The organism is Streptomyces sp. NPDC031418 (assembly GCF_055581605.1).
The window spans coordinates 106176-213954 of the sequence record NZ_JBVIJC010000011.1 but is presented as its reverse complement, the minus strand read 5'-3'; the positions used below and the strand labels follow the sequence as shown (position 1 = coordinate 213954).

104 protein-coding genes and 6 pseudogenes (1 of these 110 running past the window's edge) are annotated in these 107779 nt (G+C 73.0%); 45 read left to right on the top strand and 65 right to left on the bottom strand.

Going from position 1 to position 107779, the window contains the following annotated elements:
• Nucleotides 1-297 carry the 3' end of a glycoside hydrolase family 43 protein gene (locus ACZ5CZ_RS18605; RefSeq protein ID WP_468943974.1) on the top strand. Its footprint begins 1092 nt before the window's first position, so only the last 297 of its 1389 coding nucleotides appear in the window; its start codon lies beyond the left edge, outside the window; the stop codon is at nucleotides 295-297.
• A gap of 16 nt (nucleotides 298-313) precedes the next feature.
• Here the strand turns inward: ACZ5CZ_RS18605 and ACZ5CZ_RS18600 are convergent, their stop codons facing one another.
• The 6 genes and pseudogenes from ACZ5CZ_RS18600 to ACZ5CZ_RS18575 all read right to left on the bottom strand — a co-directional run bounded on the left by ACZ5CZ_RS18600 (nucleotide 314) and on the right by ACZ5CZ_RS18575 (nucleotide 4571).
• Entirely contained in the window at nucleotides 314-1321 is a 1008-nt protein-coding gene (locus tag ACZ5CZ_RS18600) for a YihY/virulence factor BrkB family protein (protein WP_468943971.1), read from the bottom strand.
• Nucleotides 1322-1469: 148 nt separating this feature from the next.
• Complete coding sequence (locus ACZ5CZ_RS18595; protein WP_468943968.1) at nucleotides 1470-1868, bottom strand: hydrogenase maturation protease; 399 nt, start codon at nucleotides 1866-1868, stop codon at nucleotides 1470-1472.
• A pseudogene (locus ACZ5CZ_RS18590) lies at nucleotides 1865-3222 on the bottom strand (Ni/Fe hydrogenase subunit alpha). Before ACZ5CZ_RS18590 ends, ACZ5CZ_RS18595 begins: the two are co-directional and overlap by 4 nt.
• Nucleotides 3223-3234: 12 nt before the next feature.
• On the bottom strand, nucleotides 3235-3369 hold the full coding sequence (locus ACZ5CZ_RS18585) for a hypothetical protein (RefSeq protein ID WP_385846410.1): 135 nt from the start codon (nucleotides 3367-3369) through the stop codon (nucleotides 3235-3237).
• Nucleotides 3370-3629: 260 nt separating this feature from the next.
• Nucleotides 3630-3932 (bottom strand): hypothetical protein, encoded by a 303-nt coding sequence (locus ACZ5CZ_RS18580; RefSeq protein WP_385846408.1) that lies wholly within the window; start codon nucleotides 3930-3932, stop codon nucleotides 3630-3632.
• An 87-nt stretch (nucleotides 3933-4019) separates the two neighbouring features.
• On the bottom strand, nucleotides 4020-4571 hold the full coding sequence (locus tag ACZ5CZ_RS18575; protein WP_468943964.1) for a CBS domain-containing protein: 552 nt from the start codon (nucleotides 4569-4571) through the stop codon (nucleotides 4020-4022).
• 481 nt (nucleotides 4572-5052) lie between these two features.
• Here ACZ5CZ_RS18575 and ACZ5CZ_RS18570 point away from each other — a divergent pair, with 481 nt between their 5' ends.
• Nucleotides 5053-6222: a site-2 protease family protein gene (locus ACZ5CZ_RS18570; RefSeq protein WP_468943962.1), complete on the top strand. Its 1170-nt coding sequence runs from the start codon at nucleotides 5053-5055 to the stop codon at nucleotides 6220-6222.
• A 66-nt stretch (nucleotides 6223-6288) separates the two neighbouring features.
• Here ACZ5CZ_RS18570 and ACZ5CZ_RS18565 read toward each other — a convergent pair whose 3' ends face one another.
• Nucleotides 6289-7194: a universal stress protein gene (locus tag ACZ5CZ_RS18565; RefSeq protein ID WP_385846404.1), complete on the bottom strand. Its 906-nt coding sequence runs from the start codon at nucleotides 7192-7194 to the stop codon at nucleotides 6289-6291.
• A gap of 542 nt (nucleotides 7195-7736) precedes the next feature.
• On the opposite strand from ACZ5CZ_RS18565, the gene ACZ5CZ_RS18560 reads away from it, so the two are divergent.
• From ACZ5CZ_RS18560 to ACZ5CZ_RS18550, 3 genes are all read left to right on the top strand, one after another.
• On the top strand, nucleotides 7737-8600 hold the full coding sequence (locus ACZ5CZ_RS18560; RefSeq protein WP_468943959.1) for a DUF1918 domain-containing protein: 864 nt from the start codon (nucleotides 7737-7739) through the stop codon (nucleotides 8598-8600).
• On the top strand, nucleotides 8584-9465 hold the full coding sequence (locus ACZ5CZ_RS18555; protein ID WP_385846402.1) for a universal stress protein: 882 nt from the start codon (nucleotides 8584-8586) through the stop codon (nucleotides 9463-9465). Before ACZ5CZ_RS18560 ends, ACZ5CZ_RS18555 begins: the two co-directional genes overlap by 17 nt.
• Nucleotides 9466-9644: 179 nt before the next feature.
• A complete protein-coding gene (locus tag ACZ5CZ_RS18550; RefSeq protein WP_468943956.1) occupies nucleotides 9645-10385 on the top strand; it encodes a class I SAM-dependent methyltransferase in 741 nt (246 codons plus the stop codon).
• 27 nt (nucleotides 10386-10412) lie between these two features.
• Here ACZ5CZ_RS18550 and ACZ5CZ_RS18545 read toward each other — a convergent pair whose 3' ends face one another.
• From ACZ5CZ_RS18545 to ACZ5CZ_RS18520, 6 genes are all read right to left on the bottom strand, one after another.
• Nucleotides 10413-11276 (bottom strand): universal stress protein, encoded by an 864-nt coding sequence (locus ACZ5CZ_RS18545; RefSeq protein WP_385846399.1) that lies wholly within the window; start codon nucleotides 11274-11276, stop codon nucleotides 10413-10415.
• 147 nt (nucleotides 11277-11423) lie between these two features.
• Nucleotides 11424-11885, bottom strand: a complete 462-nt coding sequence (locus tag ACZ5CZ_RS18540; RefSeq protein ID WP_468943951.1) for a universal stress protein — start codon at nucleotides 11883-11885, stop codon at nucleotides 11424-11426.
• 404 nt (nucleotides 11886-12289) lie between these two features.
• A complete protein-coding gene (locus ACZ5CZ_RS18535; RefSeq protein WP_468943949.1) occupies nucleotides 12290-14698 on the bottom strand; it encodes a glycoside hydrolase family 65 protein in 2409 nt (802 codons plus the stop codon).
• On the bottom strand, nucleotides 14695-15540 hold the full coding sequence (locus tag ACZ5CZ_RS18530) for a universal stress protein (RefSeq protein WP_468943946.1): 846 nt from the start codon (nucleotides 15538-15540) through the stop codon (nucleotides 14695-14697). The genes ACZ5CZ_RS18535 and ACZ5CZ_RS18530 overlap by 4 nt, the downstream gene beginning before the upstream one ends.
• Before the next feature lie 128 nt (nucleotides 15541-15668).
• Nucleotides 15669-16358, bottom strand: coding sequence for an ABC transporter ATP-binding protein (locus ACZ5CZ_RS18525; protein WP_385846394.1), 690 nt, complete (start codon nucleotides 16356-16358; stop codon nucleotides 15669-15671).
• Nucleotides 16355-17443 (bottom strand): ABC transporter permease, encoded by a 1089-nt coding sequence (locus ACZ5CZ_RS18520; protein ID WP_468944207.1) that lies wholly within the window; start codon nucleotides 17441-17443, stop codon nucleotides 16355-16357. Before ACZ5CZ_RS18520 ends, ACZ5CZ_RS18525 begins: the two co-directional genes overlap by 4 nt.
• Nucleotides 17444-17623: 180 nt before the next feature.
• Between ACZ5CZ_RS18520 and ACZ5CZ_RS18515 the strand changes: the two are divergent.
• Both ACZ5CZ_RS18515 and ACZ5CZ_RS18510 read left to right on the top strand, forming a co-directional pair.
• Nucleotides 17624-18802, top strand: a pseudogene (locus ACZ5CZ_RS18515) (sensor histidine kinase); the annotation flags it as partial.
• 272 nt (nucleotides 18803-19074) lie between these two features.
• A complete protein-coding gene (locus ACZ5CZ_RS18510; RefSeq protein WP_468943942.1) occupies nucleotides 19075-19722 on the top strand; it encodes a response regulator in 648 nt (215 codons plus the stop codon).
• Between the two features lie 319 nt (nucleotides 19723-20041).
• On the opposite strand, the gene ACZ5CZ_RS18505 is transcribed toward ACZ5CZ_RS18510, so the two are convergent.
• On the bottom strand, nucleotides 20042-20911 hold the full coding sequence (locus ACZ5CZ_RS18505) for an MBL fold metallo-hydrolase (RefSeq protein WP_385846390.1): 870 nt from the start codon (nucleotides 20909-20911) through the stop codon (nucleotides 20042-20044).
• 221 nt (nucleotides 20912-21132) lie between these two features.
• On the opposite strand from ACZ5CZ_RS18505, the gene ACZ5CZ_RS18500 reads away from it, so the two are divergent.
• Nucleotides 21133-22065 (top strand): aminoglycoside phosphotransferase family protein, encoded by a 933-nt coding sequence (locus tag ACZ5CZ_RS18500; protein WP_468943938.1) that lies wholly within the window; start codon nucleotides 21133-21135, stop codon nucleotides 22063-22065.
• Nucleotides 22066-22205: 140 nt separating this feature from the next.
• On the opposite strand, the gene ACZ5CZ_RS18495 is transcribed toward ACZ5CZ_RS18500, so the two are convergent.
• Entirely contained in the window at nucleotides 22206-22688 is a 483-nt protein-coding gene (locus ACZ5CZ_RS18495) for an AAA family ATPase (protein ID WP_468943935.1), read from the bottom strand.
• Nucleotides 22689-23013: 325 nt separating this feature from the next.
• Here ACZ5CZ_RS18495 and ACZ5CZ_RS18490 point away from each other — a divergent pair, with 325 nt between their 5' ends.
• The 3 genes and pseudogenes from ACZ5CZ_RS18490 to ACZ5CZ_RS18480 all read left to right on the top strand — a co-directional run bounded on the left by ACZ5CZ_RS18490 (nucleotide 23014) and on the right by ACZ5CZ_RS18480 (nucleotide 25122).
• Nucleotides 23014-23952 carry a helix-turn-helix domain-containing protein gene (locus ACZ5CZ_RS18490; RefSeq protein ID WP_468943932.1) on the top strand — a complete coding sequence of 313 codons (939 nt, stop codon included), beginning with the start codon at nucleotides 23014-23016 and terminating at the stop codon, nucleotides 23950-23952.
• Nucleotides 23953-24020: 68 nt separating this feature from the next.
• Nucleotides 24021-24616: pseudogene (locus ACZ5CZ_RS18485) on the top strand (transposase family protein); the annotation flags it as partial.
• Between the two features lie 44 nt (nucleotides 24617-24660).
• Complete coding sequence (locus ACZ5CZ_RS18480; protein WP_468943930.1) at nucleotides 24661-25122, top strand: pyridoxamine 5'-phosphate oxidase family protein; 462 nt, start codon at nucleotides 24661-24663, stop codon at nucleotides 25120-25122.
• Between the two features lie 19 nt (nucleotides 25123-25141).
• On the opposite strand, the gene ACZ5CZ_RS18475 is transcribed toward ACZ5CZ_RS18480, so the two are convergent.
• Entirely contained in the window at nucleotides 25142-25582 is a 441-nt protein-coding gene (locus tag ACZ5CZ_RS18475) for a hydrolase (RefSeq protein ID WP_468943927.1), read from the bottom strand.
• Nucleotides 25583-25600: 18 nt separating this feature from the next.
• Nucleotides 25601-25990 (bottom strand): winged helix-turn-helix transcriptional regulator, encoded by a 390-nt coding sequence (locus tag ACZ5CZ_RS18470; protein WP_385846383.1) that lies wholly within the window; start codon nucleotides 25988-25990, stop codon nucleotides 25601-25603.
• 39 nt (nucleotides 25991-26029) lie between these two features.
• Here ACZ5CZ_RS18470 and ACZ5CZ_RS18465 point away from each other — a divergent pair, with 39 nt between their 5' ends.
• Nucleotides 26030-27538, top strand: a complete 1509-nt coding sequence (locus tag ACZ5CZ_RS18465; protein ID WP_468943924.1) for an MFS transporter — start codon at nucleotides 26030-26032, stop codon at nucleotides 27536-27538.
• A gap of 130 nt (nucleotides 27539-27668) precedes the next feature.
• On the opposite strand, the gene ACZ5CZ_RS18460 is transcribed toward ACZ5CZ_RS18465, so the two are convergent.
• A complete protein-coding gene (locus ACZ5CZ_RS18460; RefSeq protein ID WP_468943922.1) occupies nucleotides 27669-28607 on the bottom strand; it encodes a MerR family transcriptional regulator in 939 nt (312 codons plus the stop codon).
• Between the two features lie 68 nt (nucleotides 28608-28675).
• Nucleotides 28676-28828: pseudogene (locus ACZ5CZ_RS18455) on the bottom strand (GNAT family N-acetyltransferase); the annotation flags it as partial.
• A 186-nt stretch (nucleotides 28829-29014) separates the two neighbouring features.
• On the opposite strand from ACZ5CZ_RS18455, the gene ACZ5CZ_RS18450 reads away from it, so the two are divergent.
• Complete coding sequence (locus tag ACZ5CZ_RS18450) at nucleotides 29015-29641, top strand: TetR/AcrR family transcriptional regulator (protein WP_468943919.1); 627 nt, start codon at nucleotides 29015-29017, stop codon at nucleotides 29639-29641.
• A gap of 47 nt (nucleotides 29642-29688) precedes the next feature.
• On the opposite strand, the gene ACZ5CZ_RS18445 is transcribed toward ACZ5CZ_RS18450, so the two are convergent.
• Both ACZ5CZ_RS18445 and ACZ5CZ_RS18440 read right to left on the bottom strand, forming a co-directional pair.
• Nucleotides 29689-31038: a ferredoxin reductase family protein gene (locus ACZ5CZ_RS18445; protein WP_468943917.1), complete on the bottom strand. Its 1350-nt coding sequence runs from the start codon at nucleotides 31036-31038 to the stop codon at nucleotides 29689-29691.
• Nucleotides 31039-31240: 202 nt separating this feature from the next.
• Complete coding sequence (locus ACZ5CZ_RS18440; protein WP_385846377.1) at nucleotides 31241-31585, bottom strand: DoxX family protein; 345 nt, start codon at nucleotides 31583-31585, stop codon at nucleotides 31241-31243.
• 180 nt (nucleotides 31586-31765) lie between these two features.
• Between ACZ5CZ_RS18440 and ACZ5CZ_RS18435 the strand changes: the two genes are divergently transcribed.
• Nucleotides 31766-32632 carry an alpha/beta hydrolase fold domain-containing protein gene (locus tag ACZ5CZ_RS18435; protein WP_468943913.1) on the top strand — a complete coding sequence of 289 codons (867 nt, stop codon included), beginning with the start codon at nucleotides 31766-31768 and terminating at the stop codon, nucleotides 32630-32632.
• A 151-nt stretch (nucleotides 32633-32783) separates the two neighbouring features.
• Here the strand turns inward: ACZ5CZ_RS18435 and ACZ5CZ_RS18430 are convergent, their stop codons facing one another.
• From ACZ5CZ_RS18430 to ACZ5CZ_RS18415, 4 genes are read right to left on the bottom strand one after another with little or no spacing between them, the layout of a single operon-like run.
• Nucleotides 32784-34109: an amidohydrolase family protein gene (locus ACZ5CZ_RS18430; protein ID WP_468943910.1), complete on the bottom strand. Its 1326-nt coding sequence runs from the start codon at nucleotides 34107-34109 to the stop codon at nucleotides 32784-32786.
• Complete coding sequence (locus tag ACZ5CZ_RS18425) at nucleotides 34106-35686, bottom strand: FAD-dependent oxidoreductase (RefSeq protein WP_468943908.1); 1581 nt, start codon at nucleotides 35684-35686, stop codon at nucleotides 34106-34108. The genes ACZ5CZ_RS18430 and ACZ5CZ_RS18425 overlap by 4 nt, the downstream gene beginning before the upstream one ends.
• A complete protein-coding gene (locus ACZ5CZ_RS18420; protein ID WP_385846373.1) occupies nucleotides 35683-36588 on the bottom strand; it encodes an alpha/beta fold hydrolase in 906 nt (301 codons plus the stop codon). The genes ACZ5CZ_RS18425 and ACZ5CZ_RS18420 overlap by 4 nt, the downstream gene beginning before the upstream one ends.
• A 19-nt stretch (nucleotides 36589-36607) precedes the next feature.
• Entirely contained in the window at nucleotides 36608-37441 is an 834-nt protein-coding gene (locus ACZ5CZ_RS18415) for an alpha/beta fold hydrolase (RefSeq protein WP_468943905.1), read from the bottom strand.
• Nucleotides 37442-37959: 518 nt separating this feature from the next.
• Here ACZ5CZ_RS18415 and ACZ5CZ_RS18410 point away from each other — a divergent pair.
• The 3 genes from ACZ5CZ_RS18410 to ACZ5CZ_RS18400 all read left to right on the top strand — a co-directional run bounded on the left by ACZ5CZ_RS18410 (nucleotide 37960) and on the right by ACZ5CZ_RS18400 (nucleotide 41260).
• Nucleotides 37960-38373 (top strand): RsbRD N-terminal domain-containing protein, encoded by a 414-nt coding sequence (locus ACZ5CZ_RS18410; protein WP_468944204.1) that lies wholly within the window; start codon nucleotides 37960-37962, stop codon nucleotides 38371-38373.
• A gap of 170 nt (nucleotides 38374-38543) precedes the next feature.
• On the top strand, nucleotides 38544-39983 hold the full coding sequence (locus ACZ5CZ_RS18405; protein ID WP_468943902.1) for an FAD-dependent oxidoreductase: 1440 nt from the start codon (nucleotides 38544-38546) through the stop codon (nucleotides 39981-39983).
• Nucleotides 39980-41260 (top strand): NAD(P)/FAD-dependent oxidoreductase, encoded by a 1281-nt coding sequence (locus ACZ5CZ_RS18400; RefSeq protein ID WP_385846370.1) that lies wholly within the window; start codon nucleotides 39980-39982, stop codon nucleotides 41258-41260. Before ACZ5CZ_RS18405 ends, ACZ5CZ_RS18400 begins: the two co-directional genes overlap by 4 nt.
• 42 nt (nucleotides 41261-41302) lie before the next feature.
• On the opposite strand, the gene ACZ5CZ_RS18395 is transcribed toward ACZ5CZ_RS18400, so the two are convergent.
• From ACZ5CZ_RS18395 to ACZ5CZ_RS18385, 3 genes are all read right to left on the bottom strand, one after another.
• Nucleotides 41303-42376, bottom strand: coding sequence for an NAD(+)/NADH kinase (locus ACZ5CZ_RS18395; RefSeq protein WP_385846369.1), 1074 nt, complete (start codon nucleotides 42374-42376; stop codon nucleotides 41303-41305).
• 45 nt (nucleotides 42377-42421) lie between these two features.
• On the bottom strand, nucleotides 42422-42790 hold the full coding sequence (locus ACZ5CZ_RS18390; RefSeq protein ID WP_468943899.1) for a 5-carboxymethyl-2-hydroxymuconate Delta-isomerase: 369 nt from the start codon (nucleotides 42788-42790) through the stop codon (nucleotides 42422-42424).
• A 121-nt stretch (nucleotides 42791-42911) separates the two neighbouring features.
• The gene (locus ACZ5CZ_RS18385; protein WP_385846366.1) at nucleotides 42912-43067 is read right to left on the bottom strand and encodes a DUF6131 family protein; all 156 of its coding nucleotides are present in this window, start codon (nucleotides 43065-43067) and stop codon (nucleotides 42912-42914) included.
• Between the two features lie 158 nt (nucleotides 43068-43225).
• On the opposite strand from ACZ5CZ_RS18385, the gene ACZ5CZ_RS18380 reads away from it, so the two are divergent.
• Both ACZ5CZ_RS18380 and ACZ5CZ_RS18375 read left to right on the top strand, forming a co-directional pair.
• Entirely contained in the window at nucleotides 43226-43663 is a 438-nt protein-coding gene (locus ACZ5CZ_RS18380; RefSeq protein WP_468943897.1) for a bleomycin resistance protein, read from the top strand.
• Nucleotides 43660-43962, top strand: coding sequence for a hypothetical protein (locus tag ACZ5CZ_RS18375; protein WP_468943894.1), 303 nt, complete (start codon nucleotides 43660-43662; stop codon nucleotides 43960-43962). Before ACZ5CZ_RS18380 ends, ACZ5CZ_RS18375 begins: the two co-directional genes overlap by 4 nt.
• Nucleotides 43963-44194: 232 nt before the next feature.
• Here the strand turns inward: ACZ5CZ_RS18375 and ACZ5CZ_RS18370 are convergent, their stop codons facing one another.
• From ACZ5CZ_RS18370 to ACZ5CZ_RS18360, 3 genes are all read right to left on the bottom strand, one after another.
• Complete coding sequence (locus ACZ5CZ_RS18370) at nucleotides 44195-46378, bottom strand: MMPL family transporter (protein WP_468943892.1); 2184 nt, start codon at nucleotides 46376-46378, stop codon at nucleotides 44195-44197.
• A 253-nt stretch (nucleotides 46379-46631) separates the two neighbouring features.
• The gene (locus tag ACZ5CZ_RS18365) at nucleotides 46632-47300 is read right to left on the bottom strand and encodes a ScbR family autoregulator-binding transcription factor (RefSeq protein WP_468943890.1); all 669 of its coding nucleotides are present in this window, start codon (nucleotides 47298-47300) and stop codon (nucleotides 46632-46634) included.
• A gap of 90 nt (nucleotides 47301-47390) precedes the next feature.
• Complete coding sequence (locus ACZ5CZ_RS18360; RefSeq protein ID WP_468943887.1) at nucleotides 47391-48353, bottom strand: AraC-like ligand-binding domain-containing protein; 963 nt, start codon at nucleotides 48351-48353, stop codon at nucleotides 47391-47393.
• Nucleotides 48354-48492: 139 nt separating this feature from the next.
• Between ACZ5CZ_RS18360 and ACZ5CZ_RS18355 the strand changes: the two genes are divergently transcribed.
• Nucleotides 48493-49272 carry an alpha/beta fold hydrolase gene (locus ACZ5CZ_RS18355; protein WP_468943884.1) on the top strand — a complete coding sequence of 260 codons (780 nt, stop codon included), beginning with the start codon at nucleotides 48493-48495 and terminating at the stop codon, nucleotides 49270-49272.
• 10 nt (nucleotides 49273-49282) lie between these two features.
• On the opposite strand, the gene ACZ5CZ_RS18350 is transcribed toward ACZ5CZ_RS18355, so the two are convergent.
• Genes ACZ5CZ_RS18350 through ACZ5CZ_RS18335 form a run of 4 tightly spaced genes read right to left on the bottom strand, consistent with a single transcriptional unit; the run spans nucleotide 49283 to nucleotide 54003 of the window.
• Complete coding sequence (locus tag ACZ5CZ_RS18350; RefSeq protein ID WP_468943881.1) at nucleotides 49283-50179, bottom strand: hypothetical protein; 897 nt, start codon at nucleotides 50177-50179, stop codon at nucleotides 49283-49285.
• A complete protein-coding gene (locus tag ACZ5CZ_RS18345) occupies nucleotides 50176-51348 on the bottom strand; it encodes a ferritin-like domain-containing protein (RefSeq protein WP_468943878.1) in 1173 nt (390 codons plus the stop codon). The genes ACZ5CZ_RS18350 and ACZ5CZ_RS18345 overlap by 4 nt, the downstream gene beginning before the upstream one ends.
• Nucleotides 51345-53300: a GMC family oxidoreductase gene (locus ACZ5CZ_RS18340; RefSeq protein ID WP_385846355.1), complete on the bottom strand. Its 1956-nt coding sequence runs from the start codon at nucleotides 53298-53300 to the stop codon at nucleotides 51345-51347. Before ACZ5CZ_RS18340 ends, ACZ5CZ_RS18345 begins: the two co-directional genes overlap by 4 nt.
• A 4-nt stretch (nucleotides 53301-53304) precedes the next feature.
• Nucleotides 53305-54003 (bottom strand): hypothetical protein, encoded by a 699-nt coding sequence (locus ACZ5CZ_RS18335; protein ID WP_385846354.1) that lies wholly within the window; start codon nucleotides 54001-54003, stop codon nucleotides 53305-53307.
• A 275-nt stretch (nucleotides 54004-54278) separates the two neighbouring features.
• Between ACZ5CZ_RS18335 and ACZ5CZ_RS18330 the strand changes: the two genes are divergently transcribed.
• Nucleotides 54279-55193 carry a TIGR01777 family oxidoreductase gene (locus tag ACZ5CZ_RS18330; RefSeq protein ID WP_468943874.1) on the top strand — a complete coding sequence of 305 codons (915 nt, stop codon included), beginning with the start codon at nucleotides 54279-54281 and terminating at the stop codon, nucleotides 55191-55193.
• Between the two features lie 127 nt (nucleotides 55194-55320).
• Nucleotides 55321-56190 (top strand): class II glutamine amidotransferase, encoded by an 870-nt coding sequence (locus ACZ5CZ_RS18325; RefSeq protein WP_468943871.1) that lies wholly within the window; start codon nucleotides 55321-55323, stop codon nucleotides 56188-56190.
• Nucleotides 56191-56201: 11 nt separating this feature from the next.
• Here ACZ5CZ_RS18325 and ACZ5CZ_RS18320 read toward each other — a convergent pair whose 3' ends face one another.
• From ACZ5CZ_RS18320 to ACZ5CZ_RS18310, 3 genes are all read right to left on the bottom strand, one after another.
• The gene (locus tag ACZ5CZ_RS18320; RefSeq protein ID WP_468943868.1) at nucleotides 56202-57896 is read right to left on the bottom strand and encodes an LCP family protein; all 1695 of its coding nucleotides are present in this window, start codon (nucleotides 57894-57896) and stop codon (nucleotides 56202-56204) included.
• A gap of 281 nt (nucleotides 57897-58177) precedes the next feature.
• Entirely contained in the window at nucleotides 58178-59836 is a 1659-nt protein-coding gene (locus tag ACZ5CZ_RS18315) for an FAD-binding oxidoreductase (protein ID WP_468943865.1), read from the bottom strand.
• 253 nt (nucleotides 59837-60089) lie between these two features.
• Entirely contained in the window at nucleotides 60090-60773 is a 684-nt protein-coding gene (locus ACZ5CZ_RS18310) for a beta-glucanase (RefSeq protein ID WP_468943862.1), read from the bottom strand.
• A gap of 448 nt (nucleotides 60774-61221) precedes the next feature.
• Between ACZ5CZ_RS18310 and ACZ5CZ_RS18305 the strand changes: the two genes are divergently transcribed.
• Together ACZ5CZ_RS18305 and ACZ5CZ_RS18300 are read left to right on the top strand one after the other, a co-directional pair.
• Nucleotides 61222-61680 (top strand): cyclic nucleotide-binding domain-containing protein, encoded by a 459-nt coding sequence (locus ACZ5CZ_RS18305; RefSeq protein ID WP_385840849.1) that lies wholly within the window; start codon nucleotides 61222-61224, stop codon nucleotides 61678-61680.
• 41 nt (nucleotides 61681-61721) lie between these two features.
• Nucleotides 61722-62375: a CBS domain-containing protein gene (locus ACZ5CZ_RS18300; RefSeq protein WP_467549528.1), complete on the top strand. Its 654-nt coding sequence runs from the start codon at nucleotides 61722-61724 to the stop codon at nucleotides 62373-62375.
• A 106-nt stretch (nucleotides 62376-62481) separates the two neighbouring features.
• On the opposite strand, the gene ACZ5CZ_RS18295 is transcribed toward ACZ5CZ_RS18300, so the two are convergent.
• The 3 genes from ACZ5CZ_RS18295 to ACZ5CZ_RS18285 form a co-directional block, all read right to left on the bottom strand.
• Entirely contained in the window at nucleotides 62482-63084 is a 603-nt protein-coding gene (locus ACZ5CZ_RS18295) for an Rv1733c family protein (RefSeq protein ID WP_468943858.1), read from the bottom strand.
• Between the two features lie 33 nt (nucleotides 63085-63117).
• A complete protein-coding gene (locus tag ACZ5CZ_RS18290) occupies nucleotides 63118-63819 on the bottom strand; it encodes a CBS domain-containing protein (RefSeq protein WP_468943855.1) in 702 nt (233 codons plus the stop codon).
• Nucleotides 63820-63938: 119 nt separating this feature from the next.
• The gene (locus tag ACZ5CZ_RS18285; protein WP_385840854.1) at nucleotides 63939-65663 is read right to left on the bottom strand and encodes a sensor histidine kinase; all 1725 of its coding nucleotides are present in this window, start codon (nucleotides 65661-65663) and stop codon (nucleotides 63939-63941) included.
• Nucleotides 65664-66054: 391 nt separating this feature from the next.
• On the opposite strand from ACZ5CZ_RS18285, the gene ACZ5CZ_RS18280 reads away from it, so the two are divergent.
• On the top strand, nucleotides 66055-66513 hold the full coding sequence (locus tag ACZ5CZ_RS18280) for a pyridoxamine 5'-phosphate oxidase family protein (RefSeq protein WP_385840855.1): 459 nt from the start codon (nucleotides 66055-66057) through the stop codon (nucleotides 66511-66513).
• 47 nt (nucleotides 66514-66560) lie between these two features.
• Here ACZ5CZ_RS18280 and ACZ5CZ_RS18275 read toward each other — a convergent pair whose 3' ends face one another.
• Entirely contained in the window at nucleotides 66561-67256 is a 696-nt protein-coding gene (locus ACZ5CZ_RS18275) for a helix-turn-helix domain-containing protein (RefSeq protein WP_468943851.1), read from the bottom strand.
• A gap of 58 nt (nucleotides 67257-67314) precedes the next feature.
• On the bottom strand, nucleotides 67315-68385 hold the full coding sequence (locus ACZ5CZ_RS18270) for a zinc-dependent alcohol dehydrogenase family protein (RefSeq protein ID WP_385840858.1): 1071 nt from the start codon (nucleotides 68383-68385) through the stop codon (nucleotides 67315-67317).
• 894 nt (nucleotides 68386-69279) lie between these two features.
• Here ACZ5CZ_RS18270 and ACZ5CZ_RS18265 point away from each other — a divergent pair.
• Together ACZ5CZ_RS18265 and ACZ5CZ_RS18260 are read left to right on the top strand one after the other, a co-directional pair.
• Nucleotides 69280-69675, top strand: coding sequence for an STAS domain-containing protein (locus ACZ5CZ_RS18265; RefSeq protein WP_468943848.1), 396 nt, complete (start codon nucleotides 69280-69282; stop codon nucleotides 69673-69675).
• A gap of 110 nt (nucleotides 69676-69785) precedes the next feature.
• Complete coding sequence (locus ACZ5CZ_RS18260) at nucleotides 69786-70358, top strand: Rv1733c family protein (RefSeq protein WP_468943845.1); 573 nt, start codon at nucleotides 69786-69788, stop codon at nucleotides 70356-70358.
• A 47-nt stretch (nucleotides 70359-70405) separates the two neighbouring features.
• Here ACZ5CZ_RS18260 and ACZ5CZ_RS18255 read toward each other — a convergent pair whose 3' ends face one another.
• From ACZ5CZ_RS18255 to ACZ5CZ_RS18235, 5 genes and pseudogenes are all read right to left on the bottom strand, one after another.
• A complete protein-coding gene (locus ACZ5CZ_RS18255; RefSeq protein ID WP_468943843.1) occupies nucleotides 70406-72010 on the bottom strand; it encodes a PQQ-binding-like beta-propeller repeat protein in 1605 nt (534 codons plus the stop codon).
• 33 nt (nucleotides 72011-72043) lie between these two features.
• Nucleotides 72044-72297, bottom strand: a pseudogene (locus ACZ5CZ_RS18250) (phosphoketolase family protein); the annotation flags it as partial.
• An 8-nt stretch (nucleotides 72298-72305) separates the two neighbouring features.
• Nucleotides 72306-73181 (bottom strand): universal stress protein, encoded by an 876-nt coding sequence (locus ACZ5CZ_RS18245; protein WP_468943841.1) that lies wholly within the window; start codon nucleotides 73179-73181, stop codon nucleotides 72306-72308.
• Between the two features lie 44 nt (nucleotides 73182-73225).
• A pseudogene (locus ACZ5CZ_RS18240) lies at nucleotides 73226-73504 on the bottom strand (alcohol dehydrogenase catalytic domain-containing protein); the annotation flags it as partial.
• A 26-nt stretch (nucleotides 73505-73530) separates the two neighbouring features.
• Nucleotides 73531-74436, bottom strand: a complete 906-nt coding sequence (locus tag ACZ5CZ_RS18235; RefSeq protein WP_468943838.1) for a universal stress protein — start codon at nucleotides 74434-74436, stop codon at nucleotides 73531-73533.
• A gap of 310 nt (nucleotides 74437-74746) precedes the next feature.
• Here ACZ5CZ_RS18235 and ACZ5CZ_RS18230 point away from each other — a divergent pair, with 310 nt between their 5' ends.
• From ACZ5CZ_RS18230 to ACZ5CZ_RS18220, 3 genes are read left to right on the top strand one after another with little or no spacing between them, the layout of a single operon-like run.
• Nucleotides 74747-75445, top strand: a complete 699-nt coding sequence (locus ACZ5CZ_RS18230) for a CBS domain-containing protein (RefSeq protein WP_468943835.1) — start codon at nucleotides 74747-74749, stop codon at nucleotides 75443-75445.
• A gap of 58 nt (nucleotides 75446-75503) precedes the next feature.
• Nucleotides 75504-76205, top strand: coding sequence for a response regulator (locus ACZ5CZ_RS18225; RefSeq protein WP_468943833.1), 702 nt, complete (start codon nucleotides 75504-75506; stop codon nucleotides 76203-76205).
• Between the two features lie 44 nt (nucleotides 76206-76249).
• Nucleotides 76250-76444 carry a hypothetical protein gene (locus tag ACZ5CZ_RS18220; RefSeq protein WP_385840866.1) on the top strand — a complete coding sequence of 65 codons (195 nt, stop codon included), beginning with the start codon at nucleotides 76250-76252 and terminating at the stop codon, nucleotides 76442-76444.
• A gap of 11 nt (nucleotides 76445-76455) precedes the next feature.
• On the opposite strand, the gene ACZ5CZ_RS18215 is transcribed toward ACZ5CZ_RS18220, so the two are convergent.
• Nucleotides 76456-77580, bottom strand: a complete 1125-nt coding sequence (locus tag ACZ5CZ_RS18215; RefSeq protein ID WP_468943830.1) for a hypothetical protein — start codon at nucleotides 77578-77580, stop codon at nucleotides 76456-76458.
• A gap of 165 nt (nucleotides 77581-77745) precedes the next feature.
• On the opposite strand from ACZ5CZ_RS18215, the gene ACZ5CZ_RS18210 reads away from it, so the two are divergent.
• Nucleotides 77746-77898: a hypothetical protein gene (locus ACZ5CZ_RS18210; RefSeq protein ID WP_385840868.1), complete on the top strand. Its 153-nt coding sequence runs from the start codon at nucleotides 77746-77748 to the stop codon at nucleotides 77896-77898.
• A gap of 19 nt (nucleotides 77899-77917) precedes the next feature.
• Here the strand turns inward: ACZ5CZ_RS18210 and ACZ5CZ_RS18205 are convergent, their stop codons facing one another.
• Both ACZ5CZ_RS18205 and ACZ5CZ_RS18200 read right to left on the bottom strand, forming a co-directional pair.
• Nucleotides 77918-78646, bottom strand: a complete 729-nt coding sequence (locus tag ACZ5CZ_RS18205) for a TIGR03943 family putative permease subunit (RefSeq protein WP_468943827.1) — start codon at nucleotides 78644-78646, stop codon at nucleotides 77918-77920.
• Nucleotides 78643-79662, bottom strand: coding sequence for a permease (locus tag ACZ5CZ_RS18200; protein ID WP_467549511.1), 1020 nt, complete (start codon nucleotides 79660-79662; stop codon nucleotides 78643-78645). The genes ACZ5CZ_RS18205 and ACZ5CZ_RS18200 overlap by 4 nt, the downstream gene beginning before the upstream one ends.
• Nucleotides 79663-79875: 213 nt before the next feature.
• On the opposite strand from ACZ5CZ_RS18200, the gene ACZ5CZ_RS18195 reads away from it, so the two are divergent.
• Nucleotides 79876-80688 (top strand): serine hydrolase, encoded by an 813-nt coding sequence (locus ACZ5CZ_RS18195; RefSeq protein WP_468943824.1) that lies wholly within the window; start codon nucleotides 79876-79878, stop codon nucleotides 80686-80688.
• 152 nt (nucleotides 80689-80840) lie between these two features.
• Nucleotides 80841-81071: a response regulator transcription factor gene (locus ACZ5CZ_RS18190; RefSeq protein ID WP_385840873.1), complete on the top strand. Its 231-nt coding sequence runs from the start codon at nucleotides 80841-80843 to the stop codon at nucleotides 81069-81071.
• Between the two features lie 95 nt (nucleotides 81072-81166).
• Here ACZ5CZ_RS18190 and ACZ5CZ_RS18185 read toward each other — a convergent pair whose 3' ends face one another.
• Complete coding sequence (locus ACZ5CZ_RS18185) at nucleotides 81167-82972, bottom strand: alkaline phosphatase family protein (protein ID WP_385840874.1); 1806 nt, start codon at nucleotides 82970-82972, stop codon at nucleotides 81167-81169.
• Nucleotides 82973-83207: 235 nt separating this feature from the next.
• Between ACZ5CZ_RS18185 and ACZ5CZ_RS18180 the strand changes: the two genes are divergently transcribed.
• Complete coding sequence (locus tag ACZ5CZ_RS18180; RefSeq protein WP_468943820.1) at nucleotides 83208-83621, top strand: SRPBCC family protein; 414 nt, start codon at nucleotides 83208-83210, stop codon at nucleotides 83619-83621.
• A gap of 421 nt (nucleotides 83622-84042) precedes the next feature.
• Here ACZ5CZ_RS18180 and ACZ5CZ_RS18175 read toward each other — a convergent pair whose 3' ends face one another.
• From ACZ5CZ_RS18175 to ACZ5CZ_RS18165, 3 genes are all read right to left on the bottom strand, one after another.
• Nucleotides 84043-84294: a hypothetical protein gene (locus ACZ5CZ_RS18175; RefSeq protein ID WP_467549506.1), complete on the bottom strand. Its 252-nt coding sequence runs from the start codon at nucleotides 84292-84294 to the stop codon at nucleotides 84043-84045.
• 14 nt (nucleotides 84295-84308) lie between these two features.
• Nucleotides 84309-85346: a hypothetical protein gene (locus ACZ5CZ_RS18170; RefSeq protein WP_468943817.1), complete on the bottom strand. Its 1038-nt coding sequence runs from the start codon at nucleotides 85344-85346 to the stop codon at nucleotides 84309-84311.
• Nucleotides 85347-85442: 96 nt separating this feature from the next.
• The gene (locus ACZ5CZ_RS18165) at nucleotides 85443-86957 is read right to left on the bottom strand and encodes a hypothetical protein (RefSeq protein ID WP_468943814.1); all 1515 of its coding nucleotides are present in this window, start codon (nucleotides 86955-86957) and stop codon (nucleotides 85443-85445) included.
• A gap of 294 nt (nucleotides 86958-87251) precedes the next feature.
• Here ACZ5CZ_RS18165 and ACZ5CZ_RS18160 point away from each other — a divergent pair, with 294 nt between their 5' ends.
• The 3 genes from ACZ5CZ_RS18160 to ACZ5CZ_RS18150 all read left to right on the top strand — a co-directional run bounded on the left by ACZ5CZ_RS18160 (nucleotide 87252) and on the right by ACZ5CZ_RS18150 (nucleotide 90551).
• Nucleotides 87252-88688, top strand: a complete 1437-nt coding sequence (locus ACZ5CZ_RS18160; RefSeq protein WP_468943812.1) for an FUSC family protein — start codon at nucleotides 87252-87254, stop codon at nucleotides 88686-88688.
• Nucleotides 88685-89890, top strand: coding sequence for a PP2C family protein-serine/threonine phosphatase (locus tag ACZ5CZ_RS18155; RefSeq protein ID WP_468943809.1), 1206 nt, complete (start codon nucleotides 88685-88687; stop codon nucleotides 89888-89890). The genes ACZ5CZ_RS18160 and ACZ5CZ_RS18155 overlap by 4 nt, the downstream gene beginning before the upstream one ends.
• Nucleotides 89891-89972: 82 nt before the next feature.
• On the top strand, nucleotides 89973-90551 hold the full coding sequence (locus ACZ5CZ_RS18150) for a hypothetical protein (RefSeq protein WP_385840879.1): 579 nt from the start codon (nucleotides 89973-89975) through the stop codon (nucleotides 90549-90551).
• A 121-nt stretch (nucleotides 90552-90672) separates the two neighbouring features.
• Here the strand turns inward: ACZ5CZ_RS18150 and ACZ5CZ_RS18145 are convergent, their stop codons facing one another.
• Together ACZ5CZ_RS18145 and ACZ5CZ_RS18140 are read right to left on the bottom strand one after the other, a co-directional pair.
• The gene (locus ACZ5CZ_RS18145; RefSeq protein WP_385840880.1) at nucleotides 90673-91362 is read right to left on the bottom strand and encodes a polysaccharide deacetylase family protein; all 690 of its coding nucleotides are present in this window, start codon (nucleotides 91360-91362) and stop codon (nucleotides 90673-90675) included.
• Between the two features lie 15 nt (nucleotides 91363-91377).
• A complete protein-coding gene (locus ACZ5CZ_RS18140) occupies nucleotides 91378-92037 on the bottom strand; it encodes a glycoside hydrolase family 11 protein (RefSeq protein WP_385840882.1) in 660 nt (219 codons plus the stop codon).
• Between the two features lie 304 nt (nucleotides 92038-92341).
• On the opposite strand from ACZ5CZ_RS18140, the gene ACZ5CZ_RS18135 reads away from it, so the two are divergent.
• From ACZ5CZ_RS18135 to hypA, 8 genes are read left to right on the top strand one after another with little or no spacing between them, the layout of a single operon-like run.
• Nucleotides 92342-93832, top strand: coding sequence for a hypothetical protein (locus ACZ5CZ_RS18135; RefSeq protein WP_468943804.1), 1491 nt, complete (start codon nucleotides 92342-92344; stop codon nucleotides 93830-93832).
• Entirely contained in the window at nucleotides 93829-94917 is a 1089-nt protein-coding gene (locus ACZ5CZ_RS18130; RefSeq protein ID WP_385840884.1) for an NADH-quinone oxidoreductase subunit B family protein, read from the top strand. The genes ACZ5CZ_RS18135 and ACZ5CZ_RS18130 overlap by 4 nt, the downstream gene beginning before the upstream one ends.
• Nucleotides 94918-94976: 59 nt before the next feature.
• Complete coding sequence (locus ACZ5CZ_RS18125; RefSeq protein ID WP_385840885.1) at nucleotides 94977-96770, top strand: nickel-dependent hydrogenase large subunit; 1794 nt, start codon at nucleotides 94977-94979, stop codon at nucleotides 96768-96770.
• A complete protein-coding gene (locus ACZ5CZ_RS18120; RefSeq protein ID WP_385840886.1) occupies nucleotides 96763-97314 on the top strand; it encodes a NifU family protein in 552 nt (183 codons plus the stop codon). The genes ACZ5CZ_RS18125 and ACZ5CZ_RS18120 overlap by 8 nt, the downstream gene beginning before the upstream one ends.
• A complete protein-coding gene (locus ACZ5CZ_RS18115) occupies nucleotides 97311-97907 on the top strand; it encodes a DUF5947 family protein (RefSeq protein ID WP_385840887.1) in 597 nt (198 codons plus the stop codon). Before ACZ5CZ_RS18120 ends, ACZ5CZ_RS18115 begins: the two co-directional genes overlap by 4 nt.
• A 25-nt stretch (nucleotides 97908-97932) precedes the next feature.
• Nucleotides 97933-98139, top strand: a complete 207-nt coding sequence (locus ACZ5CZ_RS18110; protein WP_385840888.1) for a hypothetical protein — start codon at nucleotides 97933-97935, stop codon at nucleotides 98137-98139.
• Between the two features lie 41 nt (nucleotides 98140-98180).
• Entirely contained in the window at nucleotides 98181-98357 is a 177-nt protein-coding gene (locus ACZ5CZ_RS18105) for a hypothetical protein (protein ID WP_385840889.1), read from the top strand.
• 7 nt (nucleotides 98358-98364) lie between these two features.
• The gene (hypA, locus tag ACZ5CZ_RS18100; protein ID WP_468943797.1) at nucleotides 98365-98721 is read left to right on the top strand and encodes a hydrogenase maturation nickel metallochaperone HypA; all 357 of its coding nucleotides are present in this window, start codon (nucleotides 98365-98367) and stop codon (nucleotides 98719-98721) included.
• Nucleotides 98722-98740: 19 nt separating this feature from the next.
• On the opposite strand, the gene hypE is transcribed toward hypA, so the two are convergent.
• The 8 genes from hypE to ACZ5CZ_RS18060 all read right to left on the bottom strand — a co-directional run bounded on the left by hypE (nucleotide 98741) and on the right by ACZ5CZ_RS18060 (nucleotide 107100).
• On the bottom strand, nucleotides 98741-99814 hold the full coding sequence (gene hypE / locus ACZ5CZ_RS18095) for a hydrogenase expression/formation protein HypE (RefSeq protein ID WP_385840892.1): 1074 nt from the start codon (nucleotides 99812-99814) through the stop codon (nucleotides 98741-98743).
• On the bottom strand, nucleotides 99807-100949 hold the full coding sequence (gene hypD, locus ACZ5CZ_RS18090; protein WP_468943795.1) for a hydrogenase formation protein HypD: 1143 nt from the start codon (nucleotides 100947-100949) through the stop codon (nucleotides 99807-99809). The genes hypE and hypD overlap by 8 nt, the downstream gene beginning before the upstream one ends.
• The gene (locus ACZ5CZ_RS18085; RefSeq protein ID WP_385840894.1) at nucleotides 100946-101236 is read right to left on the bottom strand and encodes a HypC/HybG/HupF family hydrogenase formation chaperone; all 291 of its coding nucleotides are present in this window, start codon (nucleotides 101234-101236) and stop codon (nucleotides 100946-100948) included. The genes hypD and ACZ5CZ_RS18085 overlap by 4 nt, the downstream gene beginning before the upstream one ends.
• 3 nt (nucleotides 101237-101239) lie before the next feature.
• Nucleotides 101240-103585: a carbamoyltransferase HypF gene (gene hypF, locus ACZ5CZ_RS18080; protein WP_468943791.1), complete on the bottom strand. Its 2346-nt coding sequence runs from the start codon at nucleotides 103583-103585 to the stop codon at nucleotides 101240-101242.
• Nucleotides 103582-104319 carry a hydrogenase nickel incorporation protein HypB gene (gene hypB, locus ACZ5CZ_RS18075; protein ID WP_385840896.1) on the bottom strand — a complete coding sequence of 246 codons (738 nt, stop codon included), beginning with the start codon at nucleotides 104317-104319 and terminating at the stop codon, nucleotides 103582-103584. The genes hypF and hypB overlap by 4 nt, the downstream gene beginning before the upstream one ends.
• Nucleotides 104320-104377: 58 nt before the next feature.
• Entirely contained in the window at nucleotides 104378-104959 is a 582-nt protein-coding gene (locus ACZ5CZ_RS18070; protein WP_468943787.1) for a hydrogenase maturation protease, read from the bottom strand.
• The gene (locus ACZ5CZ_RS18065) at nucleotides 104956-106665 is read right to left on the bottom strand and encodes a hydrogenase maturation protein (protein WP_468943784.1); all 1710 of its coding nucleotides are present in this window, start codon (nucleotides 106663-106665) and stop codon (nucleotides 104956-104958) included. The genes ACZ5CZ_RS18070 and ACZ5CZ_RS18065 overlap by 4 nt, the downstream gene beginning before the upstream one ends.
• A 66-nt stretch (nucleotides 106666-106731) precedes the next feature.
• Nucleotides 106732-107100: a hypothetical protein gene (locus tag ACZ5CZ_RS18060; RefSeq protein WP_385840899.1), complete on the bottom strand. Its 369-nt coding sequence runs from the start codon at nucleotides 107098-107100 to the stop codon at nucleotides 106732-106734.
• Nucleotides 107101-107779 lie beyond the last annotated feature (679 nt).

Sequence of the window (107779 nt, the reverse complement as noted above, 5' to 3'; positions counted from 1 at the left end):
CTCGTGCCGGGCCTCGCCGACAGCTCGGGGGTCTCCTTCCAGTCGGTCAACTTCCCGACCCGCTATCTGCGCCACTACGACTACCAGCTCCGGCTGGACGTCAACGACGGCACGTCCACGTTCGCGGCGGACGCCACCTTCCACCGCGAAGCGGGCCTCGCGGACGCGACCTGGTCGTCGTTCCGGTCGCACAACTTCCCCACCCGCTACATCCGCCACTCGGACTACGTGCTGCGGATCGACCCGGTCGCCACGGCCACCGACCGGCAGGACGCGACGTTCCGGGTCGGCTACTGATCATCGGGGGCCCCGGCTAGGGCCTCCGCGTCTCGTCGGGCGGGGGCTCCGGGGGCGGGCCGAAGCGGACCTGGATCTTCTCGAAGCCCTTGAAGGCCTCGGTGGTCGCGTACGACCGGTAGGCGCGACGGTCGGCCGGGCTGAGCCGCACCCGGTCGGTGAACGGGGTCAGCAGACTGCGCGGCCACAGCCGCAGCACCCGCACCGCACCCACCTCCACCGTGATCAGGAAGATCAGCGCCCCCAGGTACAGCCACGCGAGCAGGCCGAGGACGATGCCGAACATGCCGTACGTCGCCGTGGCTCCCTTGAGGACATGGCTGACGTAGTAGGAACCGCCCCACTGGAGCACCTGCCAGGCGCAGGCGCCGCCGCAGGACGCCCAGGCCAGCCGGCGCAGGGGCAGCTCGCGCTCGGTCAGGACCCGTTGGCTGAGCAGAAGCAGCCCGGTGTTCAGCACCACCGCCGCGACGACGGCGCCGAACCTGGCGCCGATCGCCGGGCGGGTGCCGAACACCGTCGCCGTCGACACCGCCCAGGACAGCAGCGTGGTCACGCACAGCCCGAGCCCGAGGATCACCAGGAACAGCAGCCCCCGCAGCCGCGAGCGGAACGGGTCGGGGCGGGCGTGCCGGGGCACGGCCCAGATCTTGTTCAGCGCGTACTGCGCGGCCTGGGCCACGCCCAGCGCGCCGTAGACACTGCCCACCACGCCGACGGCCAGGGCGACGCCGTTGCCGTGCAGGGAGTGCACGTTCCGCCCTAGCTGATCGCCGATGACGGGGAACTCGGCCAGCGCGGAGTCGAACACATGGCGGCGCAGTTCGGGGTCGCCGCTGAGCAGGGTGCCGAGCACGGAGACCAGGATCAGCAGCAGCGGGAAGAGGGAGACGAAGGCGTAGTAGGCGAGCAGGGCGGCGAGGTAGGTGCCCTGGTCGTCGTAGAACTTGTAGACCACGGCCAGCGGGAAGCCCACCCAGCGGTGGCGGCGCTGGTACGCGTCCGTGCGCCCGACGAACCCCATGGCATACGAGTGCCCCGCTCCGGCCCCCGCATGAGCCGGCCCGCAGCCCCGGCGCGCCTCGGCCGCGCTCCTCAGGCGTTCCCGGCGTGCCTCACCGCTGCGGCGACGCGCTCGACGAGTTCGGGGAGTGCGGCGCGGACGGGCTCGCTCAGGCCCTGGCCAGCACGGTGTCGGCCACCTCCATGGCGTGGACGAGGAGCCTGGGCGGCAGCCGGTCGAGGGCCTCGGCGAGGGCGAGCGTCTCCCCGAGGCCCAGGGCGTGCGTGCTGGCCGTACCGCCGGTGCGGGCCGCGGCCTCGGCGGCCGACAGGGTGTGCAGCCGGCCCGGTGCGGCGGGCCGGGTGCGCAGCGCCTCCACCAGGACCACCAGGCCGGCGTCCCGCCACAGGTCCAGCAGCCGGGCCGGTTCGCCGTCGCTGACGACGAGGACGGTGCCGTGCGGTACCCGGTCGCGCAGCGCCTCCACCACCGCCGGGCCCACCCCGTCGTCCCGGCGCAGGGGGTTGCCGACTCCGATCACCACGGTCGGCGCGGCCGAGCCGGTCATGCGCGCTCCACCGAGAGCCGGAGGAAGTGGGCGGAGCAGGAGATGCAGGGGTCGTGGTTGCGGACGGCCCGCTCGCACAGGACCGTGAGCTCCTCGTCCCCGGCGTCGGCCGCGCGGTCGAGACGCCGCTGTACGGCCCGGCGTACGTCGTCCTCGATGGCCGTCTGGTTCTGGGCGGTGGGCGCGAGATGCGGGCCCGGGTGAGGGTCCCGTCGGCGGTGAGGGCATAGCGGTGGTAGAGCAGTCCCCGGGGTGCCTCGGTGGCGCCCGTGCCGGTCGCCGCGCGGGGTGGTACGTCGAGCGCCGGGCGGGGCGGGGGTTCGTACGCCTCGATGATCCGAAGCGCCTCCTCCACGGCCTGGACGACCTCCACCGCACGCACGGCGATGCTGCGGAAGGGGTTGCGGCACACCGCGCCGGCCGCCGGATCGCCGAGGCCGGCCTCCCGGGCGGCGTCGGCCGCCACCGGATGCAGCCGGCGCCCGCTGACCGCGTAGCGGGCGAGCGGGCCGGTGAGGTAGCGGCGGCCGTCGGGGGCGGCGGTGCGGGCGGTGGAGTGGGGGACCTGGTCTTCGCGCGCGTGCTGTTCGAAGGCGGACACCGGGAACTCCCGGACGGACACCGCCGGCCCGGGCCCGCCCTCCTGTGCCGCCGCGATGACGGCCGGGGTTCCCGAGTCGACGGCGTAGCGGCCGGGGTCGCGCAGGGCGAGCAGGTCGTGGTCGCAGTCGGCGTCGGGGAAGTCGAAGCCGGCGACCCAGCGGACGGTCTCCACCGCGTCCTCACGGGCCTGGCGGAGACGTTCGGCGAGCGGGTGGAGCTCCCCGGGCGCCGGCACCCGGTGGAAGCCGCCGACGCGGATGTTGACCGGGTGGACGGGGCGCCCGCCGAGCTGTTCGACGATCGCGTTGCCCGTCTGCTTCAGCCGCAGCCCGCGCTCCACGGCGGAGCGCTGAAGGCGGGCGAGGCCCACGGCGTCGGGCTGGCCGAGGAAGCCGGGTGCGTGCAGAAGGTGGATGTGCAGGGTGTGGCTCTCGATCCACTCACCGCAGTAGAGCAGGCGGCGCAGCTGGGCGAGCGGGCCGTCGACGGTGATGCCGCAGGCGTTCTCGATCGCCTGGCAGGCCGTCATCTGGTAGGCGACCGGGCAGATGCCGCAGATGCGGGCGGTGATGTCCGGTGGCTCGGTGTGCCCCCGGCCGGCCAGCAGGGCCTCGAAGAACCGTGGGGGTTCGTAGATGCGCAGCTGGGCCTCGGCGACCCGGCCCTCGTGCAGGCGCAGCCGGAGCGCGGCCTCGCCCTCCACCCGGGCCAGTGCGTCCAGCCGCAGGACGCGTTCTCCGCTCTGGCTCATCCGGGCTTTCCGTCAGGCGTCGTGCTGGGCGTCCGTCCCGGCCTCGGGGGTGTCCGGGCCTTCGGCCAGGAGATCGGGCACAGAGGCATACTCCGGTGCGGCAGCGTTGAAGGTGCGGAAGACGCGCACGACGTCCCGCTCACTCATCCCGTCGCGGCGCAGTTGGTCTCCTCCAGGCGCTCGGCCCGGCGGACGCGGTCGTCTCGACGTCCCGGGAGCACGGCCACGCCCTGACCCGCGAGGTGGCCGCCGAGTGATGACGGAGATGTACGGCAAGGCGACCGGGCGCAGCCGGGGGCGCGGCGGTTCCATGCACCCGTTCGACGCCGGGCGCCGGTTCTACGGCGGCAACGCCATCGTCGCCGGCGGGCTCGGGGCAATCGGTCCCGTTCGTGGCACCGCCTCCGTCAGGGGACGGCGGTGCCGAGCGGCTCGTGCGGCCGCGGAACAGTGGCGAGGCCCCCCGCCCGGACGGCATCCACCACCGCCTGGTGCAGTTCCCGGCTCTGCACCTCGGTACGGCACGGCACCGGGCTCCCGGTGAGCGTGAACCAGTCGGAGGTTCCGGTGTACTGCACCGCGATGTCGGCCTGTCGGCCGTCCCAGGTGGTGTGGACGGTCAGATCGCCGGTCACGATCCCCGCCTCGTCGGTACGTGCGCCGCCCCGGCCGGTGAAGACGCCGGGGGTCGTCCAGGATGCCCAGGCCATGACCTCGCCCTTTCTCGCTGAGCGGATTTCGGAGGGGAGCGGATATCGGGTAGGAGGGGCAAGCAGTGCGCGGGATCCCGGCAACGGTCAGGGGATGTCGATTCCGTGCTCGCGCGTCACCCCGCGGGGTGGCAGCCCGGGCAGGAACGCCCGCGCCGGCTGACCCGGGAGGGGCCTGGGGCGGCGGGGCAGGCCCGCTGCAAAGGCCACGTAGTCCCCGGCCGTGAGCAGGCCGACCAGGAGGCCGTGCGGGTCGGTGACCGGCAGGGCGTCGAGCTGCTCCTGCTTCATCACGGCCGCCGCGTGCCGGGTCGAGTCGTCCGGGTGGACCGTACAGGTGCGGCGGGCGTGGACCAGCTCCCGCACCCTGCGCCGGGACACTTCCGTCGCGGCGCCCGCGCAGGCGAGGGCGAGTTCGGCACGGTCCACCAGCCCGGCGCAACAGCCGTCCGGGCGGACCACGGGCAGGTGGCGCTGCCGGGAGCGTTCCATGACCTCCCACGCCAGCAGCAGGCTCTCGTCCTCGCCGACCGAGTACGGTGCCGCGTCCATCAGAGTGCGTACGGCGGGCAGCTCCGGCGCGCTGCCGCGCGGCACAGGGCGCTCGTCCAGGTTCCGCAGCGCGGTGCGCTCGTCCATGGCTGCCTCCTCGTCGTACGGGCGGCAAGGCCGGGTCGCCCACGCCGACGCGTGCCCCGGGTCTCGCACGTGCTTTCACGGTCGCCGTACGGTGCCTGCCTGTCACGGGGCCTGATGGCCTCGGAAGCTGCCGTTGGCCCCCCGTCCGCGGTCCGCCCGGCCCAGGGCCGGCACCAGCCGTGCGGGCGGGGCGGCGGACCGGGGCGGGGTGGTCGGCGTGGTCGGCGTGGTCGGCGTGCAGCGCAGGAGGGTGCTCGTGTGGCCCCCGTATCGGGGCCGAACGGCCATGGTGGGGCACGGCGTTCCGTGGTGTGCCGGTGGTGGCGGGAAGGACGGCATCGCCACCCGCTGGACCCGTGGGGCCCGTCGGGGCCGAACAGCCCACGACGGGTGGCCCCTCCGGCCTCTGCTCGCCCTGCGCCCGCCGCCGCACGCTGAGGGGTGCCGTGCTCCGCGAACGCGGGAAGGTGAGGCGAGGTTCATGGAGGAGACGCTGCCGCTCGGCCGGATCGCCGGTGTCCGGGTCGGCCTGCACTGGAGTGTCCTGGTCATCGTCGCCCTGGTGACGGTCGCGCTGGCGCGCGGCCGGCTGCCCGCCGCCCACCCGGGCCACTCCCCCGCCGCGTACTGGGGGCTCGCCGTGCTGACCGCCGTCGTCTTCCTCGGGTCGCTGCTGGCGCACGAGCTGGCGCACGCCGTGGTCGCCCGGCGCAACGGTGTCGAGGTCGAGGGCATCACGCTGTGGATGCTCGGCGGTGCCGCCCGGCTGCGCGGCGAGGCCCCGTCGCCGGCCGCGGAGCTGCGGATCGCCGGGGTGGGTCCGCTCACCAGCCTGGTCGCCGGTGGTGTGCTGGCCGGGGTGGCCGTGGGCCTCGACGCGCTGCACGTCTCCGGGCTGCTGGTGGAGGCGGTCGCCTGGCTGGCGGCGATCAATGTGCTGCTGGCCGTCTTCAACGCGCTGCCCGCCGCTCCGCTCGACGGCGGGCGGCTGCTGCGGGCCTATCTGTGGCACCGCACCGGTGACCGGCTGCGGGCCAGCCGGGGCGCGTCGGCGGCGGGCCGCGCGCTGGGCTGGTTCATGGTGCTGACCGGCTTCGCGGACGTGCTGTTCGCGGGCGACCTGTCCGGTCTGTGGGCGGCGCTGATCGGCTGGTTCCTCGTCGCGGCGGCCACCGCCGAGCCCCGTCAGGCGGAGATGCGGGGCGCCCTGGAGGGGGTTCCGGTGAGCCGGGTCATGACCCCGGCGCCGGTGACCGTCCCGCTGACGACGACGCTGGCGGGCTTCCTGGCCGAGGGCCCGTTCGGCGCGTACCGGCACTCGGCGTTCCCGGTGCTCGCCTCCGACGGCTCCGTCGCCGGTCTGCTCACCGTCCGGCGGGCGCAGGCGGCAGCGCCGCAGGAGCGTGCGTACACGACGGTCGGTGCGGTGATGCATCCGCTGGGCGAGGTGGTGACGGCCGCGCCGGACGAGCCGGTGCTCGACCTGCTGCCCCGCCTGGAGTCGAGCCCGGGCCGCCGGGCCCTGGTCCTCGACGGCGGCCGCCTCGTCGGCATCCTCACGGTCGCCGACGTCACCCGCGCCCTGGCCTGGCCGGGCAGGCCAGGGACCCCGGGCCGCAACCCTTCCGGCTCCTCGCACACGACGACCTGACGCAGTTGCTTCCCCGGAGAACGCGTCTCCGGGGAAGCAGTCGGCCTGGCTGCGCCGGGTGGTGTGTCACTCGTGCGGGATCACGGCCACCGGGGCGATGACATGGTGCAGTGCCGCGTGGGCCACGTGGCCGATGTGGGCGCCGAGCGGGGTGGTGCGCACGCGCCTGCCGACGACGACCAGCGAAGCGTCGCGGGACGCCTCCACCAGTACCTGCGCGGCACTGCCGCACCGGCTCGCCTCCAGCACTTCGACGTCCGGGAACTTCTGCCGCCAGGGGCGCAGCACCTCGTTCAGGGCCGTGGCCTGGCCGCGCTCGAGTTCGTCGTACAGTTCGGCGTCGCCGTAGAAGCGGTAGAAGGACGTGGGCGGATCGTCCCAGCCGTGCACGGCCCGCAGCGCGGTGCCGCGGCGTTCGGCGGCGTCAAAGGCGAACTCGATCAGGGTCTCGTGCGGGGTGGAGATGTCGAGGCCGAGGACGACGGGCCGGTAGGGGGTGGCCGCGGACGGCACGCCGGCCGGGTCCGTCCTGTGCTCGTCGGCGGCCTGTTCGCCGGCCCGGACCAGCACCACCGGGCGCTCCGCGTGGGCGAGGACCGACATGCTGACCGAGCCGACCATGAACCCGCCGATCCCGCCGAGACCGCGCGAGCCCATGGCGAGCAGCTCGGACGCGGCGGCCGCCTCGGCGAGGGCCGCGGCCGGGTTCCCGGTGAGCTGGTCGGTGAGCACCTCGACGCCGGGGTGGCGCAGCCGGATGCCTTCCGCGGAGTCGCGCGGGATGCTCTCGCTCCAGTGCTGGTGGGTCTCGCTGCCGAGCAGCGGCGCCTGGGCCAGACGCTCGGGGACGGGCTCCGACACGTGAACGATCTTCAGCGGCAGGTCGCGCAGTTCGGCTTCGCGGGCCGCCCATTCCGCGGCGGCGCGGCTCTCGGGAGAGCCGTCGAGGCCGACGGTGACGGTTCGGGGCATGGTCCACCTCCCGGGGCGTGGGATCCCGGAGCATGGGATCCGACTCCAGCGTCGTGACGCCGTGGCCGCGGTGTCAGGGGCCGCAGGTCCTTGGCCGGGACCGACCGGCCCTGGCGGGACCGGGCGCGGCGCAGTTCTCCCGGGTGCGGAACGGTCCGGGAGGGGGCGTTACGGAGGTGGCGGTGGGGCTGGCTCAGTCCGTCGTGAGCAGGCTCTTGACCTCGACCACGTCGGCGATGCCCTCGACCTCGGCCACCAGCCGGGCTGCAGTCGTCGCCGGCCAGCTGGGCATGCTCCCGCCCGAACTGCTCGACGCCCGCCGGCCCCCGGGCGATGCCGACCGTTCCGGAGACACGCCGTGAGCGGGCACGGCGGCCGGACCCGATCCGGGCGGGCCGCCCGGCTGCGGCTGCTCCGCAGTCTTGCGACGGCGGATCTGCTGGAGCGCACACTGCGGCTGCTGCTGGACCGGGAGGGGCTGGGCGGCGGGCGGCCGGGGAGGCGGGGCGGGTGTGGCGGGACCGGCTGGCCGAGGCGGACGCGTGGCTGGCGCGCAGGTGCTGACCGGCGGGGAGCGGGCCCTGGCCGGAGCGGTGCCCGCAGACCGGGCACGGGTCGGTGTGCGGTGGGCCGCGCTGATGGGCGTACCCCATCCGGCGGCCCTGTCCTGGGCGGATCCCGTCCGCTCGGCGGCGGAGCCGACACCGCCGAACACCGCCTCGGCGCATGCGGAGACGGCGTACCGGGCGACGGTGCGCGCCGCCGCGGAGTTCGCCGCCCACCGGGCCGCCGCCGAGCTGCTGGGCGCGGAGACGGTCCGTACCCGGCAGCGGGTCCGGGCCCTGCGCCGGCACTGGATCCCGGACCTGGCCGCTCTGCCGGAGACCGCGCGGCGGATCGAGGCCCCGGAGCCGGTCCGCCCCGTACGGTCCCGGGCGCTGGAGGAGCTGACCGCACGGGTGCGGGCGGACCTGGAGAGCCGGATCCCGGCAGGGCCGACGGGCCGCTCCCCGGGACCAATGGCCCCTGGCAGCGCCCTCGAACGGGGGCTTGCATGGGATCGCTGCGGCACTTCCCGCGGCGAGGAGGCGAGGACGATGACCGCGACCGCATCGCCGGAGCGGGGCGACCGCCCCGCCCCCGGCCACGACACCCCGACGACCGGCAGCACCATGCACGCCCGGGTGGGCGACGAGATCGTGGTCCGCGGCACCACGGCCGGTGTGATCAGCCGGGACGGCGAGATCGTCGGCCTGCACCATCGGGACGGCACCCCGCCGTACGACATCCGCTGGGCGGAGGACGGGCGGGTCACCCTGTACTTCCCCGGCTCCGACGCCTTTGTCCGGCATCTGACGCACGCGCACGAGCCGCCGAGCGGAGGCGACCATGACGACGCCCGGTGACCGCGGACCCATCGTGGTCGGTGTCGAGGCCGACCCCACCCGTCGGATGGCGCTCGCCTGGGCGGCGGACGAGGCGGCTCGTCGGCGGCTGCCGCTGCGCCCGGTGCTCGCCGAGGGCGTGCCGACCAGGGGCGACCGGGGCCGGTCGGTGCCGCCGTCCTGGGCGGGCTGGAACGAGGAGCTGCACCGCGACGGGAAGCAGGTCCTGGAGGACGTCGTGGAGTTCGTCGCGGCGCGCCGTCCGGAGGTCGAGGTCGACGCGGTGCTCGCCGAGGGCGACGCCCTGTGGGTGCTGCGGGAGCAGAGCCGTGCCGCCACGGCCGTCGTGCTGGGTTCCTGGCATCTGGGCCGGGCCGAGGAGCTGTTCGGTTCGGCGTCGATCGCCCTCCCCCTCGTGGCGCACGCGCGGTGCCCGGTGGTCGTCGTACCGGAGGCGGAGCACGTCACCCAGGATCCCGCGCACTACGTCGTCGGTGTCGACGGCAGCGCGCACTCGGCGGCCGCGGTCGACCTCGCCTTCGAGGAAGCGGCCCTGCGGGGCGCCCGGGTGCGGGCCCTGTACGTCTGGCAGGCGGGTCCGCTCGGGGTGCTGGACCAGCACGCGGCGCAGCAGGAGTGCCGCCGGCTGCTCTCGGAGACGGTGGCGGGTCGGCGAGCCCGCTACCCCGAGGTGGAACTGCGGCACGAGCTGATCGTGGGACATCCCGTGCAGGTGCTCACGCAGGCGTCGGCACACGCGCTGGGTCTGGTGGTGGGGACCCGGGGGCACGGGGGCTTCGCGGGCATGCTGCTGGGCTCGGTGAGCCAGGGCGTTCTGCACCACGCCCGCTGCCCGGTCATCGCCGTGCCGTCGCCGGCCCGCTGAGGCCGTCTCCCCCGGCCCTCGTACATCGCGCCGGGACGGCGTCCGGATCGTTGTGCCTTCAGCCAGTACGACGTCCGGCCGGCGTGCCGGAAGACTGCCCGCCAGTGGCCACGGCCGGTCCCGGGCGCGGGGGCGGTGCCGGAGCCGGAGACCATGACGAGCACGGGGAGGACCGCACGGTGAGCGTGCAGCAGTACGACGAGATAGGTGAGGCGTTCGAGGGTTTCAAGTCGCTGCCGCTGGCGCGGTACGCGGAGGTTCCCGGTTTTCTGGCCATGGTCGGGGACGTGCGGGGCAGGTCGGTCCTCGACCTGGCCTCCGGCACCGGCTTCTACAGCAGGGAGTTCCGGCGGCGCGGCGCGGCGGAGGTGCTCGGGATCGACATCTCCGGGGAAATGGTCGCGGCGGCGCGGCGGTTCGAGGAGAATGAGCCGCTCGGGGTGCGCTATCAGGTGGGCGACGTCTCCCGACTTGCCCCTCTGGAACGGAAGTTCGACATCGCTACGGCGGTCCAGCTGCTCAACTACGCGGAGGACGCCGCGGCCATGGAGCGGATGTGCCGCGCCGCGTACGAGAGCCTGATGCCGGGGGGCGAGTTCTTCCTGCTCGGCCAGACGCCCGGCTTCCGCTTCGACGGACCGTCCCCTGCCAAGTACGGCTTCCGCGCCGAGCTGACCGGCGAAGAGGCCGAGACCGGACCCCGGGTGCGGGTCACGGCGCTGCTGGACCCGCCGATGTCGTTCGTCTCCACCCTCCCGCGCCGCGAGGTCTACGAGGAGTGTCTGCGGGCGGCCGGCTTCGGGAAGGTGACCTGGGTCCCGCTGGAGGTGTCCGACGCCGGCGTGCGCAGGTACGGCGCCGACTACTGGGCGGACTTCCACGCCAATCCGCCGCTGGAGATGCTGCGCTGCCGCGCCTGAGCCGGCCGGTGAACCCGAGCCGACCGGTCAGGGGAAGTCCGGTACCACCGCGACGGGGCAGTCGGCGTGGTGCAGCACGGTGTGCGCCACGCGCCCGAGCTGGAGACCGCCCCCGCCGCGGCGCCGCGACACGCCGACCACCAGGAGATCGGCGGTGGCGGACCGCTGGAGCAGTGCCTGGCGGGCCGGTCCCTCGAGGACACACCGGTGCACCCGCACCTCCGGGTGCTCGGCCGTGGGCTCCGCGAGCAGCGTGTCGATCAGCGCGGTGGCCTCCTCCGCGTACGGCAGGCCGGTGCTTCCGGTGCGCAGCGGGTGCGCGGCGGGCTGGTGGGCGGGGCGGCGCCAGGCGCGGACGGCGTCGAGGGGGCACTTGCGGGCCGCTGCCTCGCGCACCGCGAACCGGCTCGCCGTCCCGCTGGTGCCGGGTTCCCCGACGCCGAGCACGACCCGGCCGCGGGTGCCTGCGACACCCGCCGCGCTGCCCCGGACCACGATCACGGGTCCGGTGGCGCGGCCGGCGACGGCGAGTCCGACGGAGCCGAGGAGCAGGCCCTGGAGTCCGCCGCGACCGCGGCACCCGGTCACCAGGGCGGTGGCGTTGTGGCCCTCGTGCAGCAGCACGTCCACCGGGTCGTCGGCGAGCACCGCGCCTTCGACGGGTACGGCGGGGGCCCGGCGCCGGGCCCGTTCCCCGGCGCGCGCGACAACTGCGTCGCCGTCGTCCGGCTGATCCGCCGACGGTACGGACCGGTCGTCGTACCGCTCCCACAGCGAGGCGTACACGAGCCGCAGCGGAAGGCCGTGCAGCGCGGCCTCGTCGGCCGCCCAGTCCACGGCCAGCAGGCTGGAGTCCGAGCCGTCGACACCCACCACCAGGGGCAGACGCATGGTCCTCACCGCCTTTCGCCGGACCGGCGGCACCACGGGGGCGGTCCTGCTCCCCACGCTCACACAGCCGGGGCGGCGACCGCATGGGCAAAACGGCCCTTCCGGCCGGCAACGGACCCCCTGATCCGAGGAGCCCGGCCCCGGGGGTCAGGTCACGCTCTCCTTACGCACGGTCTCCTCACGCACGATCACGACCGGGCAGTGCGCGTGCTGCGAGACATGCTGGCTGACGGATCCGAGCAGGGCGCGGGCGAACCCGTTCCGGCCCCGGCTGCCGACGACCAGCACCTCGGCACCTTCGGCGGCCCGCAGCAGCACCTCGGCGGGGTTGCCGTGCGCGAGGAGGGAGCGGACCGCGCCGGCGGCCTCCGCACCGAGCACGTCGGTCAGCTCCGTGCGCATGCGCTGCCGTGCCTCTTCCTCGTCGACGTCGGTGTCCACGGCGGGCGCCGACCAGCCGTACAGACCCGGCAGTTCCCACGCCGTGACCGCGTCCACGGTGCCGCCGGCGAGACCGGTATAGCGCACGGCCCAGCGCAGCGCGGCGTACGAGGACGGCGACCCGTCGACACCCACCACGATCCGCGGTCCGGATAGCTCGCTGCCCATGTGTCCACCTCTCCTGCGGCTGACCGGCCCCCGTCGCTTCCACGCTGCACGCGACAGCCCGATCCCGCCACGGCAGCGGCTCCGGGGTGTGACGGCGGGCCGCGGTCAGCGGCAGGGCGCGGGACGGCGGGGGCGGGCAGTCGGTGCCGTGCGCGTCCAGGCGTACGGTGGCGGTCCGGCCGCGGTGCAGCCAGGCGCGCACCGGTGCTGGCGGTGCGGTCCGCGCCACGGTCGTGCCACCGGACCAGCGCGTGGAATCCGGTCTGCGCGCCCGCGCGCCCGTCGTACGACCAGGCGTCCGGGCGTCCCTCAGCAGCCGGACGGTGACGGCCTGTCCCGCCGCCCATGCGGTGACCGGCAGTGCCACCAGGGGCGACCGACGGCGAGAAGCGTGCGCAGCAGACTCAGCGGTCCAGGGTGAGCCGGACCGTTTCGCCGGGCTGGACGCAGACGGCGCGCTCGGCCAGGCGTACTTCGATCGGCTGCCGGTCGGAGGGCGGCACGGTGATCTCCATGGCCCGGTGCCGCAGGCGCAGCCGTACACCCCAGTGGCCCTGGTAGCGCAGGGCGAAGCCGTACGACGACAGCTCCGGCAGTGGTACGGGGTCCAGCCACAGGGCGCCGTCCCGGGTCTCCAGTCCGGTCAGTCCCCGCTGGACCAGGTCGAGCGTGCCGGCCATGGCGCCCAGGTGGACGCCCTCCCCCGTGGTGCCGCCCTGGAGGTCGGCGATGTCGCCGCGGAGCGCTTCCTGGCAGAAGGTCCAGGCCTCGGCGCGCCGGGCCCGGGCCAGCACCCAGCCGTGCACCAGGCCGCTCAGCGTGGAGCCGTGGCTCGTGCGGTCCAGGTAGTAGTCGACGGTCCGTGCCCAGGTCTCGTCGTCCAGGCGGTAGCCCAGGCGGCCGAAGAGCGCGCGCAGTTCGGACGGCGCGAAGAGGTAGCCGAGCATGAGGACGTCGGCCTGCTTGGACGCCTTGTAGCGGTTGACGCTGTCGCCCTCCGCCTCCAGGATCCGGTCCAGCCGCCGGATGTCGTCGTACCGCTTGCGGTAGCCGTCCCAGTCGAGTTCGAGGAGGTCCTCGTACCCGGAGAACTGACTGACGACCCCGTCGTGGAAGGGCACGTACAGCCGGCGGGAGATCTCCTCCCACTGCTCCAGCTCGCCGTCGTCCAGCCCGGTGCGTTCGGCGAGCTCGCGCAGTCGCGGCTCCGGGAGCGCGCGCAGCGCCTCGCCCGCCCGGGCGAGCACCCAGGCAGCCGTGACCGTGGTGTAGGCGTTGTCGTCGAGGCCGGGGGTGCGGGCGCCCGGGTAGGCGTCGTGGTACTCGTCGGGACCCATCACGCCGCGGATGCGGTAGCGGCCGAGGTGTTCGTCGCGGTCGGCGGAGTCCGCCCAGAAGCGGGCGATCTGGAGCAGCATCTCGGCGCCCTTGGTGTGCAGGAAGCCGGTGTCGCCGCTGGCCTCACAGTACTGCCAGACGTTGTAGGCGATGGCCGAGCCGACGTGGTGCTGGAGGTGGGAGTGGTCCGGCAGCCAGCGCCCGGAGCGGGGGTTGAGGTGCAGTTTCTGGGTCTCCTCGCGGCCGTCGCCGGCGCTCTGCCACGGGTACAGGGCGCCGCGCCGGCCGACGGCCCGCGCCGCCCGGCAGGCCCGCTCCAGCCGCCGGTGCCGGTACTCGAGCAGCGCCCGCGACACCTCGGGGAAGTGCAGGTCGAGATAGCGCAGGGCGAACAGTTCGTCCCAGAAGACATGGCCGCGGTAGGCCTCGCCGTGCAGTCCCCGGGCGGGCACGCCGACATCGAGTTCGGCGGTGTGCGGGGAGAGGGTCTGGAGCACATGGAACAGGTGCAGCCGCAGGATGTGTCCGGGCTCCGCGGGCACATCGAGATCGGCGCGGCGCCACAGCTGGCCCCAGGCCAGGCTGTGGGTCCGCAGGAGTTCCCCGAAGGGGGGCGCGCTGCGCACACGGTCGACGGCTGCGCGCAGCGGGTCGCCGATGGCGGGGTCGCGTGAGGTGTGCAGCGCGACGATCTTGTCGACAGTGTGGGTGCGGCCGGGGCTCAGCGCCAGGCGGGTGCCCTGGACCGCGCGGGTGCCCTCGGCCCCGCGGTGCGGCGGCCCGTCGGCGGTGAGGCGGGCGGCCATGCCGACGCGGATGTCGGAGTGGCGGGTACGGCAGCGCAGCCACACGGTGTCCGGGGAGGGGGCGGTGCCGGCGTGAACGGACGTCAGATGATGTCCGTCGAGGTCCTGGTAGCGCTGGACGCCCTGGTTGACGACAGCGCCGTCCAGGGCGGCCTCGACGTCGAGGTCCGCGGTGAAGTTCTCCGCCGTGAACTCGGTGCGCAGCGCGGCCAGATGCGGGTCGGCCATGTGCACCAGCCGCAGCTGGCGCAGCGCCAGCACGCGTCCCGCGCCGAGGTCGTAGCGGGTACGGCGCTCCAGCAGGCCGGTGTCGAGGCGCAGGGTGTGCCGGTGCTCCAGCACGCTCGCCGTCCGGGGGGTGAGCCACGGGCCGTCGGTGAGCCGGAACCGGAGCACGAGCCAGTTGGGGAGGTTGACCAGGTCCTCGTTCTCCACGAGCCGGCCAGCGATGTGCGAGGTGAGCCGGTCGTAGCAGCCGGCTGCGTAGGTCCCCGGGTAGTGCACGTCGTCGGCGGCGCATTCGGGCAGGGCTCCGCGGGTGGCGACGTATCCGTTGCCGAGGGTGCACAGCGCCTCCCGGAGGCGCTCCCGCCCGGGGTCGTAGCCGTCGTACTCCCAGGTCCACGCGGGCGCGGCGGTCGGTTCCGGCGGTGCCTCGACGGTGCTCATGCCTGGCGCGGCACGGTCGCGACGGGGCACTGGGCGTGGTGCAGCAGCGTGTGGCCCACGGGGCCCAGCTGGAGGCCGAGGCGGGCGGTGCGGTGCTGGGTGCCGACGATGACGAGGTCGGCGGCGGCCGACAGCTCCACCAGGATCCGGCCCGCCGGTCCTTCGCGCGGCCGGCGGTGCGTACGGACGCGTGGATGTGCGGCGACCGCGTCCGCGAGCAGCGCGTCGAGCCGGGCCGCTGCCGCCTGCCCGTCGTCGGCGCGGGTGCCGTGGGCGGGGCTGCGCCAGGCGTGCACGACGTCCAGGGCGCAGTCGCGTGCCTCGGCCTCGCGGAAGGCGAACCGTACGGCGTCGGCGTCGGTGTCGGCGTCCCCGAGGCCGAGCAGGATCCGCCCGTGTGTCCCGCTCACCCCGGCCCGGTCGCCGCGCACCACCACGACGGGGCAGCGGGCCTGGCCGGCGACGGTGAGTCCGACCGAGCCGAGCAGCATCGCCGCGAGCTGGCCGCGGCCCCGGGACCCCGTCACCAGCAGGGCGGCCAGGTCGCTCTCGTGGACGAGGGCGGTCGCGGCGTCCTGCGGCACGATGTCGGTGGTGACCTTCACCTCCGGGGCGCGCCGCTCGGCGCGCTCGGCCGCGGAGGCCACGATGTGCTCGGCCATCACCTGCTCGGCGGGGCGCCCCGGGTCGATCGACGGCAGCGCGCCCTCGTACCGCTCCCAGAGGGAGGCGTGGACGAGCCTGAGCGGCAGTCCGTGGCGGAGTGCCTCGTCCGCGGCCCAGTCGAGCGCCCGCAGACTCGAGTCCGAGCCGTCGACGCCCACGACCAGAGGGAGTGTCATCGTCGCCACCGCCTTTCCCGAGCTGCCGGCACCCGCGGCACCGGGGCTGGTCTCAGCCTGCCAGGGCCGGAGGGGCGGGGCGAGAGGCCCTTCGGCCCTGCCCGGGCGGCGTCCGGCCCCGCACGCGGTCAGCCGGTGCCGGTGCGGGCCGGCGTGCCGAGCCGGCCGTCACGGACCTCGGCGATCCGGTCGGCGGCGGCCAGGTAGGCGCGGTCGTGGGTGACGAGCACCGTGGCGGTGGCCCGCTCGTGGGTGAGGCGGGTGATCAGGTCGATGACGGCGGCGCCGCGTTCGTGGTCCAGGGCGCTGGTGGGTTCGTCGACCAGCAGGACGGTGGGCTCGTTCATCAGGGCGCGGGCGATGTTGACGCGCTGTCGCTGGCCGCCGGAGAGCTGGTGGGGGCGGCGTCCGGCCTGCGCGGCGAGGCCGACCGCGTCGAGCAGCTCCATGGCCCGGCGGCGGGCGCCGGAGGTGCTGCGGCCGTCGAGGTGGGCCATGACCTGGAGCTGTTCGACGGCGGTGAGGGCGGGCAGCAGGTTGGGCTGCTGGAAGACGATGCCGATGGAGCGGCGGCGCAGGGCCGCGCGTTCGGCGCGGCTCAGGCCGGTGGTGCGGGTGCCGTCGACGACGACCGTGCCGGCGTCGGGGGTGACGAGGGTCGCGGCGACCGCCAGCAGGCTGGACTTTCCGGACCCCGAGGGGCCGACCACCGCGGTGAGGCTGCCCTTGGGCACGTCGAGGCTGACCCGGTCGAGGGCGGTCAGGCGGCCGTCGCCGTCGGGGTAGGTGAGGGTGACATCGGTCAGGTGCAGGCTCATCGGGCGCTCCCGAGGGCGGTCAGCGGGTCGACGGAGGTGATACGGCGGATGGCCAGGGCAGCTCCGGCCGCGCCCAGGAAGATCATCACGGCGGCCGGCAGGAGGAGGGTCGCGGGGCTGAGCAGGAACGGCACGGTGCCGTCGGCGAGGAGGGCTCCGACGCCGGTGGCGAGCGCGGTGCCGGTCAGGGTGCCCGCCGTGAGCAGGACGACGGCCTGGCCGAGCGCGTCCTTCAGGAGGGTGGCCGTGGAGGCGCCGAGCGCCTTGAGGACGGCGACGTCGGCGCTGCGCTGGATGGTCCAGACGGTGAAGAAGGCGCCGATGACCAGGGCGGAGATGGCGAACAGGAAGCCGCGCATCAGTTGCAGGGAGCCGTTCTCGGAGCGGTAGGAGCCGATCGCGGCCAGCGAGCCGTCCTTGGTGAGGGTCTTCGTACCCGCGGCGGCGTCCGCGGCCCGGACGTCGACGCCGGGTGCGGTGTTCAGGGCGATCACGGTCGCGGTGGGGCCGCTGCGGGTGCCGGTAGGCGGTGCGGTTCCCGACCAGACGGCGAGGCTGGTCCAGATCACCGGGGTGTGGCTGAACGACGCGTCGCCCCGCACTGCGGCCACGGTGAGCCGCTGCCCGGCCAGGGTGAGAGTGTCGCCGGGGCGCAGCCGGAGATCGTCGGCGGCGGTCCTCGACAGGACGACGGTACGGGCCCCGGGGGCGCCGCCGGCGGGTGGCAGATGGGAGCCCGGTGCGACCCCGAAGGCGGACACGACGGCGCTGCGGCTCCCCGCGGTGGCCTTGGTGGTGGTGATGCCGAGCGGTTCGGCGCGGGTGACGCCGGGGGTCCGGGCCCAGCTGCGCCATTGCCGTTCGGTGACGGTCGAGTCGGAGTACGACAGCTGCTGTCCGCCGCCGGGCGCGCCGAAGGCGATCCGGTCGACGGGCAGGCCGGTGACGGCGGAGATGTTCTGCCGGCCCAGCCCGGCGGTCAGTCCGGACAGCAGTCCGACCAGCAGGGTGATCAGCACGATGACGGTGCCCATCAGGGCGAAGCGGCCCTTGGCGAACCTCAGGTCTCGGTAGGCGACGAACACGGCGCGGCTACGGCCTTTCACGTGGAGGCGAGGGGGGTGGTGGTGTGTCACCAACGGTCCCCGGCGGCCGCCCGCGGGGCATCTGGCGGGCGGCACCACTTCGGGAGCCGAAAGGGGCGGAGCGGTTTGTAACTTTCGATGGAGGCCCGGTACGGCCGCTGTCCTTAGGCTGGGAGGACTGTGAACGTCTCCCTCCGCACTCCGGCCCCGACCACCCGCGCACTGACCTGGTGTCTGCACCTGCTCGTCGTCGGCCTGCTCGCCCTGTCCGCCGTCCGTGCCGTCACCGGGGGCGGTCCGCGCGCCGGTGCGGTCGTCGCCGTGGCCGCGGTGTGCGGGCTGGTGTACGCGGCCGGGTTCCTCCTGCGCCGGGCCGGCCGGGTCCGGCGGGCCGCCGCCTGGTGGCTGGCCGCCGTGGGCGCCGTATGGCTGGTGCTGCTGGCGCTGACCGCCGACGGGGTGTGGGTGGCGTTCCCGCTGTACTTCCTGGAGCTGCACCTGCTGCGGCGCCGGTCCGGGGTCGCAGCGGTGGCGGCCACCGCGCTCGCCGCGATCACCGCCTTCGCCGCCCACCAGGGCTCGTTCAGCGCCGCGATGGCGATCGGGCCGGGGCTCGGCGCGGCGGTCGCCGTCGCGGTGGTGTGGGGCTACCAGGCCCTGTACCGGGAGAGCGAGCAGCGGCGGCGGCTGATTGAGGAACTCACCGCCACCCGTGCCGACCTGGCCCGCGCCGAGCACGCCGCCGGTGTCCTCGCCGAGCGGGAACGGCTGGCCCGGGAGATCCACGACACGCTGGCGCAGGGGCTGTCCAGCATCCAGCTGCTGCTGCGCGCCGCCGAGCGCGCGCTGCCGGACACCGCGGAGCACGCCGCCCGCTATGTGGGCCAGGCCCGGCAGGCGGCCGTGGACAATCTCGCCGAGGCCCGCCGCTTCGTCGCCGCGCTCACCCCGCCGGCGCTGGACGGCAGCACGCTGGCCGACGCCCTGGAACGGCTCTGCGCCACCACCTCCGCACGGCACCAGCTCGCCGCCCGCTTCCAGGTCACCGGCACGCCCGTGGCGCTGCCGACCGCGCACGAGGTCGCACTGCTGCGCGTCGCCCAGTCCGCCCTGGCCAACACGGTCCGGCACGCCCGTGCCACCCGTGCCGAGGTCACCCTCGGTCATCTCGGCGACCGGGTCACGGTGACCGTCCGGGACGACGGCACCGGCTTCGACCCCGACCGGCTGCCCACACCCGACCCCGAGGCCGGCGGCTTCGGCCTGGCGGCGATGCGCGCCCGGTTGCAGAGCCTGGGCGGCACCCTCACCCTCGTCTCCGCCCCGGGCCAGGGCACCACCCTGACCGCGGAACTCCCCCACGCGGGGGCGGCCGGTGCGGGGGCAGAGGGCGGTCTGGGGGTGGAGGGTGGCCCGGGGGCCGGGAAGGGAGCGGTGACCGCAGCGGGGGAAGGAACCGGACCGGGAACCGGGAGCGGACCAGCACCCAGGAACAGCCCAGGAACCGGCACCACACAGGTGACCGAGTACCAGCCACTGCCCACGAACGAGAATGGGCCGGACACACCGACCACGTCGGCCACCGGCGTACGCTCCGGGCCACCGACCGATCCCCGAGCCGAGGCCCGCCCGTGACCGACTCCCCCGTCCGCCCCGCCATCCGCCTGCTCCTTGCCGACGACCACCCGGTGGTGCGGGCCGGGCTGCGCGCCGTGCTGGAGACGGAGCCCGGCCTGGCGGTGGTGGCCGAGGCAGCCACCGCCGAGGACGCGGTCACCCGCGCCGCCGCCGGGGACATCGACGTCGTCCTGATGGACCTCCAGTTCAAGGGCGGGATGAACGGTGCCGAGGCCACCGCCCTGATCACCGCCCGGCCGCACGCCCCGCGCGTCGTGATCGTCACGACGTACGACACCGATGCCGACACCCTGCCCGCGATCGAGGCCGGGGCCACCGGCTATCTCCTCAAGGACGCCCCGCCCGAGGAGCTGGCGGCCGCCGTACGGACGGCGGCCGCGGGGCGCACCGCGCTGGCCCCCGCGGTCGCCGACCGGCTGATGCACCGGCTGCGCGCGCCCGGCACCGCCCTGACCCGGCGTGAGACGGAGGTCCTCGGGCTGGTCGCCGAGGGCCTGTCGAACCAGGCCATAGGTGCTCGGCTCCATCTCACCGAGGGCACCGTCAAGTCCCATCTGGCCCGGGTCTACGCGAAACTCGGCGTGGACTCCCGTACCGCGGCCGTCGCCACGGCGACGGGCCTGGGTCTCATCCGCCGCTGACGACGCGCCCGGAGCGGCGGCCGGTCCGCGCGGCGCAGGGGAACGCGGCGCTCAGGCTGGACGCAGGACCCGGTCGTGGCGAGGCGCTCGCCCTGCCGGGCCATGTGCACATGGTGCTCCGGTTCGGCGACGGGCCGAGGGCCGGCCGGGCCCGCGCAGGCCGGTGTCCGATGTGCTGACCGTCGTACAGGCCGAACACGTTGTGGACCCTCGTCCGAGGCGGCGTCGTCACCGACCGCGACCTCGCCGTACGCGGGCTGGACGCGGCGACCACCGTCTTCCGGTGCTGGACGGGCGCCCCTCCCCTCCCGCGCCGGTTTCACCAGCGGACGGCCGTGAAGTCGACGGGTCGGGGCCGTAGCAGCCGGGTGCGGTCCGCGAGGCCGTGCAGCCGGCGGGACATCTCCTCGGCGGGCAGCCGGTGCCGGTCGCCGTGGCCCGGCAGGACCCACTCGAAGCGGATCCGTCCGGCTGTCCTGGTCAGGGAGCGGGCCAGCTCCTCGATGGAGTACCAGGTCACGCTCTCGGCGACTTCGAGATCGCCGGTCGTACGCGACCAGTAGAAGCTGTCGCCGCTGAAGCAGTACCGGTCGTCCGCGAGGTAGAGGACGCTGCCCTCGGTGTGGCCGGGCAGCGGGTGGGCGGTGACGCCGGGGGCGATCTCCATCGGTTCGAGCCCGCGGATCACCTGGTCGGCGTCGGGGACGGCGTCGAGGTCGCCCTCGTGGATCCACAGCCGGGCACCGAAGTGGTCGGCGTAGCGGCGGCCGTGGGCGACATGGTCGCGATGGGTGAGCAGTACGTCGGTGACGGGGCCGGACGCCGTGTAGCGGGCGGCCAGCGCGCTGCTCCAGCGGGGGGTGTCGATCATCATGAAGGTGCCCGACGGCCGCCGCAGGAGGTAGGAGTTGGCTCCGGCGGTGCGGGTCGAGTTGTGGCCGCAGATCAGCACGCCGTCGTCCAGAGCCAGCGGGAACGGGTCGAGTGCCGGGTCCGCGTGCCCGGCTCCCGGGCGGATGGAACGGGTGTGGCAGGCGAACACGGCGGCGTGTAACCGGCGGTTCTCCGTCTCGTTCTCGGGCTGGCGCAGCATCCGGGAGCGTCCGTCGGCCTCGCCGATCAGCTCGGGTGCGAACTGCCGGGCGACATCGCAGTTGGTGCACCGCTCGTCGACGTACCAGTGGTCCATGTCAGGACTCCTTCCGGGAAAGCGGCCCCGACGGGGCCGCCCCGTCAGGGATATCCCTATCCGGGGGTGAACCGGTAGGCCCTGCCGGTCTTGTATGTGACGCTGCGTGCTGCTCTCTCCTTCCCCTCATGGTGCATTTTGACCCGTTTTCTCCGCCCTCACGCATCACCGAGCGCCCCCTTGTCCCGGTCCACCGCGGGGTGGGCGCGTAGGGTGCCGGGATGATCGAGGTACCGGAGACGTTCGCCCGGAGCACCGTCGCGCGCGAGGGTGCGGCCGGAGCGGCATGGATCGCCGAACTGCCGGAGATCCTGGAGGAGTTGCTCGCGGGCTGGGGGTGTGTGCCGGACGGTGGCGTGCTGCACGGAGGGGTGGGTGTCGTCGTCCCGGTGCGGCGGCGGGACGGATCGCCGGCCGTGGTGAAGGTGTCGTTCCCGCATCCCGGCAATGTCCACGAGCCGGACGCGTTCGCCGTCTGGGGCGGGCGGGGCGCCGTTCTGCTGTACGAACGCGACGACGACCGCTTCGCGATGCTGCTGGAGCGCGCCCGGACGACGACGCTGGCCGACGCGGAGGACGGCGACGAGCTGGTGACGGTCGCCGGCCGCATCGGGCACCGGCTCGCCGTCCCCGCCCCGCCCGGCCTGCCCCGGCTGCGGGAGCGGGCCGACGCCTGGGAGGAGGAGCTGCGCAAGGACGCCGTGGAGCCGGGGCACGGCCTGTCGGAGCGTACGGTGGACGCGGCGGTGGCGACGGTACGCGAGCTCGGTCGCAGTCAGCCCGACCTCCTCGTCCACGGCGATCTCCACGCCGGCAACATCCTGCGCGCCGACCGGGAGCCCTGGCTGGCCGTCGACCCCAAGGGCTGTGCGGGCGACCCGGCCTACGACGCCGGCGCGCTGCTGAAGTCACGCGCGCTCGCCCTGGTCGCGGAGGACGACCCGCGGCGGGCCGTCCTCCGCGTCCTGGACGTCTTCGCCGACGCGGCGGAGCTGGACCGGGTGCGGGTACGGCGCTGGGCCCACTTCCATGTCGTCCAGGCCGTGTTCTGGGGCCGTCGGCACGGCTTCCGCATGGCCCGCGGCGGACCGGAGCGGGACGGCCTGGTCGCCTTCGCGGCCGCGCTGGCGGAGCTGCTCACGGACGCAGCCTGACCGTCCCCCGTACCCGTCACCGCCGCGCGGGTGGCCCGGCATCCCGTACGACCAAGCCACCCCGCGCCCCGATATCCGTCACCGCCGCGCCGGCGGCTCGGCATCCCTTACGACCAAGCCACCCCGCCCGCCGGTATCCGTCACCGTTGCGCGGGTGGCCCGGCATCCCGTACGACGAAGCCGCCCCGCCCGTCGAACCGCACCTCGCGCACCGCGTCGAACCCGTCCGCCGTCGAGGGCCTGCACAACCGCTGGAGCGTGCCCAGCACCCCGACGTCCGGCACCCTCTCCCGGCCCTCTCGGGCGGCGTTGCGCCGCAGCGAACCGGCCACGTCCGGCGGGAACCAGTACGCGGTCACGGTGGCCCCGTACGCCCGGGCCAGCTCCACCAGCGGGCGCCACTCCAGCGGCGAGGGGTTGGTGTTGTCCACGGCCACCGACCGGCCCGCCGCCAGGTGCTCCGCGATCAGCCGGAGCTGCCGGTCCTGCTTGTTCCTGGCGCCGCGCGGGAACAGGCCCTTGCTGACCAACTCGTGGCCGCCGGCCAGGCACTGCCCGTAGAAGGTGGACTTGCCGGAGGCCTGCAACCCGACCAGCACGGCCACGTCCGTCGCTGTCGCCATGCCGCACACGATGCCACGCGTCCCGCGCCGTCCGCTCGCCCGGGCCGGCCCTCGGCCCTGCGGTGTAGGTCCATCGGCTCAGGCGCACCGCGCGGGCCGCGGCTAGTTGAATGAGTCCCAGGGCTCGCAGCCAAAGGCCACCAGCGAGCGGTGACACATGTCCCTGCCATCGCTCGCCCAGCGCGCGCAAGGCGTTCCCGGCGTCCTGGCGGTCAGCGGAAGGTACGTGACGCATGTCTCAGCAACTCGGAGGACGTCTCGGTCGGGAGCCCAGCGGGGGAATAGCCTTGAGTCTCCAGTGACTGGAGACAGCAGAGTGGGGGACATGGACGGTACGACCCTCTACTCGATCGGGGAGCTTTCCCGGCGGACCGGCTTGCCCGTGAGGACCATCCGGTTCTACTCCGATTCGGGGGTGGTAGCGCCGACCACCCGAAGTCCCGCCGGTTATCGGCTTTATGACCTCGACGCACTGCTTCGTCTGGAACTCCTCCGCACACTGCGCGAGCTGGGCGTGGACCTGGCCACGATTCAACGGGTACTGGACCGCGAACTCTCGGTGGCGGAAGTCGCCACGGCGCACGCCGACGCCATGGACGTCCAGATCCGGATGCTGCAACTGCGTCGAAGCGTTCTGCGAGTCGTGGCCAGACGCGGGTCCGATCCTGAGGAGACCAAGCTCGTGCACAGGCTCACGCAGTTGTCCGGCGAGGAACGCCGACGTCTGATCGACGATTTCATGGATGGCACCTTCGGCACAGTGGATGCCGACCCGGCCATGGCGGCCATGGTTCGCGCTGCCACTCCCGACCTCCCCGATGATCCGTCCAGCGAGCAGGTCGCCGCGTGGGTGGAACTCGCCGAACTGGTCGGCGACGAGGACTTCCGGGCCCGGCTCCGCCGAACGGCCATGTTCCAGGCCGCCGGGCGCACGCTCGAGATCGAGAGCGAGGCTGGCGAGGAACTGATGGAGTACACCCGTCAGAAGGTGGCGGAGGCCCTGGAGTCGGGCATCGACCCACTCAGCGACAGAGTTGCACCCGTCATCGACGACCTCGTGCACCGCTTCGCCGAGGTGTTCGCACGCACCCCTGACACGGAATTCCGGGACTGGATGGCCCAGCAGTTCGAAGAGGCGCACGATCCCCGGGTGGATCGGTACTGGCGGCTGGTGTGGATCGTCAACGGCTGGCAAATAGTACCGAGCCTGATCCCGGTGTACTCCTGGCTCATCCAGGCCCTGCGAGACGACCGCGACGCATAGTCACCGCAGTGGAAACCGTCCTGGAGCCCTGAACGAGTCCATGGGATTGCCTGCGGACATGAAGCGAGGGCGTCCATGATCCGTTTGTGACGACAGACCTGGGCACCCTCGCGGTGATGTCGGCGTTGCTCGGCTTCACCTCGGGGCGGCGGTGGCTGCGCCGCGCCCGCCGGGACTTCCGCCACCTGTTCCCGTACCTGCCCCAGCAGTCCGGCTACAACAAGCGGCTCCGCAACGCAACCGAGCTGATCAAGCATGCGATCAGGATGCTGGCGAAGGACACCTCCCTGTGGAGCGGTCGGACCTGGCCGGCTGGGCCGAGTACGGCTACTGCGCCTCGCACTCCCGGTACTTCTGGGGCCTGCGCCTGCACCTGGTATGCACGCTGGGCGGGCTGCCCGTCCCACTTGGAGCTGCTGCGTCCGGCCCGCAAGGGAGAGCCCGAACGGACCGGAGCGCACCTGTTCAAGCCGCTGCGGCAGACCATCGAATCGATCAACCAGACCTTCAAGGCCCAGCTCGACCTGGAACGACACGGAGGGAGAACCCCGCAGGGGTGATCGTCCGGGTGCTGTCCCGGATCCTGGCCCTGACCGCCGCAGTCTGGCTCAACGACAAGACCGGGCAGCCCGTCAAGCGATCGCTGACCACCTACGGTCACTGACCGCGACAGCACCCCTTGGGCTCATTCATCTAGGGTCGGCTGCCATGCACACATCCGAGACACATCTTCGTGGCAGGCCGGAGCGGAAACGGGACACACTGGCCCGGCTCGCGTCCGAATGGGACATCTGGCTGGCCACGGCCCACCCCGCGCACGGCCCGCACCAGGTACCGCTGTGGTTCCTGTGGGACGGCCGGGCGGTGTGGATGTGCACCGGCGCGGCCTCCGCGACGGCACGCAACGTCCGCGCCGAGCCGCGGGTGCGCCTGGCCCTGCCGGACAGCTTCGATGTGGTCCTGCTCGAGGGCGAGGCCGAATGCTTCCCCGACACGGAGGTCCCCGAGGAGGCCGCGGACGCCTTCACCGGGAAGTTCGGGTGGGACCCGCGCACCGAGGACAGCCCCTTCCTCTACATCCGTGTGGCGCCGCGGACAGTTCGTGCCTGGCGCGGCGAACGGGAGCTGCGCGGCCGGGTCGTGCTGCGCGACGGGGTGTGGCTGGACTAGTGCACCGGCCCGGTCGGTCTCAGCCGGCCGGGTTCCGCTCCCTGTCGACCACACGCTTGATGCCGATGACGACCCGGTAGCGCGGCCGGGTCGCGAACTCCGCCATCTCCCAGACCGCCGGGCGCCCCACCTCCGCACACAGATGCAGCACCCGCCCCTCGCCCACCCAGACACCGACATGGGCGCCATAGGCGTCGTCGGTGGCGTTGAACAGCACCAGGTCGAGCGGCCGGGCGACCGGTACCCGGGCTGTCGCCCGCGTGTCGGCCCACAGGTCGCTCGACCGCAGGGCGGGCGGAGTCAGGCCGAAGTGCCGGAGCACCTCGTAGGCGTACAGCTGGCAGTTCGCCCCCTCCGCCAGGCCGGGAAGGCCGGCCACCGCCGGGGACCCCGGAAACCGGGAGCCCACGTAGGGCACCGTCCAGAAGGCGGGCGGCAGTTCACACAGCACTGGCTCCATGAGCCCGTCGTCCCCTGGTCAGGGGGCCGGTGCCGTGGCGGCGTCGTAGGCGGCGCGGGCCGTGGCGATGTCGGCCCGGTGGCGCTCCGCCCAGCCGACGAGTCCGGCGAGGGTCGTGTGGAGTTCGCGCGCCATGGGCGTGAGGCTGTACTCCACTTTGGGCGGCACGGTGGGGTAGACGGTCCGCACGAGCAGGCCGTCACGCTCCAGCTTGCGCAGGTTCAGGGTGAGCATGCGTCGGCTGATGCCCGTGATGGCACGCTCCAACTCGGTGAACCGGACCGGCCCGTGTGCGGCGGCGACGAGGATGCCGATGCTCCACTTGCCCGCGACATGGTCGAGGACCTCGGTGAGCGGGCACGCCTCGTTGCTGACCTGGTCGGACACATCGGTGTGACTGCGTGACACGAAAGTGCCTCCTTCCGCCGCGCGTCATGGTTACAGAAGATGACCGCTGTAACAAGTCGTGCACCATGGAAGGGAATCCCCGTGCGCAGAACCAACGCAGCAGCACACCCGTCACGTTGGGCGGCACTGGCCGTGCTCTGTGCCGGACAGCTGATGGTCATCCTCGACGGGACCATCGTGAACGTGGCGCTGCCGTCCATCCAGCGGGACCTGGGCTTCTCCTCGTCGGGTCTCGCCTGGGTGGTCAACGCCTATCTGGTCCCCTTCGGTGGCCTGCTGCTGCTCTCCGGACGGCTCGGCGACCTCGTCGGGCGCAAGCGCGTCTTCATCGCCGGCCTGGGCCTCTTCACGACCGCCTCGCTGCTGTGCGGTGTCTCCCAGGGCCCGGCGGCCTTGCTCGCCTCCAGGTTCGTCCAGGGCGTCGGCGGCGCGGTGACCTCCGCTGTCACGCTGGGCATGGTGGTCACCCTGTTCCTGCAGCCGAAGGAGCGGGCCAAGGCCATCGGCGTCTACAGCTTCGTCCAGTCCGCCGGCGGCTCGCTGGGCCTTCTCGCCGGCGGCGCCCTGACCCAGACCATCGGCTGGCACTGGATCTTCTTCGTCAACGTCCCGATCGGCATCGTGGCCGCGTTGCTGGCCGGACGCGTGCTCGGGACCGAGCAGGGTGTCGGCCTCGGCAAGGGGACCGATGTCGTGGGCGCGCTTCTGGTCACCTCCGCGCTGATGATCGGCGTCTACGCCATCGTCGGGACCACGGACCACGGCTGGACCTCCGCACACACCCTGGGCTTCGGCGGCGCGGCCCTCGCCCTGCTGCTCGCTTTCGTCGCCCGCCAGGCCAGAACGCCCCATCCCCTGCTGCCGCTGCGTGTGTTCCGCTCACGCGATGTCTCCGCAGCGATGGGCATCCAGGCCCTCATGGTGGCCGGGATGTTCAGCTTCCAGTTCCTCTGCGTGCTCTACCTGCACAAGGTGCTCGGCTACGACGAGATACACACCGGTCTCGGCATCTTCCCCGTCTCGGTCGCGATCGGCGCACTGTCCCTCGGCCTCGCGCCCAGGCTGATCGCACGCTTCGGGCCCCGGGCCGTACTGCTTCCGGGACTCTCGTTGATCGCGGCAGGCCTCGCCGTACTCGGCCGCGTACCGGCGGGCGGGAGCTACGCCGTGGACGTCCTGCCCGCGCTGCTGCCGCTCGGCATCGGCTTCGGCCTCGCGATGCCGTCGCTGGCCACGCTCGCGATGTCGGCGGCCACGCCCGAGGACTCGGGGATCGCCTCCGGCATGTTCAACACCATGCAGCAGATGGGCAGCGCGTTCGGTCTCGCGGTCCTCAGCACGCTCGCCGCCTCGCACACGGATGCCCTGCTGAGCAGCGGGGCGAGCACCGCCTCGGCACTCACGGGCGGCTATCAACTCGCGTTCCGCGTCGGCGCGGGCCTCGTCGCCGTCGCTCTCCTCCTCGCTGCCGTACTGCTGCGGTCCGCCACCCCGGTACGACGTCCAGCGGTGGGTGAGCAGCCGGTCAGCGAGAACGCCACTCGCTGACCGGAGTAACTGCTCGTTTCAGAGTTTCTGAAGAGAAGGAGTCGCATCCGTGCCCGGTCCGGTCATGTGGGGTGGCGCTATTCACGCGACGCCGACCACGTCGGCCCCATGCCCCTCTGCGACCGCCCCGTCATTGCTGTGTCCGGACGCGCAGGGCCTGGACGGACCAGTCGAACACGGGAGCCAGACGCTCCGGGGCCGGCCAGCCGTTGACCACCGCGAGCAGCTGGAGATATCGCTCCCTGCGGGGGTCGCTGATGCTCTCCAGTCGGGTCGCCAGCCGGCGGCGAAGCTCGACGTCGTCGCGGCGGCCGAGGAGGTGCGCGTAGTGCGCGGTGAAGGCCTCGACGATCGGATCAGCCTCGGGCGAGGCCGGGTCGATGCCGGTGGTCAGGGCCGGGCCGGCGTGGTCACGGACGGCTGCGGCGATGTCGCGGCGCGGGACCCGCATGTCGCTCCGGGCCCGCTCGGCCGCCTGCTCCTCGGCCATCCGCCGCAGGGCGGCGCGGAAACCCGGGTCCATGGACATTTCAGCCAGTTCCACCCACGCCTGGAGCTGTTCTGCCTCCGGGTTGTCGGGCAACTCAGGAGTCATCGAGCGCATGGGCCCCGCGAATGCGGGGTCGGCGTCAAGACCGCCGAAGACGGCGTCGAGGAAATCGCCGATCAGGCGTCTGCGTTCGTCCTCGGAAAGCTGGGCCAGCCGGTTCATGAGTTCCGTCTCCTCAGGTGTGGATCCGCGCTCGGCCACTGCCGTCAGTACCGCGCGCCGCAGGCGCAGGACGCGGATCTGCACTGCCAGTGCTTCGGCGTGCGCCGCGGCGACCTCGGGAAGCGAGAGCTCGCGGTCCACGACCTTGCGGATCGTCGGAAGGTCGAGTCCCAGCTCGCGCAGGGTCCGCACGAGGTCCAGGCGTGCCACGGCGTCGACACCGTAGAGGCGGTAGCCGGCCGGGCTGCGGTCGGTCGGCGCCACGATTCCGCGATCGGAGTAGAACCGAATGGTCTTGACCGTGAGACCGGTCCGTCGAGCCAGTTCACCGATCGAGTAGAGCGTGTCGCCGTCCATGTCCCCACCTTCGTGTCTCCCCCTACGGGAGACTCAAGTCCCTTCGCCTGCCGGCAGGCAGCCACTCCTCACGTGGTCGGGTGACGCACGCCGAACCACTGCTCGGCGCCGTACTCCTGGAACCGCTCGACCTCGGTGAAGCCCAGTCTCGCCGCGAGGCGCATCGCCCGGTGGCTGGCGCTCCGGGTGGAGAGCACCCCGGGTTCGCCGGGCCGCGCGCCTGTGACCTGCTGCGCTGTGATGTCTGAGCCGTAACCGCGGTGCCCGGCGGTCCATGCCCAACCGGCGACCCAAAGTGGGTACGGTGTTGCTGTTATGGTGCTGGCCGAGGAGGTGGACGTTCAGTGGCAGCAGCTGGTCCTGCGCGAGCGACCACGGCATCGGGCCGGGGCCCGGGGCGTCCGCCCGTGCCGCTGGAGCGCATCGTCGCTACCGCACTGCAGATCGTGGACGACGAAGGGGCCGACGCTCTCTCGATGCGGACGCTGGCCCAGCGCCTGGGCTCGGGCACGGCGACGCTGTACCGGCATTTCGACAACCGGGCAGCGCTGGTCGCCCATGTCGTGGACCGCATGTTCGGCGCCGTGGAACTGAAGGGCGACGATCTCCTCGCGATGGGCTGGCAGCAAGCGCTGCGGACGGTCGCGCACACCATGTTCGAGGCCCTGGCCCGGCACCGGAACGCGGCGCGCCTGATGGTGGAAGAGATCCCCCTGGGGCCGAACGCCATGGCGCTGCGGGAGCACTGCGTCGCGGCGCTGCTCGACAGCGGCTTCCCGCCGCGACTGGCCGCGCACACGTATGCGACCGTCTCTCGCTACGTTCTCGGATTCGCCATACAGGTCAACGGTCATGGCAGTGGCGGGCGAGCCGACGACGCGCAACTGTCCGCCGTCTTTCAGAGCGTCGATCCCGCCTTGTTCCCGGCAACGGTCACCGTCGCCGAGTCGATGCCCGTTCCGATCGAGGACGAGTTCTCCTTCGGACTCGAACTCCTCCTCAGCGGGCTTGCCCACCTGCGCGACGACGCCTGACCAGCCAGGACGATGCGAACCTGAGGCCGCCCGCCTACGGCAGCTCGTCAGCGGAAGGCGAAGTGCTCGGCGTGGAGATGCCGGCGGGGGACGCCCTGGCGGTGGAGGGCGCGAGTGAGGTTTTCGATCATGGAGGCGGGGCCGCAGAGGAAGACGTGCGTGTCGGGGGTGATCGGTCCGGCCTGGGCCTGGATTCTTTCGACGGTCAGACGGCCGTGGCTGCGGCTGAACGTCGGGTGGAGCCGGAACTCGGGGCGGTGTGCTGCCACAGCGGTGAGTTCCGGGAGGAACGGGGCGTCTTCGGCGGTGGGGGCGCAGCAGAAGAGGTCGGTGCGGGGCGGCGCTGCGCCGGGGTGGGTGAGCCAGCCGAGGAAGGGCGCGATACCGATGCCCCCCGCGATCCATATCTGCCGGGGTCCGCCGAGGGTGTGGTCGAACATGCCGTAAGGACCCTTGAGGGTTGCCGGGTGTCCTTCACTCAGGTCCGTGTAGAGGCGGCGTGTACCGCGGCCCACGGCACGGATCGTGAGGCGCACCGAGCCGTCGGCCTGCGTTCCTGCGACGCTGAAGGGGTGTTCGTGCCAGCTGCCGACCCGCAGGTAGACGAACTGGCCTCCTGTCACGGGAAGGGTCGTCTCGCCGGTGGGCGTGAGGGTGAGGTCGAGGATGTCGGGTGTCGGCCGCTCGACACGGTGGACGGTGTAGTCCGCCCGGGGTTCCCTGTGCCGGAGCACCAGTTCGTCGTAGGTGTAGGCGGTCATGCCGATGGTGGCCGTGGTGACGTAGATCGCCAGGAGGGGCGTGGATCCGTTGATGATGAGATCGAGGAACCAGCCGTGCACCAGCGCCGACAGGAGCAGCAGGCCGGTGAGGCGGTGCAGGAACAGCCAGCGCTCGTAGGGCAGTCGGAGGATGCGGCCGACCCGGCCGAGTGAGATGAGGACGAGCAGCAGCAGGCCGATGACGGAGACGGCACCGAGGAGATGGCCCATCCCTACCGATGTGGGCCGGTGGGCGTAGCCGTACCGGCTCCCGTCGAAACCGGAGAAGAAGTGGAGGAGCAGGTGGGGGGTGAGCAGGAGCATGGAGCATACGGCGTACAGCTTGTGCTGACGGTACATGCGGTCCAGGCCTCCGAACCACTGCTCCAACCACATCAGGCGGGTGGCCAGCACCAGGGTGCAGGACATCAGGTAGACGGACAGGACTCCGGCGAACTCGCCGACGAAATAGACAGCGCCGAGGCCCTCTGGCCTGAGCCGGTCCCAGGCCAGATAGAGCATGACGGCTCCCGTCGTGACCGACAGGGGTCCGACGTGGCGCTTCTTCAGGCGCGCGTCCAGGGGGGCGCGTGCGATCCGGACACCGTAGATCGCTATCACGATCAGGACGGGCATCGTCTACCCCTCGGGGTGGGCACTGTGGACGAAGGGGCGCTGGTGAAGGCAGGCTGACCCTGCGGTCGCGGCTTGAGCGCCCTCGTGCCCAGGTGTGGCTGCGTTTCCCACCACCCCTAATATTGGCTACAACGTATCCGTTTAGCTGGTCTGGGTCCAGTGGTGCCATCGGATGCCCGTTGGCCAGCCCACCCGCGGCACTTCAGCCGAACAAGGCCGCGAGGTACGAGGCGACAAGCACCGCGCACACGACGGCTGGTGCGAGTTTGGCAACCGGGTCACCCTTGCGCAGGTGTACGACCACAGCTGCGGCGAGCAGCAGGAGAAGCCCGGCTCCCGCGAGGCCACCGAGCGGTGGCACGGCGGGGCCGAGCGCCACCCCGGCGACTCCTGCCAGTTGCAGCACGCCGATGCGGCGGTAGGCGGCGACGGAGAAGCCGGTCTCGGCGGCCAGTTCGCGCGCCTTCGGCAGTGCGAGTGCGTTGAGCACTCCGATCGCCCCGAAGACCAGGGCGATGGCGCAGGCGAGGGTGATGGTGAGGGTCACGAGGTATCTCCATAGCGTCGGCGTCGTCGAGTTGCCGGCCGGGTGCATCGCTCGGTGCCCAGACGGGCGATGTGGTCGACCGATGCAGCGGCTCGCCCTAGCGTAATAACGGAAACAGTGTAACCGTTATGATCGTCGGCGAAGCGGACCGCATCGCGGCGCCAAGAAGGAGAGCCAGACATGAGCAGTCCCCAGATGCACGTAGTCGCCGCGATCATGCGGTTGGCCCTCAAAGGCAAGGCTGCCCCGGACCTCGTGGTCGCGTCGAAGGAGCCACCTCGTCCGCCCGCCAAACTGGCACAGCGGCACGACGTGAGGTCGCGCCACATCGATGGTTTCGAATGCCACACCGTCAGTCCGCGCGGGCGCCGGGCGGAGCGATCGGTCGTCTATGTGCACGGCGGCGCCTACATCAGGCACCTCTCGCCCCGGCACTGGCAGTTGATCTCGCAGCTCGCGGATGCCGGTGTACGAGTCGAGGTGCCGCATTACGGGCTGGCGCCGAAGTACACCTATCGTCACGCATATCCCTTCGTCACTGCCGTTTACCGCGACCTGCTCAGCGACCTGGACGTCGGCCAGCTCACGATCATGGGCGACTCCGCCGGCGCGGGCTTGGCTCTGGGCGTGGCGCAGAGCCTGGTCGGCTCGGGTCTCCCCCAGCCGGCCCGAGTAGTACTGATCTCCCCCTGGCTGGATCTGACTCTGACCAACCCTGCGATTCCCGAGGTCGAAGCCCGAGATCCGTTCCTCACCACCAGCAGCCTGCTCGCCGCCGGACGTAGCTGGGCCGACGGGGACGACCCCGTCCAACCCCGGCTCAGTCCCGTCAATGGCCCGCTTGCCCCCCTGGCGCCCATCGACGTCTACATCGGCACTCGCGACGTGTTCTACCCGGACGTTCGGCGCCTGGAAGAACGGGCTGCTGCGGACGGGGCGGCCGTGAATGTCATCGTGTGCGAGGGTGCGGTCCATGCCTACCCGCTCGTCCCCGCTCCCGAGGGGCGTGCTGCGGCCCGCGCCATCGTGCGGTCCGTGGCCTCCTGAGCGGGTTGAGGGGCGATCTTCAGAGGCAGGCGGTCGAGCCGAGCGTCTGCCTCTTCTGCTGTGTCGGCTCTTCGGGCGCGTGGCCATCGCGCCGACGAGGCCGGGGTGTCGTGCGCGTCGGCGCTGTTCATGCGTGGGGGCCGCTGCGGTGTCAGCCGCGAGAGCCCGCGGGCCTGATGCTGCGCAGTAGCCGTTCTCCGGACTCGCGCAGCTGGTCCTTGACCTCGTCGAGGCCGGATGCGAGCAGGACGTGATCGCGTTTGCGCCAGGTGCCGGCGACCATCACGGCTTCGATGTTGGCGATGTCGGCGTGCAGAACCGTGGCGACCGGGTCGTGCGCCGGCCACAGGTTGAGCGCCCGGGCGTCGACGGCGACCAGATCGGCCTGCATGCCCGCCTCGATGCGGCCCACCTTGTCGGCCAGGCCCAGTGCCTTCGCTCCATCGACCGTGGCCCAGGCAAGCGCCTGTTTGCTGGTGACAGACGGTGTGTTGGCGTACATGCCGGTCGTCTGCCGGTGGTGGGCGTGGTCCAGGCTGCGCTGGTGGGCCAGGGCGATCCGGGCGGCGGTGAGGACCGATCCGGGTACGGCGGTGTCGATGTCGGTGCCCAGGGAGGGCGCCGCGCCCAGGCGCAGCAAGGGCCCCGTGATGGGTGTGCCGTGTCCTTGGCCCAGTTCGTTCTCCGGGGTGGTGGTGAAGGTGACGCCCGCCTCGACCAGCGTCTTCAGCCAGTCCGCGGGCAGGTCGGATCCGTGCACGACGTTGGTCAGGGGGCTGAACAGCCCGGCGTCGCGCACGGCTTCCCAGCCGGGTGAGGGTTCTCCGCCGCTCTGGTGCATCGAGACGACGAGACCGCGTTCCGCGCCGGCCCGGAAGTCGGCCACCGCGGTCTCCGGCGAGGAATACTGCGGCCCTTGCAGGGCCATGCCCAGGGTGAGGAGGGCATGCTCACGGACGGGGCCGTCGAGCAGCCGGTCGATCTCGGCGAGCGGGTGGGGCGTGTCCGGTGAGCGGTAGGGAGTGCCGTGCAGGAAGACGGCGCGGATCCCGGCCTGGAGCAGTCCCTCGACGGCCGCGTCGGCGTGCTCCGGGGAGAGTGCATTGTGGCACCAGTCGCCCACCGTGGTCGTCCCGCAGTTGAGCTGGTTCAGCGCGCCGGCCAGGTTGCTGATGTGCATGTCGGCCGGGGTGTAGTGCCCGACGCACTCGCCGTGGAGGTGGGTGAGGTACTGCATCAGCGTCCAGTCGGCGCCCGCGGAGCGCAGCGCGGTCTGCCAGGTGTGCAGATGGGCGTTGACCAGGCCGGGGATGATGACGCGGCCGGAGAAGTCGACGACCTCGGCGTCGGGCGCCTCGATGGTTTCGCCGACGGTGGCGATGGTCTCGCCGTCGACGAGGATGTCGACATGCTCGGCGTCCGGCCGGTCCGGCGTCATCGTGATGACGTGCGCCCCGCGCAGCAGTATGCGGCTCATTCAGTGGCTCCCGAACCGGGGAAGGTGTGGCTCGGCTGGGACATGGTGCGGGTCCTTGCCTCGGGCGTCATTGCCCGCACCGCGGCTTGTGTCGTGGTGAGGAAATCCGACGTGGCGATGTGCCCGATGTAGCCGTCGGGACGGATCAGCAGCAGCGTGTCGCCGGTCAGGCCGTAGGCGCTGCGCAGCGTGTTCTCGGGGTCGGAGAAGCCCGCGGGCGGCCCGACGGTGAGCCGCTTCAGCCGGGCGCCCGTCGTCGGCCAGTCGAGGAGTTCGAGGTCCCGGGCGGCGCCGGGGCCGTAGGCGATGGCGGTGAAGTGCGGTCCCTGGAAGAGGTGGAACAGGCGGGTCTCGGCGCCGTCGGCGCTGAGCAGTCGGGCGTCCGGGGCGCGGTCGCCCACGTGCAGCGTGCTGGTGTCGCCACGGTCGGCGGGGGCGAGCGGGCCGCCGTAGTAGGTCAGGGAGAGCTGCTGCTCGTCCTTGCCGCGTTTCATGCTGGAGGGGTCGAGCTTGGCGATGCCGCCCCACTTCTCCGTGGACAGGCCCAGGACCCCGGCGGCGATCGGCTGCCGCTCGGCCTCGTAGGTGCCCAGCAGGGCCGGGTCGGCTCCGGCGAGGACCTGGCCGAGCTTCCAGCCGAGGTTGTAGCCGTCCTGCATACCGGTGTTCAGGCCCTGGGCACCGGCCGGGGTGTGGACGTGCGCCGCGTCGCCGACGAGGAAGACACGCCCGCGGCCGTAGTGCTGCGCAAGACGGATGTTGGGCCGGAACACGGACTTCCAGTGGATCTCGTGCAGCTGGATGTGCCGGTTGCGGGTGTGGGAGTGGATCCGGTCGACGATGGCGCCGATCTCCTGGGGCGGCTTCTCGTCGGGCGTGAGCCGGATCATCCACTGGAACATGTCGCTGTGGGGCAGCGGGCAGGCGGCGATGAGCTTGCCGCCGAGGCCGGGCCACATGTGCCACCGGTTGCGAGCCAGGCCGCTGACGGAGGCATCCACGATCAGCACGCGGTCGGACTCGTCCGTCGTTCCCACGAAACCGATGTCGAGCTGCTTGCGCACCGCACTGGAGCCGCCGTCGGCCCCCACGGCATAGCGGGCGACGATCTCCTCGACCCCGTCCGCACCCACCACCGTGGCGACCACCGCGTCCTCGTCCTGCGTCAGCTCGGTCAGTTCCTTGCCGAACTCGACCTCGCGGCCGAGTTCACCGAGCCGGGCGTGCAGGGCGCGGTCCGTGCGGAACTGCGGGATCAGCCAGGTGTTCGGGTACGGGACGTCCGGGGTGGCCTCTTTGTGGGGGAACATCTTCCACGGCACACCGATGGGTCCTGCATGGATCCCGAGCTTGGGATAGATGTCGCCGCCGGCCAGCACGTCGTCGAGAGCGCCGAGGTCTTCGAGGACTTCGAGGCTGCGGGGCTGGATGCCCTTGGCGCGCGAGCCGTCGAAGGCGTGGGGGGACCTGTCGATGATCCGGACGTCGAGTCCGCGGCGTACGAGGTCGATCGCCAAGGCGGAGCCGGATGGGCCGGCACCGATGATCAGTACGTCGATGGCCTGCGGACTGTTCATGAGTCGAGCCTTTCGGTGCGTGCGGACACGAACGGGACGAGCTGATCGGCGACGTCGCGAGGCCGTTCGAACGGGGCCATATGCCCGCATTTGGTAATTACATGATGTTTCTGAGGCTTCAGCAGAGCGCGCGCCGTGTCGAAGTGCACCAGCGGCGTGACGTCGTCCTCGTCGCCCCACAGCAGCAGCGTCGGAATGCCCAGTGCCCCCGTCCGCCGGAAGAGGTCGTCACGGCCGGTGAAGGGCAGGTGCTGGAGGGTGTCGAAGACGGCGTACAGCGAGCCCTCGTAGCGGAACGCGTCGAGGACCATCTCGGTCAGCTTCGCGCCGAGCTCGGGGTCGCGGACGTTGTGCCCCAGGTGTCCCTGCAGGATCTGTCGGCCGCGCCGCCGGGCGATGAGGCCGGCCAGCCGGTCGTTGCGCAGGAGCCGGTGGGGGGAGGTCGGGCGGGGTTTCGCAAGACCGGCAGGGCCCACGATGGTGAGGGTGGAGACGGACGCGGGGTACTGGGCGGCGTACGTCATGCCGACCAGCGCACCCATGGAGGTGCCCACCAGGTGCAGGGGCCGCGCCGCCAGGCCGAGCCGGTCCGTCAGCTCGGCCAGCTGCCGCGCGAACAGCGTCTCGTCGTATCGCGCCCGTACCCGGTCGGAGTAGCCGCGGCCGTAGGCGCTACAGGTCAGCGTGCGCAGCCCGCGGGCGTGCAGTTCGCTGACGAGGCCGTCCCAGTAGCACAGCGGGATGGTCAGACCGCCCGCCATCAGGACCACATCCCCGTCCTCGGGCCCCGTCAGCTCGTAGTGGGTGACGCCGTCGGACAGCTCGACGAAACTGCCGCGCAGCGCCCCCCGCGAGTCGGCGGTGAGCTTGCGGTCCTCGCCCGGGGCGACGAAGTACTTCATGGAACGGGCCTCCTTGCCCTCAGTTCGCGGGGGTGTCGGCGCAGGAGCCGAGGAACGTCGCGATCGCGTCCGCGACCCACTGCGGTTCCTCCTCCGGCAGCAGATGTCCGCCGTGGGGGTGGACGAGCTCCTGGGCGCCGGGGATGTCGCGGGCGAAGTGCTGGCCGTCGATGCTCGCGCTCCGCAGCACCAGCGTGGGCACCGTGATGCGGGGGATCTGCGCGCTGCGGTCCGGCTGGTCGGTGTTGCAGAAGTCGACGAAGGCCGAGCGGTTACCGGGGCGGCTCATGAGCTGATAGGCGCGGTCCACCATGACGTCGTCCACGATCTGCGCATACGGCCCGACGGCCTCGCGCAGGCTGCGTTCAACGGCCCCGCGCGGCATCACCCGCCTCAGCAGGGGCCGCACCAGCGGGTTGCGGGTCAGGCGCATCCCCGCGGGCACCGTCTTCTCCGGGTAGCCGGTGGCATTGACCAGTACCAGTCCGGTCAGCCGCTCCGGATGATCCAGCGCGAGGTTCCAGGCGATGTTGCCGCCCAGGGAATTGCCGGCCACCGCGTAGCGCGGCACGCCCAGCGCCTCCAGGAAGCCCGCCACTGTCGCGGCGTACGCCGGGATGCGGTAGTCGCGGTCCTTGCGCGGGCCCGTCAGTCCGAACGCCGGCAGGTCGGGACGGATGACATCGAACGCATCCGACAGCAGATCCGTCGCGCGGTCGAAGTGCTGCAGGGATGAGGCACTGCCGTGCAGCAGTACGAGTGCCGGGCCGCGCCCAGCACGCTTGTAGTGGATCCGCAGGCCGTCCACCTCGACGAACCGGGAATCGGGCTGGGGCTCAGACCAGGTACTCATAATGGATACACTGTTACCGATATGATGGGCGTGTCAAGCGGAAGCCCTCGCCTGTTACGGCCACGGTTCACCCAGGCCGGCCGTACTCGCCGCTGTACTGGGCGGGGCCCGGCACCACGACGGGATGTAGTACCTCCGCCACACCCTCCTGCCCCAGATCGTCGATGCCCCGCACCTGCCATGACCGCGGCCGTCGACCGGGGGCGCCTGCGCGACGACGCCTCAGCCGAGACGTTCGCCATGACGACCGCTCCAACAGACCGGGAGTGCTTCATGTTTGATGTCTGTCGTCCTTGTTGACCGAGGGTGCGCTCGACGGCACGGACTGGTCTCTGCGCTTCGGTCCTGGACGGAGGTGGCGAGGGCCAGTGGGCGACGTGAGTGGATGGATTCGTGTGCTTGCGCCGCGTGGCCGGAATGTGTTGTCCCGGTCGGTGCTGCCCCCGGCCCAGGTCGACCGGCTTGTCGACCGGGTCGGTGAGGGCCCGGTGGCCTGGGCCGTCGGGCTCGGCCAGGGCATGGCTGATCACGTGAGCACGCAGATCCCGCAGCTTGGCGTGGACGGCCTCGTGCAGGAGCTGCGCAAGGGATGTGAGGCCGTCGCGTTGAGCGTGGTGGCTGCGCTGGCCGAGAACCCCGGGGTCGCGCCGGAGCCTCCGGCGGAAGCGCTCATGGGCGCTGTGGAGGCTGTGGGCCGGGGAGTCGATGTCGAGCACCTGTTGCAAAGCGTCCAGGTCGGACATGCCTACGCCGTCAGGGAGCGCCGAGGCCCTGACCGCGGTCGAAGCGTACTTGGAGATGTCGTACCACATAGGGCGTCGCCCCAAATCCTCCTCCGCCGTACGACAACAGCTCACCGACGAAGTCAGCGGCCTACTCGCCCGGATGTCCTTCCACCAGGCGTGGCTCCAGCGCAAATCAACTCATTCTGAAACGATCAGTAAGGACACCGCACCCGCAACAGCGGCCTGGTTTATGCGAGTTCACCTCAGCCGTCCCTCGCTGATCATTAGGCTGCTGCCATGACGGACGGCGCCCGGCACGGCCGGAGGTGCGGTGCCGTGCCGTCGGACCGTCCACCCGGGAGATCGGAGAACGCCCCATGTCCCTCCTCCCCCACCGCCCGCACGACGGTGTCTTCGATGTCGCGGTGATCGGCGCAGGCATCGTCGGCGCGGCCGTCGCACGCGAACTGTCCGGCTACGACGTCTCCGTGGCCCTGCTGGAAGCCCGCGACGACGTGGGCGACGGTACGAGCAAGGCCAACACGGCGATCCTGCACACCGGGTTCGACGCCGTACCGGGCACCCTCGAGGCGCGGCTCGTCGCCCGCGGCCACCATCTGCTGCGCGCGTACGCCGACGCCACCGGCATCCCCGTCGAGCGTACGGGCGCGGTGCTGGTGGCCTGGAGCGAGGAGGAACTGCGGGCGCTGCCGGGGCTGAAGGAGAAGGCCGAGGCCAACGACTACCCGCACTGCCGGATCGTCGGCGCCGACGAGATCTACGCCGCGCTGCCCCACCTGGGCGCGGGTGTGCGCGGCGGACTCACGGTGCCGGACGAGTCGGTCATCTGCACCTGGACGACCAATCTGGCGCTGGCCACGGACGCCCGGCAGCGCGGCACCACGATCCTGCTCGGCCACGCGGTGACCGGTGTCGGCACCGGCGAGGAGACCACCACCCTGCACACCGCGGTCGGCGAGGTGCACGCCCGCTGGGTCGTCAACGCGGCCGGGCTCGGCGCCGATCACCTGGACCGGCTCTTCGGCCACGACCGGTTCACCGTGACCCCGCGCCGTGGCGAACTGTTCGTCTTCGACAAGCTGGCCCGCCCCCTGGTCGACAGGATCGTCCTGCCGGTGCCGTCCTCCCGCGGCAAGGGGGTCCTCATCTCCCCGACCGTCTACGGCAACGTCATGCTCGGTCCGACCGCCGAGGACCTCACCGACCGCACCGACACCGGCACCTCCGAGGAGGGCTTCGCCTTCCTCCTCGCCCACGCCGAACGCCTCATGCCGCGGCTTGCGGCCGAGGAGGTCACGGCGAGTTACGCCGGTCTGCGCGCCGCCATCGACCGCCCCGACTACCTCATCGAGGCAGACCCGGACCGGCGCTATCTCCTGGCCGGCGGCATCCGCTCCACCGGGCTGTCGGCCGGCATGGCCATCGCGGAGCACGCCCGCGAACTGCTGGCGGAGGCCGGACTGGAGCTGCGGCCCCGCGCCGACCTGCCGGGCCCGCCCCGGATGCCCGCCATCGGCGAGGCCGCCCGCCGCCCCTACCAGGACGCCGCCCTCATCGCCCGGGACCCCGCCTACGGCAGCGTCGTCTGCTTCTGCGAGCGGGTCACCGAGGGCGAGATCCGTGACGCCTGCCGCGCACTCGTCCCGGCCCGGAACCTCGGGGGGCTGCGCCGCCGCACCCGGGCCATGAACGGCCGCTGCCAGGGCACCTACTGCGGTGCCACCGTAGCGGCCCTCCTCCACCAGCACCGCACCCCCGACGACCGCCCCGGCCCGAGCAAGGACGACCGCCGATGACCCAGCAGCCGCCCCTGATCACCCCCGACGTCCTCGTCGTCGGCGGCGGACCGGCCGGTCTCACCGCCGCCGCCGAGCTCACCGCACTCGGTGCCGGACACGTCCTCGTCGTCGACCGCGAGGAGACGGCGGGCGGCATCCCCCGGCACAGCGGCCACACCGGCTACGGCCTGCGGGACCTGCACCGCGTCCTGACTGGCCCCGCCTACGCCCGTCACCTCGTCCGCCGGGCCGCCGCAGCCGGGGCCGAGATCCGTACCCGCACGATGGTCACCGGCTGGGCCGACGAACACACCGCCGAGGTCACGAGCCCCGGCGGCCGGTACCGGATCCGGCCGCGGGCCGTCGTGCTGGCCACCGGCGCGCGGGAGCGGCCGCGCGCCGCCCGCCGTGTCCCCGGGGACCGGCCCGAGGGCGTCTACACCACCGGCCAGGTGCAGCGCCTGGTCCATCTGCACGGCAGGCCCGTGGGCACACGTGCGGTGATCGTCGGCGCGGAGCCGGTCAGCTGGTCCGCGGCGCTCACCCTGCGCGGCGCGGGCTGCACCCCGGCCCTGATGATCAGCCAGTACCCGAGGGCGGAGTCGTACGGCGCCTTCACCGCGGTCGGGCGCACGGTGCTGGGCGTGCCGGTCGCCGTCCGCAGCCGCGTCGCCCGGATCCTCGGCAAGGGCCGCTGCGAGGCCGTGGAGATCGAGCACCTGGACACCGGACGGCGCCGCACCTTCCCGTGCGACACGGTCGTCTTCACCGGCGACTGGCTCCCCGACCACGAACTCGCCCGCACCGCCGGCCTCGCCCTGGACGAGGGCACGCGCGGCCCGCTCACCGACAGCGCGCTGCGCACCAGCCGGCCCGGCTTCTTCGCCGCCGGCAACCTCCTGCACCCCGCCGACACCGCCGATGTCGCCGCCCTGGACGGCCGGCACGTCGCCCGCCGGGTCATGGCCCATCTGCACGGCGCGCCGCAGCCGGCGCCGGGTGTGCGGCTGATCGCCGAGGCGCCCTTCCGCTGGGTCGCCCCGCAGCTCCTGCGCCCCGGCGACCCGGCGCCACCGCGGTCCCGGCTGCTGCTGTGGAGCGACGCGTACGTCCGTCGCCCCCAGGTCCACGTCCAGCAGGACGGCCGCGTCCTCACCCGCCGCACCCTGCCCTGGCCCGCGTCCCCCGGCCGCGTCTTCCGCGTCCCCTCCACCGTCCTCGCGGACGTCTCCCCCGCCGGCGGGCCGGTCCACATCGGTCTGTGGGAGGGACCGTCGTCCCGAGGGACCTCCTGACGATGTCCGCCGGACGCCCGCCCGCCGCCCCGGCCGGTCCGCTCAGCGGAGCGGTGCGGAGTCGCGCCGGGCGGTCAGCAGGGTCAGGTGGGCGATGTCTCCGGGCGGAGGTGTGGTCACCGACCACAGCGGGGCGGGGGAACCGTCGGCGACCGCGGCCGGGGCGTCGGTCAGGTTCATCCGCTCGCGCAGCCGGCCGTAGAAGTCCATCGGGCCGAGCCGTACGGCCCGCAGCCGGCGCGGGGCCGCGTACACCCCGATCCAGTCGCCCGGGTCCAGCACACCCCGCAGCTGGCCGTCGATGCTCACCGCGGCCGGCCCGGACCGCTCCAGCAGGCGCAGCCCGACGGGTTCGTCGGGGGCGGTGACCACCGACCGGTCGAAGGCCATGTGCGGGGCGACCGGCGTGAAGACGAGAACCTCCGCACGCGGCGAGACGACCGGTCCGCCCGCGGCGAAGCTGTACGCGGTCGAGCCGGTCGGCGTGGCGACGAGCAGCGCGTCGGCGGAGTACGAGGCCAGCAGCCGGCCGGCGACATAGACGCCGACCGAGATCTGCCGGTCCCTGGCCAGCTTCTCCATGACCACGTCGTTCAGCGCGGTGACGTCCAGCGGGATGCCCCAGTCCCTGTCGGCCTCGCAGTCGGACCGTACCGGGGGCGGCGGCAGCAGCGGCCCGCGGCCGCGGGCGATGAGGGACTCCACCCCCGGCGGCACCTCCAGCCGGCGTGAGGCGCGCAGGGCGAGCAGCATACGGCGGTCGATCCGGAACCGGTCCTCGCGCACCGCGTCCAGGGCCGGGCGCACCTCGGCGGCCGGCACCTCGGTGAGAAAGCCCAGCCGTCCCAGGTCCACGCCCAGCACCAGGGCGTCATGCTGCGCGGCCAGCCGCGCGCCGCGCAGGAAGGTGCCGTCGCCGCCCAGGGTCACCACGAGGTCGGGGTCGCCGGCGGCCTCGACCTCCTCCTCGGCGCTGCGCCGCCCGCCGTCGTGCCACACGTCGATGTCCGCGCAGCGGACGGCGCGCTCCCGGCACCAGTCCCGGACCACGTCGGCCGCCTGTACGGCCTCCGGGCGCCCTCCGTGTACGACCAGACCCAGCCGGTTCACTGTCACATCGGCCTCCGGAAAGGTCTCGGGCCCCGTCGCCGCGGCCGCCTCTCAGGGGGACGGGCGGGACGGCGTGGACAGGCGGTAGGAGTCGGCCAGGTCGCGTACCTCCGCCGAGGTGACCGTTCCCTCCGCGCCCTCCAGCGGAAGGTGCCGGGCCAGCAGAGCCAGGATGTTCTCCGACAGCCGCGCCTTGCGTGCCTCGCTGCGGCCCGGCATGAGGCCCACTTCGACGTGTATGAAGCAGCTCTCCGCGCTTGTCCCGTCGCCGATGTACGCCTCGGACGTGCGCAGCAGGGTCTTGCAGACCCCCCTGGAGCCGGACTCCTCCAGGACGAGCGTGTGCAGCTCCTTCACCAGGACTCCGGGGTCGAAGGCCCCGGCCAGCTGGGACGAGCAGTCGATGGTGAGGTGCGGCATGAGGGACCCTTCGCGCCCGATCTGGTTTCTCTGGGCAACTATTTTCCCTCATGTCCCGCGCTGCCGGGACCGGGCCCGCCCCGAAGGACGGTCAGGCCCCGGCAGTGTTCGACTCCGCCGGTCACCAATAGTGCCGCCGGCCGGCGACCGCGTGCCCCATGGATCCCATGAGCCACAGGACGATCCCTATGACGGCGAGGATGATCCCGATGGTCCACAGGATCGAGATGCCCGTGACAAACCCGACGATGAGCAGGATGACACCGAGAGCGATCATGACACGCCTCCTACTGATGGCGATGCTCCTGTTCTCCGTGTGCCCCCAACCGGCCAGTACGTGCCTCCCGAAGGCAGGAAACGTTCTGCAACCGGCGGTCAGCGCACTGTAGCGAGGGGTTGCTGTACGGGTGACCCCCCGCCTGCGAGACTGACCGGATGCTGGAAGTCGCCTTCACCGGGGTCGCGCCCGTCGTCCCCGTCCGCGATCTCGACGCCGCCCTGGACCGCTACCGCCGCCTGGGCTTCACGGCGCACGCCTACGAAGGCCCGGACCGCTACGGCTTCGTCGAGCGGGGCTCGGTTTCCCTCCATCTCACGGAGTGGCCCGGGCACGACCCTCAGCACACCGGAGCTGTCATCTACCTCTACGTGAGTGATGCCGACGCCGTCTGCGCGGAGTGGAAGGCATCGGGCGTCGAAGGTCGCTTCTCCGATCCGGCGGACACGCCCTACGGCCTCCGGGAGTTCGCCTACATCGACGCCGACGGCACGGCTCACCGCGTGGGGTCACCGCTCCCAGCCCCAGGTACAGACCCCGCTCCCTCAGCCCTCTCTTGTTGCACGCCCCAGCATGGAGCGGACAATGGCAGGTGAGCGAACCCTCCGCAGGCGGTGATCCAATGGCCGGTCTGAAGCGCACAACTGAGCAGGAAATAAACGGATTTGAGGTCTTCGACCTCGAACTCGGCGAGGACGAGCTTGCCGAACTCTACGCAGATCCCTCGAAGTTCCTGATGGAGCTGCTGCGCCGCGAAGGCCACCAGGTCAACAGGCTTGCCATCGACACCCGTATGAGCGAGCGCAACTGCGGGTGCGGCATCAAGATCGTGCACTCACTCCGTGAGGACTTCACGAAGTCCACCCACGTCGCTATCTGCGAGGAGTGTCTCTAGACCGGGACGACCTGAGTCGACGCTCCAGGTGTCGTTCGCGGTGACCGTCGCCGGCGCGCCCGCCGGCGACGCCAACGGCAATCCGCACAACGTGGACGGCTTCTCGCAGCCGCGCTGGCACACCTGGCAGGGACAGGTCGACTGCGCCCGGTGCGGGCACGCGGCGGCTGACGGCCGGCATGCCGAGGGGGCGGGGACGGCCCGTCGGCCGTGCCCGCCCCCTCGGTCCTCGCTACCTCCGGCTGGAGCGTCCCACCGGATCGTGCGGGGACGGGTCGTCGTCCGCGCCCCGCTCCAGCGGGCCGGAGCCGGTCGCGGCGGGCGTGTCCGCGCGGTCGCCGTGGCCCGGCCACCAGGCGGCGTGGCCGATCAGCGCGGTCAGGCTCGGGGTGAAGAACATCGCCATGACGAACGCGGCGATCGCGATGCCGAAGGAGACCGCGAAGCCCATCTCCGACAGCAGCGAGTTGCCCGCGAGCATCATGGTGGCGAAGGTCGCCGCCAGGATGAACCCGGCCGCGGCCACGGTGGGCCCGGCGTGGCGCAGCGCCATGCCGGCCGCCTCACGGGGTTCGCGGCCCTCGCGGGCTTCTTCGCGGAGCCGGGCGATCATGAGGATGTTGTAGTCGGTGCCGATGGCCACCACGAACAGGTACATGATCACCGGGAGCATGAACATCAGGCCCGAGTGTCCCTGCCCCTTCTGGAAGATCCACACGGTGGCGCCGAGGGTGGCGCCGAAGCCGAGGCCCACCGAGGCCATCAGGTACCAGGGGGCGACCACACTGCGCAGCAGCAGCCCGAGGATGAGCATGATGAGGAGCGCGGCGACGGGGAAGACCGTCTTGTAGTCGTGCTGGACCGCGGCGTTGATGTCCTTGTAGATGGAGGACATGCCGCCGACGACCGCCTCGGTGCCCTTGGGGGCGTCGGAGTGGGCGGTGTCGCGCACCCGGCCGACGGCGTCGATCGCCTTGTCCGTGGACGCCTCGTACTTGAGGGTGACGGTGAAGTCGGCGGTGGTGCCCGCCGTGTTCAGCTGGGTCAGCCGGGCGTTCGCCACACCGTCGACGGCGCCGAGCTTCTGCACGTACGCGGTGAAGGCGGTCTTGTCCAGCGGCTTGCCGTCGGTGCTGGAGAGGTAGACGTCGGTGGGTGCCGCGGCGCCCGCCGAGTACGCCTGCTGTATCCGGTCCTGGACGACCATGGACTCCTTGGTCTTGGGCATGGAGCCCGACGCCAGGTCGAAGGTGGCGTGGAAGCCGAGCGTGCCCAGGGACAGCACGACCAGGACGAGACCGGAGACGGCGGCGGTCAGCGCCGGGCGGCGCCGTACCCCTCGGCCGAGGGCGGCGAACCGGGCGTTGTCCGGCTCCTTCTGCCAGGACTTGGAGGGCCAGAAGACCTTCGGGCCGATCAGCGAGACCACGGCCGGGATCAGGGTCAGGCCCGCGACCAGGGTGGCGCCGACCGCGATGGCGAGCGCCGGGCCCATCTGCTTGAGGAAGCCCAGCGTGGACAGCACCAGCGCGAGGAAGGCGATGATGACCGCGCCGGCCGCGGAGGCGATGGCCTCACCGACCCGCCCGACGGCGTTCACCATGGCCTGCTTGGGTTCGTCGCCGGCCCGCAGGCGCTCGCGGTAGCGGAAGATCAGGAACAGGAAGTAGTCCGTGCCCACACCGAAGAGCACGACGATGAGGATGGACGAGATGGAGCTGTTGGCCTGGAGCCCGAAGAGCTTGGTGGCGTAGGCGATCAGCCCGTTGGCGACCGCGGACACCAGCCCGATGAGGACCAGGGGCAGCACGGCGAGGATCGGCGCACGGAAGATGATCAGCAGGGTCACCAGGATGATGACGAAGGTACCGATGCCGATCAGCGCCTGGCCGCGCTTGGAGGAGTCCTGCTGGTCCAGGGCCTGGGCGGCGGAGCCGCCGAGCCGCACGTCCAGATGGGTGCCGTGGGCGAGCTGTTTGACGTCCTCGCGCAACACCTTGGCCGCGTCGGCCTGTTTGGGCTGGCCGGCGTTCTTGCTGTCCATCTGCACCAGGGTCATGGCGTACCTGCCGTCCTTGGACGGCGGGCCGGGGACGACCTTCTGCACCTGGTCGATGTGCTTCTTGCCCAGCTCGGTGGTGATCCGGGCGACGTCCTTGCGGTCGGCGGCGGTCAGCCGGCCGCCGTCGGTGCGCTGGTAGAGCGCGATCGCGGACGGCGTGAAGGCGCTGGGGAACGCCTTCTGCTGGATGACCGCCGCTTTGATGGACTCGTAACTCTTGGGCAGGAAACTGCTCTCGTCACTGTTCGAGGGCAGGCTGGGGGCCGTGGCCACGATCGCCACCGCGGCGATCAGCCATGCCACGATCGTCCAGACGGGATGTCGGACGACCGTGGTGCCTATACGTCGGAACATGCGGGGGGGTCCTCCTGTGAAGGAAGATCACCGCCGCCCGGGGAGCGGACCCTGGCATCGGCGACCCCGACCGGCACGTGCCGCACACAAGCCGGTCGAACGGTTGTCTAGGTTTCACATCGTAGTGACATCGCATCAACTTCCCGCAATCAATAACGTTTTGAACCGCGTGGCGGCGGGGAGGCGGGGCAAACCGTCTCAGCGGTTTGGTATCGAGTGCCGCTGGGGTGTGTTCAGGCGGGAGGGGGCGGGTTCAGGAGCCGGTGCCCGCGAGGGGCTCGGCGGCGGCGGCGGCCCGTGCCTCGGCCAGCACCCGGGCGCCCCGGTCCGGCGCGGTGTCGAGCCGGATGAGGACGGCCGGGGCCGCGACCGCGGGCAGCAGATGGTTGAACAGGGCCGACATCCGGGAGTTGAGGTCGGCCCAGCCGGCGACGGCCTGCGAGACGAACTGCACGCCGATCCAGGCCCCCAGGAACACCTGGGCCGTCTCCTCGGGCACCACGTGCGGCAGCACCTCGCCGCGTTCCTTGGCCTCGGTCAGAAAGGTGCGGGTGGCCCCGGCCCACCCGGGCCAGGCGCTGTCGGCCTCGTCCTGCCCCTGGAGGTCCGCCGCGAGCCGGACCGCGGCGAGCAGCATCGGCTCCCGGGGCAGCCGCTCGGCCAGGCTCATGCCCGCGTCCACCCACTCCTGCAACTTCAGTTCCCGGGGCAGGCGGTGGTCGTTCGCCGTCTGCTCCTGGAGCACGCCCCGGGCGAGGGCCGCCTTGGAGTCGAAGTGGAAGTACAGGGCGCCCTTGGTGACGCCGGCGCGGTGCAGGATCTCGGCGATGGTGGCCGCCGCGTATCCACGCTCGGCGAAGACCGCGGCGGCGGCCTCCAGAACAGCACGTCGGGTCCGTACAGCTCGCTCCTGCCGAGCCATGGACCCTCCCCACGCTAAAAAATTAAACCAAACAGCTCGTACCCTACCGCACCGGGTTCTCAAGGAACGGGCGGCGGCGGGCGGTTGATGTCAGGCACGGGCCCGCAGCTCGCGCGGTGCGATGCCGTACGTCTGCTTGAACAGCCGGGAGAAGTGGGAGGGGTCGCGAAAGCCCCAGCGCGCGGCCACGGCGGCGACCGTACGGCGGTCCGCGTGCGGCCCGGAGAGGTCGCGGCGGGCGCCCGCGAGCCGGCGCTGCCGGATCCAGGCCCCGACCGAGGTGCCCTCCTCGGCGAACAGCTTGTGCAGATAGCGCAGGGAGATGCCGTGGGCGGCGGCGAGTTCGCCGGGTGAGAGGTCGGGGTCGGCGAGCCGCTGGTCGATGAAGGCCTTGATCCGCAGGCACAGCGCCGCGCCCCCGGTGTCCGCGGGGCGGGGCGGATCGGGGAAGACGGCGGCGACCATGTCGGCGACGGCGTCGGACAGCGGGGTCGCGCGGGGCGAGGCGGCATGCCGGCCGGCGTCTTCGGCGAGCCGGGACAGGAACGGGGCGAGCAGGGAGCCGAGCGGGTCGTCGGCTGCGAGCCGGGTGGCGGTGACCGGGGTGGTCGTCCCCGGGGACTGCCGGGCGAGGCGGTGCGGGAGGGTGAACTCGTGCAGCCGGAAGTCGTCGTCGAAGCGCAGGGTGAAGGGGCGGGTGCTGTCCCAGCAGGCGGCGTCCCCGGCCCGCAGGACGCTCGTCCGGCCGTCCTGGGCGACGGTCACGGTTCCTTCGGCAACCACGCCCACCAGGAGGAAGGCGTCGTCCGCCCGCTCGATCAGCCGGCGGGTGCGCACCGCCTGCCCGGGGCTGGAGGCCACGGTCGCCACCTGGACGGCGCCCAGCGCCGCCGCGGAGACCTCCGCACGGAACGGGACGTCCCCGCCGGCCGGGGCGGTGACGTCGACCGGGGCGGTGACGTCGACCGGGACCGGGGTCCGCCGTACCGTCTCCCGCCACATCTCCAGCCGGTCGGCGGGCGGATGGTCGTCCGTGCGTGCTGTCACAGGCATGGCCCCAGCCTCGCACGGGCCGCTGTGCACGCGGATCCGGATGACCGTGCACGGACGGCCGGACCGGCACCGCCGCCGCGGGGCACGCTGGCGGCATCGGTCCCGCCGGCTCGCGGCGGGCGGTCCACAGGAGCGTGACATGCCGTTCTTCTCTGTCCACGACCAGAAGTTCCATGCCGAGGACAGCGGTGGCGAGGGCCCCGCCGTCGTCTTCAGCCACGGCAATCTGATGGACCACACGATGTGGGAACCGCAGATCTCCGCGCTGCGCGGCGGCTACCGGTGCGTGGCCTGGGACGAACGGCTGCACGGGCGGACCGTGGACGACGGCCGACCCCACACCTACTGGCAGTCCGCCGACGATCTGCTCGGCCTGCTCGACGCCATGGACATCGGTCGCGCCGTGCTGGTCGGGCACTCGCAGGGCGGCTTTCTCTCGCTGCGCGCCGCGCTCCGCGCCCCCGAGCGGGTGGCGGGCCTGGTACTGGTCGACACCCGGGCCGCCGCCTGGCCGGAGCGGGATCTGGCCCAGATGGGGGCGGTGGCGGACGCCTTCGAGGTGGCCGGGCCGGACGCCGTGGGCCCGCAGCTGCTGGACCTGCTGATCGGCGAGCCGGCCCTGCACGAGGTGTGGCTGGCGAAGTGGCGGGCCCAGCCGCCCCAGCGGCCGGCGACCGCCGTGCGGACGCTGATGGGGGTGGACGACATCAGCGCACGGCTGTCCGGGATCACCGTCCCCGCACTGGTCGTCCACGGCGAACGGGACGTGCCCGTCCCCGTGGCCGCCGGCCGGGCGCTGCACGCCGCGCTGCCCGGCGCCCAGGAGTTCGTGCTGGTGCCGGGCGCCGCCCACACCCCGAACCTCACCCACGCCGCCGAGGTGACGCGGGCCCTCGCCGGGTTCCTCGGGCGGCTGTGACGCCGGCCGCTCAGCCGGCCCCGACCCAGTACGGCCGGTTCTGCGCCGCCGCCGGCGGGGACTGGTGGACCCAGGCACCGGCCGGTTCCCGGGCCGCGATCAGGTCGAGGAACGGCTTGCTGCGACCGGGCTGGGGATCGGCCCCGCCCACGCTGAACTCCAGCGTGCCGGTTCCCTCCCGCAGGTCGTACCAGGTGTACGGCGAGAGGACGTTGAGCGGCGCGGCCAGCAGCCGGGCGGCGTCGCCTGCGCCGTCCCGCCGGCTGCCGTACTCGGTGAACGGCGCGACGCTGACCGGACGGCCGGTCCGGCCCGCCAGATCGGCGGCGAAGGAGAAGTAGGTGTCGGCCGGGGCGAAGGAGCCGTCGGCCGCCGCCGTGCCGTCCCGGCCGCAGACCACCTTCCAGCGGTCCACGGCCTCCGGGGCGGCGGTGGTCTCGTTGGGCACCGGCAGGGTGTGCTGGAAACCGGCCTTGTACTTGGGCTCGTTGAAGAGTTCCACCCCCGCCCGGATGGCGATGTCGTTGTCGCAGGCGACATGGATGCGGCAGAAGCCGAGCAGCCGGGTCTGGTCCGCGCCGTGCGCGTACTCGGTGTAGCTGAGCCGCGGCACCCGGGCGGCAGCGGCCGTGGGGTGGGCGACCACGTTGAGTTCGATCTCCTCGGTGACGCCCGTGCCGGTGCCGAACTGCGCGAAGTACAGCTGGTAGTTGAAGGACAGGCACATGCTGTCGCCGAAGCGGGCCGGGGACAGCTCGCGGCCCGCGGGGTCCTGGTGCAGCAGGTCCCGCACGGCTTCCTGGCCGGCGGGGTCGTCGATGAGGTAGTCGAAGCCGATGTTGGTGAAGGTGCCGTAGAAGAAGGGCAGGCCGAAGCCCGGTGGGAGGGGAGGCAGGGGGTCGCTCATCGCAGCTGTTCCTCGGGGGCGGCGGTGGGGCGGGCCCGGAGCGCGGCGGCGGCCTGCGGGCGGGCGGTCTCGAAGTGCTCCTGGACGAGTTCGAAGGTGGGGCTGGCGTGGTAGCCCTGCGCGGCGAGCACCGGGTCGGGATAGGGGTTGCGGTAGAGCCGCTGGGCGAGGTCGCGCAGCTCCAGCATCACCGGGACCGCGTACCGCATGGCGAACGGGATGCCGGTGAAGGCCATCTCCATGAGGGTGAGCAGAAAGGCGTACCGCTCGTTGAACATCTCGGCGTGCCGGCGGACCTGGGACTGCGGCGGGTAGTGGCCGGTCTTCGCGTCCTCGCGGATGGCGTAGGCGTCGTCCCAGCTGACGTCGATGAGGGGGCCGCTGGGCTCGGTGCGCGGCTGGTCGTGTCTGCCGTAGCGGCGGCCGGTGCGGATCTCCTTGAAGCGGAAGTAGTGGGCGACCTGGCGTTCCTCGCCGAAGATGGTGTCGTCGCTGTCCCAGATGGTGCCGTCGGTGCCCTCGCCCTGGTCGCTGATCACCTCGACGGCGAGCAGTGCGCTCTCGAGGTCGGTGACGGCGAACGCCTCGCCGCCGGAGTTGTAGAAGTCCTCCGGGCCGACCTGGCGTTCGGGGGGCCCGGTGAAGATGGTGGAGTGGGCCGCCGTACCGTCCCGGTGCGCCTGTTGCTGCTTCTTCTCCAGGTCGGTCAGGCCCTGCCGGATGAGGTCGTAGAACTGCCCGATGGACGTCCAGCCGGTCTGCCCGGGTTCGGGCCGGACGAAGGAGCGGGGGCGTTCGATGAGCAGGAAGGTGTCCAGCGCCTCGGGCGAGAAGTGCCGCAGCGGGATGCGGGGCAGGCTCGGGTCGCTGAACGGCAGCTGCGCCGGGTACCCGGCGACGAACCGGGGGTGGGCGATGTCCGGGGTGCCGCCGACGGCGTTGAGCAGGTTGGCGGCGAGGGTGAGGTGCAGCATCTCCTCCAGGACGACGCTGCGGATGGTGTCGAGGGCGGGCCGGTTGGTGCCCGGCTTGAGGGTGTACATGCCGGTCAGATAGACGGGGATCGTCAGGTGCTCGACTTCCAGGGCGGCCTGGAGGTACGTCCGCAGCTCCGCCAGGTCGGCCGGTGGTCGCGGGCCGTTGCGGGTGAGGGTGTAGGCGGTGATCACAGGGCGCCCTCCGTCGCCAGGTGCTGCGGCTCGGTCGTCGTGGAGGTCACCGGCTGGTGCAGCCGGGCCAGGTCGCGGTGGATCTCCTCGGCGCTGCGCAGGGCGAGCGCGGCCATGGTGAGGGTGGGGTTGCTGGTGCCGATGGAGGGCATGCTGCCGCAGCCGACGGCGTAGAGGTTGGGATGGTCGTGGGTGCGCTGGTAGCTGTCGACCACCGAGGAGGCGGGATGGGAGCCCATGATGTGGGTGCCCGCGCCGTGGCCGGCGCCGTGGTAGGCGAGGTCCAGTTCCTCGGTGCCGATCCGGTGCCGGAAGTGGCCGAGGGGTGCGACGCCGTCGTGCGGGGCGTGGTCGGTGAAGTCCTGGGCGCCGAGGGCGGCGAAGATCTGCTGGGAGACCTTGCGGGCCGCGAAGATCCCGTCGCGGACGTGCTGGTCGAGGTTGTAGTGGAGGATGGGTTTGGGGTTGCCGACGCCGTCCCGGTACCGGCTCGGGTCGATGGTGACCCGGTTGGCGGGGTCGGCGTGCTGCTCGACGGCGATCTGGAGCTGGATCTGCCGGTTGATCTCGTCGCCGAGCCGGTGCCGCAGTGCCGGGCCGAACACGCCCTCGGTCTTGATCTCGCCCTGTGCGTCGCCGCCGAGGCCGAGCATCGCCGCGACGTTGCTGAGCGGGGCGCCGGTGGCCCAGCCCCAGCCCCAGTTGCCGATCTCGATGCGGAACGGCGCCCGCCGGGCCCGCCCGGCGCCGAACCGGAAGCACTCCAGGCCGCTGGTGTGCCCGGGGCCGCGGAAGGGCGCGATGGGCAGGTCCTGCGGCATCCGCGCCCACGCCAGCATGGTGGGGTGGTCCATGAGGTGGCAGCCGACATAGCCGCTGCGGTTGGCCATGCCGGAGGCGAGCAGCAGCACCGCGTTCTCGATGGCGTGCGCCGCGAGGACGACGATGTCCGCCTCGGCGGTGTACGGGGTGCTGACCGGGGTGGCCGGGTCGCCGTACTCGCGGAACTCCACCCCGCGCACGGTGTCGCCGCGGCCCGGCAGGACCCGGCTGACCACGCAGCGGGTGGCGAGCCGGACGCAGTCCGGGAAGTCCTGCTGGATCCGCAGCGGTGAGGACTTGGCCTGGACCGGGCAGATCGGGGTGCAGCTGGAGTTTCCGACGCAGCGTTCGCCGAAGTTGGCCAGGCCGACCGCGCCGCGCGGACGGTAGCCGCGACCGTGGTCGAAGAGCGGGTTGGGGGTGCTGTTACGGCCCTGGGGCAGTCCGTAGACCTTCAGCCGGAAGTCGGTGCCGGACACCTCGTCGTGTACGGCGCGGTCGTCGAGTTTCTCCTGGAAGACCCCGTCCTGGTAGCTCCAGGGGATCTCCTCCATGGGGTACTCGTAGTCGGGATCCGGTACGACCCCGAGGCGGTGCTGGGCCGCTCCGTCCCCCGCGGTGCCGATGAGCCGCTCAGCCGACCGCAGATGGGGCTCCAGTTCGGCGGCGGTGAGCGGCCAGTCGCGTCCGTAGTGGTAGCTGGTGTGGGTCGCGTAGTCCTCGGGGTGCATCCGGGGGGTGGCGCCCAGCCAGTGCATTCCGGCGCCGCCGAGCGCGCGGACGTAGTCGGTGCCGTAGGGCAGCGGCCCGGTCTGGACGAAGTGGCCGGTGGCCGTGTAGCCGGGCGGGGTGACGGAGGGGCTGAGGTCGAGGACGTCCGGAAAGGGTGCGGCGGTGTTGCGCCGGTAGGCGGAGTTCGGCACCTTGATCACCGCGCCGGAGAAGGTGTCGAGGGAGTCCTGGTAGCCGGGCCAGGTGTCGGTGCCGCCGTTTCCGGCCTCCAGGACCAGCACCTGCCAGCCCTGCCTGCCCAGGTGACGGGCGATCAGGCTGCCCGCCCAGCCGCTGCCGACGACGATGGCGTCGTAGCGGCGCCCGTTGACTTCGGAGCCCGTCGTGGTCACGGTCATCGCTTCACTCACTCGCTTCCTCGGGTTCCGTGGCCGGCGGGGCGGCCGCGGCCGGTACGGCGGACGGGGCGACGGCGCGGGACAGGCGCGAGCCCGGCAGCAGATGGGCGGGCACGCTGTCGGCGGGCAACCCGGCGTCGTACGCGGTCAGGGCGAGCGCGTCCGCGGTGCCCGGATCGGTGGCGGCGGACCGCAGTTCGTCGCGGATCTCCTGCTCGGTGGGCAGCCGGGCCGGCTCGGCGGCCCAGGTGCCGAAGCCCGGCGGTTTGGCCCCGGCCGGGTGACCGGCGAAGGAGCGCCAGACGAGCCCCTCGGGGTAGCTGCTGGGCGAGGCCACGAACTCGGTGTTCGGCACTTCGCGGCGGAGGGCGGCATGGGCGGCCGGGGCGAGCCGCGGCCAGCCTCCGGTGTACCAGAGGTAGGTCACGGCACGGGCGATCTCCCGGTGCAGCGGGGTGAGCCGGGCCGGCGGGTCGTCGTACGCGAGGGCCTGCTGCCAGGCGTCGAGGAACTCCGCGAGGTGGGACGCGCCCACCTGGCCGCGGACGGTGTCGAGGTAGAGCCGCGCCATGCCGGTGCCGTAGAGGTCGTAGCCGGCGAATCCGGTGAGCGGCATGGAGAGGGTGACGAATCGGTGGAGTTCGGGGTCGCTCTGGTCGGGGTCGGCGGGCTGGGCCGCGCCTGTGGTGTCGTCGGTGAGCACATTCACCCCTTGCGGTGGCGGGTGAGAGGAGACCGGACGAGTGATTGTCCAAGCGGGGCGATCGTCCGGCAACACACCCGGTCGGCTGCGGTCCGTTGCCCGGGACGGCGCGGGGACGGGCCGCCGCCCAGCGGGAAACGGTTTTCCGGAGACGCCGCGGGGCAATCCATGCTCTCGGCATATTCACTGCTGTGGGCGAAGACTCGAACACGGGTCGCCGCGCCGGACTCCGCCAGTACTTGAACTTGCAAGCACCCGGTGTAGGGTGGGGCGCCATGCGCGTCGCGATCACCGGGTCCACCGGACTCATCGGCTCCGCCCTCACCCGCTCCCTCCTCGCGGACGGCCACCAGGTCGTCCGTCTCGTCCGGCACCGGTCGGCGACCGCACCCGGGGACGGCAGCGAATCAGCGCACTGGGACCCGGCCGCGGGGCACATCCAGCCCGGCGCGCTGGAGGGCGTCGACGCCGTCGTCCATCTGGCCGGCGCGGGCGTCGGGGACAAGCGGTGGACCGAGGCCTACAAGCAGCAGATCCGGGACAGCCGCGTCCTGGGCACCCGGACCGTCGCGCAGGCCTGCGCGACGGCTGCCGCACCGCCGCGCGTCCTGGTGTCCGCGTCCGCCACGGGCTACTACGGCGACACCGGCACCCGAATCGTCACCGAGCGGGAACCTGCCGGGACCGACTTCCTGGCCTCCGTGTGCGTCGACTGGGAGGCCGCCGCCGAACCGGCGCGCGCGGCCGGGGTGCGGGTGGTGCATCCGCGCACCGGTCTGGTGGTGTCGGCCGAGGGCGGCGCCTTCGGGAAGCTCTTCCCGCTCTTCCGTCTCGGCCTCGGCGGCCGGCTCGGCTCCGGCGACCAGTACTGGCCGTTCGTGTCCCTGGCCGACCACATCGCGGCCCTGCGCTTCGCCATCGACACCGAGGAACTCTCCGGCCCCGCCAACTTCACGGCACCCGAGCCGGTGACCAACCGTGCGGTCACCCGGGCGCTGAGCCGTGCGCTGCACCGGCCGGCGCTCGCCGCCGTCCCGGCCTTCGCACTGGACGCGGTGCTCGGCGAGTTCGCCACGAGCATCACCGCGAGCGCGCGGGTCGTCCCGGCGGCCCTGCTGGAGGCCGGCTTCACCTTCCGTCACCCGACGATCGACCAGGCCCTCGACGCGGTGCTCCGGCCGGCCGGCTGACCCGGGCGGGAACGGGCAGGCGGGGCACGGGATGTCGGCCGTTCGGCCCACCCGCCGGGCCGCGCGGGCTTTCGCTCCGCCCCCACCGGGCATAAGGTCCTGCGACCGGTGGACGAAGGAGGCTGTGATGTGCCGCCTGTTCGGGCTGACCAGTGCTCCGCAGCGTACGCACGCGACCTTCTGGCTTCTCGAGGCGCCCGACAGTCTCAGCGCACAGAGCCACCGGGAACCCGACGGCACCGGGCTCGGCTACTTCGGCCCCGACGGTGCGCCGGAGGTGCACAAGGAGCCCATCGCCGCCTACGCGGACCGTGCCTTCGCGCAGGAGGCCCGGCAGGTGGAGTCGGCCACCTTCGTCGCCCATGTCCGCTATGCCTCGACGGGCGGCCTGGAGCCGCGCAACACCCACCCGTTCGAGCAGCGGGGGCGGCTGTTCGCGCACAACGGCGTGATCGAGGGGCTCGACCTGCTGGAACGCCACCTCGGCGCAGACCTCGCGCTGGTGCGCGGCGACACCGATTCCGAGCGCTTCTTCGCCCTGGTCACACGGGAGATCGAGGCGCACGGCGGTGATGTGGGGGCCGGTCTCGAGGCCGCGGCCCGCTGGGCCGCCGGCCATCTGCCCCTGTACGCCCTCAATCTCGTCCTGGTCACCGCCGAGGAGCTGTGGGCGCTGCGCTATCCCGACGCCCATGAGCTGTACGTCCTTCAGCGGCCGCCCGGCGGCCATCACGGGGGCCGGCATCTCGACCACACCGGCCGCGACGGACGCCTGCGGGTGCGCTCGGCGGCGCTGGCCGGGCGTCCCGCGGTGGTCGTGGCGAGCGAGCGGATGGACGAGAACCCGCACTGGCGTCTGCTGGCACCCGGCGAGCTGCTCCATGTGGACCGTGAGCTGCGCGTTGCTTCCCACATCGCCCTGCCCACCCCACCGGCCCACCCGCTCACCCTGGCCGACCTGCACCCCGCGGCGGCGGCGTCACAGCGGCCCGCCTGACCGGACTGTGCTCAGGAGTCGGAGTCGGGGATCTTGGTCGCGGCCGCGTAGGCCTGGGCCGGGGTCATCGGCACCCCGTTCAACTCCACGGTCCGGTACGGGCTGACCTTGGCGCACGTCTTGGCCTGGTCGGCGGTGGAGGCATGGGCGTTGGACACCGCGGCCTTGGTGTCCGCGGCGGTCGCGGCCGGAAAGACGGTGCCGTCGGGCCAGTCGGCGCCGATGACCAGCGTCAGACCGCTGCCGCTGCCCTGGTGCAGATGCGCACCGGACAGATGCAGCGCCTTGGCCACCGTCTGCGCCTGCGCCTTCTGCCCACTGCCGTAGGTCAGCGCGGTGACCGCCGCCGCACTGGGCGCGTTGGCCGTGGTGGTCTGCGGGCTGAAGCCCTTGCCGGTCAGCGCGGCGGCGATCCGCGAGGCACGGCCGGTGACCGTGGTGCCGTTCTCCACGGTCACCGCGATCTGCGCGGCGGGCACGGTGGCGGTGGGCTTGGTGGTCGCCGCGGCGGCCGCCGACTTCGCTCCGGAGCCGGTGGTCAGCGACTGGTCGTCGGCGATCGTGGCGAACAGAGTTTTCGCGCCCGGGCCGACCACGACGCGGGAGTCGTTGCCGGGGTCGGGGGCGGTCTGCATGGTGGTGAAGGTCATCCGCTTGGTCGGGACCTTGTTCACGTCGTCGGCCAGCGAGATCAGCTTCTTCACCGTGCCCAGGCCGTCGTCCACGGTCAGCGCCTTGGTCGCCGCGTCCGCCAGGTCGTAGACCGCGCCCGGGTCGGTCAGCGTGCCCGCGCTCTTGAACTTGCGGATCATCGAGCTGAGGAAGATGTGCTGCGAGACCGTGCGGCCCAGGTCGCTGCCGTCGCCGAAGCCGTGCCGCGAGCGCACGAACTCCAGCGCCGCCTGCCCCTGAAGGGTGTGCTCACCCTTGGACAGCTTCAGATGCGAGTAGGTGTCGTAGACGTTGTCGCTGACACACACCGACACACCGCCGACCGCGTCCGACATCTTCACCACACCGGAGAAGTCCAGCTTCACGAAGTGGTCGATCGGGATCCCGGTCAGCTGGTGCACGGTCGCCACCTGGCACGCCGGACCGTACTGCAACGCGCTGTTGATCTGCCCGTAGTAGCCCGGCGTGGACTGCCCCGTCTCACTGTCCTTGCAGGCCGGGACCCGGGTCATGGTGTCCCGCGGAATGCTCATCACCGTCGCGTTGGAACGGTCCGCGGCGATGTGCACCACCATCTCCACGTCCGCGTTGCCGTGACCGCTCTGCACCCCGGTCCGCGAACAGCCGCCGCCCAGCTTGCAGTCCGCCGCACTGGTCCGCCCGTCCGACCCCATCACCAGGATGTTGATCGGCGTACGGCCGAACGCGTCCGCCTTCTCCGTACCGCCCTTGCCGTCCAGCGCCACACTGTGGATGTTGCCGTTCAGATGCTCGTAGAACCACCAGCCCACCCCGGCGACGGCCATGATCAGCACGGACAGGGATATCGCGGTGATCTTCAGGACACGGCGTGCGCGGCCCGCCCGGCGGGCCCGGCGGCTGCGCTTCCCACCCTGCGCCCGGGTCGCGGCGCGGGCCGCGGCCCGGCCTCCCGCAGGGCGCGCCGCACCGGACTCGGCCGCGCGCGGCCCGGGCACCTGGTCACCGCGGCTGCGCGTGGCCTGGCCGGTCGGCCCGTCCCACGGGTCGCTCATCTCCCACTCCCATGAACGGTCGAGCCCGTCAGGCCGGGCCGGGAGGTGAGTGGCCGGGCATGCGCGGCGGTACAAGGGTGGTGAAGCACCACTTCACCTCGGTTGCCTGAGCGCGCAATCTAACAAACCTCTGGCCCAAGGTGCACGGATCCGCACCATATTCACAGGTGTGACATGTGCGGTGGCCCCGGGGCACAGCAGGCGGTACGACAGGCAACGGGAGCGTACGCGGCCACGGTAAGCCAGGGTAAGAAGCAGGTAGAGGACGGGTGGGCCGCGGCCTACGGCAGCCGGACGGACTGGCGGTGGCGGAAGATGTCGCGCGGGTCCCAGTGGGCCTTGGCGCGCTGGAGCCGTGCGTAGTTGTCCTTGTAGTAGAGGCGGTGCCAGGGCTGGCCGTTGGCCGGCGGGTTGAACTCCGGGTTGCTCAGGTCGGCGTCGCAGTAGCCGATGTAGCAGCCGTCGGTGGTGTGGCCGGGTCCCGGGGCGGCGGAGTCGGGCACGGCGGGGACGCCGCCGCTGCCCTCGTACACGGCGCCGTAGAAGCGTCGGATCCAGTCCAGGTGCGGGGCAGCGATGAAGGGGTCGGCGAGGGCGTCCCGGTAGTCGTGGACACCGTCGTGGTTGGCGTCCTTGTCCCAGGTCCAGTAGGTCTGGTACTGGAGCTTGAGCACGGAGGAGCGCTGGGCGACGGCCGTGGCGTCCGGGGGGATGTCGTTGATCCGGCCCCCGTAGGAGTCGATCTGCACCAGCGCCTGGTCGTTGGTGTAGCGCGGGTCGGTGAGGTGGTCGTACATCGCCTGGATCTGGTGCTCGGTGAAGCCCGCCGTGTGGTACGCCGACTTGTACTTGCCGCACCTGCTCGGGCCGGACTCGTTCAGGTTCTGGGTGGCCGTCAGCCAGGGCAGCCGGGTCGGGATGTAGAAGCTGTCGAGGGCGGGATGCTCGCCCGAGCGCATGTCCAGCGGGCAGGTCGGGTAGTCGGCCCGCGGGGCCACGTGGTCCAGGAAGCGGCGCAGCCGCTCCAGGGAGTCGGCGCGGTCGCCGTCCATCTGGACGATCAGGCCGACCTTGCCGGCCGCGCGGTGGTTCAGCTTGAGCAGGGTGAACATGTCCCGGTGGTCGTAGGGACCCGCGAAGCCGGTGTCGCCGCCGTTCTGCTCGCCCTCGAAGAACTCGCCGTACCGGCGCACCAGTGAGGAGAACAGCTCCGGGTCGTCCTCGAAGAGCTGCCACTTCCAGGCCACGCTGTGCAGCAGCACCTGGGCGGGCGGCTCGGGCAGGTCCCGGAACCAGAGCCGGGTGACCACGCCGAAGGAGCCGCCGCCACCACCGGTGTGCGCCCACCACAGGTCGCGCACCGCGGAGTCCTCGGAGTCCCGGCGGGCGAGGGTCACCTCGGCCCGGGTGCCGTCGCGTACGGTGACGACCTCGACGGCGTAGAGGTGGTCCACGGTGAGCCCGTACCACCGGGACAGCAGGCCGAAGCCGCCGGCCGGGACATGGCCGCCGGCGGCGACCGAGTAGCAGGAGCCGCCGGGCAGGGCGAGGCCGTGGCGGCGGTAGAGCTGGGTGGCGATGTGCCAGTTGCTCGCGCCGGCCTCCACGCACCAGGCGTCCAGGTCGGGGTCGTAGGCCACGCGGTCCATGGCGCCGACGTCGATGATGACGGAGACGTCGTCGCCGCAGACGAAGTCCTCGTAGCAGTGGCCGCCGGAGCGGACCGTGATCCGGCGCGGCGGGGTGCCGGTGCCGGGGTGCCGGGCCAGCCACTCGTTCACCGCGGTCACCACGTCGGCGGTGCCGGTGGCCACCACCACCTGGTCCGGGGTGGCGATCCACCGCTGGTTGAAGCCCCGGCGAAGCGCCTCGTACCGGTGGTCTCCCGGGCCCACCCGGATCGGACCGGGGGCGGCGGGGCGGATGGACGGGCTGGACATGGCGGCACCTCCGCAGTGGCTGACCGGCGTCGATCACGGCACGTTAGCCATGCGACGCCGGTCGCTTGCTCCGCCGTCCGGGTGAGACGGGCGGGCGTACGGAAGCCCGGGGCGGTCAGGGAGCGGACGCCGGGGCGCGCCCCGGCCGGAGGGGGCCGCCCCGGTACCCGCGTGCGCCGCCGGAGTTGTCGTGGTGCGGGCGGGCCCGTTCGGGCCGGCCGCACCGCTCCGCCCGCTCCCCTCCGTTCCGAGGTCACGCCGGCAGCGGTGTCCCGGGGGATCTGCCGCGTCGTACGACGAGACTGCTCACCTCGAAGGACATCTCCGTCGTGCCGGGATCGGGCGGCGGGTGGTAACGGCCCGCGCACACCGACAGGTTGACGATGAGGTAGGCGTGCCAGGAGTGGCCCACCCCGCGCCGGTCGGCGAGGACCCGGGAGCCGTTCACCCACCAGCTGACCGAGCCGGCCCCGAACTCGGTGCGCAGGTCCACCCAGGCGCCGGGGCCGATGGTGTCGGCCCGGTACTCGCCGCCGGAGCCGCGCACATGGTTGGCGAACTCCAGCAGGTCCGGGTGGTCCGGGTGGTACTCGAAGACGTCGATCTCCTGGTCGCCGTCGCGCCAGGTCCAGATCGCCGGCCACGCCCCGGTCTCCCGGGGCAGCCGTACCCGGGCCTCCAGCACGTCACCGGTGCGGACCGTGAACGCCTCCGCACTGCCCTCGGTGGTCAGCAGGCCGGTGTCCCAGTAGCCGTCCGGCCGGCGGGTGGCGCGGAAGACGCCGGAGCGGGAGTAGGAGGGGTCGGACACCAGGTGGTCGAGCTTGTCGTCGCCGGGGTTCACCGGACCGCCGTCGGGATAGGCCCAGGAGCGGCCCGCGACCCACTGACGCGCGGAGCCGAAGTCCGCCGTGAACACGATGTCGGATGTCTGCATGCCCGATGTCTCGCCTGCCAGGCGCCGGCCATGCGCCCAGGCCCGCACAGGGGCGCCGGATTAACCCGTACGAGTGAAGCGGAGGGCAGCGTCGGCGGACGTACCCGCCCGACGGAGGTGGCGGAAAGGACGGGAAGGGCCACCCGCTTCTCGCGGATCCGGATTGCGCGGTGCGCGGCTTCGGACCGCTTCCCCGCGTCTGTCTCGGTCCTTCCCGTCACCCTCAAGCACACCACGGAATGACCCGGCCCACCAGAGCCGGCCGAGGCCCTTCCGCGCGCCGGACCGGGCGCACGGGCCGAACGGCCCCTCGGGCGGACCCGGGCGGCCCGTGGTGCCGTGCACGCGCGGGCCGCCACGCTGGGGGTACGAGACCGTGACGCCCGCCGGGACCGCGCGTCGTGACGCCCCGCGCCGGGTGCACAAGCCCCTGAAGGGAGCCGGTGCGATGACCTCCGCCACCACCATGACGACGGCGCTTGAGACGGCGTACCGCGATCGGCTGATGCAGCTCGCCCGGGAGGTCTCCTTCGAGACCGGCCACCGGCTGTTCGCGGAGGGCGGCCACGCCGACCGCTTCTGGATCGTGCGTACCGGCACCGTCGCCCTCGACCTGCATGTGCCCGGCCGTCGCCCCGCCGTGATCGAGACGCTCGGACACGGCGAACTGATCGGCTGGTCCTGGCACTTCCCGCCGTACACCTGGCACCTGGGCGCCGAGACCATGAGCCCGGTGCGGGCCTGGGAGTTCGACGCCCCGTCCGTGCGCGCGATCTGCGCCGAGGACCCCGCGTTCGGCCGGGCGATCGCGACCTGGGTGGGACGGGTGGCGGCCCAGCGGCTGCACTCCGCCCGGATCCGGCTGCTCGACCTGTACGCCCCGTACGGCAGCGGGGGGCTGCTGTGACCGCCGGTGCGCCTGAGTCGCCGCGCTCGGGAGGAGAGGCCATGGAGGGCAGTCCGCGACGGGTGAGTGATGTGATGACGCGGGGCGTGGTCGCCGTGGGCCGGGCGGCCCGCTTCAAGGACATCGTCGAGCGGATGGAGCAGTGGCAGGTCAGCGCCCTGCCCGTGCTGGAGGGCGACGGCCGGGTGATCGGGGTGGTGTCCGAGGCCGATCTGCTGCCCAAGGAGGAGTTCCGGGACAGCGATCCCGACCGGCTCACCCAGCTGCGCCGGCTGCCCGACCTGGCGAAGGCCGGGGCGGTGAGCGCCGAGGACGTGATGAGCACCCCGGCGGTCACGGTGCGGGCGGAGGCCACGCTCGCCGAGGCGGCCCGCATCATGGCGCTGCGGCGCGTCAAGCGGCTGCCCGTGGTGAACGCCGAGGGGCTGCTCGAAGGCGTCGTGAGCCGCGGCGACCTGCTGAAGGTCTTTCTGCGTTCGGACGAGGAGCTCGCCGACGAGATCCGCCGGGACGTCCTGGACGTGCTGTTCCCGGCGCCCGTCGAGCCGGTGCACGTCCGGGTCGCCGACGGTGTGGCGACCCTGACCGGGCGGGTCCCGGACGGCAGCCGCATCCCGCTCGCGCAGCGCATGGCGCAGGGCGTCGAAGGTGTGGTCGGGGTGGACTGCCGGCTCATCGCGGCCGACGCGGGGTAGAGCGCGAGGGTGGACCGCGGGGTGGAGCAGGGCCCGTGCCGCCGTTGGCGATGCGCCGACGGCGGCACGGGCCCTGCACACTGCCCTTGCGCTGATGCGCACTGATTCAGCCTCGGCCTCCGCTGATGTTTCCCCACAGCGGGCCGATCTGGCGCCACTCCTCGTCCCACTCCGCCATGCGGCGGCGGATCAGGCGGCTGCGGACGATCCAGCCCGCGCCCCAGACGGCGGCCGCGGCGGACGGGGCGACCAGCGCGCCGGTGAGGGCGGCCTGGAGATCGGCCGCCGCGCCGGTGACCGGGGCGGACACCACGTGGTCCGCGCGGTTCGTCCAGACCGTGACGCGGGTTCCGGCGGCGGCGCCCGGGTAGACCTTGGCGCGGTCGTTGTGGACCGAGCCGTTCGGCTCGGTCCAGCGCACGGTGGCCCAGACCCGCCCGTCGTCGTATCCGCTCGCCGCGGCCGGGGTCTTCGCGGCGTCGTCGGTGAGTACGGCGGACACGGCGTGCACCTCGGCCCGCCGCGCCGCGAAGGCCGCCTCCGAGGTCTGTGCCGCCGCGACCCCCGCCAGGGCTCCGCCGCCCACGGCCACCACCCAGGTGGCCAGGACGATCCAGGCCTCGACGATGTCGCTGTGCCGGCGCAGCGCGTTGCGCCGCCAGCGCCACAGCCGCACCGGGCCGACCGTCGTGGGAGGTGTCCGGGTCATCGTCACCGCCTCCTCTGGGACGCCGGGCCCCGCTCAGGGGGTACGGGCCCGTTCGGCGTCCGGCAGGTCCGGGTCGAGGTCCGGATGCCGGGGCGGCCCGGTGAGCGCGCACCGCACGTCCACCACGCCCGGCACGGACCGGGCGAGGCGGACGGCGAGCGGCACCAGTGCGGTCTCCTGGATCCGGCCGCCGAGCGTCACCACACCATCCTGCACCCGAACGAGCACCCCGGCGTCATGGGCGCCGAAGAGACGGGTGACGACCTCGCGCCGGACCTCCTCGGCGATGTCCGCGTCGTCGCGCAGGAACACCTTGAGCAGGTCGGAACGGCTGACGATGCCCTTGAGGGTGCCGTCGCGGCCGATCACCGGCAGGCGCTTGACCCGGGTGCGCGCCATGATGCGGGCGGCCTGCGCGAGGGTGGTGTCCGGGGACACCGCGACGGCCGGGGCGGACATCAGCTCGCCCGCGGTCACCGCGTCCGCCTTGAGCACCTCGACGAGGTGCTGCACCCGGCCGTAGCGGTCGAGGCCGATCTCGCGGTACTCCTCCTTGGGCAGCAGGTCGGCCTCGGAGACGACACCGACCACCCGGCCCGCGTCGTCCAGCACCGGCAATGCGCTGACCTGCCACTCGCTCATGGTCCTGACGATGTCCTTGAAGGCCGCGCCCGTGCGCAGGGCGACGACGGTGCGGGTCATCACGTCCTTCACGACGGTCGGAGTGCCGTCCATGGCGTCCTCCAGAGTGGGGTGCCGTCACTGCGACACTTTCAGCCTGGGCTCGCCGTACCGGAGGAACCAGGGGCCGACCGGACCCGGCCACCGGCCCACCGGCCCCGCCCGCGCGGTGGCTAGCGCGCCGGGAGCGGGGCCCGCCACTCCAGGGTGGTGCCGCCTGCCTCCGGGGCGGTCAGGCGGAGATCGCCGCCGAGGCCCTCGGCCCGCTCGGCCATGTTGCGCAGACCGCTGCGGCGGCCCCCGGCCGGGATGCCGACGCCGTTGTCACCGACGCGCAGCCGGACCTCGTGGCGGTCGGCGGACAGCAGGACCTCGGCCCGGTCGGCGTGTGCGTGCCGGGCGATGTTGGTGAGTGCCTCGGAGAGTACGGCCACGATCTGGTCGGCGATCTCGCGCGGCACATCGGTGTCGACCAGGCCCTCCATGCGCACGCTGGGCGTGAAGCCGAGGACCGGGGCGGCCTCGCCGGCCACCCGGACCACGCGGGCGCGCAGCCCGCTCTCCGCGGTGTCGGCGCGGGCCCGCAGCCCGAAGATCGTCGACCGGATGATCTTGATGGTCTCGTCCAGGTCGTCGACGGCGCGCAGGACGCGCTCGGCGGCTCCCGGGTGCTCGATGAAGCGGCCGGCGCTCTGCAAGGTCATGCCGGTCGCGAACAGCCGCTGGATGGCCAGGTCGTGCAGGTCCCGGGCGATCCGGTCGCGGTCCTCCAGGAGGGCGATCTGCTGGGCGTCCAGGCGCCGCTCGGCCAGTTCCATGGCGATCGCGGCCTGCGCGGCGAAGCCCCGCAGCATCTCGGTCTCGTGCTCCGAGAAGCGGGGCCGGCCGGCTTCGCGGGCCAGCAGAAGCACACCGCGCACATCGCCCTCGCCGGTGCCTATGGGGACGGCCACGGCGGGGCCGAGACCGCGAAAGCGCGGGGGTTCCGGGGAGATGCGCGGGTCCTGGGCGACGTCGTCGCTGGTGACCGGCCCGGCGGTGGTGTAGGCCAGGCCCATGAGGCTGCTCTCCCGGGGCAGCACCAGTCCGCGGTGGGCGTCCGCCTCCGCGCCGACGGCGATCTCGACCGCGAGGGTGTCGGTGCCTGTGTCCTGCACCGGCATCGCGACCACCGCGAGCGCCGAGCCGGTGATCTCGCGTGCCCGCTCGGCGATCAGGTCCAGCGCCTCGGCTCGTGCGCTGCCGGACATCAGGCTGCGGCTGATCTCGGCGTTGGCCAGCAGCCAGCGCTCGCGCAGCCGGGACTCCTCGTACAGACGGGCGTTGTCGATGGCCACGCCCGCCGCGACGGCCAGCGTCGACAGGACCGACTCGTCCTCCTCGTCGAACTCCACGCCGCCCCGCTTCTCGGTCAGGTAGAGGTTGCCGAAGATCTGGTCGCGGACCCGGATCGGGACGCCGAGGAAGCTGTTCATCGTGGGGTGGCCGGGCGGGAAGCCGTACGACGCGGGGTGCTCGGAGATCTTCGGCAGCCGGAGCGGGGCCGGGTCCCGGATCAGCTCGCCGAGGATGCCGTGCCCCTCCGGGAAGGGGCCGATCACCCGGATCTGCTCCTCGCTCACGCCGACCGTGTGGAAGGCGGACAGCGTCTCGCCGTCGGGGCCGATGACGCCGAGGGCGGCGTACTCGGCGTCGACCAGGGTGGCGGCGGCCTCCACGATGGCGTGCAGTGCCTGTTCCAGGTCCAGCTCGCGGCCGACGGACAGCACCGCCTCCAGCAGGCTGTGCACGCGGTCGCGGGTGCCGCGGGCCGCGTCGATGCGGGCCTGCAACTCCTCCAGCAGCTCGTCGAGCTTCAGCTGGGGCAGTCGTACACGGGGCTCCTCGGGACCTGCCACCACTCCTCCGCATGGCCGGGGCGCGGTCGTCTTCCACGGTATCCGCCATGGCCCGGCTGCGGTACGGGAGAGCACCCCCTGCCCGATCGGGCCGGTCGGCCCACCCCTCGGGGACACAGAGCACCTCCCCGCCCGGGTGTCCCCGGCCGACGCTGGGGTGTGGCCCGGCTGGAGGCACCGGTGACAGCAGGGGGGGTGGGCGGGGACGTACGGCCCCCGGGCGAGGACCGAACGGCACTGGAAGGGCGGAACGCCATGGGTGACAGTGAGACCAGGAGCGGCACCGGTCCCCCGCGGTGTCGCTCCGTCGCTGCGGCGCCCGTGGGCGCGCCGGGCGGCCGCAGTCGGCGCGAAGACCGTCCCCGTCCCCGCACACCCGAAGAAGCCCGTGATGACCCGTAACGACGACCCGGCGCGCCGGCGTGTCGACCTCGACCGTGTCGAGGCACTGCGGCTGCTGGGCAGCGTGTCCCTCGGGAGGATCGTCTTCACCCGGCAGGCGCTGCCCGTCGTCCGCCCGGTCAACCATGTGCTCGACGACGGGGACATAGTGATCCGCATCCCCGAGGGCGCGGCGCTGACCTCGCAGGCCAGGCAGGCCGACGGCACGGGGGTGGTCGTCGCCTACGAGGCCGACGCCATCGACCCGGAGACGCACCTCGGGTGGAGCGTGGTGGTCACGGGGTTTGCCCGGCTGATCACGGACCCCGCCGAGCTGGCCCGGGTGCGGGCGCTGCTGACCCCGTGGGCCCCGCAGGAGGAGGACCTGGACCACGCGGTGCGTATCCGGCCCGACCTGGTCACCGGCCTGCTGCTGACCGAGACGGGAGGGGTGCCGGAGCAGGCCTGAGCGGTCCTTCCGTGTCGGTTCTCGGTGTCAGTTCTCCGTGTCCGGCATCAGTCGAGGATCCGGCGGCCGGTGAGGGTGCTGGGGTCGAGCCGGACCCACATATCGCGGTGGCCGCCCGCCCAGGGGGTGCTGTGCGCCCGCTCGGTGTACCGCTGCTGTTCCTCGGGGTCGGTGACGGCCCGGGCGCGGCCGCGGACCAGCACGCTCCAGCCGCGGCTGAAGGCGTCGTCGATACGGTCGACCTCGAAGGCGACCCGGCTGCCGGCGGCGAGTGCGGGAGTGGTGCCCGGCGCGGTCCGGAAGACGATCGCGCCGTCGACGATGCTGTAGTTGACCGGCACGATCACCGGTCCGAGGGGCGTGGACAGCGCCAGCCGGCCCACTCCGTGCGTGCCGAGCAGGGCCTGGCACTCGCCGGGGCCCAGTTCGACGAACCGGGGGGTGCGTCCGGCGCGGGCGGGGCCGGGCGGCATGTCGACGGTGCCCCCGGTCAGCTCGGTGACCGTGGTGTCCAGCGCCTCGGCGAGCCGGATCAGCGGGCCGGGGCCGGGCGCGGCGCCGGGATACTCCTCCAGGTACCGGAGGTAGGCGGGCGCCATGCCGGCCCGGGTGGCAGCCTGTCGCCGGGTGAGTCCCAGCTCGGCCCGGCGGGCGGCCAGGCGGCGGCCCAGGTCGCCCAACGGCGCCTCCGCCCGGATCTCCGTCTGCTGCGGGTGTTCCCTCTGTTCGGTCTGTTCGGCCATGGCCGTCACGCCCCTTCCAGGCCTGTGCCGGGTCTCTGCCGGTCAGGCCCCTTCTGGTTCAGGCCGTGGGAACGGCCACTTCCGCGTGCTGCTCCTCGCCGAGCACCACCTTGAGCGCACCCGTCTCGGCGGCGCCGGAGAAGACGTCGTACGCCTTCTCCATCCGTGCCAGCGGGAAGGTGTGGGTGACCAGCTGCCCGGTCGGCAGCCGGCCGGCGGTGGCCATCCGGAGCAGGGTCGGGGTGGAGCGGGTGTCCACCAGCCCGGTCGTGATGGTCACGTTCCTGCTCCACAGGTCCTCGAGGTGCAGGGTGGCCGGCCTGCCGTGGACGCCGATGTTGGCCACGCGCCCGCCGGGCCGCACCACGCCGGTGCACAGCTCGAAGCTCTCGGGCACGCCGACGGCCTCGACGGCCACGTCGGCGCCGAGCCCGTCGGTCAGGTCCGCCACCAGCTGGTCCGCGGCCTCGCGGACATCGGCGACGGCGTCCGCGCCGAACCGCCGGGCGGCTTCCAGCCGGGCGGGGGCCAGGTCGACGGCGATGATCCGCTCGGGCGCGAAGAGCCGTGCCGTGGCGATCGCGGCGAGTCCGATGGGGCCGGCGCCGACGATGACGACGGTGTCCCCGGGCCGTACGCGCCCGTTGAGGACGCCCACCTCGTAGGCGGTGGGGAAGATGTCGGCGAGGAGTACGGCGTCCGGGCCGGGCAGGGATCCGGGCAGCGGGTGCACGGACAGGTCGGCGTGCGGGACGCGGACGTACTCGGCCTGGGTGCCGTCGGTCAGATGGCCGAGGATCCAGCCTCCGCCGCCGCGGCACTGGCCGTAGGAGCCGTCCCGGCAGAACCGGCAGCGGCCGCAGGAGGTGATGCAGGAGATCAGCACGCGGTCGCCGGGGCGTACGGTGCGCACGTCGCCGCCGGTCTCGACGACCTCGCCGACGGCCTCGTGGCCGAGCACGGTGCCGGGGCGGACCTCGGGCACGTCGCCCTTGAGGATGTGGAGATCGGTTCCGCAGATGGTGACGGTGCCGACCTGCACGATCGCGTCGGTCGGCTCCTTGATGCCGGGGTCCGGGACGTCCTGCCAGGCGGCCTGTCCCGGGCCGTGGAAGACGAAGCCTTTCATGGCGTGCCCTCACCCTCCTCGCTCACCCGCCGCTGCTCGCGGCACCGGGGCGCCGTCGGAGCCGCCCGTCGTGTCCAGCTTGGGCGGGCGGCAAGGGGTGGCGCTTGGGCCGTCCGGCCCCGGCTGCCCGTCCGGCACCGGAACGCGTCGACCAGTGCGCCGGGTATCCAGGACCGGCGTCCTCAACAGTGAGCCGGCCCGTCAACCGGCCTCGACACCGCCGCAGACCCTGATTCCGGCCCGCGGAGCACGCGGCCCCGCATGTTCCGGCCCGCGGAGCACGCGGCCCCGCATGCTGGCGCGCGATCCGACCCGGGTCCCGGCCACGAAGAGGCGACCCGCGCGCCCCGTGTCCACTGCGACCAGTGCCTGGGCTGGAGGCTGTGGGTGGCGGGCCGGGGGTTGGGGCGGGGGCCGGGGGTAGGGGCCGGATGCCGGGAGCCGGAGCCAGAGGCCAGGGCTGGGGCCAGAGGCCGGGGCCAGAGGCCGGGGCCGGGAGCCGGGGCCGGGAGCCGGGGCCGGGAGCCGGGGCCGGGAGCCGGGGCCAGAGGCCGGGGCCGGGAGCCGGGGCCAGAGGCCGGGGCCGGGAGCCGGGGCCGGGAGCCGGGGCCAGAGGCCGGGGCCGGAGCCGGGAGCCGGGAGCCTGGCCGGGAGCCGGGAGCCTGGCTCTCCGATCCACGATGCGGTGGGACCCGACAATCCCGCACCTCACAGCCCCGCACCCGAGCCTCGTCGAGCCGGCGCCGGCGCGCCAAGCCCAGAACCGTGCGCTGGCAGGCGCCGTAGGCGAGCAGCCCGTCGGCCGCCCTCCCCGCCCAGCCATGCCCCGGACGGACCCTGGCAGGGCCGACCGGCCCTATCGCCCGCCACCGCGGTCCCGGTTTTCTCATCTCCATGCCCGACAATCACACGCTGTCCACGGCCGGCGAGGGCGCCGGCCGGGCCGCGGTCCAGGCCCCGCCCGCCCCGGACGCGGCCACGGTCCTCCCCCTGCACGGGGAGATCGATGTCGCCACCGCGCCCGGCGTCGTGCGGCGGCTCGATGTCCTCACCGACCATCCGCACCCCGATCTGGTGCTGGACCTGCGGCCGGTCGCGTTCATCGACTGTGCCGGGCTGGGCGTGCTGTGCCGGGTGCGCAACCGGGTGCTGGCCCGCCGGGGCCGGCTCCGCCTCGTCGCGGACAGTGCCGGATTCCGGCGGATGCTGCGCCTGACGGGACTGGGGGACGTGTTCGAGGTGCACCTGGGACTGCCCGAGCCGGCGCTGGGGGCCGACGGCCTCGGCTGACCGTGCCGTGGGAGCCGAGCGGCCCCCGGCAGGGCCCCTCGGCCCCTGTGGCCGGGCCGTCGCGGGGAGCACCGTCGAAGGCGTCGGCGCGACGAGGAGGGGTTGATCGCATGAAGGCGTACCAGCGGCTGGGGCTGCTGCGGAGCAACCCACTGCGCCGCCGCGAGGATGTCGTGGAGGCCTGGATCATGCTGGCCGTCTGGACGGTCGTGCTGCTCGGCGGTGCCGTCGCCGGAGTGGTCGCGACGCATGCCGCGGCGGATGTCTTCGCCCGGCAGCGCGCGGACCGGCACGCCGTCCGGGCGGTGCTGCTCGACGCGGCGGCGACCGGCGCCGGCGCGATCCGCTCCGACGACGGCCGGATCAGGGCACGAGTGCGGTGGACCGCTCCGGACGGCGGCGCACACACCGGAGAGACCTTCGTGGACTCCGGTCTCGCGGCCGGGAGCCGGGTCACGGTATGGGAGGACGGCCGGGGGCGGCTCGCGCCGGCCAAGCCGACGGGACGCGTCGAGGGCACCATGGAGGCCGGGTTCTTCGGCCTGGCGGCGGCCCTGGGCGTCGCCGGTCCGGTGTACGGGGCCGGTGCGCTGGCCCGGCACCGCCTCGACCGCCGACGGCTCGCGGCCTGGGACCGCGAGTGGCGGCAGGTGGGACCCCGCTGGAGCCATCGCACGGGCTGACCGCGGTGTCCCGTCAGGCCCGGGGGGCGACGCCGGGCCCGCGTGCGCTACCGCTCCACCGCGCAGTCCAGGACGCGTCCGTCCACGGTACCGAGCAACAGCCGGTCCGCGCCTGCGAGTTGGACGGACAGGGGTACGACGGGAAGGCCGTCGACCGTCGGGCGGTACCGTCGGCGGACCGTCCCGTCCGAGGCGCCGAGCGCCACCACCTCACCGGAGTTGAAGGCGACGTAGACCGTGTCCTCGTCGCCGTCCATGGCGGTCGCGGGGCAGTCGGCGGTGAACTCCCAGCGGACCGCTCCGTCGGCGAGGCTGCGCCGCACGACGAACGCGCCGAACGCCGGGCCGGGGGTGTACGTGGTTCCCGCATGGACCAGGTCCGGGCCGTCCGAGGGGCCGAGTTCGATGCCGGGGCCGCCGCAGAGGTGCCGGGCCGGTGTCCGCCAGTCGAGCGGGAACAGGTGTCGTGGCGCGCACCCGTCGTCCGGATCGACCTCGACCACCCACGTGTGGGGCACGGGCTCGGTCTCCTTGCCCTGGAGAAAGAGCAGCCGGCTGCTGTGCCGGACGGGCAGGGCGTGGTTGCCGGGGACGAACCCGCCCAGGTTCACGCTGTGCTGGGGGGCCTCCTTGCCGGGTGGTACGAGGGCGACGGGCCGTGGGTCGTACCGCGTGCCCGGCCCTGCCGGGCGGAGCGCCAGCCAGCCGTCCCTCCGGGTGGAGATCGTGACGCTGGAGTCCAGCGGCAGGGTGCCGAGGGTCGTGCCGTCCGCGAGCGACAGCCGGGCGACGAACGGTGCTTCGGTGCCCGGGGCCCCGCCCGGCGGGCGCGTCGCCCGCCGGGGCACGTTGACCCAGGCGTCGAGCGGGCGGACGACCAGCTGCCGTCCGCCCTCCGCGTCCGCGACACGCCAGGCCAGACGCCCGTCCGGCAGCCAGGCCTCGGCCAGCACCCCCTCCAGACAGGCCAGTACCCGCCCGTCCGGCAGCCCGCGCACGTCCCAGACCTGGCGGCGCGGCTGCCACGGCCGGCCGGACAGCTCCGCGAGGGCCTCGACGGCCGCCCCGTCGGCCCGGGCCCGTTCGAACGCGACCAGCGGACCGCGCAGTTCCTTCTGCTGCACCGAACCCCGGGGCGCGGCACCCCAGTCGGGGCGCTCCACGAGGACGTCGTACGCCTGGGCCTCCGGCTCGTCGAGGTAGTCCTCGTACGTCGGGGCCACCTTGAGCCGCAGTGCCCGGGGACTCTCCCACTCCACCCGCAGCACCTCGCGCGGCGAGCGCATCATCGTGCGTGACCGCCCCGACTCCAGGTCGATGAGCAGCAGTTCGCCCTCGAAGGCCATGTCCGGGTCGAAGTCCCCGGTGCCGACGGCCACCAGTGGGAGCGTGGGATGGACGGCGAGGGAATGCACCGGCCAGCGGGACTGCACGAGTCGGCGGCAGCGCAGGTCGTCGGTGCCGTACACGCCCACCCGGTACGGCCGCCATCCGTATCCGGCGGTGCTGTCGCCGGGCCACTTCAGGTGCCCCAGGTCGCCGGCCACGACGGCGATCCCCCGTTCCCGGCTGACGGCGACGGCGGAGGGCGTGCCGGTCTCGGCGAAGGGGCGGTCGCCGAGGACGCGGCGGACGGTCAGGGAGTCGGGCACCGGCCCATCATCGCCGACACGGATCCGGCTCGTTCAGCCGCCCCAGCTCCAGTCGGCGACCTCGGGCAGGTCGGTGCCGTGGGTGCGGATCCAGGCGTGGTGGCGGGTGCGGGCGTCGGCCATCGTCTGGCGTACGGCGGCGCCGCGCACGGCGAGGCCGGGCACCCGGTCCGGGTGTTCCTCGTACGGCAGCGGCCGGCTCAGGTCGACCACGTCGACCCGCGCGCCGCGAGATCCGGCAGGTGCCGGCGGAGCAGCCGGGCCGCTGCGAGCACCTCCTGGGGTGGGCCTGGGCTCAGGCGGGTTCCGGCACCACGGCCACGGGGCAGGCCGCATGGTGCAGTACGCCGTGGGCGACCCGGCCGAGCTGGAGCCCGAAGTGCAGGCCGCTGCGCCGCCGGGCGCCGACGACGAGCAGACCGGCGTCGTGGGAGGCGGCGAGCAGCGCGTCCCGGGGCTGCCCCTCGACGACGCTCCGGTACACCTCCAGGTCCTCGGGCGCGTCCCGCAGCGCCGCCTCCACGGCTTCGGCGGCGTCCTCCTCCTGGAAATGGCCGGGTTCGCCGCTGAGCAGCGGGTGCCGGCCGGCCGTGTGCGCGGGACGCCGCCAGGCCCGTACGGCCTCCAGCGGTACGCCGCGCAGCGCGGCCTCCTCGATCGCGTACCGTACGGCGGCCGAGCCGGCCGGTTTCCCGTCGACGCCGAGCACGACACGGCCCCGGATGCCGGGGTGGATCCGGTTGTCGTGGGTGCCGCGCACCACGATCACGGGGCAGTGCGCATGGCCTGCGACGGTGACGCCGACGGAGCCGAGCAGGGCCTCGGTGAGGCCGCTGCGGCCGCGGCAGCCGACGACCAGGGCGCGGGCGGTGCGGCTCTCCCGGACGAGCCCGTACTCCGGCTCCTCGGCCAGCACGCCGGTGCTGACCGGCACGCCCGGCTGACGGCGGCGGGCGCGCTGTTCGGCGGGGCCGACGACATCCCTGGGCATCACCTCCTCGGCGGGCCGGTGCACTTCCTGGGCGATCAGGGCGCCCTCGTAGCGCTCCCAGAGGGAGGCGTACACCAGGCGGAGCGGGGCGGCGTGCAGGGCGGCCTCGTCGGCCGCCCAGTCCACGGCCCGCAGACTCGGCTCGGCGCCGTCGACGCCGACGACGATCGGCAGGTCCATGATGCTCACCCTTCCGTGCGCGGGTCGAAGACGACGCGGACCGGCACGCCGGCGCAGGTGAGCGGGGCGGCGTCGGGAGGGTCGACGCCGTGCGGCACCGGCTGGGCGACGCCGTCGTCGAGCTTCTCGACGCGGCCCACGCCCGCGTGCCCGGGCACGAACGGCGGGTGGGGCAGGACCGGCCACTCGCTGCGGGCCGCGGACAGGTCGGTGGGGCACGGCCTGGACGCCTCGACGCGCATCCGGATACGGCCGGGGCCGGGGTCCGGGCGGTCCTCGATGACCAGGGGTGCGCCGAATGCTCGTACGACCGCTGCCTTCATGGGGTGTCTCCTCGGGGCCCGGTGGCTCAGCCGTGCGCGACGACGGCGACGGGGGCGGTGATGTGGTGCAGGGCGGCGTGGGTGACGTGTCCGATGTGGGCGCCGAGCGGGCTGGTGCGGATGCGCCGGCCGACGACGGCCAGCGAGGCGTCCTGGGCGGCGGACACCAGGACCGCCGCGGCGCCGCCGTTGCGGCACTCCTCGGTCACGTCCACGTCGGGGTACTTCTCGCGCCAGGGACGCAGGGCCTCGGCCAGCGCAGCCGCTTCGCCGCGGGCGCAGTTCTCGGAGAGGTCGTATCCGGTGGCTGCCGCGTACACCGCGGAGGTCGGCAGGTTCCAGCCGTGCGCGACCCGCAGCGCGGTGCGCCGGCGGGTGGCGGCGTCGAAGGCGAACTCCAGCAGCTCAGCGGCCGGGTCGGCGGTGTCGAGGCCGAGCACGACGGGCCGGAAGGGGGTCGCGGCCGAGGCTGCATCGGCCGGGCCCGGCCGGTGCTCGTCGGCGGCCTGCTCGCCGGCCCGGACCAGGACGACCGGACGGGTGGCGTGGGCGATGACGGACAGGCCGACCGAGCCGATCATGAAGCCGTTGATCCCGCCGAAGCCGCGTGAGCCCAGCACCAGCAGTTCCGCCGTGCGGGCTTCCTCCGTGAGGACGTCGGCCGGGTTTCCGTCCAGCTGGGCGGTGACCACCTCGACGTCCGGGTGGCACAGCCGTACGGTCTCCGCCGCCTCGCGCGGAATCCGCCCGGTCCAGTCCTGCCAGCTCTCGGCGCCGAGCAGCGCTGCTTCGGCCAGGGGCTCCGGCGCGGGCCCCCACACGTTCAGGATCCGCAGCGGCAGGCCGCGCAGCCGTGCTTCGCGGGCCGCCCATGCGGCGGCGGCGCGGCTCTCGGGCGTGCCGTCGAGTCCGACGGTGACGGTTCGGGGCATCGGGTGTCCACCTCCGGGTCGGGATCCGGCTCGAGCGGTCCGGGTGCGGGAGCCGGCTCGAGGGATGCGCCTCCAGCCTGGTGGCGCGAGGCTGGGTGGGGTCAGGGGCCGCAGGTCCCTCGCCGGGGCCGACCGTCCCGGCCCTCCAGGGCCCGGAGCGGTGTGCCACCGGGACCGGGCAGGGCGTGCGGCGGTGCGGCCGAACGGCCCACCGGAGGGCCGGGCGGCCCCTGTGCGGCCCGCTTGCGTCCGGCCCACGCTGGAGGCGCAAGGACCGCCCGCCGAGGACCCGAGGACCCACGGAGTCACCATGTACGGCACGCCGCACATCGTCAGCGATGTCATGACCCACACGGTCGCCGCCGTCGGCCGGCGGGCGCCTTTCAAGGAGATCGTGGAGCTGATGCAGGACTGGCAGGTCAGCGCCCTGCCGGTGCTGGAGGGCGAGGGCCGGGTGGTCGGTGTGGTGTCCGAGGCGGACCTGCTGCCCAAGGAGGAGCTGCGGGACGGCCCGGCCGACGGGTATCTGCGGCTGCGCCGCCCCGCCGACCTGGCGAAGGCCGAGGGGCTGACGGCGGGGGACCTGATGTCGTCGCCGGCGGTCACCGTGCCGGCGGACGCCACCCTGGCCGAGGCGGCCCGGACCATGGCCCGCAGCAGGGTGAAGCGGCTGCCGGTGGTCGACGGAGTGGGCGTGTTGCAGGGCGTGGTGAGCCGGGCGGACCTGCTCAAGGTCTTTCTGCGCGAGGACGAGGACATCGCCGAGGAGGTCCGGCGGGAGGTGGTGTCCTACCTCTTCCCGCTGCCGGGCTCGGCCGTCCGGGTCGAGGTGGCGGACGGGGTCGTGACCCTCGTCGGCCGGATCCGCGACCGGTCCCTGGTCCCGGTCGCCGCCCGGCTGATCCGGGCCGTCGAGGGCGTGGTCGATGTGACGTTCGACCTCGCACGCGACCATCATGAAGGAGCAGGGCCGGTCGGCCCTGGTCCGTCCGGGGCCGCGGAGGGATGATCGGCGTCGTGGGACCGCCCGCAGCCGCTCCCTTCCCCCCGGGGAACGAGAGGTCGCCATGACCGAGATGCGCACCTTCACCGAGGAGCACCCGATCCGGGTGTTGTTGCTGGACGACCACGAGGTCGTCCGGCGCGGTCTGGCGGACCTGCTCGACGCGGAGGCGGACATCACGGTGGTCGGGGAGGCCGACACCGCGGAGCATGCGCTGGCCCGGGGCCCCGCCCTGCGCCCGCACGTCGCGGTGCTCGACGTACGGCTGCCGGACGGCGACGGCATCACGGTCTGCCGGGAGCTGCGCGACCGGCTGCCGGAGCTGGCGTGTCTGATGCTGACCTCGTTCGACGACGAGGACGCCCTGCTGGACTCCATCATGGCGGGGGCGTCCGGGTACGTCCTGAAGCAGATCAAGGGTTCGGACCTGGTGGCGGCGGTACGGACCGTCGCGTCCGGGCAGTCGATGCTCGACCCGGCGACGACGGCCCGGCTGATGCGCTCGCTGCGGTCCGAGCCCGGTGACGACCCGGCCCTGCCGCCCGAGCTGGCGAGCCTGTCGCCGCGGGAGCGGGACATCCTGGTCCTCATCGGCGACGGTCTGACCAACCGGGAGATCGGCAAGCGGCTGTATCTGTCGGAGAAGACCGTGAAGAACCACATCTCGCGGCTGCTGGCCAAGCTGGGGGTGCAGCGCCGGGTCCAGGCGGCGGTGCTCGCCTCCCATGTGGAGCCGCAGGGATCGCCGGACCATCCCGCTCGGTAGGCGGCGCGGCGGGGGAAGCGCCCCGCCCGCCCCAGGGAGGTGTCATGACGCAGGAGACCGTGCAGCCCCGTACCAACCCGTCGCGGTGCGGTGCCCCGTTGCCGACCCGCCGGAGCGGCGCCCGTCATGCGCCCACCGGGCGGCGGCGCGCCCGCGGCTCCAAGGACGACTGGGTCCTGCTGCCCGGGGGTGTGTGGCGGCGGGTGGAGACGATCCGGGTCCGCAGCCTGTTCGGCTGACCGGCCGGTCGTCAGATGGCGTACGGCCAGACGGTGAGCATGTAGGCGCCGTACCAGCAGCCGAACAGGGATCCGCCGCCCACGGCGAGGGCGACGGTGCGGGTGCGGGCCCGGGCGAGGGCGCGGGCGAGGGGGACGAGGAAGAGCACGGCGGGGAGCACCAGGCGCAGCTTGGAGTGGTAGAAGCTGCTCTCCCCGAGGGTGAGCACCAGGATGCCGGTGCCGTAGCAGAGCAGGGGCGGCCAGGTGGTCCGGCGCCAGGTGACGCCGGTGGCGTCGACGAGGGCGAGCAGCAGGACCGCGGTGCTGACCGGGACCCATCCGTCGCCGTGCGCCAGTGTCTCGCCGAGGAAGTGGAGAAAGGAACTGCCGTTGTCCCAGCGGGTGTTCCAGCCGGCCTTCTCGATGACGAACCAGGCGTCCGGCCGGCCCGCCCGCCGGCCCACCCACCACAGGTAGGCGGGGGTGCCGAGGCAGGCGAGCGCGACGGCCGTGAGGGGGCGCCAGGCGGGCCGGCGGGTCCGGGCCAGGGACAGGGCGACGGCGACGGCGAGCGCGGCCACGGCCGCCACCCCGGCCGGCCGCGTCAGACCCGCCAGCAGGCCCGCGGCACCGGCGGTGAGCCATGCCTCGCGCCGGGCGGCCAGCAGGGTGCCGGCGGACAGGGCGAGGAACAGCGACTCGCTGTAGGCCATGACGAAGACGAGGGACATGGGCTGCGCCGCGGCCAGCAGCACGACGGCGATGGCGGCCGTACGCCGTCCGTACAGTTCGGTCAGCAGCAGGTCGACGGTGATCAGCGCGGCGACGAAGGCCAGGTTGGCGGCGACGATCGCGGCGGTGCCGAAGTCCAGGCGGGTGACGGTGTGGACGGCCCGGATCAGGAGCGGGAACAGCGGGAAGAACGCGAGGTTGTTGCCGGTCGGTTCGCCCGTGGGCGTGTGGCTGAGACCGCCGGGGTAGCCGTGTGCGGCGATCTGTGTGTACAGCCGGCCGTCCCAGGCGAGCAGCCGGTCACCGAGGCTGGGGCCGCCCGGCGGGATCATCACGGCGAGCACGACGAGATGCAGCAGCGTGGAGGCGCCGTAGACCGCGAGTGCGGGCCATGCCCGGCGGCGCACCGCCTTCCCGAACAAGCGACGCCGCACCTCGCTTCTCACCGCCTCGGGCCGTGGGACGATCTTGCTCCGATACTGCGCTTCATCTGCCTCTTCGGCGACTTCGACGCTCTCTCGGGCTGGCGTGCCGAGCGCCGCGGTACGACGCTGGGGTGAGGAACCTCGTCGGGAGGTGGCGCCGCGATGAACTGGCTGTTGCAGCTCAATCCCGAGGTGGCGCATCTGCTCGCGGCCTTCGCGGGCATCGCGCTGATCTGCCTGTACGCACTGCTGGTGGTGCTGGTCCGCAAGGTCCAGGGGAAGCCGGTCAGCGGCCTGCCGCGGAAGGACCGCTAGGAAGGCACGGGCAGGGGGGCTAGGCAGAGGGGGTCAGCGGCAGGTCGTCGGTGAAGGCGTTCACGGGCTGGGCGATGGGCTGGGCCTGCCGGACGTCGAGGGCGGGCTGCGCGGTGCGGGTGCCGAGGGTGCCGCGGGGGTGCCAGGTGCCGGTGACCGCCAGCCAGGTGTCCGCGGGGGGTGCCTCGCCGCCGTACATGCGGATCTTGACGGTCTGCGAGTCCGCCGCGCAGCAGGTGAAGATGATCCGGGTGAGGTACCAGCCGTCGCCGTCCGGGTCCGGGGTGACGAAGCCCGTCAGCCGTACGGAGCGGTGGGCGATGGCATGGGTGCGGTCCTGCTGGACGCGCCGGGTGAAGTCCGTGAGCGTGAGCGGCACGGGTGAGGTCGAGGGCAGCGGTGCGAAGGCCGCCTTCTGCACGGTGACGGGCTTGTTGTTCGAGCGTGCCGCGGTGTACGCGCCGAGGGCGGGCGGGGCGTAGCAGAGCAGGCTCAGGGCCGGCAGGAACAGCAGCCAGGCGACGCGCGGGGTGCCGGAGTGGTCGTGGCCGTCGTGTGCGGGGTGGTGCTCGCCGGCCCGGCTCACCGCGGCGGCCAGGCCGAGCAGCAGCAGGACGGCACCGCCGGCGATCAGCGGGATGCGCAGTCCGGCCTTGACGTAGCGCAGGTAGGTGTCGGTCAGCAGGGTGGCGTGCAGCAGGCCAGCGCCGGTGAGGGTCAGGAGCAGGGCCTGGGCGGGGCGTCTCACAGCAGCGCCCCTCCGATCAGCACGCTCGCGGCGACGGCCACGACCGTGGTGGCCGTGGAGAAGCGCCAGGCGAAGGCGCGGCCGAAGGTGCCCGCCTGGAGGGCGATCAGCTTGAGGTCGACCATCGGGCCGACCACCAGGAACGCGAGCCGGGCGAGGGGCGAGAAGCCGGTGAGGGAGGCGGCGACGAACGCGTCCGCCTCGGAGCAGACGGCCAGCAGCACGGCGAGGGCGGCCAGGAAGAGCACGGACAGCCAGGGCGAGCCGGAGAAGGCGTCGAGGACGGAGCGCGGCACGGCGACGTTGAAGGTGGCGGCGGCCATGGCGCCGAGCACGAGGAAGCCGCCGGCGTGCAGGAAGTCGTGCTGGAAGCCGAGCCGGAACTCGGTCCGGCGGCTGTGGCCGGGCCGGTGCCCGGTGTGGTGGTGCCGCAGCAGGGGCCGTAGCCACTTCTCGTTGCCGAGCCAGAGCCACAGCCAGCCCATGACGGCGGCGGTGGCGAGCGAGGCGAGCAGCCGGGCGGCGACCATGGCGGGGTTGCCGGGGAAGGCGACGGCGGTGGCGGTGAGCACGACCGGGTTGACGGCGGGCGCGGAGAGCAGGAAGGCGAAGGCGGCGGCGGGCGTGACGCCCCGGCGGATCAGGCTGTGGGCGACGGGTACGGAGGCGCACTCGCAGCCCGGCAGGACCGCGCCCGCGACCCCGGCGACGGGCACGGCGAGGGCGGCCCGCTTCGGCAGTACCCGGGTGAACAGGCCGGCCGGCACGAAGGCGTTGATGGCCCCGGACAGGGCGGTGCCGAGCAGCAGGAAGGGCAGCGCCTGGACGGTGATGGCGAGGCAGACGGTGCGCCAGGCCTGGACGGCCGGCTGGTGCAGCCACTGGGTGCCGGCGAGGAGCGGGACGGCCGCGGCGGCCGCCGTGCACGCGAGCGCGGCGCCGAGCGGCCGGGGCCGGATGCGGCGCCCGGGCCGGGCGACGGGGACGACCGCCACACCCTCGACCACATCAACCATTTCATCCGTTTTTTGCATTTTCACTCCGGATGTCGGTGTCTGGCCGACGATAAGCGAGGAGCCGGGCCCGGCCGCGCGTACACGCCGCCACCGGAACAACCCATGGACGGCAAAGCGCCCCAACGGTGGCTCTTCTCACAAAACGGCCGAACACCGGGCCGGAGTGACCCGCGCCATGCCACCGGGACCGTCCGATGGCTACGTTCGTGACCCATGCCCAGCACGCCGCACCGCTCCCCCGCCACCGCACGCACGCTCCTCGCCTCGCTGGCGGTCCTCGTCTCCGCGATGGCCCTGCGCCCCGCCCCCGCTGCCGCCGCCGCGGCGCCCGCACCGGCCCCGGCGCCGCACGCCACGGCCGCGGTGCTCGACCTGGACGGCACCGGCAGCGCACCCGTCGTCCACGGCACGGACGAGGCGTACGACACCGCCAGCATCGTCAAGGTCGACATCCTCGCCACCCTGCTGCTCCAGGCGCAGGACGCGGGACGGCAGCTCACCGCCGCGGAGCGGGGGCACGCCGAGCCGATGATCGAGCGCAGCGACAACACGGCCGCGAACGCCCTGTGGCAGGAGATCGGCCGGGCACCCGGTCTCGCGGCGGCCAACAAGCGCCTCGGGCTGACCTCGACCACCGGCGACCCGGACGCCAGGTGGGGGCTGACCCGGACGACCGCGACGGACCAGATCCGACTGCTGCGGGCCGTGTTCGCCGACGGACGGACACAGGGCGGCGGCTCCCCCGTGCTGAACGCGGACTCCCGGGCGTATCTGCGCAGCCTCATGGGCCGCGTCATCCCCGAGCAGACCTGGGGAGTCCCGGCGGCCGGCGGCCCGGGCTCGCCGCGCCTGCTGAAGAACGGCTGGCTCCGGCGCACCACCACCGGCCTGTGGGACGTCAACAGCATCGGCCAGGTCACCGTGCGCGGGCACCGGTATCTCGTCGCCGTCCTGTCGAACGGCAGCGCCTCCATGAGCGACGGCGTCACCCTGGTCGAGCGCACGGCACGGCAGGCCACGGCCTGAGCGGCCACACCCTTCGCCACGGGCCGCAAACCGCCTCCGGGGCCCTGTGACGCGCCTGTGACAATCGACGGACAGTCCCATGAAATCCGGCACCCACTCTGATGAAACAGGGCAAATCGCCCGAACGGTCAGAGACCGCCGGAGGACATCCCATGAGCGCCACCCTCGCCCCCTCGCACCCCGCAGCCCCCGCCACCGCGCTGGCTCCGCGCGAGCGGGAGACGCTCCGGCACATCGCCGCCGGCCGCACCTATCTCCAGACCGCCCGCCACATGGGACTGTCCACGCACACGGTGGACGCCTACCTGCGCCGCATCCGGGCCAAGCTCAACATCGGCAGCACCGCCGAGCTGACCCGGGTCGCCATCGCGCTGGGACTGTGACCCCGGGCCCGGGCCCGCACGACCGGTCCGGCGGCCGCTGACGACCCTGCACCTGCGCCGCCTGCTGCGGCGCAGGTGACCCGCTGCGGGGTGGTTCAGCCGACGGTGAGGGAGAACGGTCCGGCCAAGGCGGTGTAGCCGTCGTTAGCGAGGTAGTACACGTCGTAGGTGCCCGGGCCGCTCAGCTTGCCCGTGGAGAAGGTCAGGGCACCGCTGGCGTTCGGGGCGTACGCCCAGGTCAGCGAGGACTGCTTGCCCGGCACGGCGCCCGCCGGGTAGATGCCGACCCAGTTCTTGGCGTTGGCCTGCGCGGCTGACGGCAGGGTGTAGCGGACGGTGGCGTTGCCGCCGTCCGCTACCGCGTTCAGAGTGCCGGTGAGCGTCGGTGCCGTCGCGGTGGACGGCGCGAAGGCGGCGTTGAGCGGGGTCGCGTAGGTGTCGTTGGCGGTGAGGCCGGGCAGGCCGAGGGCCGACTCGATGGTGCGGGCGATGCCGTAGTGGTCGTAGTGCACGGGGCTGCTGGTGCCGGCCGGGACGGTGCCCTGGGAGCCGAGGACCATGGTGGCCACGTGGTTGTAGGCCTCGCTCTGGCTCTCGTCCCAGGTGAGGATGAGCAGCGAGCGCGACTGCGTCCAGGCCGGGGAGGCCAGCACCGGGTCGAGGGTCTGCTTCAGCCAGCCGTCCTGGGTCTTCAGGCTGGTGCTGCTGCCGTTCCCGGAGGCCTCGCCGTCGTAGTAGTCGTCGGCGGCTATCCAGGAGAAACTCGGGGTCGTCGAGGCCGACTTCAGGTCGGTGGTGAGCTGCGTGGTGTCGAACAGGTGGGCCGCGCAGCGGGTGGCGTCACCGCTGATGTCGGTGTAGTTGATGAAGGGCGCGTCGTCGGGCTCGTAGTAACTGTCGTAGGTGTTCTTGGTGTTGCAGGGCGTGCCCATGCCCTGCTCGTAGGCCTTCCAGGTCTTGCCGGCCGCCTCGAGGGTGTCGCCGAGGTTGCGCTGCGGGGAGTTGATGTTCGGGTAGTAGGTCGCGCCCTTGGCGTAGGTGTCGCCGCCCGCGATGGCGAGGTAGTTCTCGTCGCTCGGGTGGTAGACGCCGTGGTAGTCGGTCAGGGTGGCGCCCTGGGACATCAGGCTGTGCATGTACGGCGTGTCCGCGGGGTCGTTCATGACCTCGGCGTAGTCGGTGTTCTCCATCATGACCATGAACACGTGGTCGTAGCCCGGCACCTTGGAGACGGGCGGGGCGAGCGGGGCCGGTGCGGCGACCGGGGTGTCCAGGGTGAGGGAGAGGTTGTCGAGGTAGCCGGTCTCGTGGGAGGTGGACAGGAACTGCACCTCCACCTGGATGGAGCGGGTGCCGGCCGGGACCGCGCCGGTGGTGCTGCGCGCGAGGAACTTGGTGGCCAGGCCCCGGTCGCTCGCGGAGACGGTCGGCAGCTTGGCGGTGGCGCCGACCGGCCTGCCGGCGGCGTCGTGGAAGTGCAGGGAGACGGCGACATATCCGCCGTAGACGGTCCAGCCGCCGAGCCAGCCCGAGAGGTCGTAGTGCACGGTGCCGCCGTCGATGGCCGTGGCCGCCGAGGAGACGTCGACGGTCTGTGTCATGGCGCCGTCGCCGAAGTTGCCCGGGCCGAAGAAGGCCTTGCCGGGCGTGTTGCCGTCACTGGGCAGTCCGAAGGAGCCGACCGTGTAGCACATGGCGTTCGGGCCGCCCGCCTCGGTGGTCCAGCCGGGCACCGTGCCGGCCGCCGCCCAGTCGCCGGTGCAGTAGCCGCCGCTCTCGGCGTCGCCGTCGACGATCAGGTTGCCGCTGCTCACGGCCGCCTGGGCGGGGGCCGGAGCGGAGACGATCAGTGCGCCGAGCAGGGCGAGAAGCCCGCCGAGGGATCTCCAGCGCAGTCGCATACGTGTACCTCGTCCCGTTGGTGAGGGTGCCGTGAGATCCGGACCTCACGGCCTGGTTGTGCGCAACGAACGGGACATGAGTACTGGTCTTCACTGTCCAACGGAAGAACCATGACCAAACTTGACCAGACAAGTGAACGGCCGAGGCGAGAGGGGGCCGTCACCGCTTTTCGGTTGCCGCAGACGGGGCACGCGGTCCGGGTACGGCTTCCGAGCCCAAGGGGGCGCTGTCGCGATGACCGAGTACGAACGTTCCCGCACGATGCCCGCCCAGCCCGAGCACGTCTTCGACCAGGCGGCCAACACCGACCAGCTCGACGCCTGGCTCCCCGACGCCCTGCACGTCGACGTCGAGGAGCCACCCGCCGTCACCGTGCACGAGGACCGCTCGGGCACGGACCGGCCCGCGCTGCTGCGCGCCCGGCCGGAGCAGATGCGGCTGGAGTGGGGCACCCGCGAACAGGGCGCCTACGCCGGCTGGCTCCAGGTCGCCGGCATCGGCAGCGGCGCCAGCGAGGTGACGGTCCATCTGTCCTTCTTCGACGACCGCCACGACCCGGGCGAGAACGCGGTCGCCGGCGCCCTCGAGGACAGCCTGCGGCGGCTGGAGGAGCAGGTGCGGCTGCGCGTCGACAACACGGCCGGCTGAGGGCACCGAGGGGCTCAGACGCTGGTCAGCACCTGCGGCGACAGCTGTTTGACCACGGTGTTCGTCCAGCGGATCTGGCGGAGCGGCTGGGGACCCGGGCGAGGGGTCCTCGGGCTGCTTGGACACCGGGTCCCAGTCCCGGATGGTGGCCCCGTTGGCCGCCCGGCCGGCCCGGTCGTCGGCGGGAAGGCGACCCGCGGGGGTGTCCCCATAGGGAAGTGGCGGACGGTACGCCCGGTCCCGGTGTAGCGGCAGGACCGTCCGGCGCTGCACCGCTGCCAGGCGGCGAACGCGGACCCGGGGTAGAGGGGCAGATCCCGTGGCCCCGCGACCAGGCCACCGACACTCTGGGCCGGCAGACACCGCCATGCGCGTACTGCGGGCCCGAGTTTCTCGTCGGAAAAATCTCGGACAGATGCAGCTAGTCAGCCTCGATAATGTCCCCGACGGCACAGACAAAACCCTTCACCAGTGCATGCGGGGGTTTACCGACTTGACCCGCGGCAGCAAAACTGCCATCCCGCGGGAAAATGACGGCCTCGGCGGCAGCCACCCCCTCGCGAACAATCCTTACATGATCGCCGGGTTTGAAATCCCCATCGATCGGGTCAACATAAACCGCGCTGTCCCCCCGCGCGAAGACGAAGACATCCGTGACCTTGGCCCGGTTCATCCGTCGGCCCTCCACTAGTAGTAACCCCGTTTCTTCATGGTGGCGACCTCTGCCTCCAGCTCACTGATTTCATCTTCGGTGAGCGCGTACTTCTCGGGATTCGCGAGCAGTCCTTCTCTCGCTTCTATCTCACATTCAAAAACGTCACCTCTGCCATCCATCTGCTGTTTCGAATGGATCATCTCTTCCCCGATCGTCCGGGGGTCGAATTTGTGGGAATCGCGAACAAGGATCGTATCACCCAAGGTGACGGCATAATAAGATTCAGGGTCTCCACCTTCCCGGCTGGCGACCCATTCGAAATACGCATCCGCTTCTTCACCGGATATGACGGCGATGTCATTCGCTTCCGCCTCCGCGTAGAGTCCCTCTATCGCCTCCTGCTTCTCGGGGCTCAGACCGATCGGCGGACCCTGGTCGCCAAAGATGTCCTTCCGGAACATACCCGGAGTGTCGGCGTCTGCTTCGGGTTCCGGCTCCGGCTCACCCTCCGGGGCGTCCCATGGGTCGGGAGCCTCGTCGCTGGAAACGTCTCTCGCGGATCCATCGCCGGACTCGGGAGTTTCGGACAGGCCTTCCACCTGCTCCGAGGGGATGGCATCCGGCGCCTCGGCCGGCTCCTCTACCGCTGGCGCCTCGGCGGAAGCGTCAGCGCCTTCAGCCTCCTCGTCGCCGGAATCCTCGGCAACCGCCGGTTCCGGAGCCTCTTCCGACTGCTCGTGTTCGGCTTCGTGAGCTTCTGCCGGGCCGGTTTCGGAGTCTGCGCCCTCGGCAGTTGCAGGTTCCACGGCGTCAGCGCCGGGTGGACAAGGCTCCCCTTCAGAGCTGCCGGTCTTCTCCGGTGCACTGCTGGTGTCCTCCGTGGCCGCCGGTTCCGGAGCCTCATCCGCCTGATCGGCATCCGGGACGTGCGCGTCCGTGGGTGCCGGTCCTTCTGCCGGGTCTGTGTGGGGCTCCGCGTCCGCCGCCTGCTCCGGCTCAGGGGCGTCGACAGACGCGGGAGGCAGGCGCTCCTGGGGTGGCGGGGGCTGCTCGGGCCGGCGGTCGTTCATGATCGACATTCTGGCATTGCCACGTCAACAACTCTCAAACGAAATGCGCGCGAAGAGCCTCCCCCGGGTTGGGCGGGGGAGGCTCTGTGGGGTGGATCAGTAGGTGGAGCCGAAGGAGCGGGTCGAGTAGGCGCACTCGGTGTAGATGTAGCCGTACCGGAGTTTGGCGGTGTCCGAGGCCGGGGTCGTGGAGCTGCTGCTGTGGGACTTGTGCACGAAGTAGGTGGTGCCCGGGGGCAGGCTGATCGTGCGCTGCGGGTAGTCCTTGCCGCCGTTGCACGGCTTGAAGCCGGTCAGGAGTGTCTCGGCGAGCAGGTACGCCTTGCAGTCGCCGCAGGCCTTGAGGGTGAAGCTGCCGGTGACGGGGCCGGCGTAGAGGACGGTGATGTCGTCCGGGCTGTCGTTCTTGACGGTGACGGAGATGCCGCCGCCGGAGGCGGTGGTGGGGAGCTTGCCGCCGGCCGCAGGGAGCGTCTGGGCGACCTCGGCGGCTATCGCGACCTTCTTGGCGCGGTCCCGGTTGCGGTCGTTCTTGTTGTCGTCGACGAACTGCTCCATGGTCTTCTGCGCCGCCGCGAAGTCCTTGTCCTTGTACTGCTCGACACCGCACGCGTACTCCCCCGAGTTACCGCTGCGGTCCGCGCGGTCGGCGGCCTTCGCCAGGCTGCCGCCCGTGTCGTCGGCCGACTTCGCCAGGTCGGCGATGCTGGTGTTGAGGGTGCGCAGCCGGTCCACGGCCGCGCACGCTCCGGAGCCGCCGACGTCCTTGGCCGCCTTCGTCACCGCCGCGTCCACGGCGGGCGCCACCTGGGTGGCCTGGCGGGATTTCGGGAAGGTGTTCAGCAGGTCGGTGTAGCGGGTGACCCAGTCCGCCGATCCGCCGGCGAGGCCCTCGGACCCGCACTCGTACAGCGAGGTGGCCAGCCGGTCGTCGGGCCAGGCCGCCAGCGATCCCAGCTGGGACTTGGGCAGGGTGTCGGGAAGCGTGCGCAGGTACTTCAGGGGTTCCACCGCGCCGCAGTAGTCCCGGTGGCTGTAGGCCGCGCCGACAGTCGTGTAGAAGGTGTGCAGCCGGTCGGGCACCTGCCGGGCGGCACGGGAGCCGGGGTGGTGGACGGCGATGTCCCGGTAGACGGTCAGCGCCTTGCGGTAGTCCGGCTCCGCGGTGGAGAACGACTGCCGGCCCGCGGCCGCGACCTGGCGGTCGGCCTGGTCCAGCCGGTCGAGGAGGGCCTGTTCCACGGCGTCGTCGTGGGCGCCCTGGTACCAGAGGGCGCCACCGGCCGGTACGGCGAGCAGCACCACGCCCAGCAGCAGCGCCAGCGGCGCTCTGCCCGGCCACACCAGCCGGGTACGCAGTGCGGAGACGGCACCGTGGACGGCGGCGAGCAGCAGCACCAGGCCGTAACCGACGAGCGCCGCCCCGGGGATCCCGTCGGCGTCCGCGGGCAGCGCGACGAACAGCAGCACGGCGGTCGCGGCCCAGCAGACGGCCGTGAGGAGCCGGCGCCGCAGCAGCGCGTAGCCGAGGCCGAGCCCGCTGAGGTTGAGCAGGGCGACCGCTGCGGCGCGCCACGGGTCTGCGGGCGCGGGCGGGGGACTCGCCGGCATCGGCGGCACCGGCGGCATCGACGGCGCACCGAACCCGGGGTATGAAGCGCCCTGGTCTGGATTGTTCTGATGTGCCCCACCCGGATAAGGGCCGTACGCATCCTCGGACATAGTGGCTCCCCCCACTCAACTCCCCCCGCACCACTGCGGAATGAGCAGTTTACGTGCGTTGACACAGGACCCGACAGAGGTTCGAACACCTGACGCCTACACGTTCCTTATTTGCCACATGCCCGGTTTGTCCGATTATTCTGGGCGGCCTTGCCGGAACCCGGACAAAGGAGGTCACTCGACATGCTCAGCGCACGGTGGTCCGCCCTCGCCGAGAGGATCGGACGGACCGACTGCGTCGGGGCCGCGCGCGCGACCGTGGCCGCCGGACTCACCTGGCAGATGTGTGCGACCCTGCTGCACTCCCCCGGCCCGTACCCGGGTGCCGTCGCCGCGCTGCTCACGGTCGAGGCGACGGTGGTGCGCACGGTCGCCGCCGCGGCCCGGTACGCCGCCGGCTGTCTGCTCGGTGTCCTGCTCGCGGTACCGGCCGCGCTGTATGTGCACCCGGGGATGGTGGGGCTGGCCCTGGTGGTGTTCGCCTCGGTGCTGCCGGTCCGGCACGGCTTCCTCGGTCACCACGGCCTCCATGTGCCGACCACCGCCCTGATCACCTTCGCCCTGGTCCGCGGCCGCCACCCCGGCGAGCTGGCCTCCCATCTCACGGAGATAGTGCTGGGCATCGCCTTCGGCCTGGCGTGCAGCGCGCTGCTGTTCCCGGCGGTGCGCGTGCGCTCCGCCGAGCGGGCCCTGGCGGAGCTGCGGCATCTGATCGCCCGGGACCTGGACGCGCTGGCCGACGCGGTCGTACGGCGTGAACCACCGCGGCAGGTGCTCGGCGCCGCCTGGGAACGCGACCTGGAGACCGCCCTGGACCGGGCCCGCGGAGCGGTGGACGAGGCGCACGAGAGCGTGCGCTGGAACGTCCGGCCGGCCGCCCGGCGCCGCCGCTGGCACCTGGACCACCGGGTGCTGCACACGCTGGGCGAAGTGGCAGAGCAGGCGACGGCGACGGGCCGGCTGCTGGACGGACACCGCCCGCACCCCGGCGGCCCCGCCGCCCCCTTCGTCCAGCGGTACGCGCGCCTGCTGCGGACGACCGCCCTGTGCGTCTACTCCTGCCGGGGCGGCGGCCGCCCGCATCCCGCGCTGCCCGCCGCACGGCACGCGCTGGCCCGGCTCGACGGACCGGCCCCCGGCCCCCACCCGGCCCCGCACACCCCCGCCACCGCCACCGCCACACCGGCTTCCGCCGACGAGCCCGGCACCACTCAGCCGCCCCCGGCCACCGGCTCCGGTAGCGATCCATCAGCCCTGGGCGCCGCGCTGGGGACCGATCCATCAGCCCGGGACGCTCACCCCCGCACCGAACCACCGGCCCGGGAGATCGGCCCCGGCGCAGGCCCCCCGGCCTCGGTGACCGATCCCCACCCCGACTCGCCTGCCCCGCACACCAACCCGGCGGCCCCCGACACCAGCGTCGGCGTCGACCCGCGCACCGGGTCCCTGGCCCCCGGCACCGATCCCCGCACCACCCCACCACCCCCCGGCGTCCCCGAGCGGCGCCTCCTCCGGCAGCTCGACGCGGCCCTCGCCTGCCTGGCCGCGCCCGCGCCCGCGGCCCGGGCCGCCCGGCCGCACCGCGTCCTCGCTCCCCTACGGCCCGCATCGCGACGATGACCTCTTCCCCCTCCACCGATCTCCAACACCAGCACCCCACCCCCACCGGCAAGGACACCGGGCGCCGGTCCGCCCGCTCCCGGGTCCTGCTGGCCTCCGCACCCGCGCTGCTGATGGCGGTGGTCGTCCTCGTCGACGTACTCACCCCGGACTGGCTGCATGTCGCGCCGGTGCTGGCCGCCGTACCCGTCCTGGCCGCCGTGCTGCTGCCGTGCCCGGCGACGGCGGCGCTCGCCGCTGCCGTGCTCGTGGTCACGCTGCTGCTCCAGCTGGACGCCGGGACGTGCGGCCGCCCGGACTCGGACGTCACCCTGGGCACACTGTTCGTCGTCGGACTCACCTCGCTCGGCGCGTGCGCGCTGCGGCGGCGCCGGGAACGGCAGCTCCGCCAGGTCCGCTCGGTCGCCGAGACCACACAGCGCGCCCTCATGCACCCGCTCCCCGGCCGGATCGGCTCGCTGGCCCTGTCCGGCTGCTATCTGCCGGCCGAGTCGGAGGCCCGGATCGGCGGCGACTTCTACGAGGCGCTGCGCACGCCGTACGGCACCCGGATCCTCCTCGGCGACGTACGCGGCAAGGGCCTGACGGCCGTCGGCGCCTCGGCGACCCTGCTCAGCGCCTTTCGTGAACTCGCCTACCAGGAGCCGGAGTTGACGCGCGTCGCGGCGCACCTGGACGAGCGGGCCCGACAGCAGATCGCGGCGCTGGACGGGACCCCGGACGGACGGGGCACGGACGGTGCGGGCGGCGCCCTGTTCACGGAGCGGTTCGCCACCGCGCTGCTGGTGGAGTTCCCGCCCGGCGAGACGGTGGCCCGCATCGTGCACTGCGGCCACCCCGAGCCGTATGTCGTACACGCCGGGCGGCCGCGCCTGGTACGGCCGGAGCAGCCGGGCGCGCCGCTCGGGCTCGGTGACCTCCTGGACGCGCGGCCGGTCGCGCAGACGGTGCCGTTCACGGCCGGCGACCGACTGGTGCTCTACACCGACGGTTTCATCGAGGCCCGCGACCGCCTCGGCCGGTTCTACGACCTGTCCGGGCGGGTGCGGGCGCACGCGGGCCGGCCGCCGGCGGCGATGGTGGCGGCCCTCCGCCGCGACCTGCTGCGCCATGTGCACGGCGATCTCGGGGACGACGCGGCCCTGGTGGCGGTGGAACGGCTGCCCTCCGGCGCCGACGCGCCGCGGGCCGGACACGCGTGAACCGGCCGACCTCGGCCAAGGCGGGCCCGCGGCGCCGCTCCGCCTGGAACCATGGAACGCCCGGCGAGGGAGGGAGACGCCCGTGGCGTGGACGACGGAGGAGTTCGGGGAGTCCCACGAGGGCATCGTCGGAGCCGTGCTGGCCGACGGCAGCGAGCCGAAGCCCGCGTACTTCGACGTCGGCAGCGGCGCCGAGATGTACCGGACCAGCGAGTGGTGGGCGTACAGCGGCCGGCTGGGCAAGCCACGGGCGGCCGCGATCCGGGCCGCGTGCAGTTGCGGCTGGCGCGGCCCGAGCGTGCCGGTGCCGTGGGCGGAGCTGGACGAGGACGGCCTGGACGACCTGGACCTCTCCGGTCCGCACCGGGACTGGCGGGAACACATCGGGGCGGTGGAGCGGCGCACGGTGCCGTTGCCGGAGGAACTGACCGAGCTGCTGGGCGTCCTGGAGGAAAGGCTGCTGGCGCTCGCCGACGACGCACCGGCCGCCGCGCTGCGGGCCGTGGCGGCGCTGGACCGGCTGACCGCCCGGGTCGGCCGGGAGGCGGCCTGCATGATCGAGGAGGACAGCGCGGGGCAGTGGGAGTCGCTGGGCAGGGCCCTCGGCATCGCCCCCGACCGGGCCCGCTCCCTGGTCACCCGCTATCTGCTGCTCCACTGAGCCGCGGCAAGCGCGAGCGGCCGACCGGGCTGGATGACACGCAACTCGGAAGGCGGCCGGGGGCTGCGTGGGACGCGAAGGGGGGCGGCCGGCGGGCGCATGGCCCGGCGGCCGCCCGCTGTCAGGGCGCCACGGCCCGGCCGGTCTGCGGGGAGATCCGGCCGGCGCACAGCCCGCGGGCCGCCAGCACCTGGGCGATGCGCGGCACCGCGGCGAGCGTGTTCGCGGGCCACTCGTGCATGAGGATGACCTGACCGTTGGTCAGCCGGCCGGCCGCCTGCACGATGGCGTCGGTGCTCGCGCCGTTCCAGTCCTGCGAGTCGACGTCCCAGATGACCTGGGTGAGGCCGTACTTGGCCGCGACCCCGTGCACGGTGGCGTTCGTCTCGCCGTAGGGCGGCCGGAACAGCACCGGTGTGCCGCCGCCGGCCGCCGCGATCGCCTGCTGGGTGCGGGCGATCTCGGAGTCGGTCTGCGCCTGGCTCAGCTGGGTCAGATGCGGGTGGGTGTAGCTGTGGTTGCCGATCCACATGCCCGCCGCGGCCTCGGCCCGGACCTGTGCCGGATAGGCGGCCGCGTACTGGCCCTCGTTGAACACGGTGGCCCGCAGTCCGTTCTGCCGGAGCGCGGCGAGCAGGGCCGGGGTATGGGCGTCGGACGGCCCGTCGTCGAAGGTGAGCCCGACATACCCGGAGCAGCCTGCGGCACGGGACGGTGTGGCGCCGAGCGTGAGGCTGCCGGTGATGCCCAGTGCGGCCACGGCGAGCGTCGCCACGAGGGGCCGGACGGCCCGGCCGGGTGAGCTGCGCATGGGTGCCACCTCCCCTCAGTTCACCGTGATGCTGGAGTTGCCGCTGCTGTGGTAGCCCTCGGTCGCCAGGATCATGTAGTTGAAGGTGCCGAGGTTCATGCCGTGCCGGGCCCAGGCGTCGAAGTGGTTGCCGGTGGTGATGGTTCCGCCGGTCCGCTTGGTCTGCCGCACGCTCCAGTACTGGTTGAACGTCCGGATGCCCTCGATCGACGGGGCGTTGACCCGGGTCGTCTCGTAGATGTCGTACGTGCCGCCGTCGCTGGTGACGGTGCCCTTGTAGGTGCCGGTGGGCCGGTAGGTGCCCCAGTTGTCGACGACGTAGTACTCCACCAGCGGGTTGGTCGTCCAGCCGTACAGGGAGAGGTAGCCGTTGCCGGACGGGTTGAAGCTGCCGTTGTAGTTGACGGTGCGGCGGCCGCCGGTGCTCCAGCCCTTGCCCGCGACGAAGTTGCCGCTGTTGCTCCACGAGGTGCTGTAGCTGCCTCCGGAGCCGAGACCCATCGAGACGGATCCGCCTCCGTCGGTCCAGAACGAGTAGTAGTAGCCGTTGTTGGTGCCGGTCTGGTTGGTGGTGATGACCGTGTCGGCCTGCGCGGTGCCGGGCAGCAGCAACGCTCCGACGGCGACCAGCACCATGGCGCACGCGCCTCGGATGAAGAGCACGAACCGTTCCACGACGCTTCCTTCCTCATCGCCCGCTGACGCCGATGAGTGTCTGAGCGGGCCGAACCACTGTCAACAGTTTCGGTTGATATTTCGAAACGTTCGTACCTGTGAACAGCAGCGGTGATGCGTCGAAAGCGTTCGGAGCGCGCGGCTCGCTGATCGACTTTCACCGGCTCCTGACGTCGAAAGTTTCGACGTGGTGACCGGTGTCCCCTGACCGGCCCAACGACCGCGCGTCCGAGGGGCGCGGTCGCCTGCGGGGTGTGACCGTGGTGGGAGGCATCCGCCGGTGCACCGGAGTCGAGGAGGCGGGATGGAGTCGATGAGCGCGGTCGCCGACGCCGTGCTGTACGAGGGGTACCTGCTGTATCCCTATCGCCGTTCCTCCGCGAAGAACCGGGTCCGCTGGCAGTTCGGGGTGCTGCTGCCCCGGGACTGGGTGGAGCGGGACGGGCCGGTCGCGCCCGGCATCTCCGGCTCCGCGGACTCCTGGTACCAGCAGACCGAGTGCCTGCTGCGGGTACGGCGCCCGGACGCGGCCGTGCGGGTGCGGGTGCGCTATCTCCAGCTCCAGCACAAGCAGGTGGAGGCGGCCGACGGCGCGGGCGGACACCGGCCGGTCGAGTCGTTGCGGGCGGAGGACGGCACCCGTCATCTGTCCTTCGAGGAGGCCGTGGAGCGGGAGGCCGAGGTCACGCTGGCTCCGGCGGACCTGCTGCGCGGGGCGCACACCGTCTGTGTGAACGCGCCCGCCGGGGCGGACTGCGAGCCGCTGCCGGCCGGGGCGGGCCGCACGGTCCGGCGGCGGCAGGAGGTACGGGCGGCCCTGACGGTCGCCGCCGAACCACTCTCCGCCGAACCGCTCTCCGCCCAACCGCCCGCCGCCGAACCGCTCGACCGGCCGGAGCTGTACCGGCTGCGGGTGCGGATCGAGAACACCGGCGCCGCCCCGGATCCGCACGCGCCGCGGGGCGCGGTGCTGGAGCGGGCGCTGATCGCCACGCACACCCTGCTCGGCGGCGACGGCGTGGAGTTCGTCTCCCTGATCGATCCGCCGGCCGCGCTGCGCGAGGCGGCAGGGGGCTGCCGTAACGCGTTCACGTTCCCGGTGCTGGGCGGCGCACCCGGCGCCCACGCCGGCGCCGGCGCCGACGGGGCGACCGCACCCGTCATGCTGTCCGCCCCCATCATCCTGCCGGACCACCCCCAGGTGGCGCCGGAGAGCCCCGGCGACCTGCACGACGCGGCGGAGATCGACGAGATTCTCACGCTGCGCACGATGCTGCTGACCGACGAGGAGAAAGCGGAGGCCCGGGCCACCGATCCACGGGCCGCGCAGATCCTCGACCGGGTCGACACCATGCCGGACGAGGTGTTCGCCCGCCTGCACGGCGCCATCCGCTCCCTGGCCCCGGCCGGGGCGCCGGCCCGCCCGCAGCGGCCCGCCTGGTGGCAGGAGGGCGGTGACGACGGGCTGTCCCCGACGACCGACACCGTCCTCGTGGCCGGGGTCGCCGTGGGCGCGGGCAGCCCGGTGCGGCTGCGTCCCCGGCTGCGCGGCGCCGACGCGCAGGACATGTTCCTGGACGGGCGCACCGCCCGGGTCGCCGCCGTCTTCCACGACGTCGACGGCGGGGTCAGGTTGGCCGTCACGGTCGACGACGATCCGGCCGCCGAACTGCACGACTGGTACGGCCGGTTCCACTACTTCCGGCCCGACGAGGTCGAACCCCTCGTTCCCACGGGCCCGCCGGTGTCCCCCGGCCCGGCCCACGACCGACTGCGACGGAGGCCGCAGACATGAGCACACGGAGCGGTACCACCGAAGCCCCCGGCGAGTCCGGCCGGGCCGAAGCGCACGACGGCTTCGAGGAGATCACCATCCTCTGGATCTCGGAGGGCATGAGCTGCGACGGCGACACCGTGTCGCTGACCGCGGCGGGCCAGCCGTCCATCGAGGACGTGGTGCTGGGTCTCATCCCGGGTCTGCCGAAGGTGAACCTGGTCAACAAGGTGCTGTCGCCGAGCCTGGGCGGCGAGGACTTCCTCGCCCCGTACCGGGCGGCGGCGCGCGGCGAGCTTGCGCCGTTCATCCTGGTGATCGAGGGTTCGATCCCGAACCAGCGGATCATCGAGGGGGACGGCTACTGGACGTCGTTCGGCAACGACCCCGACACCGGTCAGCCGCAGACCCTGAACCAGTGGATCGACGACCTCGCGCCCAAGGCCTGGGCGGTGGTGGCCGCCGGGACCTGTGCCACGTTCGGCGGCATTCACGCCATGGCCGGCAACCCGACCGGCTGCATGGGCCTCGCGGACTACCTGGGCTGGGACTTCACGGCGCGGTCCGGGCTGCCGATCGTCAACGTGCCGGGCTGCCCGATCCAGCCGGAGAACTTCATGGAGACCCTGGTCTGGGTGCTCCAGCACGCCGCCGGCACCGCTCCCCCGCCACCGCTGGACCACATGCTGCGCCCCCAGTGGCTGTTCGGGAAGACCGTGCACGAGGGCTGCGACCGGGCCGCCTACTACGAGCAGGGCGACTTCGGGAAGGACTACAACTCCCCCAAGTGCCAGGTGCGGGTGGGCTGCTGGGGCCCGGTCGTCAACTGCAACGTCCCCAAGCGGGGCTGGATGGCCGGCATCGGCGGCTGCCCCAATGTCGGCGGCATCTGCATCGGCTGCACGATGCCCAGCTTCCCGGACGCCTTCATGCCGTTCATGGACGAACCGCCGGGCGGCACCCTGTCGTCGGCGGTGATCCGGCCGTACGGGGCGGTCATCCGGCGGCTGCGCGGCCTGACCAACGACCTGGTGAACCACGAGCCCAGGTGGCGCCACAACAAGCGCAAGCTGACCAGTGGTTACGACCCCCACTGGCGCGCCTGACCGTCCCCCGGACCCCACCTCCACCCGCCCGACCCGAACAGCGAGGGGCAGCACCGCAGATGACCACCACCGAGTCCCGGGCCACGGGACGCAAGCCCGCCCAGATCGTCGACATGTCCTGGGATCCGATCACCCGGATCATCGGCAACCTGGGCATCTACACGAAGATCGACTTCGCCAACCGGGAGGTCGTGGAGTGCCACAGCACCTCGTCGCTGTTCCGCGGCTACTCGGTGTTCATGAGGGGCAAGGACCCGCGGGACGCCGGGTTCATCACCTCGCGGATCTGCGGCATCTGCGGTGACAACCACACCACCTGCTCCAACTACGCGCAGCAGATGGCCTACGGGGTCAAGCCGCCCAAGCTGGCCGAGCACATCACCAACCTCGGCGAGGCGGCGGAGTACATCTTCGACCACACGATCTTCCAGGACAACCTGGTGTTCGTGGACTTCTGCGAAGCGATGGTCAAGGCCACCAACCCCGGTGTGCTGGCCCGCGCCGAACGCACCGACGCACCGCGCGGGGACATCCACGGCTACCGCACCATCGCCGACATCATGAAGGCCTTCAACCCCTTCGAGGGCGAGGTCTACAAGGAGGCGCTGAAGGTCAGCCGGATCACCCGGGAGATGTTCTGCCTGATGGAGGGGCGGCATGTGCACCCCTCCACGCTGTACCCGGGCGGCGTCGGCACGATGCCGCAGCCGAGCACCTTCACCGACTACCTCAGCCGGCTCATGCGCGTCATCGACTTCATCAAGAAGGCGGTGGCGATGAACGACGACGTCTTCGACTTCTTCTACGAGGCCCTGCCGGGCTACGAGGAGGTCGGCAGACGCCGCATTCTGCTCGGCTGCTGGGGCGCCTTCCAGAACCCGGACGTGGTGGACTACCGCTACGCGACGATGAACGAGTGGGGCCGGGCGATGTATGTCACCCCGGGCATCATCGTCGACGGCAAGCTGGTCACCAACAACCTGATCGACATCAATCTCGGCCTGCGCATCATGCTGGGCAGCTCCTTCTACGAGGACTGGGTGAACGAGGAGCCGTTCGTCACCCACGACCCGCTCGGCAACCCCGTCGACATGCGCCACCCCTGGAACCAGACCACGGTCCCGGTGCCGCAGAAGCGGGAGTTCGAGGGCAACTACAGCTGGGTGATGAGCCCGCGCTGGTACCACCCGCAGACCGGCGAGCACCTCGCCCTGGACACCGGCGGCGGCCCGCTCGCCCGGCTCTGGTCGACGGCGCTGAGCGGCCTGGTCGACACGCCGTACGTCAAGGCGACCGGCGGCGCCGTCCGGATCACCCTGCCCAAGGGCGAGCGGCTGCCGGAGACCACCCTGGAGTGGCGCATCCCGAAGTGGAGCAACACCCTCGAACGGGACCGCGCCCGGCCGTACTTCATCGCCTACGCCGCCGCCATGGCCTTGCAGTTCCTGGAGGAGGCGATGGGCATGCTGAAGAGCGGCGACACGAAGGTGTACGAGAACTTCGAGGTGCCGGACGAGTCGATCGGCTGCGGCTTCCACGAGGCGGTCCGCGGTGTCCTCTCCCACCATCTGGTGATCAGGGACAAGAAGATCGCCAACTACCACCCGTACCCGCCCACCCCGTGGAACGCCAGCCCCCGTGACATCCACGGCACCCCCGGCCCGTACGAGGACGCCGTCCAGGGGCAGCCGATCTTCGAGGAGAACGGTCCCGACGACTTCAAGGGCGTCGACATCATGCGCACCGTGCGCAGCTTCGACCCCTGTCTGCCGTGCGGGGTCCACATGTACATGGGCAAGGGCAAGACGCTGACCACGGTCCACTCGCCGACATATGGAGCGAACCATGGCTGACCCGGCCGTGCGGCTGCCGGACCCGGCCGTGGAGGCACGGCTCGCCCGGCTCGACGAGGTGCTCGCCGGGCTGGAGGCGGCGCCCGGGCCCGCCCTGGAGGCGGTACGGCTGCTGACCGAGGTCTACGGCGAGGCGCTCGCCCGGGTGCTGGACCACGCGGACGGGCCGCTGACGGAGCGGCTCGCCGATGACGAGCTGCTCGGGCATCTGCTGGTCCTGCACGACATCCACCCCGAGCCGCCGGAGCGCCGGGCCGCCCGCGCGGTCGAGAAGCTGCGGCCCGCGGTGCGCGAGCGCGGCGGCGATCTGGAGTGGGCGGGCGTCGAAGGACAGGTGGCGCGGGTACGGCTGAGCAGCGGCGGCGGTTGCGGTTCCGGCTGCGGCAGCGGCGGCGGCTCCTCGGACGTCGCCGCGGCGGTCCGGGACGCGGTGCTGGCCGTCGCCCCGGAGCTGACCGAGGTGGAGACGGTGTCCGGCGCCGCCCGCCCGGCCGGTCCGGCGTTCGTGCCGCTGGACTCCCTGCTGGTCCGGGAGGCGCGGTGAGCGTGGACGGGGCGCTCGCCCGGGTCATCCGCTCCGCCGCCGACCGGGCGGCGGAGGCCGCCGCGGAGGTGTGTGAGCTGTGCGCCGCGCGGATGGCCGGGGAACACCCGCATCTGTACGACACCGGTGCCGCCGAGCTGCGGTGTGTGTGTCGCCCCTGCTCGGTGCTGTTCGCGGACGGCGCGGCGGGCGAGGGCCGGTACCGGCTGGTGCCCCGGCGGCGGCTGCGGCTGCCGCCCGTCGACACGGCGGTGCTCGGGGTCCCGGTGGGCCTGGTGTTCTTCGTGCCGGGCTCGGACGGCACGGTGACCGCGCAGGGGCCGAGCCCGGCCGGGGCCATGCGCTGGGAGGTGGACGCGGCGGCCTGGCGGCGGCTCGCCGCCGAGGTCCCGCAGCTGGCCGGGATGGCACCCGATGTGGAGGCGCTGCTGGTGAACACCGTGCGCGGCGCCGACGCACACTGGATCGTGCCGGTCGACGACTGCTACCGGATGATCGCCCTGGTCCGCCGGGAGTGGCGGGGCCTGTCCGGTGGCGGCCGGGTGTGGCCGGCCGTAGAACAGTTCTTCAGGGAACTGACCGAGCGGTCCTGAGGACCGGACCGGAAGGAGAACCGGTATGGGCAGCATCCGAGTGGGCCGACCCCAGGCGAAGCCCGACACCCCCACCCATGTGCGCGGACTGCACCAGGGGAACAAGGGCCCCTACCAGCACCAGACCGGACACCACGCGGACGGCACGTCCGACGCGCGCCGCTCCACCGGTGTGCACTGGAAGCGGCATGACGCGCTGGTGAAGGACATGCCGAACATCTCGCCGGGATGACCCGGCGGGACCGGCAGGACGTGACCCTCCAGGAGGTTTGCATGAGAAGAAGGACCAGGCGGGCCGGGATGTCCGGGCGTCAGCTGCTGGGCGCGCAGGCGGCGGTCGTCGGCGCCCTGTTCGCGGCCGTGTTCGTCAAGGAACTCCCGGGGATCGTGCGCGAGTTGCGTATCTACCGGATGACCGGTGGGCTGCGGGCCGCCCGCCGCTATCCCTGAGCCGGCCGTGCACGAACTGTCGATCGCGACCGCGATCGTGGAGCGGGCCGAGGAGATCGCCCGTGCGGACGGGTCGGGCCGGGTGTCCTCGGTGACCGTGCGGGTCGGCGAGCTGGCCGGGGTCGTGCCGGACGCGCTGCACTTCGCGTTCGAGGTGGCCCGGGACGGGACGGCGCTCGCCGGTGCCTGCCTCGTCGTGGAACAGGTGACCGCGCTGGCCTGGTGCGGCGGGTGCACCGAGGAGTTCCCGGTGGGCATGCCGCCGTTCTTCTGGTGCCCGCGCTGCGACCGGCCCTCGCAGGAGCTGCGCCGCGGGCGGGAGCTGGAGATCACCGAGGTGGCGCCGGCCCCGGCCCCGCGCTGACGGCGGGGCCGGGCTCCGGTCAGCAGATGCGGGGCAGCTGCTCCCCCAGCGGCAGGTCCACCACCCGGGTGCCGCCGAGGCCGGTGGCGACGACGACCATGCCCGGGTGGTCCGCGACGCACTCCCCGATGACGGCCGCTCCGGTGCCGTGGGGATGGGCGTGCATCGCGGCGAGGACGGCCTCGGCGTGCTCCGGGGGCACGAAGGCGACCAGCCGGCCCTCGTTGGCGACGTACAGCGGGTCCAGGCCGAGGAAGCCGCAGGCGTTCACGACCTCGTCCGGCACCGGGACGGCCCGCTCGTGGAGCCGGACGCCGGTGCCGGAGGCGCGGGCGATCTCGTTGAGGGAGGCGCCGAGCCCGCCCCGGGTCGGGTCGCGCAGCACATGGATGTCGGGGGTGACCGCGAGCATGGCGGCCACCAGCCCGGCCAGCGGCGCGGTGTCGGAGGCGATCTCGACGCCGAACTCCAGCCCTTCCCGCACGCTCATGATCGCCACACCGTGCAGTCCGATCGGGCCGCTGACGATGACGACGTCCCCGGGGCGGGCCCGCTGCGGGCGGATGTCGACGCCGTCCGGTACGAGGCCGACGCCGGCGGTGGTGACATAGACGCCGTCGCCGTGCCCGGACTCGACGACCTTGGTGTCGCCGGTGGCCACGGTGACGCCCGCGGCTTCCGCCGCCGTACCGATCGCCCGCGCGATCCGCTCGACGACGGCGAGTTCCACCCCCTCCTCCAGGACGAAGGCCGTGGAGAGATAGGCGGGCCGGGCTCCGCTCATGGCCAGGTCGTTGACGGTGCCGTTGACGGCGAGGTCGCCGAGGCTGCCGCCGGGGAAGAACAGCGGCCGTACGACATAGGAGTCGGTGGAGAAGGCCAGCCGGGCGCCGCCGAGGTCGAGCACGGCGGAGTCGGTGAGGGCGGCCAGGGTGGGGTTGCCGTAGGCGGGGGCGAAGACGTGCTCGACCAGTTCGGCGGAGAGGGCGCCGCCTCCGCCGTGGCCCATGACGACGACCGGCTGGTCGCGCAGCGGGGCGGGGCAGGTCCAGTTCGCGGGGTCGACGGCCGCTTCGGTGGCGAGGTCAGCCAACGGTGTTCATCTCCTCCTGCGGGATGCGGGATCCCTGAGGGGCCGGGGCGTTCATCCGGCGGTACAGGTAGTAGGCGGCGCAGGCGCCCTCGCTGGAGACCATGGTGGCGCCGAGCGGGGTACGCGGGGTGCAGGCCGTGCCGAAGGCCTCGCACGCGGTCGGCTTGATCAGCCCCTGGAGGACCTCGCCGGCCCGGCACACGGCGGGTTCCTCGGTGCGGATGCCGCTGACGTCGAAGCGGTGCTCGGCGTCGTAGGCCCGGTAGGCCTCGGACAGCCGCCAGCCGCTGGCCGGGATGGGGCCGATGCCGCGCCAGTTGCGGTCGGTGACCTCGAAGACCTCCTGGAGCATGCGCAGGGCCGCCGGGTTGCCCTGGTCGCGTACGGCCCGGGGGTAGGCGTTCTCCACCCGGTGCTCGCCGCGCTCCAGCTGGTGGACCGCGCGGCGGATGCCCTCGAGGATGTCCAGCGGCTCGAAGCCGGTCACCACGACGGGGACGCGGTGCCGCTCGGCCAGGTCCGGGTACTCGGTGGTGCCCATCACGCTGCACACGTGTCCGGCGGCGAGGAAGCCCTGCACCCGGCACTCGGGCGCCGTCATGATCGCGTCGATCGCCGGGGGGACCCGGACATGGGAGACCAGCAGGCTGAAGTTGCCGAGGCCGAGGCGGCGGGCCTGGTGGACGGCCATGGCGTTGGCGGGCGCGGTGGTCTCGAAGCCGATGGCGAAGAACACCACCTGCCGGTCGGGGTTCCTGCGGGCCAGATCGAGGGCGTCCAGCGGCGAGTACACCACCCGGACGTCACCGCCCTCGCCCTTGACCCGGTACAGGTCCCGGTCGGTGCCGGGCACCCGCAGCATGTCCCCGAAGGAGCAGAAGATCACCTCGGGGCGGGCGGCGATCTCCAGGGCCTTGTCGATGACCTCCAGCGGGGTGACGCACACCGGGCAGCCAGGCCCGTGGATCAACTCGACGTTCTCCGGCAGGAGTTGGTCGATGCCGTGCCGGATGATGGAGTGCGTCTGGCCGCCGCAGACCTCCATCAGGGCCCAGGGCCGGGTGGCCGTGGCGTGGATCTCGTCCAGCAGTCGCCGGGCGAGGGCGGGGTCCTGGAACTCGTCGATGTACTTCACGGGGCCTCACTCCCGCTCTCCTGCCGCGCCGCCTGCTCCCAGGCGTCACCGAACTCCTCTTCCAGCAGGCCCAGTTGCTCGAACAGCTCCAGGGAGGCACGGGCCGATTCCTCGTCCAGGCGCTGCAACGCGAAGCCGACGTGGACGATGACGTACTCCCCCACCCGGATGTCGGGCAGGTACTCCAGGCAGGCCTGTTTTCGTACGCCGCCGAAGTCGATCAGGCCGGTGAGGGGGTCGGCGCGGTGGTCGATGGACACGACCTTGCCGGGCACTGCCAGACACATGGGTCACTCCGTCTCGTGGTGGGTTGCCGTCCCCGCGACGATGAGCTGGCCGAGGGCCAGCCCGCCGTCGTTCGGGGGGACGTCGCGGTGGAGCAGGACCGTCAGGCCGTCGGCGGCCAGCAGGGCGGCGCACTCCTCCTCCAGCAGGGCGTTGGCGAAGACCCCGCCGGTGAGGGCCACCGTGGTGAGCCCGGTGGCGGCGCGGGCGCGGCGGCAGATCTCGGCGACGGCCCGGGCCACGCCCCGGTGGAAGCGGGCCGCGAGGACGGGGGCGGGGGTGCCGCGCCGCTGGTCGGCGAGGAGGGCCTCCAGCATCGGCGCGGGGCTGTACACCAGCTCCCCGCCGCCGGTGAAGCCGAAGGGGTAGGCCACCGCCTCCGCGTCCCGCGCCTCGGTCGCGGCCGCCTCCAGTTGCAGCGCGGCCTGCGCCTCGTAGCCCGCGCGGTGGCAGACGCCCACCAGGGAGGCCACCGCGTCGAAGAGGCGGCCCATGCTGGAGGTCGGCACACAGGCCAGCTGCCGCTCCAGCTGCCGTCTCAGGACGGCCGTCTCGGTGTCCGTGCAGGCCCGGACGCTGGGCAGCCACGGCTCCCAGGGCAGTCCGGCCGCCCACAGCCGGGCCAGGGCCAGCCGGCAGGGGTTGGCCACACCGGCGTCACCGCCCGGCAGCGGGGCGGGGGCCAGCCGGGCGAAGCGCCGGTAGCCGGTGTAGTCGGCGAGCAGGACCTCGCCGCCCCACACCGTGCCGTCGTCGCCGTAGCCGGTGCCGTCGAAGGCGACGCCGATCACCGGGCTGGTGCCGTCCAGGCCGTGCTCGGCCATGGCGGAGGCGACATGGGCGTGGTGGTGCTGGACCAGCCGCAGCGGCAGCCGCCCGGCGCGCCGCCGGGCCCACACGGTGGAGTGGTATCCGGGGTGGCGGTCGGCGGCGAGCAGCCGGGGGGCGACTCCGGTGAGGCCGCTCAGGTGCCGCTCGGCGCGCTCGGCCGCCGCCAGCGTCGCCAGGTCGGCCATGTCGCCGATGTGCGGCCCGAACCAGGCGTGTTCGCCCTCGCCCAGGCACAGCGCGTTCTTCAGGTCGCCGCCGACGGCGAGCACCGGCGGGACCGGGACCGGCAGCCGCACCGGGCGGGGGACATAACCGCGGGAGCGCCGCAGGACCTGTGCGGTGCCGTCGGGGCGGACCCGGAGCAGGGAGTCGTCGCAGGGCGAGGCGATCGGCCGGTCGTGGCTGAGCCAGGCGTCGGCCAGGCCGGCGAGCCGGGTCAGGGCCTCGGTGTCGTCGGTGACGATGGGTTCGCCGGAGCGGTTGCCGCTCGTCATGACCAGCACCCGGGGGCCGGGCGGATCGCCGGGCAGCCCGAACAGCAGGGTGTGCACGGGGGTGTAGGGCAGCATCACACCGATGTGCGGGCTGCCGGGGCACACCTGGCCGGCGAGCCGGAGGCCGTCCGCCGGGGTGTGTCCGCGCAGCAGCACGATGGGGCGCCGGGGGCCGGTCAGTTCGGCGCGTTCGGCGTCGGTGAGGAGCGCGATCCGCTCGGCGGTGGCGAGGTCGGCGCACATCACGGCGAAGGCCTTGCCGCCGCGTTCCTTGCGGGCCCGCAGGGTGGCGACGGCGCGGGCGTCGGTGGCGTCGCAGGCCAGGTGGTAGCCGCCGACGCCCTTGACGGCCACGATCCGCCCGGCGGCGAGCAGTGCCCGCGCCGAGGTCAGGGCCTCCGCGTCGCGGGCCGGGCGGATGCCGAGCCCGTCGGCGGGGACGAGGGTGAGGCGTGGTCCGCAGTCGGGGCAGGCGACGGGCTGGGCGTGGAAGCGCCGGTCGGCGGGATCGCCGTACTCGCGGGCGCAGGCGGGGCACAGGGGGAAGCCGGCCATGGTGGTGACGGCGCGGTCGTACGGCATCGCGGTGGCGATGGTGAAGCGGGGGCCGCAGTGGGTGCAGGTGATGAAGGGGTGCCGGTGCCGGCGGTCGCCCGGGTCGGCGAGTTCGCGCAGGCAGGCGGCGCAGGTCGCGGTGTCGGGCGGCAGCTGGGTGCGGCCGCCGGCCCGTTCGGTGGTGCGGATGGCGAAGGGGGCGGTGTCGCCGGTGGCGGGCAGCTCCTCGCCGGCGACGCCGGTCACGGTGGCGAGCGGCGGCGGCTGTTCGGCCAGGACGGTGCAGAACCGGTCGACCTCGCCGGCCGGTCCCTCTACCTCGAGGATGACGCCGTCGCCGGTGTTGCCGACGAATCCGGCCAGCCCGAGCTCTGCCGCCAGGCGGTGCACATACGGCCGGAAGCCGACGCCCTGCACGGTGCCGCGCACGGTGAGCCGGCGGCGGACCAGGCCGGTCGCGGGGGCCGTCATACGGCGGTGGCGGGTGTGCTGTGGTGGTGGCCGTGCGGGTGCGGGGCGAGGGGCGGACGGTGGGCCGGGGCGCCGTCCCGGGCGGCGAGGGCCCGGTCCAGCAGGGTGCCGACCCCGGAGCCGCTGCGGGCGCAGGTGCGGACGATCTCGACGCCCGGGTTGACCCGGTGCACGTTCGTCCGGAAGGCGGCCTCGTCGAAGCCGGCCGGCTCGGCGAGGTCGGTCTTGGTGACGACGACGAGATGGGCGGAGCCGAAGGCGGTGGGGTACTTCAGCGGCTTGTCCTCGCCCTCGGTGACCGCCATCAGCACGATCCGCAGGGTCTCGCCCAGGTCGTAGGCGGCCGGGCAGACGAGGTTGCCGACGTTCTCCACGAAGAGCACCCGGGTGCCGGGCGGCAGCCAGCCGTCCAGCCGGGCCCGGACCTGGCGGGCCTCCAGATGGCACAGCCCGTCGGTGAGCAGCTGCTGCACGGGTGCCCCGGAGCGGGCGAGCCGGACGGCGTCGTTCTCGGTCGCGAGGTCGGCGGTCAGCGCGGCGACCGGCAGGCCGCGCTCCACGGCGCGGGCCAGGACCCGGCCGAGGAGCTCGGTCTTCCCGCTGCCGGGGCTGGACAGCAGGTTGACGACGGCCACGCCCTGCCGGGCGAGGTCGCCGCGCAGGGTGGCGGCCAGGTCGTCGTTCTTCGCCAGGACGGCTTCTTTGACGGCCTGTTCCACGTCGGACCGGCACATGGGCGCAGCTCCTCGGATACGGCGGCGGGGTCCGGGCCGCCGGACGCGGCCCGGGTGCTCACCGATCTTCGGTGCCGTCGGCCGCGGGGACGGGCAGCGCAGCCGGGTGCGGGGGGCGGGATTCCATCGGGCGGCCCAACGGGGGCGGTGCTGCGGCCGGGTCGGCGAGCAGGGCCGGGACGAGGGTGTGCAGCGCGTCCACGGCCCGGTCGACGGCCTCGCGGACCGGTTCGCTCAGGCCCGGCAGGATGTCCTCGTCCCCGGCCGGCAGCACCGCGGGTTCGCAGGCCAGGACGAGGACCCGGGGCAGCGGTTCCTCGCCCAGGTGCGCCGCGAGTGCCAGCACCGTGGCCGGGTCCATGCCGTGGGCCTCGGGCACGACGGTGCCGTCGGGCGGCTCGGCCTCCAGGAGGGTGAGGGTGCCGGGGCGGTGGCCGCGCCGGGCGGTGTCGACCAGGACGGCGGTGGCACAGCCGGCCAACAGGGCGTAGGCGAGGTCCAGGCCGCGGATGCCGAAGTCGCGCACCTGGACGCCGGGCGGCAGCGGGCGGTGGTCGAGGGCGCGGATCACCTCGGGGCCGAAGGCGTCGTCCGCGAGGAAGATGTTGCCGACGCCCGCCACCAGCAGTTCCGCCGTCACCGGAGGGTCCCGGCCGGCGGGTCGAGCGGGCGCGGCGAGCCGGCCGGGGTCTTGCGGACGAAGGCCGAGCGCAGGGCGTGGTAGGGCGCCGCGGGGTCGAAGAAGATGGCGTGCATGCGGTCCAGTTCGGCCTGCCGGTACTCGGCGAGGGGCCGTTCCCGCTCGTCCGCGGCGCGCGCGGCCGCCTTGGCGGCGATCCTGCGGTCGAGGCCGGGGTCGGCGGCGAGGTCCGCCGCGAGCTGTTCGGCCGCGGCGGCGAAGTCCTGGGGGGCGGCCGGGACGATCCGGTCCACGAGCCCGAGCCGCGCGGCGGACGCGGCGCTGACCGGCAGGGCGTCGCCGGTCAGCCGCTCGGCGCACGCGGCGCCGGCGCGGCGCGGCAGGGTGTAGGTCCAGAACTCGGAGCCGTACAGGCCCATGCGCCGGTAGTGCGGGTTGAGGACGACGCCCGTACGGCACCACACCTCGTCGGCGGCGAGAGCGAGCATGGCGCCGCCGGCGGCGGCGTTGCCGCCGAGCGCGGCCACCACGAGCCGGTCGGTGGTGCGCAGCACCGCTTCGACCAGGTCGTCCATGGCGCACAGGTTGGTCCAGGACTCCCGGGCGGGGTCGGGGGCCGCCTCGATGACGTTGAGATGGATGCCGTTGGAGAAGAAGTCGCGGGCCGCGCCCAGCACCAGCACCCGGGTGGGGCGGGTGAGCGCGTGCCGGTAGGCGGCGAGCAGCCGGCGGCACTGGTCGGTGCTCATGGCGCCGCCGGGAAAGGAGAAGGTCAGCACGCCGACGTCACCGCGCTGCCGGTAGCGGATGTCGCTGAAGGTACGCCGGTCCGCGGGCAGTTCCAGCGGGACGGTGTCCTCCGGGAGGCTGAGGCCGGGTTCGAGGGCGGCCAGGACGCTGGCGGCGGGCCGGCGGAAGGGCGCGGGGTCGCCGGAGTTCCTGCGGGGCCGCAGTTCCGGGATCCACACGGCGCCGTCCCGGGTGGCGCGGCAGACCGCGCCCGCCCGCTGGGCCAGCAGCTCGCCGGGGCGGCCGCGCAGCCGGTCCTCGGGGTGGCCGCCGTGCAGGAACACCTCCCGGCCGAGGAGTTCGTCCAGGACGCCGGGCTGCGAGTCGGCGCCGCGGAGCTTGGCCAGGACGGTCCCGGTGTCGTCGTGCTCCCAGTCGATGCGCCGCCGCTCCTGCCGGAAGAGGTCCCGCCAGACGACGTCGATCGACTCGTCCGTCTGCGGGCGGGGCTTGTAGGAGCCTTCCGCGAAGCGCCGTACGGCCGTGTGGACGGCGGTCACGGCGGCGTCGGAGGCCTCGTTGCGGTACAGGTCGCTCTTGCCGACGGACGGCACGGGGAAGGGCTCCGCCGCCCAGACGGGGCCCGCGTCCATCGCCGCCTCGGCCTGGAGGACGGTCACGCCCCACTCCGCTGCCCGCCCCGCGATGGCCCAGTCCAGCGAGGACGGGCCGCGGTCGCCGGGCGGGCCGGGATGCACGATCAGGCAGGTGTGCTCCCGCCACACGTCCTCGGGCAGCGCCGTCTTGAGCATGGGCGCGACGACCAGCTCCGGCCGCAGTTCGCGTACGGCGGCCCGCACCGGCTCGGGGCCGTGGGTGGCGAGGACGACGTCGACATGGTGTCCCTCGTCGGACAGTTCGGCGTACAGGCGCTGGGAGAGGCTGTTGAACGCGCTGGCCACGAGCAGAATGTTCATGACATGGCATCGTCGTCCCCGCGGCGGGCTCCGGGAAGGACCGCCGCGGCGTTTCGTCCCCGCCCGTCAGGTCTCTTCCTCCATCCGGATCGCGTTGCGCAGGTCCTCGAAGGCCTGGCTGTGTTCGTCCTCGCGCATCTCCAGCAGGGCGCCGGCGATCGCGTCGAGCTTGCGCTGGATGGCGTGTTCGGCCCGCATCTCGGCGTTCTTCAGCAGCGCCAGCAGGAGCAGGGTGACCGCCGTCATGGACTCCCCGGCGAGCAGCAGCAGTTCCAGGCGCAGATGGGCGACGTGGGCCGCGGCGAAGAAGCCGACGAGCAGCAGGCAGAAGAGGAAGAAGACCGGGGAGCTGGTGAAGTTGGAGGCGTATTCGGCGAACTGTTCGAACCGGCCGCGGCGGTCGCCGCCGCGGTGCACGGGATTCTTGAAGGTCATGGCCGGGCCCTACCGTTCGGCGGGCGCAGGCGGCGTGTCGCCGGCCGTCTCCGCCCGGGCGTATACGGCGGCCTGCGCCGCGGCCCGGATCCGGTCCCGGGCCGCCCACCCCCGTGCCCCGGCACCGGCGGCATACTCGCCGCCGCCGGCCGTCGCGTCATCCGGTTGCGCACTCGTCGCCGCCTCCTGCCGCCGTCCGGCGGGGGCGGCCCTCGCGCTCAGCTCCGCAGTACCCAGCTGGGGTGGTACGACACCGCAGGCCCGGGCGCCGCTGGGCGGGCGGGCAGGGGTCCTCGACCGGAGGCCGGGTGACGGGTGGCGGGCTAGGCGGGCCGCCGGGCGGGCGGGCAGAGGTCATCGACCGGAGGCCGGGTGACGGGTGGCGGGCTAGGCGGGCCGCCGGGCGGGCGGGCAGAGGTCATCGACCGGAGGCCCGGTGACGGGTGGCAGGCTAGGCGGGCCGCCGGGCGGCCGTGCAGAGGTCATCGACCGGAGGCCCGGTGACGGGTGGCAGGCTAGGCGGGCCGCCGGGCGGGCATGCAGAGGCCCCGACCGGAGGCCCGGTGACGGGTGGCGGGCTAGGCGGGCCGCCGGGCGGGCGGGCAGAGGCCCCGACCGGAGGCCGGGTGACGGGTGACGGGCTAGGCGGGCCGCCGGGCGGGCATGCAGAGGCCCCGAC

Bases quoted from the DNA above. Each gene is read 5' to 3' on its own strand.
- ACZ5CZ_RS18235 (WP_468943838.1), bottom strand. From the start codon at position 74,436: ATGCCCCGAACCGTCACCGTCGGACTCGACGGCACGCCCGAGAGCCGC.
- ACZ5CZ_RS18380 (WP_468943897.1), top strand. From the start codon at position 43,226: ATGCTGGAAGTCGCCTTCACCGGGGTCGCGCCCGTCGTCCCCGTCCGC.
- ACZ5CZ_RS18570 (WP_468943962.1), top strand. From the start codon at position 5,053: ATGGAGGAGACGCTGCCGCTCGGCCGGATCGCCGGTGTCCGGGTCGGC.
- ACZ5CZ_RS18165 (WP_468943814.1), bottom strand. From the start codon at position 86,957: ATGCCGGCGAGTCCCCCGCCCGCGCCCGCAGACCCGTGGCGCGCCGCA.
- ACZ5CZ_RS18120 (WP_385840886.1), top strand. From the start codon at position 96,763: ATGGCTGACCCGGCCGTGCGGCTGCCGGACCCGGCCGTGGAGGCACGG.
- ACZ5CZ_RS18065 (WP_468943784.1), bottom strand. From the start codon at position 106,665: ATGAACATTCTGCTCGTGGCCAGCGCGTTCAACAGCCTCTCCCAGCGC.
- ACZ5CZ_RS18110 (WP_385840888.1), top strand. From the start codon at position 97,933: ATGGGCAGCATCCGAGTGGGCCGACCCCAGGCGAAGCCCGACACCCCC.
- ACZ5CZ_RS18180 (WP_468943820.1), top strand. From the start codon at position 83,208: ATGACCGAGTACGAACGTTCCCGCACGATGCCCGCCCAGCCCGAGCAC.
- ACZ5CZ_RS18340 (WP_385846355.1), bottom strand. From the start codon at position 53,300: ATGACCGTGACCACGACGGGCTCCGAAGTCAACGGGCGCCGCTACGAC.
- ACZ5CZ_RS18280 (WP_385840855.1), top strand. From the start codon at position 66,055: ATGACCCGTAACGACGACCCGGCGCGCCGGCGTGTCGACCTCGACCGT.
- ACZ5CZ_RS18315 (WP_468943865.1), bottom strand. From the start codon at position 59,836: ATGTCCAGCCCGTCCATCCGCCCCGCCGCCCCCGGTCCGATCCGGGTG.
- ACZ5CZ_RS18430 (WP_468943910.1), bottom strand. From the start codon at position 34,109: ATGAGCCGCATACTGCTGCGCGGGGCGCACGTCATCACGATGACGCCG.
- ACZ5CZ_RS18190 (WP_385840873.1), top strand. From the start codon at position 80,841: ATGAGCGCCACCCTCGCCCCCTCGCACCCCGCAGCCCCCGCCACCGCG.
- ACZ5CZ_RS18275 (WP_468943851.1), bottom strand. From the start codon at position 67,256: ATGGCCGAACAGACCGAACAGAGGGAACACCCGCAGCAGACGGAGATC.
- ACZ5CZ_RS18540 (WP_468943951.1), bottom strand. From the start codon at position 11,885: ATGGGCAGCGAGCTATCCGGACCGCGGATCGTGGTGGGTGTCGACGGG.
- ACZ5CZ_RS18360 (WP_468943887.1), bottom strand. From the start codon at position 48,353: ATGCCTGTGACAGCACGCACGGACGACCATCCGCCCGCCGACCGGCTG.
- ACZ5CZ_RS18145 (WP_385840880.1), bottom strand. From the start codon at position 91,362: ATGCGCAGCTCACCCGGCCGGGCCGTCCGGCCCCTCGTGGCGACGCTC.
- ACZ5CZ_RS18265 (WP_468943848.1), top strand. From the start codon at position 69,280: ATGCCCGACAATCACACGCTGTCCACGGCCGGCGAGGGCGCCGGCCGG.
- ACZ5CZ_RS18585 (WP_385846410.1), bottom strand. From the start codon at position 3,369: ATGAGTGAGCGGGACGTCGTGCGCGTCTTCCGCACCTTCAACGCTGCC.
- ACZ5CZ_RS18320 (WP_468943868.1), bottom strand. From the start codon at position 57,896: ATGAGCGACCCGTGGGACGGGCCGACCGGCCAGGCCACGCGCAGCCGC.
- ACZ5CZ_RS18290 (WP_468943855.1), bottom strand. From the start codon at position 63,819: ATGGACGGCACTCCGACCGTCGTGAAGGACGTGATGACCCGCACCGTC.
- ACZ5CZ_RS18465 (WP_468943924.1), top strand. From the start codon at position 26,030: ATGACCGCTGTAACAAGTCGTGCACCATGGAAGGGAATCCCCGTGCGC.
- ACZ5CZ_RS18185 (WP_385840874.1), bottom strand. From the start codon at position 82,972: ATGCGACTGCGCTGGAGATCCCTCGGCGGGCTTCTCGCCCTGCTCGGC.
- hypF (WP_468943791.1), bottom strand. From the start codon at position 103,585: ATGACGGCCCCCGCGACCGGCCTGGTCCGCCGCCGGCTCACCGTGCGC.
- ACZ5CZ_RS18530 (WP_468943946.1), bottom strand. From the start codon at position 15,540: ATGACACTCCCTCTGGTCGTGGGCGTCGACGGCTCGGACTCGAGTCTG.
- ACZ5CZ_RS18175 (WP_467549506.1), bottom strand. From the start codon at position 84,294: ATGAACCGGGCCAAGGTCACGGATGTCTTCGTCTTCGCGCGGGGGGAC.
- ACZ5CZ_RS18155 (WP_468943809.1), top strand. From the start codon at position 88,685: ATGACCTCTTCCCCCTCCACCGATCTCCAACACCAGCACCCCACCCCC.
- ACZ5CZ_RS18295 (WP_468943858.1), bottom strand. From the start codon at position 63,084: ATGACCCGGACACCTCCCACGACGGTCGGCCCGGTGCGGCTGTGGCGC.
- ACZ5CZ_RS18495 (WP_468943935.1), bottom strand. From the start codon at position 22,688: ATGGCGACAGCGACGGACGTGGCCGTGCTGGTCGGGTTGCAGGCCTCC.
- ACZ5CZ_RS18420 (WP_385846373.1), bottom strand. From the start codon at position 36,588: ATGAAGTACTTCGTCGCCCCGGGCGAGGACCGCAAGCTCACCGCCGAC.
- ACZ5CZ_RS18355 (WP_468943884.1), top strand. From the start codon at position 48,493: ATGCCGTTCTTCTCTGTCCACGACCAGAAGTTCCATGCCGAGGACAGC.
- ACZ5CZ_RS18245 (WP_468943841.1), bottom strand. From the start codon at position 73,181: ATGGACCTGCCGATCGTCGTCGGCGTCGACGGCGCCGAGCCGAGTCTG.
- ACZ5CZ_RS18105 (WP_385840889.1), top strand. From the start codon at position 98,181: ATGAGAAGAAGGACCAGGCGGGCCGGGATGTCCGGGCGTCAGCTGCTG.
- ACZ5CZ_RS18225 (WP_468943833.1), top strand. From the start codon at position 75,504: ATGACCGAGATGCGCACCTTCACCGAGGAGCACCCGATCCGGGTGTTG.
- ACZ5CZ_RS18300 (WP_467549528.1), top strand. From the start codon at position 61,722: ATGGAGGGCAGTCCGCGACGGGTGAGTGATGTGATGACGCGGGGCGTG.
- ACZ5CZ_RS18400 (WP_385846370.1), top strand. From the start codon at position 39,980: ATGACCCAGCAGCCGCCCCTGATCACCCCCGACGTCCTCGTCGTCGGC.
- ACZ5CZ_RS18135 (WP_468943804.1), top strand. From the start codon at position 92,342: ATGGAGTCGATGAGCGCGGTCGCCGACGCCGTGCTGTACGAGGGGTAC.
- ACZ5CZ_RS18435 (WP_468943913.1), top strand. From the start codon at position 31,766: ATGAGCAGTCCCCAGATGCACGTAGTCGCCGCGATCATGCGGTTGGCC.
- ACZ5CZ_RS18325 (WP_468943871.1), top strand. From the start codon at position 55,321: ATGTGCCGCCTGTTCGGGCTGACCAGTGCTCCGCAGCGTACGCACGCG.
- ACZ5CZ_RS18425 (WP_468943908.1), bottom strand. From the start codon at position 35,686: ATGAACAGTCCGCAGGCCATCGACGTACTGATCATCGGTGCCGGCCCA.
- ACZ5CZ_RS18260 (WP_468943845.1), top strand. From the start codon at position 69,786: ATGAAGGCGTACCAGCGGCTGGGGCTGCTGCGGAGCAACCCACTGCGC.
- ACZ5CZ_RS18305 (WP_385840849.1), top strand. From the start codon at position 61,222: ATGACCTCCGCCACCACCATGACGACGGCGCTTGAGACGGCGTACCGC.
- ACZ5CZ_RS18310 (WP_468943862.1), bottom strand. From the start codon at position 60,773: ATGCAGACATCCGACATCGTGTTCACGGCGGACTTCGGCTCCGCGCGT.
- ACZ5CZ_RS18490 (WP_468943932.1), top strand. From the start codon at position 23,014: ATGGACGGTACGACCCTCTACTCGATCGGGGAGCTTTCCCGGCGGACC.
- ACZ5CZ_RS18200 (WP_467549511.1), bottom strand. From the start codon at position 79,662: ATGGTTGATGTGGTCGAGGGTGTGGCGGTCGTCCCCGTCGCCCGGCCC.
- ACZ5CZ_RS18365 (WP_468943890.1), bottom strand. From the start codon at position 47,300: ATGGCTCGGCAGGAGCGAGCTGTACGGACCCGACGTGCTGTTCTGGAG.
- ACZ5CZ_RS18160 (WP_468943812.1), top strand. From the start codon at position 87,252: ATGCTCAGCGCACGGTGGTCCGCCCTCGCCGAGAGGATCGGACGGACC.
- ACZ5CZ_RS18330 (WP_468943874.1), top strand. From the start codon at position 54,279: ATGCGCGTCGCGATCACCGGGTCCACCGGACTCATCGGCTCCGCCCTC.
- ACZ5CZ_RS18505 (WP_385846390.1), bottom strand. From the start codon at position 20,911: ATGGACCACTGGTACGTCGACGAGCGGTGCACCAACTGCGATGTCGCC.
- ACZ5CZ_RS18500 (WP_468943938.1), top strand. From the start codon at position 21,133: ATGATCGAGGTACCGGAGACGTTCGCCCGGAGCACCGTCGCGCGCGAG.
- ACZ5CZ_RS18480 (WP_468943930.1), top strand. From the start codon at position 24,661: ATGCACACATCCGAGACACATCTTCGTGGCAGGCCGGAGCGGAAACGG.
- ACZ5CZ_RS18195 (WP_468943824.1), top strand. From the start codon at position 79,876: ATGCCCAGCACGCCGCACCGCTCCCCCGCCACCGCACGCACGCTCCTC.
- ACZ5CZ_RS18210 (WP_385840868.1), top strand. From the start codon at position 77,746: ATGAACTGGCTGTTGCAGCTCAATCCCGAGGTGGCGCATCTGCTCGCG.
- ACZ5CZ_RS18125 (WP_385840885.1), top strand. From the start codon at position 94,977: ATGACCACCACCGAGTCCCGGGCCACGGGACGCAAGCCCGCCCAGATC.
- ACZ5CZ_RS18085 (WP_385840894.1), bottom strand. From the start codon at position 101,236: ATGTGTCTGGCAGTGCCCGGCAAGGTCGTGTCCATCGACCACCGCGCC.
- ACZ5CZ_RS18385 (WP_385846366.1), bottom strand. From the start codon at position 43,067: ATGATCGCTCTCGGTGTCATCCTGCTCATCGTCGGGTTTGTCACGGGC.
- ACZ5CZ_RS18475 (WP_468943927.1), bottom strand. From the start codon at position 25,582: ATGGAGCCAGTGCTGTGTGAACTGCCGCCCGCCTTCTGGACGGTGCCC.
- ACZ5CZ_RS18405 (WP_468943902.1), top strand. From the start codon at position 38,544: ATGTCCCTCCTCCCCCACCGCCCGCACGACGGTGTCTTCGATGTCGCG.
- ACZ5CZ_RS18270 (WP_385840858.1), bottom strand. From the start codon at position 68,385: ATGAAAGGCTTCGTCTTCCACGGCCCGGGACAGGCCGCCTGGCAGGAC.
- ACZ5CZ_RS18535 (WP_468943949.1), bottom strand. From the start codon at position 14,698: ATGAGCACCGTCGAGGCACCGCCGGAACCGACCGCCGCGCCCGCGTGG.
- ACZ5CZ_RS18565 (WP_385846404.1), bottom strand. From the start codon at position 7,194: ATGCCCCGAACCGTCACCGTCGGCCTCGACGGCTCTCCCGAGAGCCGC.
- ACZ5CZ_RS18370 (WP_468943892.1), bottom strand. From the start codon at position 46,378: ATGTTCCGACGTATAGGCACCACGGTCGTCCGACATCCCGTCTGGACG.
- ACZ5CZ_RS18410 (WP_468944204.1), top strand. From the start codon at position 37,960: ATGGCTGATCACGTGAGCACGCAGATCCCGCAGCTTGGCGTGGACGGC.
- ACZ5CZ_RS18220 (WP_385840866.1), top strand. From the start codon at position 76,250: ATGACGCAGGAGACCGTGCAGCCCCGTACCAACCCGTCGCGGTGCGGT.
- ACZ5CZ_RS18575 (WP_468943964.1), bottom strand. From the start codon at position 4,571: ATGGACGAGCGCACCGCGCTGCGGAACCTGGACGAGCGCCCTGTGCCG.
- ACZ5CZ_RS18595 (WP_468943968.1), bottom strand. From the start codon at position 1,868: ATGACCGGCTCGGCCGCGCCGACCGTGGTGATCGGAGTCGGCAACCCC.
- ACZ5CZ_RS18580 (WP_385846408.1), bottom strand. From the start codon at position 3,932: ATGGCCTGGGCATCCTGGACGACCCCCGGCGTCTTCACCGGCCGGGGC.
- ACZ5CZ_RS18545 (WP_385846399.1), bottom strand. From the start codon at position 11,276: ATGCGTCTGCCCCTGGTGGTGGGTGTCGACGGCTCGGACTCCAGCCTG.
- ACZ5CZ_RS18445 (WP_468943917.1), bottom strand. From the start codon at position 31,038: ATGCCCGTCCTGATCGTGATAGCGATCTACGGTGTCCGGATCGCACGC.
- ACZ5CZ_RS18230 (WP_468943835.1), top strand. From the start codon at position 74,747: ATGTACGGCACGCCGCACATCGTCAGCGATGTCATGACCCACACGGTC.
- ACZ5CZ_RS18600 (WP_468943971.1), bottom strand. From the start codon at position 1,321: ATGGGGTTCGTCGGGCGCACGGACGCGTACCAGCGCCGCCACCGCTGG.
- hypB (WP_385840896.1), bottom strand. From the start codon at position 104,319: ATGTGCCGGTCCGACGTGGAACAGGCCGTCAAAGAAGCCGTCCTGGCG.
- ACZ5CZ_RS18130 (WP_385840884.1), top strand. From the start codon at position 93,829: ATGAGCACACGGAGCGGTACCACCGAAGCCCCCGGCGAGTCCGGCCGG.
- ACZ5CZ_RS18350 (WP_468943881.1), bottom strand. From the start codon at position 50,179: ATGAGCGACCCCCTGCCTCCCCTCCCACCGGGCTTCGGCCTGCCCTTC.
- ACZ5CZ_RS18390 (WP_468943899.1), bottom strand. From the start codon at position 42,790: ATGCCGCACCTCACCATCGACTGCTCGTCCCAGCTGGCCGGGGCCTTC.
- ACZ5CZ_RS18060 (WP_385840899.1), bottom strand. From the start codon at position 107,100: ATGACCTTCAAGAATCCCGTGCACCGCGGCGGCGACCGCCGCGGCCGG.
- ACZ5CZ_RS18555 (WP_385846402.1), top strand. From the start codon at position 8,584: ATGACGACGCCCGGTGACCGCGGACCCATCGTGGTCGGTGTCGAGGCC.
- ACZ5CZ_RS18170 (WP_468943817.1), bottom strand. From the start codon at position 85,346: ATGAACGACCGCCGGCCCGAGCAGCCCCCGCCACCCCAGGAGCGCCTG.
- ACZ5CZ_RS18525 (WP_385846394.1), bottom strand. From the start codon at position 16,358: ATGAGCCTGCACCTGACCGATGTCACCCTCACCTACCCCGACGGCGAC.
- ACZ5CZ_RS18460 (WP_468943922.1), bottom strand. From the start codon at position 28,607: ATGGACGGCGACACGCTCTACTCGATCGGTGAACTGGCTCGACGGACC.
- ACZ5CZ_RS18415 (WP_468943905.1), bottom strand. From the start codon at position 37,441: ATGAGTACCTGGTCTGAGCCCCAGCCCGATTCCCGGTTCGTCGAGGTG.